Here is a 115,343-nt window from a genome sequence, read left to right as displayed (position 1 = left end):
TTTCTTCAATCAATACACGAAGACTTTGAACAGTTTTATCAGAGACTTTCATCTGCTTTCCTTAACGTTGTTACACAATGCGTGTTATGGAATCATCCAAGGGAACACATAAGCTTGTAGGGTGATTAAAATCCCCATCATGATTGTGAACGTTATACTGTGTTTTACGGTAAAACGGAATAAATCCGACTCTTTACCTACCAATCCAACTGCCGCACATGCAATTGCAATTGACTGCGGAGAAATCATTTTTCCAGTCACACCACCACTGGTATTGGCAGCAACGAGTAATACTTCTGGCACACCAATTTGCTGTGCAGTAGTTGCCTGTAATGCAGCAAATAGTGCATTGGCTGACGTATCTGAACCCGTAAGGAAGACACCAAGCCATCCTAAAAATGGCGAGAAAAAGGTAAAGGCTTGGCCTGTATGCGCAAGTGCCAATGCCAATGTTGCCGACATCCCTGAATAGTTGGCGATAAATGCAAAAGCCAAGACCATTCCAATCGAATAAATTGGAATTTTTAATTCATTAATAGTTTCACCAAAGGTCACAATTGCTTCTTTAGGCTTCATTTTTAAGAAAATAATGGTAATGATCGCAGCAATGACAATTGCCGTACCTGTTGCCGAAAACCAATCAAATTTATAGATGGCATCGTAGTCCTTCATTTCAGGTACGACTGGCGGCATCTTTTGAACCAATTGATGTAAAAATGGCACTTTGATCGAAATAACCAAATCATGTAAGGCACCGTCTTTAGTAAATAAATCCTTAAACGGTTTAATACTCCAGATCGTAACCATCACCGTTAAGATCGCAAATGGCGACCACGCTTTTGCAATTTGACCCAAGCTATATTTTTGCTGTTTTTGCGCAGCAACATCTTCACTCATCGTCGCATCTTGATCTGCAAAGCGGAAAATATGTTTAGGCTGCCAATATTTAAATAAAATCGTTAATGACACTAAAGAGGCAATCGCCGCGGTAATATCTGGTAATTCAGGACCGACAAAGTTCGAGGTTAGGTACTGTGCAATCGCAAAGCTACTCGCGCCAACCACAACTGCAGGCCAAGTTTCCTTCACACCGCGCCAGCCATCCATAATCGCCATAATCCAAAACAGTACAATCGGCACCATAAATGGCAGCTGTCGACCAACCATCTGACTGATTTCCATCGTATCAACACCAGACACTTGCCCAGCAACGATAATTGGAATACCCATCGCACCGAAAGCCACTGGCGCAGTATTGACGATCAGACAAAGACCTGCCGCATATAAAGGCTTAAAGCCTAAACCTACCAATAGTGCTGCGGTAATCGCCACAGGGGCACCAAATCCCGCCGCACCTTCTAGGAAAGTACCGAAAGCAAAGCCGACTAACAGCATCTGTAAACGTTGATCTTCAGTAATCGAAAGAATCGAAGAACGGATGATGTCAAACTGCCCTGTTTTGACAGAGATTTTATACAGGAACACCGCACCAATAATGATCCATGCAATCGGCCATAAACCATAGAAGAAACCGTAGACCATCGAAGCCAATGCCATAAGCGCAGGCATGTCATAGGCAAATAAAGACACCAAAAGTGCCAGTACAACGGTGATCGTACCTGCCACACTGCCTTTTAAACGAAATACAGCAAGCGCCAAGAAAAAAAAGATAATCGGAATGAGCGCAATTAAACTTGATATCCATATATTCCCCATTGGGTCATATATTTGCTGCCATTGAAGCATTGTCATCTCCTTGAAATGCTTACTAAGATTTAATTATTGAGCAATATCAGCATGTGGTCTTTTCTCATTGGTATGACCAATAAAAGAATCAAAGACATAAAAACTCATACAATTGCTGAAATACTCCGCAATTTTTAATTATTTCAACTCAATCATTCAAGCTTTTCTTGTTTTTGGTATGACCAATATAAAATACAAAAACATTATTTGTCCGTTTAAAAACATCCATATCAACTTTTAAATAATTGTTTTGTAATTATTATTTATGAATAGATTTTATAAAATATACTTTAGTCTAATAACCAAGCTTTGTTTGACTTCAGTCTCATTTCAGCGAAAAGAATAAAAACCAAATCAACCCAATATTGGTATGACCATTTATTTAAATCAAATAGATTTCTTTATATGTGCATCCTATTTCTTTCAGAAAATGCATTTTCCGCCTGCAAAAACTAGATGAAGTATTCAACAATAGATTTCAACGATCATTTTTTTCCACCTCATCGCTTGTATCTCATGATTTTTTAGAAAAACCGTGCAGAAAAGTGCTACAATCGCGCACATATATGTATTCTTTCAGGCCACCCATTCTCGGTGCCTATATTTATATCGTTAGGATTAACAATGACTGATAATGCAACTATCTTGCAGAATGTCCCAGTTGGCAAAAAAGTTGGTATTGCCTTCTCTGGTGGTCTAGATACTTCAGCTGCGCTTTTGTGGATGAAACAAAAAGGTGCGGAACCTTATGCTTACACAGCAAACTTAGGTCAACCTGATGAAGACGACTACGATGCGATTCCAAAAAAAGCGGAAGCGTATGGCGCAGTTAAAGCTCGCTTAGTTGATTGTCGTTTACAACTTGCTTTAGAAGGTATTGCGGCTATTCAATGTGGCGCTTTCCACATTTCAACTGGTGGTATGCCTTATTTCAACACGACTCCTCTTGGTCGTGCAGTTACAGGTACGATGCTTGTAACCGCAATGAAAGAAGATGACGTAAACATCTGGGGTGACGGTTCGACTTATAAAGGTAACGACATTGAACGTTTCTACCGTTATGGTCTATTGACTAACCCAGCACTTAAAATTTACAAACCGTGGTTAGACCAAACCTTTATTGACGAATTAGGTGGCCGTGCAGAAATGTCACAGTTCCTGATCGACAATGGTTTTGACTACAAAATGTCAAAAGAGAAAGCGTACTCAACTGACTCAAACATGTTAGGTGCGACTCACGAAGCAAAAGATCTTGAATACCTTAATGCGGGTATCAAAATCGTAGACCCAATCATGGGCGTTGCGTTCTGGAAAGATGACGTAGAAGTAAAAGCTGAAGAAGTTTCTGTAACTTTCGAAGAAGGCTTCCCTGTTGCATTAAATGGCAAACGCATCGAAAACCCAGTTGAGTTCATTCTTGAGGCTAACCGTATCGGTGGTCGTCATGGTCTAGGTATGTCTGACCAAATCGAAAACCGTATCATTGAAGCAAAATCTCGTGGTATCTACGAAGCTCCGGGTATGGCACTTCTTCATATCGCTTATGAACGTTTAGTGACTGGTATTCATAACGAAGACACCATCGAACAATACCGTATTAACGGTCTGCGTTTAGGTCGTCTTCTTTACCAAGGTCGTTGGTTCGATTCTCAATCATTAATGCTTCGTGAAACTGCGCAGCGTTGGGTTGCTAAAGCAATCACTGGTACTGTGACTTTAGAACTTCGTCGTGGTAATGACTACACTATTCTAAACACTGAATCTCCTAACCTCACTTATGAAGCTGAGCGTTTAACTATGGAGAAAGGTGACTCTATGTTTAGTCCTGCTGACCGTATCGGTCAATTGACTATGCGTAACTTGGATATCACAGATACTCGCGCTAAATTAGGTATCTACACAAACTCTGGCTTACTTGCAGTAGGTACAGGTTCTGCAGTGCCTCAATTAAAAGACAAAAACAAATAAGATTTGTTGAGTCATAAAAAACCGCGCATTTTGCGCGGTTTTTTATTGCCGATTTCAGAGAAGTTCTCAATTTTATTAAACATTAAGCCACATGTGCTGAACGAATCGATTGATAGTAAATTTGATTCCGTCCGAGCTGTTTTGCACGATATAAAGCCTGATCAGCGATCGTTAATAGCTCTTCCTTGGTCAGCATCTCCGCACGATATACGGTTATTCCCAAACTGATGGTGACATGATTGGATACCAAAGATTTTGCGTGTGGAATCTCTAAACGATCAATTGCTTTATAAATATTCGAGGCAACCGCATAAGCGCCATGTGCATCGGTTTCAGGTAGTAAAACCACAAACTCTTCTCCGCCATATCGTGCCACAAAATCCATATGTCGAATGGCATTTTTAATGGTTTTGGCAATGGTTGAAATTACATCATCGCCTTTTTGATGACCGTAGAAATCGTTATAGTTTTTAAAATGATCCACATCGATAAATAGCACAGCAAGCGAGGTGTTATTACGTCGAGATTGCTCATAAAAGGTATCAAGCATTTCATCAAAAGTACGTCGGTTTGAAATCTTGGTTAATTCATCATGCTGACTTAAATGTAAAAGCTCTGTGGTATGAATACGATGGATTTTTTCACTAATATCCGCGCGCAGCATATTCAAAAATATCATCCGTTCACGCGCACAGAGCATCTTACTGATTGCAAAACCCAATACACAGCTTCCAATCAGTACACGCCCCAACACCATCACATCAAATTTCACTTCTAATGAAAAAAGCATCAACATGGTGACCACAGCAGCCAACAATCCAGACATCAACATTTGGACCGGTTTTACCCCCGTCAAAATATAGCTCAAGATGTAAATCATACAAAGGATCATCATGGCCTGATGTTTAAGTGCTTCGGTATACACGGTCATGGTGAGCCAAGACATTGAAATAACAGCCCAAAACACTACAAACATACTGGCATGTGAAAAATAAGGCTTCAGACGGTCATAACGGGCAAAGGTATATAAAGCCAAAAGACACAGCGCACCATTGAGCTGACCGACCAAACAACGAATAAAATCATGCACAAAATGCTGTTGATTAATTATCCAGTAATCTCCGGGAATGATCAGCATCGTGAGCACAAAGTAGATCAACACTCCCATCCAAAAAAAATGACGTATGTTGGTTTGCGCACGATCGAGGCTTAAAGTCCAAAATTGAGTTTCCAGTTTTTTAGGAAACATTTCCCCTACACGACGGGTTTGCCGTGTAATCAGTTCCTCTATTTTTTCTTTATCGTATTGCAACTTTGCAAGGTTATACTTGTATTCCATTTCCAAGCATTTATCTAATTCTTTTAGTCATTTAAAAATACCACAGTTTTATTCTATATTTATATCTGTTCAGTCATTTGTACAGAAATCTCGTTACCATTTTCACATTATTTGCATTATCATTTGTTTTATTTCCTAGCTTGGAATCGCTGTGAACACGATTACTCTTCTTCAGCCAGATGATTGGCATGCACATTTACGTGACGGTCTAGCCCTAAAGCGTACAGTTCCTGATTTAGCACAACAATTCTCTCGCGCGATTTGTATGCCAAATACCGTACCACCGGTAAAAACCGTTGAAGAAGCAAATGCATACCGTGAACGTATCATGGCAAATGTTCCTGAAGGCGTTCACTTTGACCCGCGCATGGTGCTCTATTTCACAGACAACACCCCAGCGAGTGAAGTTAAAAAAATTAAAGAATCTGAGCATGTTAATGCCATCAAGCTCTATCCAGCAGGTGCAACCACGAACTCAGACAGTGGTGTCAGCGACATTAGTAAAGTCTATGGTGTGATTGAGCAACTCGAAGAGCACCAAGTGCCATTACTCTTACATGGTGAAGTGACCCACAACCATGTCGATATTTTTGACCGTGAAAAACGTTTCCTTGATGAAGTACTTTCTCCACTGTTAAAACAGTTCCCTAAATTAAAATTGGTGCTAGAACACATCACCACCAGTGAAGCTGCGCATTTTGTATTAGAACAAGACCGTAATGTGGCTGCGACAATCACACCGCAACATTTATTGTTTAACCGTAATGATATGTTGGTGGGTGGTATTAAACCGCATTTCTATTGCTTACCGATTTTAAAACGTCAAACCCATCAGCAAACTTTGCTCGAAGTCGCGACCAGTGCGAACCCTAAATTTTTCTTAGGTACAGACAGTGCGCCGCACTCAAAAAATGCTAAAGAAAATGCATGTGGCTGTGCAGGATGTTATAGTGCACCAACAGCAATTGAGCTATACGCTCAAGCATTTGATCAAGTCGGTAAAATCGACCGTTTAGAAGGTTTTGCAAGCCACTTTGGTGCAGACTTCTACGGACTCCCTCGAAATACCAATACCATTACCTTGGTAAAAGAAGATCAAGTGATCCCTGAAAGTTTAGACTATTTGGATGGCGAAAAAATTATTCCGTTGTATGCGGGTAAGACCATCCAATGGAGAAAAGTGTGACAGATGAAACTCGACCAGTCATTGGTCAACGTTTCCGTGGATTCTTACCTGTTGTAGTCGATGTCGAAACAGCAGGTTTTAATTCACAGACCGATGCCTTACTGGAAATTGCAGCGATTCCTATTGTGTATGATACAGAAGGTAATTTTGTACCGGGTGAAGCCCACCATGCACATATCAATCCATTTGAAGGTGCCAACCTTGACCGTCGTTCACTGGATTTTATTGGTGTAGATCCATTTAATCCGATGCGTATGGCCATGGCTGAAGATGAAAAATCAGCATTAAAGCGTATCTTCAAAGCAGTAAATGAAGTACGTCGCCAACAGAACTGCACACACGCGGTTTTAGTGGGTCACAATGCACATTTTGATTTAGGGTTTGTACAGGCAGCTATTGCACGTACAGGAACAAAAAATCAAAATCCTTTCCATAGTTTTTCCGTATTCGATACAGTGACTTTGAGCGCTGTAATGTTTGGACAAACTGTGCTGGCAAAATCATGTATTCAAGCTGGTATTGAGTTTGATGGTAAAGAAGCACACTCTGCACTTTATGATACTCAGAAGACCGCTGAACTGTTCTGTTATATTTTGAACAAACTCGGCCCTCACCTACTTGACACTATGATGGCGGATCAATAAGATACCGCCATCTTCTAAACGTCCCTATCGTCTAGAGGCCTAGGACATCGCCCTTTCACGGCGGTAACCGGGGTTCGAATCCCCGTAGGGACGCCAATACTTCTTATCAAGCTTTTTCTTTTTTCTAATATTCATAACGAATGAATATTCTTAAATCATCACTATTTCTATCTTAATTCTCATTGACTGAATTTCTGTGTATTAAAAAAACATTTATTGCAAATAATTCTCATTTCTATTGATTATTCTTGTAAGGTTAATGATAATCGCTATCGTTTTTATCTGCATAATTGTTGACAGCCATGCGCTTTGCCTATTCTCCCCTTAATATCGCAATTTTGACTGCTTTAGCATCTCAAACGTATGCAAATGAAAGCCAGATCTCCGAAGAAATCAAAACCAATACGGTGTCGATGACACCTATTGAGGTTGAAGTCAAAGCCAAGCAAGAAGTAGGTAAAACCGTCTACACCAAAGAAGATTTAGAAAAAACGCCGAATAGCTCAAAAAATATCACAGACTTTTTAAAAGTTAATCCAAATGTGCAGTTTAGCCGTGAACAACGTTCTGCAGATTCACAGGCTGAGCTACGACCATCCGAGATTTCTATTAATGGCGCGCAAACTTACCGAAATAAATTTGTAATTAACGGCGTCAATACCACCAATAACCTTGACCCTCTGGCAAGTGGCGACTCCTATTCAGGCAAGCTAGATGGTGGCTCACAAGGGATGGCCCTAAATACCGATTTAATTTGTAAATTAGAATTGATCGATAGTAATGTTTCTGCAGCATACGGCGAATTTACAGGTGGTGTAGTTAATGCTGAAACTTGTGCCCCAAATACTGAAATTGGCAAAATCCACGGCTCCCTTACTTACGACTACACGGAAAGTGATTGGTCACGTTATCATTTTACCGATGAAGAAGAAGCTGCAGAGTTTGAAGATCCAACATCATCAAATAATAAAGAATATAAAAAACACGGCCTAAGCCTGAATCTATACAGCAAACTCTCTGAACAATGGGGCATCAATAGTTATGCCTCTAAACGTGAATCCATCGTTCCAGTAATGAGTGGTTTAGAAGATCGCAGTAAAGTCAAAAGCGAGCGTAATAATATCAACTTAGGGACTACCCTTTTTTATACACCTTCGGACACAACCAAAGCGAAGTTTGGCTTTGATTTAGGGGATTTGGACAGTCTAAATTTCGTTGATAAGCGAATAAATTCAAAAAGTATTAGCAATACAGAAACGCTGACATTTTTTGGTGAATTAGAAAGTAAACTCAATAATTCAACATTAAAACAAAATATTAGCTATCAAACGCTAAGCCAAGCACGTGAAAATGATTCAACTACCGGCATTCTTTGGAAGCAAACACCAACTAAAAACTGGAGTTCCAATCCTGGTGAAGGTGCCACAAGTAGTGATATTGAATTACACCAAGATACATTTTCGTATAGTCTAAAAAATGCGTTTGATACCATTCAGATTGGCAACAGCATGCAACAATTAAGCTTTGGTATGGGCTATGACTATTCTAAAGTTGCATGGGAACGGCCTAACGATGCCTATACGTATAATCAGCCTAAGACTTTTACATCTAGTTCAGGCATTAGCTGTACGGCAGGTGATATTCTTTGTGATGAAGCAACGGATGAAAATAACTATCAAGGCCAATATCAAACAAATGGCAAGTATTATCAAAAAGGTAAAGTTAATATTGACCAACAACGTGTGCATACCTTCATTGAAAACACATCGACTTGGGATAATTTTTCAGCGCGTATAGGTTTACGTGCAGATTATGACAGCTTGTCGAAAAATTTAAATATTGCACCTCGTACTGCCTTTAACTATAAGCCGCTAAAAAATGATCTTTTGTCCTTCACTACGGGATGGAATCGATATTATGCAAACTATACCTTAGCCACTGAACTGCAAGATCAACTTGCATTTTTGGAATACAATTTAAAACGCACAAAAAATCAAACTGAAGACTATTGGACTCAAACTGGGTTATCAGATTTAATATTAGCTAATTCCAATATTCAACGTGCCAATTTAAAGACCCCTTATGCTGACGAAATTGTGTTTGCCATTAATAGCCAAGTTAAAAACTGGAACCTTGGTCTGAAATGGGTGAATCGCGATAGCAAAGATGAAATCACAAAAAATCGTTTTATTGATCCAACCACCAGCAATACCATCGATCATTTTGAATATAGTAATAGTGGTAAGGCAAAAGCTGACATTTACACACTCACACTCAGAAATACGCTGCCAGTCGTATATAAAAACTCTCTGCACGGGTTTAACTTTGGCTTTGATTACACTGAATCAGAAAAAAATTATTTAGACTATTCTGAGTCATATAACGTTAACAGTAATACGGCTGCTGAAGATCGCGATATTATCTTTAACGGCAGCCTCATCCAATTTAATGAACGTCCTGTTGAAAATTTCAATCAGCCTTGGACTGCTCGTTTTGGTTGGGACATTGAGTTTTCAAATTTACCATTAAAGATTAATAACTTCTTAAGCTACAAATCTGAATATAAAGATACGTATAAACTAAAAAACAAAGTTGAACATGATGGTGTCCTGTTGGAAGCCTATGCTACAGATACGATTAGACCTCGATTTAGTTGGGATATGCGTACCACTTATGATTTCAATTTCGCTAAAGATTACAAAGCAATATTCGGTTTAACCATTAACAATATTACCAATCGACATAATATCTATACCACCCCAGGTATTAGTGAGTCGACCAACAGACTTAGATCTGAAATTGGGCGACAGTTCATTGCCGATGTCACATTTAAATTTTAAACTTCCCCTATCAAGAGCGCCTAAAAATGCTCTTGATTCATTTTCAAATAGAATAAAACATGAAAAAAATAATCTTACTCTTTGGCCTGTGCATAGTGTGTCTCGGTATCTTCATCTACATTTTTAGACCCGAAGCCAGCCTACCGACAAATCCTTCAAATACTGTTGAGCATGATGCCAATCAGACAAATCAAACAGCATTGAATGATGACCAAGAATCTTTTATTTCCAAAACCAACGATCGTGACACTCAAATACAAGCGAAAAAACCCAAAAAATTGAGCGAAGAAGCAATACAGTATTATCGAACAGCAACCAAATACGGTTGGGAGTCAATCGTTCGTGATTTTGAAAATGGAACCATTCTAAAAAGTAAAATGCCTAAAGGGGAAAAAGAAAAACTTTGCGAAATTGCACTGAGTCTAAGTACTGTCGATCAAACCAAACGCTTATTTAAAGCAAATTGCAAACCACTCAATGGCCGTTCATCCTCTATGATTATTAATGGCGCATTAACCAATGCAGAAGGCAAAATAGATCAAAACGAAATCATTGAAAAATTAAAATTCTACAAATCGGAAAATGTTTTACAAACTCACGTTACGTATAAATTTGGCCCGTATGAAGAAAAAAGCTCTTTGCAATCTAACGCAATTGGTTGGGGACTAGAAGACGTTTCTGATTATTTGCTGAGTATTGGTGTCGATTACACGGGCGTGGATGGTAATTTAATTTTAGACAATATCAAAGGCCGTAACCCTTCTGTGAGTTTGGTTCAAAAACTACTGAATGCAGGAATCGAGCCCAATAGTAGCGTCTATAAACAAATAGAACAGAATGACTTTTCCACCATACATCCTGACGTTTACAATTTATTAAAAACACATAAACCATGAAAAACATCGTTATTACCAGCTGCCTGCTAATGAGTATGCATTGCTTTGCAAATGCTCCAGTGCCACAAAATCACGCTACCAATGCACCATCAGTGAAAAACATTCACGACTTTAAAAAGATCAAAGGGATGACAAATGATGCATCTCGTTATTATAAATTTATAAACATATATGGTTGGTCAGCCATAGTGCAGGAATTTGAAAATAAAAATATTCAAAGCAGTAAAATGAAAAATAAAGAAGTTAAAAAAATGTGTGACACAGCGCATCTTATACTTCCACTTCAAGATATCAAGCGACTGATTGCTGCTAATTGCAAACCCAGCTCAAACGATGTCACTTTTAATACCATCAATAGGACTTTAAAAAATGGCAATGGTTCTATTAATGAACAAGAAATTATTGCCAAGTTAGAATTTTATAATGCATTAGGATTATTAAAAACACATCAAACATACGGCCGTGGCTATCGTGCAGAAACATATAATTTACTCTACAAAGCTGCCGGTTTTGGTTTGCCTGATGTTTTTGATTATCTCCTGAATATCGGACTCACAGTAAAATATACCGATGGTAACTTAGTGAATACACATTTTGATGGTCGCTCCCCTCAACTCGCTTTAACCCAAAAAATTTTAAAACTGGGTGTCGAGCCAAATGCCTCAACCATTACGATCATGCAACAACGGAACTTTAAACAACAGTACCCTGACATCTACCAAGTCATCCTGTCCAATCTAGAACAGAAAAACCGTAAACTTTAATTAATTACAGCCTGACTGGTTTTGTTTATACTTCAGCTTGATCTATTTTGATGTAAGAATACCCTATGTTTAAAAAGTTGCTCTTGGTTTTAGCCATCTTATTTCCATCTGCACTCTATCTGTATATTGTGAGCCGCGATGACAACAAAGCCCCTGTAGCTGAACAAACTCAAGTACCTGCAACTTCTGAAGCTGAGTATCAAACTCCTGACCATTAATCCAATGGTCAGTGCTAAAGATTTAAATTTTAGATCAGTATTATTACATTATAAGAAAAATTCGATTTATCAATCATTTCACTGCATTCAATCATAAAATATACCTTTCATTCAATTTTCTTTTCACTATGCAATCTCCCTCTGAACCTTCGCAACACTCGTCTGCTGAAGGTAAAAGTCCATCGCTTAAACGTGCGATGACGACTCGACACCTTGTGATGCTCTCACTTGGTGGTGCAATTGGTACTGGTTTGTTTATGGGTTCAGGTGAAGTTATTTCACAAGCTGGGCCTTTGGGCGCTGTACTTGCCTACATTATTGGCGGTCTAATCGCCTACATGGTTATGCTCTGTTTGGGTGAGCTTGCCGTACATTTACCTGTTTCTGGCTCTTTTGGTGCTTTTGCGACAAATTATATTGGCCCGGGTACCGGTTATATGGTGTCTTGGATGTACTGGTTGGGCTGGTCTGCCACCTTAGGTACAGAATTTACTGCGGCGGCTATTTTGATGCAGGAATGGTTTCCACAAACCTCTATTTGGTTATGGACACTGATCTTTGCAGCTGGCGTACTGATCTCTAATCTAAGTTCTACACGTGCGTTTGCAGAGTCAGAATTTTGGTTATCAATGGTGAAAGTTGCAACAGTATTGATTTTCATCATCCTTGGTTTTGCCTGCATCTTTGGTTTCGTGCCTTTCCAAGGCTATGAATCAGCTCCAATGTTCCACAATCTGACTGAACATGGTTGGCTGCCAAATGGTTTGTTCCCTCTGTTTGCCACGCTATTGATCGTGAACTTTGCCTTTAATGGTACGGAGATGATAGGTATCGCTGCAGGTGAAACTGAAAACCCTGAAAAGAATGTGCCTAAAGCCATTCATGCTGCGGTATGGCGCTTAATCATTTTCTTTGTCGGCACTATTATCGTTATCAGTTCACTGTTGACCTATACCGATGCAGGTTTAAATGTCGGCGGACATGGCGGCTTAAGTAGTAGCCCATTCGTTTCCGTATTTAACCTGATGGGCATTCCCTATGCAGAAGACTTAATTCGTTTCGTCATTATTACGGCTTTACTGTCTACAGCTAACTCTGGTTTATATGCTGCATCACGTATGATGTGGGCGCTGTCCGCACAAAAACAATTACCACGTGCTTTCGGCAAATTAAGCAAAACTGGTGTGCCTTATATTGCTGTATTGGTCACTATGATCGGTGGTTTACCGGGTCTATTGTCAGAACAATTTGGGGCAGATGTCATCTTCAAGAACTTGATGGGGGTTGCTGCCTTCACCATGGTGATCGTGTGGATGAGTATTTGCTGGAGTCAATTTAACTTCCGTCGCCAATGGCTGAAACAAGGTCATAGCGTTTCAGAGCTTAAATTCCGTACACCATGGTTCCCTCTGGTTCCAATTCTTGGCTTTGTCTGCTGTACCGCAACAGGTTTAAGTATGGCTGCAGATCCTGAAATGCTTTCAGGCTTTATTGGCTGTCTGATCTTTATGGCAGCATGTTATGCAGGTTATTATTGGTTATATCACGATAAATAAAATAGTTAAGGTGGCTCATTAGCCACCTTTTTTTATGAAACTATTTCTCTTCCCTATGAGAGAAAAATTAGGGTTTCCATATAAATTCAAAAATGATTTGTGGGAGCAGTTTAATCCACAAAAACCACTGTACAAATTATAATTTAAAGAAATAGTTCAACTGCTTTTCGTCAATGAGTTTTTATCCTCGCTCAACACCAAGATATAATCCCATACTTTCAACTCCAATGCGTCCTTTTCGGATTTTGCCCCCTTAGAAACATTAGCTAAAAGACACGCAGCTACTATTGCTAGAAATATTTGGATAGATACTCTCAAACTTGTATTAGATATTAATTCAACAAAAGTAAAGTTAAAAACTATTAATGAAAGTGGCAAAAGCACCCGACTTGAATTCATCTGTTTTTTAAATTCAGGAAAATCACGATTAATAACCAATAAATCTTGTTTGTCTTTACTCCACAACATTGGCTCAAAACATACATCCAATTTTTTTTCTAATCTTTCAAGTTCTACATCATCACTAGACAACTGATATCTTCGAACCTTTAAGATTAAATATAATTTAAAAAAGCTCTGGATATCTAAAAAATAATGAGAATCATCTAAAGATTTGAGGTGATTATACGTAATTCTACTTTCCCCATCTAAATCCCTAAATAAAAGTTCATCAATAATTCTTTCAAACTCTGATTTACTGATATACGAAGAAAAATTATTTGGATAAACGTCAAACCAATGCAAATAATTCAATAAAACTATATAGAATCTTTGATGGACTTTGCCCACATTAAATTGATTGATTTCAAATAAAATTCCAGAAATAAACTCATTAAAATTATTTTTCATTAAAAAAATTCTGTTTTTGTTTCATTTATATACATTTAGAATATAACAATGAAACTCTATTTTGACAAATATAGATGGGCTATGTACTATACACCCACCTCAAAACGTCCCTATCGTCTAGAGGCCTAGGACATCGCCCTTTCACGGCGGTAACCGGGGTTCGAATCCCCGTAGGGACGCCAATTTTTCTGTCAGCTCTGACAAACTTAAAGTTTATTTATCTATAATTTATATTAATTGATTGCATCATCATTGCATTCTTCTCTACAATTACTCGCTTCATTATTTGATTCTCCTTTTTCTCTATGCAGTCATCACATTCTCCGAATGATGCTTCGCATCAGGGCAATTCTGCGCCGTTAAAACGCGCTATGAGTACTCGACATCTGGTGATGATTTCGCTTGGCGGCGCAATCGGTACTGGTTTATTTCTTGGTTCGGGTGAAGTCATTGCACAAACGGGGCCTGTAGGTGCCATTATTTCGTATTTTTTAGGCGGTATTATCGCCTATATGGTGATGCTTTGCTTAGGCGAGCTCGCTGTACATATGCCTGAATCTGGTTCATTTGGCGCTTATGCTAAACGCTATATCGGACCGGGTACGGGTTATACCATCACTTGGCTGTATTGGCTGACTTGGTCCGTAACGCTAGGAACTGAATTTACTGCTGCTGCACTTTTAATGCAGGAATGGTTCCCAGACAGTTCTATGTGGATGTGGACCTTAATCTTTGGTGCTTTTGTATTCTGCTTGAATATGATTTCAACTAAATGGTTTGCTGAATCTGAATTTTGGCTAGCCTTAGTCAAGGTGATTACCGTTGTAGCCTTTATTATTTTAGGTCTATTGGCCATTTTTGGTATTTTAGGCTATCGAGGCTATGAAGCTGCACCGCTGTTTAGCAACCTCACTGCACAAGGCTGGTTCCCTGAAGGCTTGTTCCCAATCTTCGCTACAATGTTGATTGTGAACTTTGCATTCTCTGGTACTGAGCTGATTGGTGTTGCTGCGGGTGAAACCAAAGATCCAGCGAAAAATGTACCTAAAGCCATTAACACGGCGATTTTCCGCTTATTGATTTTCTTTGTAGGTACCATTGTTGTTATTACTGCATTATTACCACACCAAGAAGCCGGCTTATCTGCCGAAGGTGTAAGTAGTTCACCTTTCGTAACGGTATTCCAGCACATTGGTATTCCTTATGCAGAAGACATTATCCGCTTTGTGATTATCACAGCCCTACTTTCTGCTGCAAACTCAGGTTTATTTGCTGCATCTCGAATGATGTGGTCATTATCCTATAGTAAGCAATTACCTGCGGTGTTCTCTAAAGTGAACTCGCGCGGTATTCCTTATGTTGCAGTAATTGTGACCATGATCGGTGGTATGCCAGGCTTACTTTCTGAGCAATTTGCACCAGAAACCATCTTCAAAAACTTGTTAGGTGTTGCTGCATTTACCATGGTGGTAGTGTGGATGAGTATTTGTTTAAGCCAATTCAACTTCCGTCGTCAGTGGTATAAAGAAGGCAAAACTGCAAAAGATTTAGCTTTTGCTGCACCATTCTTTCCAATCGTGCCGATACTCGGTTTTGTATTCTGTCTGATTACCTGTATTAGTATGGTATTTGACCCAGAAATGTTAACTGGCTTTATCTGCTGTATGATCTTCATTGTGGCGTGCTATATCAGCTACTACACCTTGTATCACAACAAAGATTGATCTGCGTTGTCATACCAAACACCATAAAAGAGTAACTTCGGTTGCTCTTTTTTTATGGCTATATTTTAATAAAAGTAGAATAAAAACTGGTCCGTCGATGAGGTGCAATATGCAGATCATCTTTATCCATGGCATGAATCAACAGCAACAAACTGCACGTTCGCTCGAACAGCATTGGCTTGCACTGTTGTCTCAAGGCTTAAAGCAAAGCCATCAAGAGACTTTTTTATCGTATATACAGCACCATATGCGCATGCCTTTTTATGGGGACTTACTCACGCGTTATCATTTGCAGAATATGCTTCAAGCCAGCACCTTGACGCCTCAAACGTGGCCACATTTTCCGTTTATCCATCGTACTGAACTCCCAGAAAAATCACCAAAAGTACTTGAGCATCACGCTGTACAAAATAATCTATCTGACATCACCCTCAATGATGCTATTGGATTGAGCCAGTCATTCAAATCGATCACCGCACTCGGCAAAGATCTTGCCCTACGCGATTTTGCAGTTTTAATGAATTATTTCCCAAAATTACATGCCACACTTTTGCATAAATTTTTGGTCGAAACTTATCTCTATTTATCCAATCCACACTTTATTCAGGCAGTTCACACTCGTCTGCATGAGCAATTACATCAAACGAAACCCACCCTGTTGATTGCACATTCATTAGGTAGCGTGATTGCGTATCATTTTTTACTGTTACATCCTGAACTCAACATAAAGCGCTTTATCACCTTGGGCTCACCTTTGGCTTTTCGTGTCATCCAAGCCCACTTACCTCAGCCTTTACAGCGACCTGATGCAATTTCAGGCGATTGGTTAAACTTTTATTCACATGATGATTTTCTCAGCGCTTTTCCACTGAGTCAGGCACCATTTGATTTTCAACCCGCCATTATCAACCAGCAAATTCAGACATCGATTGAACACCCACACGATATTGCTGGATATTTAACGCATCCAGAAGTTATTGCTACAATCTTACAAGTGTTGAAAAAACCGACATAAATAATGTATTTTTCAAACATTTTTAGCAAATTGTTTTAATTTTATGCACTCAACAACAAAAACTGAATTTATTTATAGAAAAGCGTTTGACACCCCCCGATTTTCACCCTAATATACGCCCACCTCTGAAACGTCCCTATCGTCTAGAGGCCTAGGACATCGCCCTTTCACGGCGGTAACCGGGGTTCGAATCCCCGTAGGGACGCCAATTTTCAGAAGTACATTTTATTAAGTCCCTATCGTCTAGAGGCCTAGGACATCGCCCTTTCACGGCGGTAACCGGGGTTCGAATCCCCGTAGGGACGCCATTATTTAGTCTAAAAACTTAGACTAAAATAAACGGTTTTAAAATTTGCTTTCTGTACTGTCCCTATCGTCTAGAGGCCTAGGACATCGCCCTTTCACGGCGGTAACCGGGGTTCGAATCCCCGTAGGGACGCCATATTTGAGTTGCTTTTAACCACTCATTAAAAAGCTCAAGCATTGCGACTTGGGCTTTTTTATTGCCTTAATTTCTAAATATTTCTTTTAATAGTTTTGAATCATAAATGGCCTTAGGGGCAATCACCTGCTCATTCAGCGGAATATTTTGACCATAGCGCTGCCGCATTAGGCGCTGCACTTCATTTTGTTTTAAATCAAATTGTTTCAGTTGTTGTAATGGAGAAAGTTCGATTCCTAAAGCATGCTGATAAGCTTTCCAAACAATTTCAGAACAGTAAATTGCACGGTCATCCCATTCAAAATATATATCATAGGGTTTGCCCAAATACTTTTCTGCATGTTGTACCAGCTTCGTTTTCTGCGGCACATTTAAGGGTTGTTTGAGCCTTTTCACCACATAGTGAGCATTCTCCCCACGCGCGATCCATTGATTTAAAGTGGTGTATTGCACAGGTTGAATGGCTTCAAGCACCCACGTTTGGTTATTTTTATTTACGATCATGCCCATGTGACTATAGGGCGAATGTGTGGCCTTTTGAATGCTTAAACTTTGTTGTGACTTTGAGATATGAAAAATGATATCCCCCGTCTGAAATACAGACTGGGCATAGAGGGCTGAACTGAGCCCAGAAAGAATAACTATTAATATTAAAATTTTAGACATTTTTATTGTAAGCAATATTGATATGAATGAAGGCAACCATAACATGAATATATGTCGATTGCCCTGATTCTAAAAATTCAATGATTGATTAAGCTGACTTACGTGAATTGACTTGCCCTTTAATGACCGCGGTTAAATTGCCTTTGAGATATTTAAAAAACACTTTTAACGGTGAAAGTTTAGGATTTGGCTGTTTTCCTTCACCAATCGATTTAAACTGAGCGGCGTACCAAATAATTTCCATAATCGCCATTTTATCAATCATCGGTATGCCAGTTTTAATTTTGTCCACACCGTAACGAACATCCTGCCCCGCCAATAAACGATCAGCCAAATCGACTTCTACAGCGAAAGGACGTGCAATACCAATAAAATCACAAGCTCCACTGTCTAGTGCAGCATTCATGCCTTGCACGGTTCTAAACCCACCGGTAACCATTAACGCGCATTTCACTTCTTTACGGATATTGTCCGCAAAATCGAGGAAATACGCTTCACGAGCAATGGTACTGGCTTTACGTTTTTCTTCTTTAGCACCCGCCATCGCTGGCGCTTCATAGGAACCGCCCGAGATTTCAATCATATCAATCCCTGCGGAATCGATTGCTTTAAAGACCTCAATCACATCCGTTTCGCTAATCCCGCCGCGTTGGAAATCAGCAGAATTCAGTTTGACCGAAATGATGAAATCATCTGTCGTCGCGGCACGAACTGCCTTATAGATTTCAAGCAAAAAGCGCATGCGATTTTCATTTGAACCGCCCCACTGATCTTGACGTTTATTGGTCAGTGGCGACAAGAACTGACTAATTAAATAACCATGCGCACCATGCAATTGCACGCCTTCGAAGCCTGCCTTTTCACAAATGTGTGCGGCACGTGCAAAACGCTGAATGATATCTAAAATTTCATCTTCACGAAGTTCGCGCGGTGTTCCAAAAGTTGTAGCTAACATCGGACTAAATGGTACAGCGGACGGCGCAACCGTTTCCCTATTTAAACCTTTAGGACATTGACGACCCGGATGTGAAAGTTGAACCAATTGCACCATGCCATGTTTTTTCCCTAGCTCAGCCCACTGTATCAACTGTGCTAAATCTCGCTCAGTTTCAGCGACAACAACCCCCGGCTCATTTTTAGCACGGAAATCCACCATGACATTACCGGTAATGGCACAGCCTAAACCACCCTTCGCCCAAGCTTCATATAATCCAAAATGTAAGTGATTGGGTTGGCCTGCGGTATTGGCCAATGCTTCACTCATTGCACCTTTGATGATGCGATTTTTAAACGTGGTATTACGAATTTTAAAGCTTTCAGCTAAATGGCTCATGGCATTGTCCAAAATGAAATAATAAGTCCTGAATATTTACTCTAATTATTATTTTCTAAAGGTCAAGGATATTTTGACAATGACACTTGTCAAAATATCCATAAGTTTGATTTTAGTATTGGCTGGCTTCAATTAATTTACGGGTATAGTCCGTTTGTGGTCGTGCAAATAGATCTGCGGTGTCTTGAAACTCCATGACTTTGGCATGGCGCAGTACCAACACTTTTTGGCACAAGGCTTTGACCACATGTAAATCGTGACTGATAAATAAATAACTCATATTAAATTCTTGCTGCAAACGCCGTAGCAGCTTCACGATGGCTTTTTGTGTCGTCCGATCTAGTGCCGATGTGGGTTCATCGAGTATCAATAATTTAGGACGTAATACCAACGCACGTGCTAAGGCGACTCTCTGCCGTTGCCCACCCGATAATTCATGTGGATAACGCTGCTTAAACGAGCTGGCTAATTCAACTTTCTGCAAAGCTTCATCTATACGCTGTGCAATTTCATTTGCAGATAAATGCTGTAAGACCAGACCTTCGCCGATGGTTTGCTCTACATTGAGCCGTGGATTTAAACTACTGAATGGATCTTGAAAGACGATTTGAAATTCACGACGTAAAGGTCTGAGCTGTTTTTCTGAAAGTTGATTGATGGCGTGTTGATTTAACATAATTTCGCCATCACTTTCTATGAGCCGAGCAATAGCCAGTGCTAGGGAGCTTTTCCCTGAACCACTCTCTCCAACAATACCGATCGACTCACCTTCAGCCATTGTTAAATCCAAAGCTTCTACCGCAACGACATAATTTTTAATGCGATTCAATAAGCCTTGTTTGACTGGGAACTTCACTCCTAACTGGCGTAATTCTAAAAGTGTTTGAGTTTGCGAAACCTGTATTGCTTTACCAAAATCATGGTCTAATAAATTTTGGGTATACGCCTGCTTCGGTTGCTCAAAAATTTCCTGAACACCACCTTGCTCCACCACTTGCCCACGATTCATCACAATCACATGTTCTGCATAGCGCTTGACCAAATTCAGGTCATGGCTAATTAATATCATCGCCATATTACGCTGCTGTTGTAGCGACTTTAATAAATTTAAGATTTGCGCTTGCAATGTGACATCTAAAGCCGTGGTTGGCTCATCAGCGATTAAAATATCAGGATCTAAGGCCAATGCCATGGCAATCATGACACGTTGACGCTGCCCGCCTGATAACTCATGTGGATAGCGTCTTAATTTATCTTCAGCATCAGAAATACCCACATCATTTAATAATTCTATAACCCGCTGCCGAGTTTTTGCCTTCGACCATCCCTGTAACAACAGTGACTCACCAACAATCTTTTCCACCCGATGTAAGGGATTTAAGGCCGTCATCGGCTCTTGAAAAATCATGGCAATTTTCTGTCCACGAATGTTTCGGTGCTGCTCAGGACACAGTCCAAGAATATTCTGTCCATTCAAGCTGACGCTGCCTGTGACCTGCAGATCACTTGGCAACAAACCGAGTATAGCTAGGCTGCTAATCGATTTACCTGAACCGCTTTCTCCAACAATGGCTATCGTTTCACCTGCATGCAATTTAAAATTCAGGTCTTCAACCAAGACCTGTGCTGCATGTGAAATATGTAAATGTTCAACCGCTAATACGATGGGAGGTACATTAACTTGATGATTATTGACGTCTAGGATCGAATGCATCACGTGTCGCCTCCCCAATGTAAATCAATAAAGACAGCACGATCGCTAAGGTAAAGAATCCCGACAAGGCCAACCATGGTGCATTCAGATTATTTTTCCCTTGAAGCAATAACTCACCTAATGACGCTGCATCAGGCGGTAAGCCATAACCTAAGAAATCTAAGGCTGTGAGTGCCGTAATATTTGCCGTAAGCATGAAAGGTAGCTGTGACAAACTCGAACTCATCGCATTTGGTAAGATATGCCGAAACATAATGGTGCTATCTGTAACACCAAGACTCCGTGCTGCACGTACATAGTCAAAATTACGAGCCCGTAAAAACTCTGCACGAACCAAGCCGACTAAAGTGGGCCAGCCAAACAACAGCATAATGACAAAGAGCCAATACACACTCGGCGTAAACATGCTGACCAAAATCATCACCATGAATAGCATCGGGAGCCCACCCCAGACTTCTAAAATCCGTTGTCCAATGAGGTCTACCCAGCCACCATAATAGCCCTGTATCGCCCCAACGATGATGCCCAATATGGCTGAAGCGAAGGTTAATGCAAAGCCAAACAGGAGCGACACACGTAGTCCATATAAAATACGCGCCAGCACATCACGTCCTTGGTCATCGGTACCGAGCCAATTTTGTGCAGTCGGTGCAGATGGCACAGGCACAGCCAACTCTAAATTTGGTGTTTGATAGGAAAATTGAATCAGTGGCCATACAGCCCAACCTTTATCTTCAATCAGTTGCTGCACCACAGGATCTTTATAATCTGCCTCAGTTTCAAATACCCCACCGAAAGCGGTTTCTGGATAACTTTTTAGTACCGGCACATATAAAGAATCATCGTATTTGACCAAGAGCGGCTTATCATTAGCAATAAACTCGACAGCTAGAGACAACATAAAAATCAAGGCAAAACTGATAAAGCATGTAAAGCCTAATTTATTTTCTTTAAAACGTTGAAAACGTGCTTGCATGATCGGAGACATTATTTTGCCCCCTGCGAATCAAAATTAATTCGTGGATCAATCATTTGATACATGACATCACTGATTAATCTTAATATCAGCCCCATCAAGGTAAAAATAAACAAGGTGCCAAAAATGACTGGATAATCACGCTGTACGATGGCTTCAAACCCCAACAATCCCAGACCATCTAAATTGAAAATAATTTCAATAAATAGATTTCCCACAAAGAAGATCCCAATCAATGCTTCTGGTAGACCCGCAATGACTATGAGCATTGCATTACGAAATACATGCCCATACAGCACACGTGATTCAGTCAAACCTTTAGAACGAGCAGCAAGAACATATTGCTTATTCAGTTCTTCCATAAAAGAGTATTTGGTCAGATAAGTTAAGCCTGCAAAACCACCAATTACCATAGCAAACAAAGGCAACGCCATATGCCAAAAATAATCTGCAATTTTGCCAAACACACTTAACTCACCAAAATTCTCTGAAACTAAACCTTGTAGAGGGAACCACTGAAAATATGAACCACCTGCAAAAAAGACAATGAGTAAAATGGCGAAGGCGAAAGCAGGAATGGCGTAACCTATAGCCAATAAAATAGACGTGCTTTTATCAAATAGCAGACCATGTTGACGGGCTTTTTTAATGCCTAAAGGAATAGACACCATATAGATCAGCAAGGTACTCCACAAGCCAAGGGATAAGGATACAGGCAGCTTTTCCCAAAGCAGCTGAGTCACAGGCTTATCTTTAAAAAAACTGGTACCAAAATCTAGCGTTACATAGCCCTTTAACATGAGCCAAAAACGTTCGAATAATGGTTTATCGAAACCATATTGCGCTTCTATTTTTGCCACCATTTCTTCACTGAGACCTTTAGCACCTTGGTATTTACTGCCTGTCGTAGCAGTTTCACCACCACCTGTGTTTCCCATACCTTGAAAGGACTCAGCTTGCTGTATGGCTTGTTCAACAGGTCCTCCCGGTGCAATCTGAATCACGACAAAGTTAATCAGTAAAATGAAAAACAATGTTGGAATAATCAGGAGCAATCTTTTTAAAATATATGTGCCCATGTTGCTTTAACATTCCCTGTCATTCATTAGTATTTATTGTTGGCGCAAATAGTTTGCAACTTTTTTCGATTGCGCTTCATTACTCCACCAATAATCAATACCTGTTGATAATTTTGGTTTTACTTTTGGCTGTTGATACATATTCCAATACGCAAACCATTTTTCACCTTTACCATAGGTTGGAATTTGATAATACCCAGCTCTTAATAATCGATCCAATACTTTGGTACGCACCACCAATTGTTCACGATTTGGTGCCCGAATCACTTGTTGTATGACTTCATCAATGATCGGACTTTTAATGCCAGCATAGTTGTAATTGCCAGGCTGATCCGCCGATGCACTTCCCCAAAATTGCGCTTGCTCATTACCCGGATTGAGCGACTGTGGCATAACATTTGTTGTCATATCAAAGTCTTTCGAACGCATCCGTTCTATATATTGAGGCACGTCCACTTGGCGAATGTTTACAGTCACACCTAAACGTTTCATATTGCGCACAAAAGGCATTAATGTTCGCTGTAAGCCATCTTGGTGAATGAGAAATTCAATACGAATGGCTTGACCATGTCGGTCTAATAATTGACCATTTTTAAATCGATAACCAGCATTTATTAATAGCTGACGAGCAGTCAATAAATTATTTCGATTAAATCCACTAGCATCCGAAACGGGATATTTCCAGTTGGATAACACCCCTTTACGCTCTAAAGGGGTTAATTTCTTTAACAATGGTTTTAAAATTTGCATTTCAGCATCTGATGGCACCCCTTTTGCTTCTAACTCACTATTTGAAAAATAGCTTTGTAAGCGCTGGTATTGACCATAAAACAGAGCTTTATTTTGCCACTCAAAATCATACGTATAAGTTAAAGCTTGCCGAAAACGAATATCATTAAAAGGCGATCGACGCGTATTAAATACAAAACTTTGAGTTGCAATTGGATTTTCATGCTTATCACGATACTTCACCACCATTCCTGCAGTGATGGACGGAAATTTATATTCCGTCACCCATTTTCGTGCTGTAAATTCCTCATGCAAAGTATATTGTCCTGATTTAAAGCCCTCAAATGCGACATCTAAATTTCGGTAATAGACATATTTCAAATGATCAAAATTATATCGTCCGCGATTAATCACTAAATCACGTCCCCAATAATTAGGATTGCGCTTAAAACTAATACTACGGCCAGAATCAATTCGATCAAGTAAATAGGGTCCAGAACCTAAAATCGGCTGCATAGTAATTTTAGTAAAGTCTTTTTTTGCCCAATCTTTTTTGGAATAAATCGGCATTTGCGCCAATATTAATGGCATTTCAGCGTTATTACCCGACTTAAAGGTCATTTTGACTTCATATTTAGATAACACTTGGGTTTTATCTAAATCTGCCAAATACATTTGTAAACCTGGATTTGACTTGGTCTGAAAAGTATCAAAACTAAATTTAACATCTTCAGCAGTGAGTTCTGAACCATCACTAAATCGTGCTTTTGGATTTAAGTGATAAATGACAAAATTAGTATGATCGGGGTCGAACGTTACCTTCTCAGCTAATAATGGATACATCACGCCGGGTTCATCTAAAGAGCTATCCATAAGGGAGTCAAATAAATAATTTACCCCCTCAGCCGCACTGCCCTTACCATTCATACTGTTTAAATTGTCAAATGTCCCATTTGATGAAGTACTTAAATATCCACCTTTGGGTGCAGAAGCATTGGCATAAGGCATGACTTTGACAGAGTCATATTTGGGTGTGCTATGAATCGCAATATAAGGCGTGGTCTGTATCGCAGACCACACACTTTGACCGAACAGAGTAAGCACACAAATCCCAATAGCTTGATGTGCTGATTTGAACGACACCAACATCACTGACAACTCCCTGTAGTCGTTGCTTAATTCGGTACTTTAATCACTTCACCAATACGTAACTGAGCAGACGGTTGCATATCATTCATTTGAGCGAGTTTTGATGTGTCTAGTCCATAGCGACTTGCCAAACCAATCAGCGTATCGCCGCGTTTAATACGGTATTCACTGATAGTTTTAGGGACTTGTAAATTTTGACCGACACGCAGTCCTGCACGGGGGTTCAAGTTATTTAATTCAGCCAATGCTGCTACAGTTAAACCTGTCCGACTAGCAATCGAATTTAAAGACTCGCCTGATTTCACAGTATAGCTTTCAGTATTTGTTGGTTTCACATTGCTCGTAGAGGATTTAGCTTCCGTTTTTTTGGTTTCAGTTGCTTTACTAGCTACATCAGCAGGTAGTTCACCATCTACTTTTAAACGCTGCCCTACACGAATCGCACTATTGGTATTTAGGCCATTTAATTCAGCTAAATAACGTAATTGAAGATGATATTTCTTCGCAATCACACCCAACGTTTCACCTGATTTCACCACATGAATATCGGTCGCATCAACGGAATTCGTTCGTGTATTGGTTTTGCTTTCAATTTTGGTCGCCTCAGCTTTGGTTTCTACTTTAACCGGTGTGACATCACCTGTTAATTTTAATTTCTGCCCAACGCGTAGACCAGAACTACGCTCTATACCATTTAAATTTGCGACATAGTCCATGCCTAAATCATAGCGACTAGCAATGCCTGTCAGTGTATCGCCAGACTGCACCACATATGTATCCGGAACAGTTGAACTTGCAGGAACTTTAATGCTTTGCCCAGCCATCAGCCCACTATTTACCGACATATCATTTAGACTCGCCAATTCTGACAAACTGATTTTTGACCGCGTCGCAATACTGTAAAGCGTATCACCACGCTGCACTTTATAGCTTTCAACTTTATACGCAGGATCAACTTTGACATTTTCAATGCGATTCACGACTTTGCTTTCGAGCTTCTCAACTTCTGCTACAGCTTGTAATGGCACATTAATTTTTTGCCCCACCATCAAGCTACTGCCAGCCGTTAAGCCAGTTGTTAAATCTGCCAACTCTTGATTTGACAGCGCATAACGATCTGCAATGAGTTTTAGATATTCACCACGTTTTACCGTGTAGGATTTGGTTTGAACTTTTGCAGGTTTTTCGACAACTTGAGCGGCTTTCTTGTCAGCTTCCAATTTTGCTTTCGATGCAGGCGTTTCTTTTAGGGATAATTTCTGTCCAACATATAAACCACTCGTGGTGGTTAAACCATTGTAGTCGGCGAGTTGCTTCGTACTTAAACCAAATTGACTCGCAACAGCTGTAAGACTGTCATTTGCTTTCACCACATAGCTATCTGCGATAGGCTTAGCTTTCGATTCTTCATTATTTTGCACAATCGGTTTCGCATCATATAAATAGATGGTCGTACCGACATACAAGGTCGAATCTGGCGAAATTTGGTTCCAAGCTGCAATATCACGCCAATTCACGCCATTTTTCATCGCAATCAACGCTAATGTGTCGCCCGCCAAAACTGTATAAGTACTGCGTTTACCTTTAGGTGGTACAACTACAATTTCAGAATCTGTACGAATGACATTTTTACCTTGGTTGCGTTTGGCTTCTTCCGAATCTGCACCTGTATTTTCAGCCACGCTTTTCGGGTAAGAGAACCCTTTCGTCAGTTCTTTACCTTGTTGGTCTGCAATTGACTGACTGGTCTGAATCGCAGTCAACTTAATCTTGCCATCATAAGGATCGACAATTTCAGTGCCTTTCGGCGCAATAGCTTTAATTTCCTGAACGACTTCTTCTTGTTCTGCTTTAGTCGCTACTGGTTTTAATACATCTTCTATTGTTTTGGTCTCACCTTCAGCTTTAATAGCCGCCATGATTTGCTCACGCTCATTTGCGCTGAGTGGTGGCTCGACAGACACGGCTTTCACAGGCGTCGAAGGTGTTACAGCGACTGGAATACGCGGCGCACTTGGAATATCACTATTCGATGCAAAAGCAGCCAAAGCAGATGATCCTATTGGCGTTTTGCCTTTCGTTCCTGATGGAACACTCGGCGTTACCGTTGCAGCGACTACAGGTAGTTTGGCAGAAGCTGTCACTGTCGGCTGTGTTTTAAGCGTAGGTGGCGTCACTTTAGCGGGCTGAATAGTTTTACTATTTAATTCCGGCGGAGTAACACGTGACGGTGTTATTTCAACATTATTTTTTGGTAAGTTATAAGTTGAATTACTTGCCCAATAACCTGATGAACCACCTGATTGTAATTTCTTCAAACGTGCATCGACTGATGGACTCACATCCGCAGGAATTAAAATCCGCATTGGGCTACTGCTGTCAATCACATCGCCACGATGCCCGGGATTTAGTGCATAGAGTTCTGCACGGCTTAAACCGGTAATAGATGCAATTTCATTTAAATTTGCAGGCCCTACAGCCACTTCACGAAAGTGTGGACGGTTGGCAATTGGCGGTAAACTTACGCCATAAGCACTTGGATTTTTAATAATTTGAGCAACAGCCAAGAAACGTGGGACATAGTTCATGGTTTCTTGGGGCAGTTTTAGTGACCAATAATCCGTTGGCAAACCTGCCGCACGGTTACGGTTAATCGCCTGTTGAATGCGGCCCGGCCCTGCATTATATGCAGCCAAAGCCAATTCCCACGAACCGAACTGGTTATGTAGCGCACCTAAAAACTCATAAGCTGCACGCGTTGATTCCACTACGTCACGACGACCATCATACATTGAGGTTTGTTTTAAGCCGTAAATACGTCCAGTACTTGGAATAAATTGCCATAAGCCCGCTGCGGCTGCACTTGAGGTTGCTGCTGGGTCATAAGAACTTTCAATCACTGGTAATAACGCCAACTCAGTCGGCAAACCACGACGTTCTGCTTCTTTAACCGTGTGATATAAATAACGGGACGCACGCGCACTTAAACGATCAATATATGGTTGACGTGAAATAAACCAACCACGCTGCGCTTCAATTCGCGTATCCCAGTGGTTCAAATCCATTTTGAAACCCACAGTCATACGCTTCCAGACATCACCATGCTTCAGTACTAAAAGGCGATCGCCTTCTACGGCACGCATGTCTGTTGCAGAAAGTAAATCTTCGAGTGAATCTAAACTATTGGCATCGAGAAAGTTTGAGCCAACTTGTTTACTTGCTGAGTTCTGCTTAGTCGTTTGCGATGAAGAACAGCCCGTCAGACCAAGAGCTGCGAGCGCAGAACCCAAGACTGTAAATTTAAAAATTTGTGGTAACGTAGGCTGCCAGACAGTCGCAGTTGATTTATACATAAAAAAATCCAGACAACTCATATAAAATTTATTTTTTAGATATGCCATTGTAGTGAAGCAGAACACAGACACAAGGCGTTAATTTAACGCTATTTCAGTATAAATGTTACAAGAAATTAAAAAAATCGCCAGAAATGGATTTCTCTCTGTCATTTGCGTTATACAATATACGGTTCTCAATGCTTGTTTTTCTCCGGATTTGATTTATGTCTCAAACAATCACGCTTTATGTTGATGGTGCATGTAAAGGCAACCCTGGCTTAGGGGGTTGGGGGGCGTATATCATCCGTGAAACTGGAGAAGAAAAACTCTGCGGCGGTGAAGCTGAAACCACCAATAACCGTATGGAATTGACTGCTGCAATTGAAGGCATTCAACACTGTCCGTCCGATGCAAAACTGATTATTTGGACAGACTCTAACTATGTCAAACAAGGCATTACCGAGTGGATACATGGTTGGAAAAAGAAAAACTGGAAAGATGTTAAAAATCCTGATCTGTGGAAATTACTGGATGCAACTTGTCAGGGTCGGGAAATTGAATGGAACTGGATTAAAGGGCATGCAGGCCATCCGGGAAATGAAATGGCCGATCAATTGGCCAATCTAGGCGCAGAAAAAACCCTCGAACAGATCAAACTAGCGGCATCAACTACAGCTGAAGCACCTAAAAAAAAAGCTGAACCCGACTGGCTATTAAATGATCCGTTTGGGCTTGAATTTGCTGATAGCGAGGATGAAGCAGAAGAAATCTCTGAAGAAGCTATGATTGCAAATGACAGCATTGTTGAAGCTTCAAGTCAGGAAACTTCAATTGCTCAGCCGCTAGAAATTGCTCCGTCACGTGAAATGACTACTTACACAGCGATCAATGCAGAGCAGATTGATAACATTACGATAGAACAACAAGCAACTGACACGGCGAGTCCAGATGCTCCTACACAGTCTAAGCAAGCTGCTGAAATCCATCCAATGATTGTCATTACACCAGCAACCGTCGATGTATCTGGCCCACGACAATTAATTTTAGATACGGAAACCACAGGTTTCTATTTCCAAGATGGCGACCGTATTATTGAAGTCGGTGCGGTGGAAATGATTAACCGCAAACTGACCGGTAGCTCAATTCATATTTATATCAACCCGCAAAAACCTGTCGGTGAATCTGAAAATATTCACGGAATCAGTGATGACTTTCTAAAAGACAAACCACTGTATGCTGAAATTGCTGATGTCTTATTTGACTATCTAAAAGGCGCAGAAATCATTGCGCATAACGCAACCTTCGATATGAACTTCCTTGATATGGAGTTCAAACGTGCCGGTTTTATGGCCTTATCTGAAGTTTGCGAAGTCACCGATACCTTGGCTATGGCCAAAGCCAAGCATCCAGGCCAGAAAAACTCACTCGATGCATTAGTGCGTCGTTACGAAATTCCACAACGTGACCGTACTTTCCATGGTGCCTTACTCGATGCGGAAATCCTGTCTGACGTATACCTAGCCATGACGGGCGGTCAGGTATCCTTTGATATCGATGCCCTAACCCACTCGCAAAATGAAGATGGTTCGCAAACCCGCGCCGCTGTTGAAATTGAATTACCCGTGATTTTACCTTCAGCAGATGAACTTGAAGCCCATGAGACATGGGTCAAACAATTTGAAGAAAAACATGGTACACCTTGCCTTTTTGCGAAATAAAATCTAAATTTCGTGTTACTTTTTGTATATAAACAATTCTTACATACGCTATAGTAAAACCATAAACATGGACCGCCTTAAGGGGCGGTTAATAAACAAGATAAAACATCTAGGAAAGGTGCAGATACATGTCTTACCAAACCTCTATCCATTTTGATCCAACGGCTTTGCTGATAATAAAAAATGAGGTTGATAACTCAATCAAGTTAGTCGAATCAGCAGTCAGCACCTTAGTTGAAGATCAAACTTTACCTTTCGGGATTGATGATGCACTGATTCAATTTGAACAATGTGCTCAAGTACTAGCTTTAGTTGATATGCCAAGTTTGGCAAAAATCGCTCAATATTCAGCAGAGTTAATGCGCAAGATCATGGGGAATCCTGCGCAAATTAACACTCAAGAGGTCATCGCACTGAGCGAAGGCACGACCATGCTGAAACGCTATATCGAATTTATCTGCCTACGTGAAGTTAAAATTCCACAATTCCTGCTGGACAGTCTTAATCGTCTAGAACTATCTTTAGGTAAACCTCTAACGTCGGAAGGCCAACACATTGAGTCCCTACTCGATTGTATTACTCCTGACTTTGACCTACCTCAAGCTCCTGCACTTGAAAAATCAAAATACGTTCACCGTCTGTATAAGTTGGCTTTGAATAAATTGATTAAACAAGAAGAAACTGAGCTAGATCTGCAAGCGATTAAATTGGTCGGTGCGTATTTAGCAGGTCTTTCAGACAAACATCCAAGCAAACAATATTGGAACTTGGTTTTTGTTGCGTTTAATCAAATTGATCAAATCTTAATTACCGATGCTCGTTTACGTACCTTGGTAAGCATTGAACGCAATATGGCTCAATATTTTGCAGGAACTGAGCGCTTTAAAGCATCCATTTCTGATTTAGCCAATGTCTTAAGTCTAAACATTAGCCAAGAAGATGACATTTCTCATCATATTCGTGGCAAATTAAATATCGGTGAAGACCTTCTTACCGACACCCAATTGCAAGTTTTCAGTCGTCATTTATATGGTCCTGACTTCGACACCATGCATACCATTGGTGAATTGGTTACGACTGAAATGACGCAAATTCGTAATGATATTGAATTTAACTATCAAAATATGACGCCTGAAAAAACCCAAGAACTTCAAGCGAAATTAAACGAATTGGCAAATATTTTCAAAGTCTTGAACTTAAATGAAGCGTATAACGACCTGTCGCGTCAAGCTGCGTCATTAGGTAATGCTGAGATTTTACAAGATGAAAGCTTTGCCCAGCAGTTGATGAACAATATCTTGTCTGCCATGAACTCGATTGGTGTGCTTGAGCGTCATCACACTTCTAGCCGCTTACAACTTCGTGTGAATAATATGAATATTTCACTCGACCGTTTAGATGAAGCACACGCTGCTCTGTTAAATGAGACCAAGGTTTTAATTGATGCTGCTAGCCAATCTTTGGTTCAGTATTTACAAAACCAAGATTTGACACAACTTGAAGCGACTGCAACTCAATTCCGTGAAATTGGTGGTGCGATGTTGTTCCTCAATGCAGATGCGGCTCAAAATGCGCTGAATTCAACAGCTCAATTCATTTTGAAACGTGTTGAGTCTTCAACAGCCATTGAAGCAAATGAAGTGAATCAAGCATTAGATTCATTGGCAAGCGCCGATATGTTGATTGACAATTTAAAGAACAAACAACCTGTTTTACAGGGCATGTTTAAGGTAGCATTGGACAGTAGCGAAAAACTGAAATCAGCAGCAGCCTAATGTCTAAATTATCACTTGCGTATATCTTCAAACAACAGCAATTGCTGGTCGATGAAAACTTTCAACTTCCCGAAGTTGAGCAACTCGCAAGTGATTTAAATATTGGCACGGGTGATCAAGTGATTGCCCGTGATCTACTTGAAAATGAGCCAATTCCTGATGGCTTACAACTCATTCCTATTCGCCAGCTTCTACAACTTTGGAATGTACAGCAATTTGAACAAGCCAGCCGTGCTATTCAACTCTTAGAATGGCGCCGTAATCATAAATTTTGTAGCCACTGTGGTACAGCAACTCAAGTCCACGCCACAGAATATGCCATGGTTTGCCCTGCTTGCGGTTATCACCAATACCCTCGTGTAAACCCCTGTGTCATTACCGTCATTACCCGTGGTGAAGATGAAATCTTATTGGCTAAAAATGCGAAAAATGTCCGGGCAATGTATGGGCTGATCGCAGGTTTTGTTGAAGTCGGTGAAACTTTAGAAGAAGCAGTTCGTCGTGAAACTGAAGAAGAAGTTGGGCTGAAGGTCAAAAATATTCAATATCTGGCAAGCCAACCTTGGCCCTTCCCAAGTAATTTAATGATCGCCTTTAAAGCAGAATATGCTTCAGGTGAACTTCAATTACAAGAAGAAGAAATAAGTGATGCGGCTTTCTTTAAATTTAATGCATTACCTGAAATTCCATTCAAAGGAAGTATCGCCCATTCGATGATTATGCATGTCATCCATGGGTCTGCTGTTGCAGATGACACCGAAGCATGGTTATAAGTAGCTATTTTTAGTAAATAAATCATGCAATAAAAAAACCGCCATACTTGGCGGTTTTTTATTTTCAATCATTTAACCAAAGACATTAAGGTGGACTAATTTCATCGAGTACACGCATGATTTCAGCTTTGGTTTTAAAGAAGCGACTAAATAGACTCGAAACTGAACCAATCATCGTGATGTGCCCAACACGAGGGATTTGAATCAATTGACTATGGTTGCCTGAGGCTTTTAATCGACGATCAAAATCTTCACTATTGCTATGGCCAACAATATTGTCTTTATCCGCAGTGAATAGATAATGCTTCACTTGATTGTGCTCAACAAAATAATACGGCATCACTTGTTGATACGGTACATTTTGATCAAAGGCATCTGCACAAATCGGATCACCTTTATAATCAAAATGATATGGCCCTGCCAATCCCACAATTGCACGAATATTCTCTTTCACTTGTAGCTGATAAGGCGTCGGATGATACAGTGCAGACATGACATTAAATGCCCCTGCCGAATGTCCCATTAACACCACATTTTCCACTTCAATCTGCAACTTATGCTGAGACTGCGTCAAATAGTTTAATGCAAGGCTAAGATCATCAATTGAAGCCGGAAAAATATATTCAGGTGCGAGATGGTAATTGATGACAGCAACATCGAAGCCTTCTTTGGCAAAAGCTTCACCAATAAATCCATAGTCCTTTTTGTCACCATGCATCCACGCTCCACCATGTACAAACACGATTAGTGGACGTTGCTGACGAGGTGCTGACGTGCGATACAAATCTAGGCGATGGCGCGCTTTTAGACCATAAGGGATATTGTTTTGAACATGATATCCTTGTTTGGGTGTCAGTCGATTTAATGCATAACTGCCAAAATCATATAACCGAAAATTTCGGTATAAAGATTTAGCCAAATCCATTTTTTGCTGAAGCCGCAGAGACCATTGATTCATATTTTACAGCATCATTTCCGACATTTTATTGAGCATTTGGATCGACAGCATCCGGATCTATCGCTACAGGCGTTTGTACTTCAGGTTGCACATTACCTACAGCAGGTGTGGTGTAACTTGAGTTAATTGAACGTGCCTGTGGATTTGGGTTCTGATCAATATTATCGATTAAAGTGACAATTCGCGTTACATTACCCACTTGTTGCAAGATTTGATTTAAGTCTGTGATTTCCGCACTGTTTAAACGGCCCATCACATAAAGAACAGCATCTTCAGTATGAATGTGTACTTTGCTGTCAGATACCACAGGCGCTTTCATAATCAAACCACGGGTATTCGCAGTGACCGCAGTATCTTGCATGATGGTGCTATAGCTGATCTGATTACCCACTGTAATATAGTTATGTACAGTTTTGACATCACTCATTGAACGGACATTTTCTTCTGCCAATTCTTTCAAATGATTATCTGGCACTTGCCCAGTCAATAAGACATTGCCATGAAAACTTTCAATATTGACACGTGACTGTTTAAAACGATTATCTAATTTATATAAATTAATTTTTGCTGTTCGAACAATGGAAGAGTCAATAAAAACTTGTCCCAATGAGCGTGCGCCGCTTTCAGTTCCTACAGGTGCTGATCCTGTTCCATTCGAAATAAAACTCGCACAGCCAGATAAACTTGCGACACAAAGCATCGTTATTGCAATACGCTTAACCACTCAGCACGACTCCTCAAATTTCCACACGTATTTTTCTATGCGTTTACACAGTTTGTTTTATCAAAGATTAATCAACTCTTGATCAAAAGTAAAAGCATTTTCAATCCATTGCTGATGATACGGGTATTTAGAAAAGTCTTGCTGTAGTGTTTTTGCAAAGTGTTGATAAAAATCAAAACAAATTGCATCAAAGCGACAATAATAATTTTGAAAATGTGACTGTTCATTTAAAAAATGCAACGCAGTCTTCATCATCTTACGTTGTTTGTGAATTGAGATACTTTCGATGGCTTGGGCATAGCGGGTATTCGAACGGGCTTTAACTTCGATAAACACCAATTCTTGACCACGTGCAACGATCAAATCAATTTCACCATAACGACTATGATAATTCTGTTGCACCTGTACATAGCCTTGCTGCTCAACCAAACGCAGCGCTTGCCGTTCTGCCCACTGCCCCAGATTCATCTGTCCCAAATTCATCTGCTCTAAGTTTAGCTGCATCGTTTCATCCCTAAAGTGAGATCGCCACGATGCCTTTTTTACTTCGCTCATAGCAGTGAGGAACACGCTGAATATTATTTTGACTAATTTTGATTAGTCCTGTTCGCCCCTGAAATTCCATGCTTTTTAATTTCGGTTCTTGCAAATATTGTTTTGCGATATGCCATGTGTCTCCGCCAAAAGCTAAAAGACGTTGATATGGCATATCTACTGGGTTTTCCTCATAAGCTCGGATCAGGTCAGGCCAACGCGCGTCATGCAATGCAGGTGCATCACAAAATTTCAGCCCTACAGGAATGGGCTTTGTGGCTTCAATCGCATTGGCAACGGTATATAGTTTTGGTTTAGGTAGTTTTTTTTGACTGTTTAACCATTCATTATTGCCCAGCAACAGCACCCCTTGATTTTTGTCCAGCTTCGTTGGGAGCTGTTCAACCACTTGAATCGGCACTGAACTTTGGCTGATTAAGGACATGAGCAATAATTCATGTTCTGCCTCAGTTGCAGGCTGACGTAACACTAATACTTCCGCTAATTTGTCTTTTTCGAAGACTTTTTGGAGTGCTAGGGCATCATCCCGTTTCGATAGACTGTACTGCCAGACGTTTGGAATTTGGCTCGTCGTTTCATTTAAAGCCAACACGCGGACTTTAGGCTTTGCTTTTACAAGTGCTTCAACATCTTGGCGTGCTAAAGGGCCAATCACCAATTGAGTTTTTTTATTTACCTGTTGCTTCAATATCGCCGCAATTTGCTTTTGATTTGAATCCACAAACTTAATGGGTACTTTGTAATCTGATGATTGATATGCGCTATTGAAACCTTGCTTAATACTGGATGCGGCTCGCGCCATAGGGCCAGATTCAGGTAGAATGACCAAGACGTCTGCCTGTGCAGCAGTAAACTGACTGCTTAAAAGGCAAAGACCCAAAATTTTGTTCTTATTATCCAACATGGAGAAACCTATGAGTGCTCAGTTATTTGTTGTTGCAACTCCAATCGGGCACTTAGATGATATTAGTTATCGTGCAATTGAGGTATTGAAGTCGGTTAAAATTATTGCCGCCGAGGATACACGAACTTCCGCACAATTACTTAAACATTTTAGTATCAATACGCCTTTAACTGCTTGTCACGACCATAACGAAAGCAACAAAATAGACCAGCTCATTGAACGCCTAGAAAAAGGTGAAAATATGGCGCTGATCAGTGATGCAGGCACGCCATTAATCAGTGACCCTGGCTTTAAACTGGTTCGTGCTGCACAAGAAAAAAATATTCGTGTCATTCCTGTGCCGGGTGCCTGTGCTGCCATTGCAGCTCTCAGTGCTGTCGGCCTACCCAGTGACCGTTTTAGTTTCGAAGGCTTTTTACCTTCTAAACAGTCACAACGTCTTTTAGCACTGGAAAAATTGAAAGACGAAACTCAAACCATGATTATTTATGAAGCGCCGCACCGTATTGTGGACTGCCTAAAAGATATGTCGAATGTCTTTGGTGCAGATCGTCCTGTGGGCTTTGCACGTGAAATTACCAAAACATTTGAAACCATTAAAAAAATGTCTTTGGGTGAATTGGTTCATTTTGTCGAATCTGATCACAATCAGCAAAAAGGCGAAATCGTTTTGGTAATTGGTGGTGCGACCGAAGAAAAAGACCTAGAGCAAGAAAAGTTAGACAAATTGCTGACACGTTTACTTCAAGACTTGTCCGTTAAAGCTGCCTCTCAGTTGGCGGCAGATTTAACTGGAATTAAAAAGAAAGTAGCCTATCAACGTGCTTTAGAATTAACCCAAGCGAACGATTAAGCTTAATTTTTTTTATTTTTAATTTGAACCGCTTATGGGACCTACGGGTTCCATAAGCTATCCCATACAATAATTTAAATAGAATGAAAAAAGTTGCTTATAACATGTCCATAAATCTGTCTGTCAAAAAACCGCTGATGTTCATTCTCTTTAATCTGGTTTGGCTCACCGCCCTTGCACATATTATTTATACTGGCATTCAACCCTATCCGCACTATATTAGTGGCGAGCAAATGACGGCCGATCATAGCGTGATTGCGATGGTCTGTGGATATTGTTCCCTCTATTTTGTAGTCGGTAATTTACTGAAACTGAGCCACTTTTGGGATAGGCATCGCTATTGGGCTTATGTCGTTTTGAGTGCGGTATTACTTTTTCAATCTTTTGTCGCTGCTGTGGCGGCCATGCATGCACCGCCGTATATTTCTGCATTCATTATCAATTGTATGTTTTTGCTTTTACTGCATTTTGTGTTCTATCCTATTTTCGCGATCAGTCGTAAATATATGAAGCCAAAGACGGCTCGAAGCGACTTCACATCTTATTAACGACTTAACTTCTTGAGCAAACATGCTACAGAGTTAAAAAATGAATGACGTTCATCATCGCGCAAGCGAATGAAGCAAAAAAAAACACCACATGACGTGGTGTTTTTTCATTTTAATCTTTTGCCGATTCGTCTGGAGGGACTTCGGTAATACGACCACCACGCGCTAAGAACGCAGCAACTTCATCTTCAAGCGCCTGACGTTGTTTTAGTTTTGCAGTCACTGTTAATGTTTCAGCTTCAGAGGTGTCACCATCAGAGGCAGAATCAGCTGCGTCACCTGCACCTTTTTCAGCTGCTTGTGCTTCATCTTCATCAACTACTGAATCTTCTGGATCATCATAATCGTTCATATCAGTCATTGTGTTCTCCCCGCGAATGACTTCTGTTTGCCAGCGAATGGCTGGTTTTAAATTAACAGAAATTTAGCAATCTCTGAGCATTTCGACTAGTACCCACAATCAAAAAATCGTATCTTTTTTAATCAAAATCGTAACCTTGTTTATATGACTGTCTAAAAAATATCTGACTTTGACCTAAGCTGCGTAAATTGTATCTTTTAGAATACTCAAACCATTGGCTTGAGCCATAAACGCATCTTTTAGAACAGTCTGATTTTCCACTTGTTTTAAACCAAAGTTTCGCGCCCACACCACAGGAGAAAAAGTGGTAGTTTCTAACCAACCAATTGCGGACATACTATGCATCATGGCATCGTTTTGCCCTTTACGGCGGTGCTCATAGCGCTTCAAACTTTGTTCATGTGCCCACACACCCCGTTTTTTATCGGTCAAAAGCACATCGCAAAGTACTGCTGCGTCTAAACAGCCAATATTCACGCCTTGTCCTGCAAGTGGATGAATCACATGAGCCGCATCACCAATCAACGCCAGACCATCATGAACGTATTGCTGCGCAGCTCGTGCCTTCAATGGAAATTTGGCACGTGGTGTTGCTTCTAAGACTTCACCGAGCATGTGATGACTTTCTCGAGTGAGCAACGCAGTAAATTCCACATCGGATAAAGCCACATATTCATCGGCATAATCATCTGGTAAGGTCCACACAATCGATTGCCAATAACCGCTTTCTTCTTTTTTCAGACTCGCCATCGGCAAAAATGCCAAAGGTCCTGTTTCTAAGAAAATTTGACGCGCTACATGCTGATGCGTTTGGGCGGTTTTAATTGCACAGCTTACACCGGCTTGTTTATAGTCCAGCACATCTAGATCGATGAAAGCTTGCTCACGGACAAATGAGTTTGCACCATCTGCACCAATCACCAGTTTTGTTTTGAGCTGGGTACCATCTGCAAGGTGAATGATCCACACACCAACGCCACGCTCAACTCGACTGACCTTAACTTGGGTTCGGTAGTCTTCAAGCTGTTCTAGCATTTTTTGTTGAATGGCTAAATTCAATACACTTGGTTCAACCATTGAACCTAAAGCTTGCTCAACAGATGGTGTTTGCTCTGCCACATGTCCAAAATTGATTTCACCATAGCCATTTTTATTCCATACCTGCATGCCTGTATACGGCTGCTGACGTGCAAGTTTTTCCCAAACGCCCACAGTCTTGAGTAAATGAATAGTGGCTTGACTGAGCGCCAAAACTCGAGGATTCGCAACACTTTTGGTTTTTTCTGCATCCAAAATAGGTGCCGCATCCAATACCGTAGCCTGCACACCGCCTTGCGCCAATAACAATGCCGTTAAGCCACCGACCAAGCCACCGCCTACAATCACTGCATCCAGTACATTTGTTTGATTTAAACTCATGCTTTTAGCCCCATTGCATAATTCGCGACCAAAGGCTTAATCCCCGGAATGGTGTCAAAGGCAACTAATCCAGTATTGCGAATCAATTTTAAAAATGGGTTCTGGTTGCTAAAACCACGAACAACTGAATCACAGAATTTAATCACCCGCTGCTGATCGGTCAGGCGCGATTTTTCATAATCAAGCAACATACCTGCATCACCCAGATCTGCATTTTTTTCAACTTGCTCTTTTAAATAACGGCGTAGTACATAGGCATCGCGCATACAAAGATTGAAGCCCTGACCTGCCACTGGATGAATGGTATGTGCTGCATTACCCATCAACACTACACGTCCAACTGCTTGTTTCTCTGCAAGTACTTGCGACAATGGGAAGCTGAAACGTTTACCAGTTTTTTGGAATTTACCTGCACGGTCGCCATAGGTTTCTTGTAAAGCATCTAAGAAGTGCTGATCATTTTCATCACCCATCCACTCGCCTTCAGTTCCTTTAGGAACAGGCCAAACCACTGAGCGACGGTATTCACCTGGAAGTGGCAGCAGCGCTAGCGGACCAAGCGGACTAAAACGCTCGAAACCGACATGACCATGCGGTTTAGAGGTTTGTACTGTAGTGACAATCGCCACTTGGTCATAATCATGCACCGATGCGCCAATACCTAAGGCTTTACGGCAGAATGAATCACGGCCATCTGCTGCAATCACAATTTTAGATTGTAGTTTGAGCTGTTCTTCAGCACGCTTTGCTTCAATATAGGCATGGTCTGCATCCTGCGTCAGCGAAGTCACTTGTACGCCGTCAATTAATTCTATCAGCGGTTCTTTTTTGACTTCTGTGAGCAGCACACGGCCTAACCATGCATTTTCAATCACCTGCCCAAAGCTTTCGACTTTTTCTTGTTCTGCTTTGAGTCTTGCCTTACCAAAACTGCCTTGCTCTGTAATATTCACTTCTAAAATAGGTGTGGCGTGTTCCTGCAAAGCATCCCAGAGGCCTAGTTCTTGATAAATTTGCACCGTACGGCGTGACAAGGCGCTATTTCGTGCATCAAAACTCGAGTGATATGGAGCAAGGTTTGCATCATCATAATTGGGGTATTTGATTGCTTCGAGTAGCTTTACGCCAATCTTTGCTTTTGCCAACATCAATGCCAGACTCAGTCCGACCATTCCACCACCCACAATGATGACTTCTTGCTGCATGCTTGTTTCCTTTTTTATGTTGTATTCGAATTCAGGAGAGGCATTCAAAATACGTATAATCTGTAATGGATTTTATCTTACATCAAGGCTATGAATTTTTACATTGTTAAGCATTACTTTTAATACGTATATCTATGATGCTGTTAGCTAAAAAACTGAACAATCAAATTCTTGAATACATTCTGTTCAAGTGAATAAATTAAGCTTTTAAAGCTTCGATTAATTTATCTAAGCGTATTTGAGCATCGACATTAAATGCATTTGCAGCCTAGTGATACCACCTTTTTGCCCTCTTTAAATCTAGATCTACACCATTACCCAATACATAGATTAATCCAATTCGTTGCGACCATATTGTATTTATGACTTTGCTGATTTCATGACTTTTCGATGAACAAGTGAGCTTTAAATATAAAAAATATGCAATAAAACAACCTAGCCTAGCAGTTAGGATATGCCTCCGGTATTTGAACGTTTTTTTGTGTCATTTTTTTCAATTGCTCTGAAAATTGATCAAAATAAAAAGTATCATCATTAAAAACGGTTAAATAATCACCAGATTTAAAGTGAACTATAAAATCTGAGTAACCTGGCCCTCTTGCTGGTAAAATATTTTGAAATGAAAAGTTTTTAATCTGATTAATATCTAAAATTAGTGCACGTTCTACACCAACAAAACCTATTTTTTTATTCAAATAGTCTAACCAAATTCCACTATTCTCACCCATTAACTCCTTTACTTTCTTAGGAATATACTTAACTCCATCATGCTCAATATGATTCACATTCAAATCAATTTTCTTTTTAAATAATATAAATTTAGTAATCTCAATATTTTCTTCATATTCGTTGTTTTCTAAAAAATATTCATATGTTCGATTATTATAAAAATGGAGTGATGTACTGCCATCATCATCTCCAGACTCTTCATCATAGGTGTAACAAATTGAAGCATCGATACCATTGGCAAAAACAAATCTCAAATAACATTGATCTTGCCTTTCCCAACCATACTGATCAACATCAATATCCTCGTCTAACCACAATTCACGTAGTTCCTTATAACTAGCATCGGTATTAGTTTCATCATATAAATCAACAAAGAATTCTTGCACTGGCCTATTAGAAATTACATTTTCTGCATATAACTCTAATTGATCAACCACAATTCCTTCTATTCTCACTTTATAAATAAACCGTAAATATTGAGTTCCATATTCAGCAAAATAAGCTTCAACAAAACCTAGTTTTTCTAACTGCTCGTACGTTGTATCCCAAGATATCATCTGCTTAGGTTCAGAATATACTTCATAACCTAAATCACCATCAGCCAAATACTCATCCAAAATTGTATAGTTTCGACCAATCTTTTTTGACCAAATTTTTACTTTTGTATCTTCTATATTGGCCTTACTTGCCTCAAAAAATGCTTTATCATCAAACTTATAAATATTTGATAATTCACGATATACCAAATCAAAACCAAGCAACTCTGTTGATATATAGTGTTGCATATCTGTAAAAACATATAGAAATGGGACATTACCTAAAATTTGTACATAAGCAAATTTTAACGAGCTTATATTCACAGTTTCGATCTGATCAAATTGTTTATAAAATAGTGTATTTTTATCTAACCAAATTTCTTTAACATTCATTAATTTCTCGTTATTTTTCTGATTTTTTTATTAAGTAAAGCCGATCAACTGACCGGCTTTTTTTATTCATTGCAAGTTACTGCGCCATCAGCGCTTCAATGTCTTCCACCGACTTGACCACTGCAGCTGTTAAAACACGTGGACCTGCTTTAGTTACAGCCACATCATCTTCAATACGAATACCGATACCACGCCATTTCACATCAACGCTTTCATCATCAGGCGCAATATAGAGCCCCGGTTCAACCGTTACAACCATGCCTTCTTCATAGGCACGCCATTCACCGTCTTGCTTGTATGAACCGACGTCATGCACATCCATACCAAGCCAATGACCCGTACCATGCATATAGAATTGGCGGTAACTTTCTTTTGCGATGATTTCGTCAATATCTCCTTGCATAATGCCAAGATCCAATAAACCTTGAACTAAAATACGTACAGCAACATTATGTGGTTCTTTATAAGAGTTGCCGATACGCACAGCATCAATCGCCGCAATTTGTGCATCAAGTACAACATTATAAAGTGCTTTTTGTTCAGGGCTGAATTTACCGTTGACTGGGAAAGTACGGGTAATGTCTGAGGCATACAGCTGATATTCACATGCTGCATCAATCAGTACCAAATCACCATCTTTGAGTTCTTTGTCATTTTCCACATAGTGCAAAATACAGCCATTTTCACCGCCACCAACAATGCTGTTATAAGACGGTACACAACCATTTTTACCAAACACATAATTCAGTTCAGCTTCCAAAGCATATTCCATCATGCCCGGTTTAACGGTTTGCATTGCACGTGTATGTGCTTCTGCTGAAATATCCGATGCGATTTGCATCATTTCAAGTTCATCTTCAGATTTGTGCAGACGCATTTCATCAATAATACGATCTAGTTGAATGACTTGAGCAGGCGCACTTGCACCCTTACGTGATTCACCACTTGCTGCCGAAATCCACTGCGCCACACGAGCATCAAAATCTGGTTGCTGCCCAATACGGTAGAATAATTTATCTTTATTTTGTAATTTTTCTAAAATTTCTTCATCAAGCAAATCAATGGCATAAGCCTCATCAGCTTCATAATCTTCTACAGCCCCATCTACACCCGCACGGTAACCATTCCAAATTTCCATTTCACGGTCACGTTCACGGCAGAACAAACTATAGCTATAACCTTCTTCTTCGCTATCAAAGGTTTCAATCACTGCAACCGCTTCAGGTTCAGCAAAACCTGTTAAATAAAAGAAACTACTATCAGCTCGAAATTTATAATCTGCGTCGCGATTACGCATGGCTTCTTTGCTCGTGGCAATAATTGCAATACTACGTAGTCCCATTTCACCCGCAAGGATGTCTCGACGTTCTTGAAAATCCGCTTGAGTTAATTTCTTCATTTAAGTACTTCTTATACCTGCTAGCTGATATTGTTTAAATTTTGATTCAATTGAATATGAATCTCTCAATCTATGTGAGGCATGTATAAAAACACGTAATACCTCACATAGATATAAGCAAAATTAATGCCTTAGCTTGGACGATGCGGGGTGAACATTTCAACCACATTACCCACTTGAGCCGATGAATTTTTCGCGCTCAGTTGTAGCAACGGTGTTTCTGAAACATCAACTTTGGTACGTCCCATAGAAAGGCTCACTGGGATTAAACGAACAAATTCGTATAATTCCTGATAGCTTTCTTCACCTTCTTCATCATCATCTGAATCTTCAAATTCTACTGAAGCAACATCTTGTAAATGCTCTATCAATTCTTGTTCATTGGTGCGCAGATGACCTGCCGCTAAACCAAAACCAAGAACAACACCTGCACACCAATCTGCCAAGGCTTGCACACGCTCACCTAGCAAGTGATCATCATCTGGTAATAAAGGAAGATAGTCGAGTTCATCATCTGAAAGTGAATGAGCTACATCTTCTGCTTCTTCAGTCAACAATGCCACCGCATCTTCGTCTAATTCAGCTACATCAAGCGTTGCTAAAATTTGTTGCCACTCTTCACGACTCGGGGGTTGTGACACACAAACTATACCAGTGAGTAGACCATGTAACTCACTTGGGCTTGAAATTTCTTCAATTTTAGAAAAATTCTGGGACCAATCTGACCAACCTGAAATATCGTCTTGCATTCGCTTATCCAATCTCTATACTTCGTATATATTACCTTTGTTTGCAAGACTGTGCGACTACGTTATGTTAGAAGAATTACAGCGTCTCCAAGCGCATATTAGCGTTTTAAAAAAGCGACTGGCGCAATTTGAAAGCGAAAATAATGCCCTACAAGATGAGAAAAACTCGTCTGATGAGCACCATCATGCTCAAATTGTACATAAGAACGGTATTATCACCTCCAAACAAGAAGAAATTGATACGCTGAATGAGCAATTAGCTGATTCACGTGCTCAACTTCAACAGCTGAATACTGATGCAACTGCTTTGGCTGACCGATATAGCCGTCTTGAAAAAAGCTGTACTGATCTAAAAAATCGTTTTCAAGAAATTTTGGCAGAACGTAATGAGCTACGTATCGTTAAAGAAAAGATGCAAAATGAACAGCGTCATGCTCAACAAGAAATTCAAGGTTTGCAGCAAGAACGTGAACGTTTATTGCAAAAAAATGAACATGCCAAAGCAAAAGTTGAAGCGATTATTCAACGTTTAGCTATTTTAGGTACAGCTCAAGATCAACATGCACAAGAAATTCAACAATTGGCACATCCGACTGAAAGTAATGAGGAAGTTTGATCATGAGTGAACAAATTGCAGTTGATTTAAAAGTTCTAGGTCATAGTTTCCGTTTAGCAACGACTTCTGACCAACAAGCCGATTTAGAACGCGCAGCACAATTACTGAATGACAAATACGATGAATTTCGTCGTAAAGCACCACGTATGGAACCGAGTAAGCTGATCATTATGGTTGCACTTGAATTAATGCAAGAAGTCCTGTCAATGAATAAGAGTTTGCAAGAATATGCAAACTGCGAACTTTTGTTGCAAAATATTTTGGAACAAGTTGAAGAATTGACTGATTAATCGGTGGTTTAGTGATTATACTTTGCCCGATTGCTTCATTTTAAACACTTTGTCAGTGTTTGGTGATTTGCCAATAACGCTGAATTCGTTATACTGAGCACATCTCTGAGGTGTTCGCCAGCTAGGTCTAATCCCCTGCCGATACTTAAACTTATGGATGTGTTCTGTATATTCTGAGCGTATGCCCTCCTCGAGTGGGAAACCCAGCGAGTGTACGTCGCGTCCACCTTGAACTCATCGGGTTCAGGGTCACGACATTTGCAGCGGCATCTTCGGAGTGTTTATTTTCCAAATCCTTATTTAAATTATAAGCATTTGATTTAAAAAAACATTTTTTAATTTACTATTCTATTTCCGCGCCACTCTACTTTTGTTCTCCCCTTAATTATTTCATTTAAGTTTGGTTAGTTTAAAAGTGTATTTATTCAAGTTAATTCATTTTTTGAGTTGTTCCAGTTTAGCTAGCTGTCTATCCAAAGCTCTGTCCATTTCAGGAAGTATTTGTCGTAAATATTGAATTGATGAAATGGCTTCATCCAATTTCACGACACCTTTTTTAACCAAGTTATATTGTTGCTCGAGTAGAGCGAGTACTTGATTTTGATTCGGCTGCTGTCCCTGACTCATTAGCGTGTTTATTTGCTGAAATTGTTGATATACCTGTTCACGTTGCTGTAATAGCTCAGAGTGCGTTTCACTGTCGAGTATTGATTGTTTGGAATTAAAACTTGAATGCTGCAATACATTTTCTATAGTTCGCTCTGAACGTATTTCAGACACTTTTTGTTGATCTAACGGTAGCTGTTCATGAACCTCCTGCTGCTTTGGTTTTAATAACTGAATCATCAACAATAAAATCAAGCCAACCACTAACCCGATAACAATCCATTTCTTATACATGATTCAATCTCTAAATGTTCTTCAATTAAAAAATTCAGAGCCGATTTGACTCTGATTTTTCCATTTTCTTTTGATTTAAACTGTTTTACTGACTGCCCCATCCTGCTGGTGCATAACCTAAACGAACACGCTGTGGGTGATTGCCAACTGGAACTGTGATGACTTTTTCACCTGTTGCAAAATCAATCACGGTTACTGCATCTGTGGCACTTTCAGAAATGACACAACGCTTACCATCTGGACTTTGCGTTGCCCAATACGGTTTGCCTGCAGCAATCAATTTCGCCGCGGTCAAAGTTTTACGATCGACGATGGTGGCATAATCATCCATCGTTCCTGCAACACATAGTTTTTCACCATCTCCACTGATCGAAAGCCCATGATGACGTGAGTCATTTACCCATTTGGTGCGATCAGAGGGAATAGTTGTACTTCCCGGAAGCTGTGCAATGCGTGTGACTTTGCCTTTATTGAGATCATATTCGACCAAGCCATTAAAAAATGAGACTTGTGCATAGATTTTGGATTCATCTTTACTAAATACAATCGGTCGAACTGAGTTAGACAGGTCTTTACGTCCTACGGCATCTAAAGCAGGTCTAAAATCGATTTTTTTGAGGACTTTATAGCTTTGAGCATCTGCGATCGTGATGTAGCGTTTGCCTTTGGTAAAGTCTTGCCAAGATGCATCCATGGCTGTTTCGACATTACCAATGGCTGAATTTAAGATTTTAGTACCGTTGGCAAAATAGATATTTTCATGTGGTTTATCGCCCGTCGCAAAACGTCCTAGTTCTTTGCCCGTGTTGATATCAATTATATGTACAACATTCCCCGAAGATGCTGATACTGCAACTTGCTGTCCATCAGGTGAAACTGCCATATGGTCTGCGCGAAATCCTTCAACGGGTGTGCGCCAATTAATTTTTCCTGTTGCTATGTTAATCGAGACTACATCTGCATAACTGGGGCGTGATGCAACCACCGATTTGCCATCTGATGTGGAATACATGTCATCGACCAATTGATCATTTCCCTCTCCTGCCGTATTTCGAATATAGCTATAGGCGATTAATTTTACTGGATTGAGGTAAATTTCAGTGAGCCGTTCTTTTTTGTCGGGCACCATATTGATGACACCAACTTTCTGATAGTTTTTTGCAGGATTGATGACTGTAACCGTACCATCCCAGTTATTGCCGACAAAAAAGACTTGCTGGCTATTGGGTGGAACGGGTGCAGTGGTTGTCGCTGCGAAAGTAAGTGGCGACACCGCAACTGTCATACAAAGAAGTGTCCTGATCCAGAGATTCTTTTTCATTTTTATTGTCCATTAATTTGTTTTTATGCATACCTTTTGAGCTACGTCATCAGATAAGTGTCGCTTTTTAAGCGCAAAGAAAGCTTATTCAATATACAAGTGTAGATATAGCGTATTTGTTTTAATTCCGATGAGTTGTTGATTAAAACCAAGTCTTCAATCTGCATTCACTTTTTGGGAAGCAAAAAAAAGCACCCGAAGGTGCTTTTTTAGTTCATCAAATGATTAGTAAATAATTTGATTATTGTTGATTAGGTCATCTAGTTCGACTTTGCTCGTTTGATTGAGCAAGACTACAAGATCTTGTGATTCATATTCCGTACCTGATGTGCCATCACGGTCAATTGAAATCACAGCTGAATCAGTTTCTTCGTCATATTCAACCGTTACAAACTCTGCAAGATTTGCTTCAGTTGCATCGTCAGAAAGTAAAGATGAGATGTCGATTTGGTCAGCAATAGAAAAATCATTTACGGTTGTTAATGTATTACCGCCCAAATTGTCATCTGCAAGAAGGTCGAAAACAATATCATCACTAATAAGTAAACTTTCACTTTCTAATGAGAATATCGCAAACGATGTTGTCGCAGTCACTGTTTCCTGAATAGGAAGTACATTATTACTGTTTCCTAACTCTGTTTCGAGCTGGGTTGTAAGTACATTTACATCTTGAATTGAGGTTTCAGGGACTGTAACTTTCACGACAAAATCTTCAACTTGACTACTTGAAGTGCCTTGATAAGTATAATACCCATCTGAATCTTTACTTACTGATATACCATTTACCGAAACTTTGGCATCAACTAGAGCATCAAGAGCAGCAGATTTAAATTTCACACCATTTACATTCACATTTGCCTCTGCATCATTTAAAACTTCTGCATGTAAAGTAAATTGTAAAACTTTCTCTGGAGCGCCTGCTTCCGGAGCTACTACACCAAGTTGATCCTGTCCATTTTGATTTTTCTCACCTGTCTTAGCAATTTGAGTTCCATCTGCAAATAGTACACCTTCCAACATATTAATTTGGAAGCTATTTACATTTTGGACACCTGTAATGCTCAAGTTAAAACCATCAATATAGTTGGTCGTATCAGAGTTATTCAAGACCATTGAATTAACTGGATATTTTGCACCTGAATACGGTTCATCAAATACAATCCAATCACTCGGAGTACCTTTTTGACCTCCAAAGTCTTTAGGGAAACTATTTGAGAAATTAAGCCCAAGCTCATTCTGAGTCAGAACTTTGTTAATTTTCTCCCAATTGATAATAATAATTTCAGAAACGTTAATTTCACTTTTCAAATTAGTAAAGATTCTTAGCGCATCGTTAATTTTATTGAAATCATTACCATACTGTGGATCATTGATAATAGCTTGCATCTCTGCAGCAATATCTACAATTTTCGCACCAGCAACAAGATCATTAGAAACATAATTACCTTGTGCATCTTTATAAATTGTACCTAGGTTTGGAACTTTAATCACTGAACTAGATGAACCACCACCAGTTCCACCTGATGTTGACGTTGATACCGAAATTTCACTTGTTAATGTTGCTTTTAACTCAATGAGTTCAGCATTGCCAGTTACAGGAGTTGTAATTTTACCATCAGTAACTTGAAGACTTATCGAAGGCAATGCAGCACCTGAATTTAACTGATCCGCACCTTTCTGAGTTAAGATTACAGATTGATCAACCACTGACAATTGATAGAAACCATCGGCACTCACTGTAGATCCATTCGCAAATGTCACGGTCAGACTATCATTATCTGCATCCGATGCAGCATATGTAGCAATTTTTTGACCGGAAACAGCTGCACCAACAGTGACTACTTCTGGTTCAATTTCAATTTCAGGTGCGACGTTTGTTACAGAAGCAGGATATAAAATTACACCGAACTCTAGTTCTGAACTTGCAGTTGAACCATTCGATTTTTCAGTTGCAACAGATTCAAGCTTCACATTCAACTGTAAAGAATTACCTGTAACAACCAAACTTGGTGGTGCAATCGCCACTAAGCTCGAACCTTCGATACTCATGCCTTCAGCGACAAAACTTAAATTACCATTTGTATCTGCAGTTCCGAGTAATACTCGAGTTCCATCTACAGTAACAGCGTAAATTTGCATTCCTTCAACCAAGCCTGAGAAATTCAGTGTTAAGTTTTCAGAACCATCTTGGTCATTCAATTTCGTATTAAGTAATCCAAGAGAAATATCCTCTCCCACTTCACCACTTAAATTAAAGTAAGGGCGATGGAAGCCATATTGGTCTTTATCAGTAGCATCTTTTTGAAGTAAATCAGAAACAGTCCATTCAACTGAAGGTTGCGTAGCACTATAAAAGTCATTAAGTCCAGCAATAGCAGATTTTAGATCAGGGTAATAAGCAAGCTCTTTGCCTGATTCTTCTACCACTTTGAAGTTATAATTGCCATCACCCTCTGCATTGTGCATGTAGAAATCAAATGTGTAGAATCCTGTTTCTGCTACAGTAAATGTACTATCTACAGATGTAATACCTTTCCAGCTCACATGCTTAGGATCTTCATTACCAATGATTAACATACCACTATCATCAGCCTTACCAGTATATTTATAAACAGTGCCGGCTTCTAAGAATACGTAGCCTGTAATTGCCACACCAGTTTTAGCCGTTATATTGCCTTCTGAAACCAGAGAATTCGTATTACCTGTTGATACGATCTGGTTTTTATATGCAGTCTGCCCAGCATCAGATAATAAATATTCAAAAGCTTTCTTAAGTGCATCTTTAGAAGCACCTGATCCACCATTGGCAGTCAGATTATTGCCATTTACAGTTCCTAAATTACTCCATGTTGTTTTATTAAGGTTAATCACTGTTGGATTCCAATCTAATAAATCTAGAGTTAAGGATGGCTTATCTGCCACTGCATCGACAACAATTTCTAGCTCGCCTGACGTCACATGTTTACCATCAGAAACATTAAATTCTAGGCCTGCATATACTCCGCCGTCAGTTGCTGAAGCTTCGTTAGCATCTGGCGCAAATACAACTTTTCCGGCATTAATATCAGCATAAGTTAGTGTTTGACCCGCGATGATTGGTGTTTTATTCCCAGCAGCATCTACGATTGTCAATACACCGTCTTTTGGCAGATTTGTTACTGTAATAACAAGCTGATCATTTGCTGTATTTGCATCTGAAATACCAAAATGCGCCCATGTTAATGTCACACTTTGATCTTCTCTCGTAACCACTTGGGTTGTCTCAACTTCAGGAGCGATATTGTCCACTGGGACAGTTTTATCTACTTCCTCACCCGGATTGCCTGATTTATCTTCATAGCCATCTGTTGGGACAGTCACTGTAATGTCACCATCAACACCCGGAGGAACTTCACCAGTCACGATATAAGAACCATCAGGTTGTTCCACTGGCGGCGTAAATGGTACTTCGATTGGACCATTTGGACCTTCAACAACAATTTTACCTTCTTCAATCGTGTCAGGGTTCACATCATCTGGATAAGTCACTGTGATCTTACCGTCTGGTGTAATTGTTACTTCAGCGACTGGAGGAACAGCATCTACATCAGCAGAATCTTGATCTAAAGTACCTTTGTTACCTACATCATCTTGATAACTACCCGCTGGAACTGTCACCACGATACCAGTTTCAGTACCTTCAGGAACACGACCTACCAATACAAGTGGATCATCTTGACTTGGGACAAATTCAACAACGATAGGATTACCAGACTTGTCAGTTACTGTGATTTTTCCAGTTTGGATGGTACTTGGATCCGTATCATCTTCAAATGTTAAAGTAATCTGACCATTTGGTGTGATATCGATATCAACATTAGGTGCAATGGTATCTACTGGTTCAGTGACATCAACCTGAGCGCCCGGATTTCCCGTTTCATCGGTATAACTACCAGTCGGAATGCTAACCGTAATATCAGTATCATTTCCGTTCGGTACTTTACCTGTAAAGGTCTTGCCATCTGTCGATGGTGTTAATTCAACCACAACTGGATCGCCATCTTTATCTGTAATGGTGATCGTCGATGTATCAATCGAGTCTGGGTTGGTATCGTCAGGGTATTGAATAACGATGTTACCGTTAGGAGAAATGGTCACCGTTGCAGTCGGTACATCGGTATCAACGTTACCATTCGCTGTTTCAGGTTCACCTGGATTACCTGATTCATCTTCATAAGATGTACCCGGAACGGTCACTGTTACTGTGCCATCTACACCCGGAGGAACTTCACCCGTTACCACATAAGAGCCATCAGGTTGTTTCACTGGTGGTGTAAACGTTACTTCGATCGGACCTTTTGGACCTTCAACAATGATCTTCTCTTCTGTAATCGTATCTGGATCAACATCATCTGGATAAGTCACTGTGATCTTACCATCTGGTGTAACAGTCACTTCGGCTTTAGGTGGAATGGTATCGACAGGAACCGTCGTATCAACCTCTTCACCTGGATTGCCTAAGGTATCTTCATAACTGTCTGTTGGAACTGTAACAGTCACATTACCATCTGTACCTTCAGGAACTTCACCTGTCACCACATATGAACCATCAGGTTGTTTCACTGGTGGGGTAAATGGTACTTCGATTGGACCATTTGGACCTTCAACAACAATTTTACCTTCTTCAATGCTGTCAGGATTGACATCATCTGGATAAGTAATGGTGATTTTACCGTCAGGAGTAATGCTGATTTCTACTTCAGGAGACTGAGTATCGACAGGTTTTGACGTGCTGCCTTTACCGCCTTTATTACCCACTTCATCTTGATACGAACCACTTGGTACAGTTACAGTAATTTGACTATCAATACCATCAGGAACTTGACCAACGAGAGTCAAGCCGTTTTCGCTCGGTGTAAATGTCACAGGTACAGATTTACCATTGCCATCAACAATCACAATTTTTGAGGTATCAATGGTCGATGGAACAACATCGTCTTCGTATTTCAGTGTGATTTGACCTTCTGGCGTGATCACGACTTCAACTTTTGGTGCAATCGTATCGACAGGGTCAGTTTTTACCGAAGTCGTATTGTCATTACCAGTGGTGTCTTTGAAGCTATTTTCAGGCACAGTCACTGTGATATTTTCATCAATCGCATTTGGCACTTTACCTGTGTAAGTCAAGCCATCATTAGATGGAACAAAATCAACCACAATGGTATTGCCCTTGCTATCTTTCACGACAATATCAGTTGGATCGATAGTTGTTTTATCCGTATCAGGTGAATATGTAACGATAATTTCACCATTCGGCTCAATCGTCACTTCAGCCGTTGGAGATTCAGTATCAATCGTTCCTTGTTTTTCAACAGGCTCGCCTGAATTTCCTGTGGTGTCTTCATAAGAATCCGCAGGTACTTTCACCATGATGTCGCCATCTGTGCCTTCTGGCACTTGACCCGTTACCACGTATGAGCCATCTGGTTGTTTCACTGCTGGTGTAAATGGTACTTCGATTGGACCATTTGGACCTTCAACAACTATTTTACCTTGTTCAATCGTGTCTGGTTTAACATCATCAGGATAGGTTACTGTGATCTTACCGTCAGGTGTAATAGTGACTTCAGCTGTTGGTGTATCTGTATCTACAGTACCCGGTTGAGCAACTGGCTCGCCTGAGTTGCCTGTAGTGTCTTCATAAGAACCTGTAGGTATTTTCACCACGATTTCGCCATCTGTACCTTCAGGCACTTCACCTGTTACCACGTATGAACCATCTGGTTGTTTCACTGGTGGTGTAAATGGTACTTCGATTGGACCTTTTGGACCTTCGACCACGATCAACTCTTCTGTAATTGTCGATGGATCGACATCATCAGGATAAGTGACAGTGATCTTACCGTCTGGAGTAATGGTTACAGTTGCTGTTGGTGTATCTGTATCCACAGTACCCGGTTGTTCAACTGGCTCACCTGAGTTACCTGTAGTGTCTTCATAAGAACCCACAGGTACTTTCACAACGATCTCGCCATCAACACCTTCAGGTACTTTCGCAGTGTAGGTACCATCTGGTTGTTTTTCGAAAGTCACATCAGAAATTGGGCCTTTAGGACCTTCAACAACAATACCTGTCGTATCAATCGTGTCAGGATCAGTATCTTCTGGATAAGTCAGTGTGATCTTACCGTTTTCATCGATTTGAACATCAACGACTGGAGATTCTGTATCTACCGTAGCTGGTTGTTTTACAGGTTCGCCTGAGTTGCCTGTAGTGTCTTCATAAGAACCCGCAGGCACTTTCACGACGATGTCGCCATCGATGCCTTCTGGCACTTTCGCTGTAAATGTACCATCAGGTTGCTCTTCAAAGGTTACACCCGGAATCACTTCACCATCTGGACCTTCCACAATAATACCTGTGGTATCAATGGTGTCTGGTTTTGTGTCATCTGGATATGTAATGGTGATCTTACCATCTGGTGTCACAGTCACTTCTGCTACAGGCGGAGCTGTATCCACTGTAACTGTTTCAGAACCTTCTTCACCCGGGTTACCCGCTTTATCTGAATAAGATGCTTCAGGCACTTTTACTGTAATCGAGGTATCTACACCTGTAGGCACTTGACCGGTATAAGTCAAACGATCTTCAGATGGCGTGAAATCAATCACTACTGGTTTGCCGTCTAGACCTGTAATCACGAAGTCTTTTGGATCAATCGTTGCAGGATCGACATCTGGTGCAAATGTTACTTTGATCTCACCTTGTGGAGTGATGTCAATTTGAACTGTTGGTGCATCATTGTCTAAACCAGGATTACGAATCGCATCTTCTGAAGTCACTGTATCTGTTTTCGCAGTTGCAGTGATTGAGTTTTCCGGTTTGATTTCAGTTGCAGGAACTTTCAGTGTCCACTGACCTGTAGGCGTAATATCCGCAGGATCAACAGTATATTCAGTACCGTTCACATCGACAGTAATTGCCGCATTCGGGTTCGAAATTGTACCGGTGATAATGAAATTACCATCTTCATCAGTCAATTCAGCCATTTCTTCTTCATTAATGACATCATCACCCGCAATTACATTGATCGAAATCAATGGTAAAGACACAGTGTCTTTCGTTGGGTTGCCATCTTGGTCTGTTGTAGACGCAGATAAGTCATCACCATCTTTTAATGGAAGTTCAGTCGTTGTTGTCCACGTACCATCTGGACCTGCTTTCACTGGTGGTAATTCTGTACCATCAGGCAAAGTCACAACCACATCATGACCCGGCTCAGTTTTACCTGTAATCACGGTAACGTGCGTACCGTCTTCAGTGGTATTTGGTGTAACAGCTGTGATATTAACCGTGATTAAACGATCACTCTCACCTGAACCTTTATTGCCTGCTTCATCTGTATAACTTTCAGGAAGGACTTCAACAGTTACTGTTTGACCTGGTTCAACTTTCAGTTCAACTGACCATAGACCTGTGGTTTCGTTATAGGTTGGCTGACCCACAACTTGACCACCTGTCACTTTCAAGTCAGCAGAACTGAAGCTTGCAGGATCAATTTTCTCGCTGAATTCAAAAGTCGCTGTTGCTTTGCTATCAGTCGCTTGAGCAAAAATATCGACAGTCACTGTTGGCGCAATGGTATCTACATCTACAGTTTCTTTATCAGTTACACCTGGGTTACCCACCAAGTCAGTGTATGAACCTGTTGGAACTTCAACTGTAATTTGCTCATCCACACCTGAAGGGATTTTACCTGTATAAGTCAAACCATCTTCAGAAGGTGTTAGCGTCACTTCAATAGGTTTGCCGTCTTTATCAGTGATAATAATTGTTTCAGGGTCAATCGATTTCGGATCAACATCATCTTCAAATTTCACCACGATATCGCCTGTAGGCGTTAAAGTGATTTCAACAGTTGGCGCGATGGTATCGACAGGATATTTACCTGTACTTGGTGTACCTGGGTTTCCTGTCAAATCTTCATAAGAGCCTGCTGGTACATCGACAGTCACTTTACCATCGATACCTTCTGGCACTTTAGCGGTATACGTTAAGCCGTCTGGTGATGGCGTTAACTCAACAGTGATCTCTTTCCCTGTAGGATCTTTCACCACAATCGCATCTGGTTTGATGGTTTTCGGATCTGTATCTTCAGGATAAGTCACGGTGATATTGCCTTGCGGATCAACCGTTACAGTCACTTCAGGTACATCAGTATCAACCAACTTGCTGTCGATATCATATTGACCTTCATTACCTGTTTTATCTTGGTAACTGCCTTCAGGCACGATCACGGTCACTTTTGAATCTACATTTGGTGGAATTTGACCTGTCAGGGTTAAACCATCTGGAGATACCGTTAATTCAACTTTAATCGGATTACCATTTTCATCTGTAATCACGATGTCTTTTGGATCAATCGTAGTTTGATCGACATCGTCTTCATATTGAATAACAATCGAACCTTGTGGTGTTAAGGTGATTTCAACACTTGGACGGTCAGTATCGACATTGCCTTGAGTTTCACCCAATTTACCCGGATTGCCAATCAAGTCTTCATACGAACCTTCTGGCACGGTAACAGTCACTTGACCGTCAACACCTTCAGGGACTTTCGCGGTCACAACAACAGTGCCATCTGTTTGTACTTCAGGCGTACCAAATTCAACTGTGATTGGGCCTTTAGGACCTTCAACCGTAATCGTGCTAGTACCAATAGTCGTTGGATCAGTATCTTCAGGATAAGTCAGGATAATATCGCCATTCGGAGTGATTTCCACACCGACTTGTGGACGATCTGTATCCACTGAGCCTTTGCCTTCGCCTGCTTTACCCGGATTTCCTGTAAGGTCTTCATACGAGTTTTCAGGAACTTCAACCGTTACTGTACCGTCTATACCTTCTGGCACTTGACCTGTATACGTTAAGCCATCTTCTGACGGTGTTAAAGTCACAGTGATCTCATTACCTTCAGGGTCTTTCACCACAATCTTATCTTTCGTGATTGATGTTGGATCGGTATCTTCAGGATAAGTTACGACGATTTGACCTTCAGGCGTCACAGTCACTTCGACTTGTGGACGGTCTGTATCGACATCACCTTTACCTTCGCCTGCTTTACCCGGATTACCTGTAAGGTCTTCATATGAATTTTCAGGAACTTCAACCGTTACTGTACCATCCACACCTTCTGGAACTTGACCTGTATAGGTTAAGCCGCCTTCTGACGGGGTTAAAATCACAGTGATCTCATTACCTTCAGGGTCTTTCACCACGATCTTGTCTGTTGTGATTGAGGTTGGATCGGTGTCTGTAGGATATTCAACAATGATTTGACCTTCAGGCGTCACAGTCACTTCGACTTGAGGGCCATCAGTATCGACATCACCTTTGCCTTCACCAGCTTTACCCGGGTTACCTGTAAGGTCTTCATAAGAATTTTCAGGAACTTCAACAGTGACTGTTCCATCCACACCATCTGGAACTTGACCTGTATAGGTTAAGCCCCCTTCCGACGGAGTTAAAGTCACAGTGATTTCATTACCTTCAGGGTCTTTCACCACAATCTTATCTGTTGTAATCGACGTTGGATCGGTATCTGTAGGATATTCAACAATGATTTGACCTTCAGGCGTTACCGTTACTTCAACTTGTGGACGGTCTGTATCTACATCACCTTGGCCTTCGCCTGCTTTACCCGGATTACCAGTAATGTCTTCATACGAGTTTTGAGGAACTTCAACTGTTACTTTATCCTCAATACCTTCTGGCACTTTACCCGTTACCGTGATTGAACCGTCTGGTTGAGTTTCAGGTGTACCAAACTCAACGACGATGTCATTGCCATTTGGATCTTTTACCGTAATTGTGTCGGTAGTTATCGATGATGGATCAGTATCATCTGGATAAGTTAAAACAATGTCACCATTTGGTGTCACGGTTACTTCAACTTGTGGGCGATCTGTATCTACAAAACCCTCACCGACACCGACTTGACCTGGGTTGCCTGTAAGGTCTTCATAAGAACCTTCAGGCACTTCTACAGTCACATTACCGTCGATGCCTTCAGGCACTTTACTTGTATAGGTTAAGCCATTATCTGATGGTGTTAACGTTACAGTGATGTCATTACCTGATGGGTCTTTAACGATAATGTCTTGAGGATCAATGGTCGTTGGATCAGTATCTTCAGGATAAGTCACGATGATTTGACCTTCAGGTGTCACCGTTACTTCAACTTGTGGACGATCTGTATCCACATCTCCTTCGCCTGTTCCAGCTTTACCCGGATTACCCGTTAAGTCTTCGTATGAATTTGTAGGAACTGAAACCGTTACCTTACCGTCAATACCTTCTGGCACTTGACCTGTGTACGTTAAGCCATCTGCAGATGGTGTTAACTCAACAATGATCACATTGCCTAGTGGATCTTTAACCACGATGTCTTTTGGATCAATAGTCTTCGGATCAACATCATCTTCATAAGTCACCACAATTTCACCTTGCGGTGTAATGGTCACATTTACTGTAGGTGAAGTTGTATCAACAGATTCACTTGCAGAACCTTTAGTACCATTGTTACCACTGAAATCTTGATAACTGTCTTTTGGTACAAGTACAGTCACTTTGCCATCCACTGGGCTTGTGATTTTACCTGTAACAGTTAAGCCATCTTCAGATACTGTGTATTCCACAGTAACTTTCTTACCGAACTGATCAACCACTGTATAATCTGCAACATCAACCGTTGAAGGATTAACATCCGATTCGTATTTAATGCTAATCAGACCTTGTTCTGTCATTTCAACAGTCACAGTCGGTGCTTGATTATCTAAACCAGGTTGACGTTCAGCTGTATTTGACGTTGCTGTATCTGTGGTTGCTTGTGCAGTCACGGTGTTGCTTTCTTTCACATCTGCAACAGGAACACGGATGCTCCATTGACCTTGTGGAGTCACAGTCACTTGTGAACCGCTATAAGGCGTACCATTAAAGTTCACAATCAAATCTGCAGCAGGATTACTGATCGTACCTGTCACTGTAATAAAGTTTTGACCATCTACAGTTTCAGTTAAATCAGCCAATTCTGTTTCATTGATGACATCATCACCCGCCACAACATCGATATAAACGAATGGCAATTCAACTTCATCACCAGTGCTGACGACATCACCATTTTTATCTTCATAAGTGGTTGTCGCAGAAACTTCGTTACCATCTTTCAAAATACCCGGAACGGTTAATTCCCACAGACCATCTGGGCCTGATTGTACTGTTAATGGTGTATCTTGACCCGGAACGAGTACACTCACTTTGCTATTTGGCTCTGTCTTACCTGTAATAACAGTAATATCATCGCCATTCGCATCTGTATTTGGCGTTACACCGGTAATTTTGAGTGTAATCAATTGATCTTGATCACCCTTACCTGTGTTACCCGCAACATCGCTATAACTGTCATCTTTCACTTCAACAGATACGGTTACACCTGGCTCAGTTTTAAGTTCAACAGTCCACGTAAACTCATCGACTTGGGTAATAGCACCAACTACCTTACCACCCGTAACAATCAAATCATTCGTAGAGAAAGTTGCAGGATCAATTTTTTCTGTAAAGGTAAATGTAGCCGTTGCTGAAGTATGATCCGCAGATGAAGAGGTCACCGTTACAGCAACTTCAGGCGCAATCGTATCTACAGTCGTTGTATCCTGACCTTCAACACCTGGGTTACCATTTACATCTTCATATGAACCTTCAGGTACAGTGACAGTAATTGAACCATCAACACCTTCAGGAACTTTACCCGTTACCGTGATTGAACCGTCTGGTTGAGTGACTGGTGTACCAAAGTCAACCACGATGTCTTTACCCGTAGGGTCTTTAACCGTGATTTTGTCAGTGGTGATTGAAGACGGATCTGTGTCATCTGGGTAAGTCAATACGATGTCACCATTTGGTGTCACGCTTACTTCAACTTGTGGACGGTCAGTATCAACTGTACCTGTACCCGTACCCGGTTGACCTGGGTTACCCGTTGTATCTTCATACGAACCTTCTGGCACAGTGACAGTAATTGTGCTGTCCGTACCTTCTGGTACTTTACCCATTACCGTGATTGAACCGTCTGGTTGAGTTTCAGGTGTACCAAACTCAACCACGATGTCTTTGCCATTTGGATCTTTAACCGTAATTTGGTCAGGCGTAATTGTGGATGGATCGGTGTCATCAGGGTAAGTCAGTACGATGTCACCATTCGGTGTCACAGTCACTTCAACTTGTGGACGCTCAGTATCTACTGTACCCGTACCTGTACCCGGTTGACCTGGGTTACCCGTTGTATCTTCATACGAACCTTCTGGCACAGTGACAGTAATTGTGCTGTCCGTACCTTCTGGCACTTTACCCGTTACCGTGATTGAACCGTCTGGTTGAGTTTCAGGTGTACCAAACTCAACCACGATGTCTTTGCCATTTGGATCTTTAACCGTAATTTGGTCAGGCGTAATTGTGGATGGATCGGTATTCTTCGGGTAGGTCAGAACAATCGTACCATCAGGCGTAATGCTGACTTCAACTTGTGGGCGTTCTACCGGTGGTTTTGATGAATTGCTATCACTTGAACCACCAGCCAAACCAATCCCGCCAGCAACTAAACCTCCACCCACTAACCATGGCACTAGCCCACCAAAACTAGAAGATGCTGGTGGTAATAAAACTTCTAAACCTGCAATTTCTTTAAAGCTCGCAACACCATTCGTAAAATCGAACCATAAGAATGCACATTCATCATCTTCAAAAACTAAATCAGAAACTAAACCGTCTTCATATTGTGCAAAAAAATTCTCAATGGTAATTACTTCACCATTTTTCAATTTAATTATTAATGTATTACCGTCTTGTAAAAACTCTTGAACATCTTCTCTATGTAATTTGGTTTGAATTATTGATGCATCTTCCAAAACAATACGGTTAGCAGACAAGCTAACCTTATTCAGAGTAATTTTATCAACTACAACCAATTCTTTCATATTAATTCGCCATTATTAATTTAGTAACATCTAGTAACGAGTCTAACAAAGTGTTATTTTTTCCTCAATAAAGTTCTTTCAATATATTTCTTTAAATAATGTTTTTAATATTATTTAGACGATTGTTTATCCTTATTGCATTAATCGGAATTCATTATGTATAAGACTTTCACTACCATTGCGTTAAGCGCATCACTTGTTGCATGTTCAACTTTTCCTGGCGTAAATAAGTATGCAAAACCAGATAATTTGTTGTTTCAAAACAATAGGATTGATGCATACAAAATACATGTTCAACGTGATGAAAAATTATGCGCAGATGATCAAGCTAAGAACCAAAAATGTGCAACTAAGCTCTATATAGATGAATTTAAAGCGGGTGATTTTTATATTAATAATTCTGCTGATTTTTATTTAAAAGAAGGCGAATACCAATTTAAGGTGAAAAATTGTACAAATCATTGTGAAAATTATTCAGTTAGCTATTGTGTAAACGAAAAGTCACTTTTGAATAACTTATTACTTACAGTTGATAATAACGGCAAACCCGTTATATTAAATAATGATGGCACTAGGATTAATAATTGCCCGATTAGAGAAAATGCTCTAAAAAATGCAATAAAACCAATTGAACCGAGTTTAGATAATATAAACTTAGCTGCCGATTCTTTATTTAAATTTAATGGTGGCAAACTAAACGATTTACTTCCTGCAGGTAAATCAAGCTTGAATGAACTAGCAACTAAACTTAATAACCAATATGCACGTATTGATATGATTAAGCTTACCGGACATACCGACCGTTTAGGCAGTGAAAAATATAATCAGCAACTTGCATTGCAACGTGCACTAACTGTCAAAAATTACTTAATGAACCAAGGGATTGCTGCTGATAAATTAAGTTTCGCTTCAGCAGGTGAAACTCAGCCTGTAACCAATGGTTGTTTTGATGTGCAAGATCGAAATGCCTTAAAAGCTTGCTTACAAGCAGACCGCCGTGTTGATGTGCAAATTCTTGGTATAAAAAAACCTTAAATAAGTATGCGTTCCTTAAGCTAACTAGTGTTTAAGGAACGCTTTATATAAAAAAGATAAAACCTATTTTTTCGGACTTTTAAGCTTGAACGAGTTAAAATGCCTTGAGAATTTTGTGCTACTTTGAAATGAATCATGACTTTCAGCATCACCAGCCTTCGTAAACAACTCCGCAAGCAGCGTCGTAGCCTAAACCTATGGACCCAACGACAAGCTGAACAACAAGTCCTACAGCGTTTAGTCAGACTCAGTCATTTTCAGAGCAGTCAGCATATAGGCGTGTATTTACATGCATTCGGTGAAATTCACACTCAAAAGATCATCCACTACTGTTTTGCGCATCAAAAACACGTGTATTTACCCATGATTTGCAACATGAATCAGCAACTGGTTTGGGTTGAAATCTCACGTCATCAATACATCAACAAACGTTTTTCTCATCACCCACTCGGTATGAAAGAACCGATGGCAAGTCGTGGGAAGCATGTTTCTCATCTTGACCTTTTAATCATGCCCTTACTCGCTTGCGACAAGTACGGCACACGTATTGGTATGGGGGGTGGCTTCTACGATAAAACATTAGCAACAGCCCACTCTACCCCCTACCGTTTAGGACTTGGTCATGATTTTCAACTCATTCAAGACCCCTTGGTCCGAGAGGCATGGGATCAACCGCTAGATGGCTTTATTAGCCCATCTCAAACTTTAAGATTCAAACGTTAATTTGATATTTTTGACACTGAGTTACACTTAAAAATCACATATTTAGTCATTTTTTACACATTTTAATTGGCATGACCCTTGTAATTTAAAAAATACACATCACTATAAAAAACATGGCAACACCGTTGTCACTCATTAGGAGTGCCCATGTCTGAGATTATTATGAATGAAGAAAGCTTGGAAACTACAATTCCGAGCGTATTACCGCTCTTAGCGCTACGAGATGTGGTTGTATATCCTCACATGCAAATTGCACTGTTTGTGGGTCGTGAAAAGTCGATCAATGCAGTCAATGTCGCACGTGACAGTGACAATCTTGTATTCGTAGTTGCACAAAAAGATTCGCTTACAGAAGAAATTGATCACGACAATTTATATCAATACGGTACTGTCGCGAAGATTGTGCAAGTTGTGAATCATGAGAATGATGAAAACTGTATAAAAGTACTGATTGAAGGTTTATATCGTGCCAAGTTAGAAAAAATTATCGATACCGATGATTACCTGACTGCCGAGCATTCATTAAGCCCAATGACGGTTTCTGTTGACTCAGAAACTCAGAATAATCGTGTGGAAGAATTACGCACCTTATTTGCTCAATATGCAGAAGCAAAATTGCGTAACGCACGTGAATTGATTGCAGCAGCCAATAAAATTGATGATTTGCTACAATTATTATTCTTCGTAGCAACACGCGTGCCTTTGAATATTGATGTAAAACAAAAATTCTTAGAGCATGATGAATTTGAAGCACATTTAGCTGAGCTGATGACGTATTTATTACAACAGTCAGAAGAACAGCAAATTGAGCAAACCTTACATGATTCTGTAAAACGCCAAATGGAAAAGAATCAGCGTGAATACTTCTTAAATGAAAAAATGAAGGTCATTCAACGCGAACTTTCTGACATGAATGGCGGTGGTGAGGATGACGTTGCAGAAATTGAAAAACGTCTAGCTGAAGCCGATTTACCTGAACATGTACGCAAGAAAGCTGAAAATGAGTTCCGTAAGCTAAAAGCAATGCAACCTGCTTCGAGCGAAGCGGCTGTCGTGCGTAACTATCTAGAAGTTATTTTAGATACGCCGTGGAACAAAGCCAGCAAAGTAAGCATTAACCTTGCGAAAGCTCAAGATATTCTTGATGCCGATCACTATGGTTTAGACGACGTGAAAGACCGCATTGTGGAATACCTTGCTGTTCAATCACGTGTAAAAAAACTTCGTGGTCCAATCCTGTGCTTAGTTGGTCCTCCAGGTGTAGGTAAAACTTCACTCGGTGAATCTGTTGCCAAAGCAACTGGTCGTGAATTTGTCCGTATGGCGCTTGGCGGCGTACGTGATGAAGCTGAAATCCGTGGTCACCGTCGTACTTATATTGGTGCTATGCCAGGTAAAATTGTGCAATCTTTGTCTAAGGTTGGCGTAAAGAACCCTCTGTTCTTACTCGATGAAATTGACAAAATGGCGCAAGACTACCGTGGAGACCCTGCTTCAGCATTGCTTGAAGTCCTAGATCCATCACAAAACAGCAAGTTCAATGATCACTACTTAGATCTTGATCTAGACCTTTCTGAAGTGATGTTCATCTGTACTGCAAACAGCATGAATATTCCAGAAGCTTTGCTTGACCGTATGGAAGTGATTCGTCTACCGGGTTACACCGAAGATGAAAAAGTGAATATTGCTGAACGTTACCTTGTTCCAAAAGCCATCAAGAATAATGGCCTACGTGCAAAAGAATTAACCGTTCACGAAGAAGCTATTCGCGATATCGTACAACGTTATACACGTGAAGCCGGTGTTCGTAGCTTAGAACGCGAAGTGTCAAAAATTGCACGTAAAGTGGTAAAAGAAGCAGTGAGCAAGAAAGCGAAAAATCTTCAAATTGAAGTGAATTCGAAAAATCTTCCTGACTACTTAGGTCCACACAAATTCGACTTCGGTATGGCCGAAGAAGAAGCTGAAGTGGGTCGTGTAAACGGCTTGGCATGGACATCTGTTGGTGGTGAACTGCTAACGATTGAAGTTGCGGCAGTAAAAGGTAAAGGCAAGTTCATTACCACCGGTTCTCTTGGCGATGTCATGAAAGAATCGATCACAGCAGCGATGACCGTTGTACGTACCCGTGCAGATGAACTGGGTATTGAAGCGATTCGCTTTGAAGAAACTGATGTACACGTGCATTTACCAGAAGGCGCAACACCGAAAGATGGTCCATCTGCTGGTTTGGCCCTGACCACTGCTCTGGTTTCAGCGTTTACAGGCATTGCGATTCGTCCAGATATTGCGATGACAGGTGAAACCAGTCTTGGTGGCCGTGCAATGCGCATTGGTGGTTTAAAAGAGAAACTTCTCGCTGCTCACCGTGGTGGCATCAAGCTTGTCTTTATCCCACAAGATAATGTTCGTGACTTAACTGAGATTCCAGACAATGTCAAAGAAGGTCTAGAAATTAAACCAGTGAAATCGATTGATGAGATTTTACCTCTAGCCTTGGTTGATATGCCGAAACCTCTTGCAAAGACACCGATTGTCAAAGCAACTGAAGGTGGCAAAGCTGCTCGTCACTAAGCGCTAACAACTAGCAATAAAAGAAAAAAAGCCCTGTTTGGACAGGGCTTTTTTTATCCATTATTCATACTGAATATTCTAAACTTGTCGTTCAAATCCATCGCTATGACAAGACTCAAGACAATAGCTACAACCTTTAATTGGATAACTATTTCAAATTTGACGTCAAGATCAAGAATAGCCAATTAGAAAGTCTTACAAAATTTGAATACTATTACTTGAAATATCGCCCTCTATCCCACATATATAGTAGAGAGATATACGCGCTGTATGTTTCTTTATTGGTTCCAATCACGTCTAAAAGCGTGATGATCATTGGAACAAGATGGTCATCTACATCTCCAGGTAGATGACCTTTTATCGCAGTCCACAGGCTTTCGGGGCTGCGTTTTTTATGTCATGTTTTTAAAGACATGCTATTTCAAATTTAAGATGGTTTTCACTAAACCATCGATCACTTGAGCCATTTTGTCTAAGTTTAATTTATCCAGGGTATCTTGCTCGGTGTGATAGTGCTTATTACGATAAAATGCCGTATCAGTGATCATCATCGCTGGCATATCAAATTGCCAATAATTCATATGGTCTGAAAAATCCACACCCTGAATAAATGAAGGTGAAATCAAGCGCTCACATTGCAACTGCTTCAATGACTCCATCGCCGCACAATACGATGAGGTTAAGTCACGAGACTGAATGTTCCCCACCGATGCAATAAAATTCGTATGCGATGGATAAATCCATTTCAGTCCAACAGGATATTCTTGGGTAACTTTCGGATCAAAATAACCAATCATTTCAAGAATATACACACCTGAAATTTTATCCTTTTCCTTTGCTACCGATTTTGCATGGATAAAACTGCCCATCGACTCTGTTCTAAAATACGGCGGTTCTTCAAGGGTATAAAATACAAATTCAATATTTTGTTTTAAACGCGCTTTTTCAGCCGAAAGAATCCGTGCAGCTTCGAGTACACCTGCAACGCCAGAAGCATTATCATCAGCGCCATGCTGCTCCTCAAATACATCGTAGTGCGCACCAATGATCACTCGGTTGCTATGCCCTGCATTTAAGGGACAGACCACATTACGGTATGGTTGGCTGTTTACGGTATAGGTTTGAAAACGACAATTCACACCAAATAAACGCATCTGCTCACGAATCCAAGCAGACACCCGGTTTAACTCTTGAATGTTCTTATAGTTACGATATTCAGCTTCATTACCAATAATTTGCTCTAAATAGACTTTTAAATTATCTGGTTCAGCGGTTCTAATATTGTTGGCATACGCCGCAAATGAACACCATGCAAAAATTGAAAGCATTGCTGCTTGCTTGAGCAAAAATAATTTACCGTCCTGCCATGTTTTTTTCATTGTTATTATTCCAATTTTCATCTTCGATCTAATCTGCTTATGCTGCGTATTTAAACAGCAAGCAGAACACGATTTCAATTGCAAATTGTGTCTGAACATACAAAGTGCAAGCGAACCGTTATAATGCTCTTTTGTATACTTTCAGGCGCTGTATGAAAATTCGTATTCTGACAATCGGTCAAAAAATGCCAGCATGGGTACTGACGGGTTTTGAAGATTATTTCAAACGTATTCAGCCATTTGTTCAAACGCAAATCATTGAACTGCCTATGGCCAAACGTGGCAAGAACGACTCAGAAGCCGACATTTTAAAATACCGTCAAATTGAAGGTGACAGCATTTTAAATGCCATGAAATCGAATGAAGTACTGATCGCCTTAGAAGTCGGTGGTCGTGAGTTCAGTACCGAAAAACTGGCTGAAACGATGAAAGGTTGGATGCTTGAAGGCAATGATGTGGTTTTAGCTATTGGTGGACCAGATGGACATTCTGAGGCGGTACGTAAAGCAGCAGCATGGCATTGGTCTTTATCTAAACTAACTTTGCCGCATCCAATGGTTCGTGTCATGCTCATCGAACAGCTATACCGTGCAATGAGTATTAACCATAATCACCCTTACCATCGTGCGGGTTAATCCGAACTGACATCCAGCGTATACAGCAGTTACAGCGTTGCAACAATGAAACAAACCGTTGAAATTATCCGAATTGTTACGCTGAATAATTTAGTGCATGATCTTCATATTCCTTTAAACAACCAACGGCGACCGCGATGAATTTACAAACACTTCCAGGTTTATTTATTTCCCATGGCTCACCTATGCTTGCCATCAATCCTGAGCAAGTCGGTCCTGCGTTGGAACGTTTAAGCCTGAATCTTCCAAAACCGGAAGCCATTATTATCATGTCCGCACATTGGGAAAGTAACGCACTAGAAGTAAGTACAAGTGCCCGTCCTGAAACTTGGCATGACTTCCGTGGCTTCCCTGCGGAACTTTATGATATTCGCTATCCAGCGCCGGGTAACCCAGAGCTTGCAGAAGAAATCCTTCATTTGCTTGCCAATGCAGGATTACCTGCACATGCCAACAGCACCCGTCCACGCGATCATGGCGTTTGGATGCCGTTATTGCATATGTATCCTGATGCCGACATTCCTGTAATTGAAATATCACTGCCGATGACCATGTCTGCGCAAGAGATCTATAAAATTGGACAAACGCTTGCACCTTTACGTGACAAGCAAATCCTGTTGATTGGATCGGGCAGTATTACTCATAACTTACGTGAATTGGCTTGGGATGCACGTGCCGCAGCCGTGCCTGAATGGGCGTCTACATTCCGTAATTTTGTGGTCAATAAGCTCACCCATCAAGATTTTGATGCAGTTCTCGATTGGCAAAATATCCCGTTTGTACAACGCAACCATCCGACCATTGAACATTTTGCACCCATCTTCTTTGCGATGGGTGCAGGCCCCCGCTTCTCTATTGTTCACAGTAGCTTTAGTATGGGTTCACTGGGTATGGATATTTATCGTTTTGATTAAATGTGAATAAAACGAAATAGTTTGACTTATTTATAATTTATATTAATAAGTTAACAAATTATTATTTATGGATACATTTTGCTACTTATTTGAGCTGAATGTATTCATATTTTTTTAAAATGAATGGGTTATGCTACAGGCTAAAATTCACTTAGAACAGTTAGCGTAATGAAATTAAAATATTTAGCGATCGCCCTCTTCCCTTTAGCCCTTGCAGCATGTCAATCAAGCGATATCCAAAAAGCTGGAGATTTAGCCGTGAGCGTATTACAACAACAAAATGCTGATAAAACTTTAGCTTCATATCAATGGAGCACCACCACTGAAAATGCACCAAAACCTTTAGTTTTAAATTTTCTAGAAAATGGCACTTTGGGTATTTCAACCAGCTGTAATAGCATGTCAACCCAATGGAAAGTGGAACACAATACACTTGTAACAGGCAATATTGCATCTACCATGATGGCGTGTCCTGATAATGCGATGAAACAAGAAGGACTTGCATCTTCACTCTTTAGTGACCGTAAAGCACCTTTTGTTTTAAATACTACAGATCCACAAAATCCAACGTTAACCATTATCTCTGCAACAGGTGAGAAACTGGTGTTCACTGGAAAATTAACACCTGAAACCCAATATAACTCACAAGGCGAAACGATTTTCCTTGAAGTCAGCCCTGAAACGAAACAATGTACAGGCGTTGCTCCACAAACTTGTTTGCAAGTACGTGAAGTGAAGTACGATGAAAAAGGCCTAAAAACACAAGTTGATAAAGACTGGACCTTATTTTACGATCAAATTGAAGGCTTTAATCACACTCCTGCAGAACGCCAAATTATTCGCGTAAAACGTTTTGAACGTAAAAACCCTGCTGCTGACCAATCAAAATATGCCTATATTTTTGATATGTCAGTCGAACGTGAAGCCGTAAAAGGTACCTTGTAAGTTACAGCCGATAAAAAACCGAGGTCATCGCCTCGGTTTTTTTATATCTTCACAACTGCAAATGCTGATCAGCCGTGCAAAGTTTTCAAATCACAATGTGCTTTTCAGCCAATGCTTTCGCGATGTGAATCTAAAGTTACTACAAAGCCCCCAATGCCCTGCCTGAATTTATCGTGATGAATCGCACTCAACAGACCTATATTTTTAAAGGCATACAGTGAATTACTGATTTACGCGATTTTGAAGCAGAACAATTAACTCAAAAGAATCGGGTCTCGTAGAAAATAACGCTTTACCCGCCCAAATAACTCTCAAATTCAACAATGGCCGTATGACATTTTTAATGGCTGTAATCACATTGGCCGCAATTATGATGTAGGGAGTACCATGAAGTTCTACCCACAATTACATCAGCAAGAGCTTCATATTAAACGTTTGCTCAGCCAACCCTTAAATTTTCACTTCAACGTTATGGATAGCGAAATCCAACTTACCCAGATGAGCACTAATTAAGAATCCAATATATTCCAAACCATTAAGCCATAAAAAAACCGAGGCAGAAGCCTCGGTTTTCAGTTCAGCTTACAGAGAACTTAGTAAACGCCTTGAGCAAGCATTGCGTCAGCAACTTTTACGAAACCTGCAATGTTCGCACCGTTTACGTAGTTCACAGTACCATCTTCTTCAGTACCGTATTTCACGCAGTTGCGGTGAATTTCTTTCATGATCGCGTGTAGACGCTCGTCAACTTCTTCGAAAGTCCAACCCAAACGAATTGCGTTTTGAGACATTTCAAGACCAGAAGTTGCAACACCACCTGCATTTGAAGCTTTACCTGGTGCATAAAGAATTTTCGCTTCAACGAATTTCTCAACTGCAGCCAAAGTAGATGGCATGTTTGCGCCTTCAGCAACACAGATTACGCCATTAGCAAGAAGAGCTTCAGCATCAGCTTCATCTAATTCATTTTGAGTTGCACATGGCAGCGCGATATCACATTTGATAGACCAAGGACGTTGACCTTCTAAATATTCAAAACCGTGCTTAGATGCAAATTCAGAAATACGGCCACGCTTAACGTTTTTCAATTCCATTACTTCAGCAAGAAGTTCAGTTGTGAAACCGTCTTTTACGTATACAGTACCTGCTGAGTCTGAAAGTGAAACCACTTTCGCACCCAAGTACATTGCTTTTTCAGCAGCGTATTGTGCAACGTTACCAGAACCCGAAATCGTTACAACTTTATCTTTAAAGCTATCGCCACGAGTTTTTAGCATTTCCTCAGCGAAATACACAGTACCGTAACCAGTTGCTTCAGGACGTGCAAGTGAACCACCGAAAGTTAAACCTTTACCAGTGAACACACATGCTGTGTCGTTGCTTAATTTTTTCATCATACCAGCCATGTAGCCCACTTCACGGCCACCTACACCGATGTCGCCCGCAGGGATGTCAGTGTTAGAACCAAGATGACGGTATAATTCGATCATTAATGCTTGACAGAAACGCATGATTTCGCCTTCAGATTTACCCTTAGGGTCAAAATCTGAACCACCTTTACCACCACCCATAGGAAGTGTAGTTAAGGCATTTTTGAAAGTTTGTTCAAAACCTAAGAATTTAAGAATTGAAAGGTTCACTGATGGGTGGAAACGCATACCACCTTTGAATGGACCAATTGCTGAGTTGTATTGAACACGGAAAGCACGGTTAACTTGAGTTTGACCTTTGTCATCTACCCATGAAACACGGAACTGAATTGCACGCTCAGGCTCAACAAGACGTTCTAGCAAACCGTAGTCAGCATATTGTGGGTTCTTTTCGATGAATGGCCAAAGGCTCGTCATCACTTCTTCAACAGCTTGAAGAAATTCAGGTTGATGTTCATCACGTGTTTTAACGTAGTCTAGGAAGTCGTTAAGGCTGTTATATTTCAACACTTAATCCTCAGCAGATGTATGGATCAAAATTGATCACAATTTTGATCAAAGATATATTTTGGCGCAAAATATTAAATATCTTTTGTAACTAATCAGCAATAGTTTTTTTAAAAAATCTTTAAATTCTTTAAAGAACAGCGATTTAAATTGATTACTCAGATATTTTAGTTATAAATATTATTACTTTTAGGAATATTTTAATGAATTATTTTGCTCATTTATGATGCATCTATAGACCCATTTTTGCGCACAGCAATTCATACTGAAACATGCTAGAATTCAACGTCCTCTTTGGTTTTTCTCTGCCTTCATTTGTACTCGCGACTACCCATGACTTCTGAAATTTCCCTCATCCAACAAATTGATGCCCTATTGCCACAAACTCAATGTGGACTTTGTGGACACCGAGACGGCTGCTTACCCTATGCCAAAGCCATCAGTGAAGGAGAAGAAGCCAATAAATGTATACCCGGTGGTCAACCTGTGGCAGATTCACTAGCAGCGTTATTAAATCGTCCACACTTAACAGCAGAAGCCAGCGTTTGGCCAATCCAAAGTGATGGACGCCCGCAACGGGTTAAAGCTGTGATTCGTGAGGATGAATGTATTGGTTGTACCAAATGTATTAGTGCCTGCCCTGTTGATGCCATTATTGGCTCAGGCAAATTGATGCATACCGTCTTGACGGATTTATGTACGGGCTGCGAACTCTGCATTCCACCTTGTCCAGTGGATTGTATCGACCTTGTCGAAGAGCTTGATCAAGTGCCATCTGAAGCCGCTCGAATCGCAGAACAGAATGATTTACGTCGCCGCTACTATGCACATATTCAACGTGAGGAAAAGCGCAGAATTCATCGTAAAGGCCCAGTCGTACGTGCTGAAATTGACACGGAACTTTTTGCCCAATTTTCGACCCAGACAGACTCGGTACCGGTCATTGAAGTCGTGGAAAAACCTGCTACGCCAGTCGTTCAACTCGATGCAAAAACCACCATTGAACTTGCAAAAATTCGTACACAAATTAAGAAATTAGAAAAACAACTGAGTGTTCGAGAAGATGCAAAAAAACGTGAATTACTCCATACGCTAACGCTACAACTAACACAACTGCAAGGGGCTTAATCATGGCTGTTAAAAACATGACTAAGAAGCAAATTCAAACTTTTTTTGAACGCTTACGTGAGCAACGCCCCAACCCGAAAACTGAACTCAATTATAGTAGTCCATTTGAACTTTTAGTGGCTGTTACCCTATCTGCTCAGGCCACAGATGTCAGTGTCAACAAAGCCACAGATAAACTTTTTCCAGTAGCAAATACTCCTAAAGCTATTTATGCGTTAGGTGTTGACGGACTGAAGGAATATATCAAGACCATTGGCCTGTATAACTCAAAAGCGGAAAATGTCATTAAAGCCTGCAAGATTCTCATTGAGAAGCATAACAGTATCGTTCCGAATAATCGTGCAGATTTGGAAGCCTTACCCGGTGTCGGTCGTAAAACTGCAAATGTGGTGCTGAATACTGCTTTTGGTCAACCAACCATGGCCGTTGATACGCATATTTTTCGTTTAGGTAATCGTACAGGATTGGCTGTCGGCAAAAATGTTTTGGAAGTCGAACACCGACTCGTCAAAGTCATCCCCAAAGAGTTTATTGTTGATTCACATCATTGGTTGATTCTGCATGGGCGTTATACCTGTATTGCCCGCAAACCCAAATGTCATGAATGTATCGTGTCTGATGTATGTAATTGGAATGATAAGTATGAGTTTGGTGCAGTGAAAGAGTTAAATCTTAAGAAGCAATGATGAAAAAATATGTTGAGCTTTTTACTAATAGCAATATTTCGAAGTGCGTTCCTAGTAGCGATTAAAAGCATCTTTAAATCAATTTAGCTAGATTAAATGAAGAATTTCTGCCTACTAAATCAGAGTAGCCTTTCAAATAGAACTATATTGCTCCCTTGTCTGACAAAATGCGCATATTATGGGCAGCATCCTGATGCCCTTGACTTGCTGCTCGTTGGTACCAATATATAGCCTGCGCATTGCTCTGTTCTACATGAATCCCCTGCTCATAAAAAACACCAAGATTATACTCAGCTTCCGCATTCCGATATTCAGATGCTTTGATAGAATATTCGTATGCCTGTTCATATTTCCCTTGTTCGACATATAATTTTGATAATCCTTCGTAAGCCTTGCTTGGATCATCAGCTACTCCCTGAAGATACCACTTTTCAGCTTCCGCATTTCTTTTCTGTTTTCGGTACAAAGTACCTAAGTTATTTTTAGCATTTTGCTCATTTAACAGGCTTGCCTGCATGAAGTATTTTTCTGCTTTTATAAAGTCTTGATCTCGTCCTGCTCCATTCATATAAATCATACCCAATATGTTGATTGCTTCAGCATCTCCTTGTTGTGCAGCAAAATTTAATAAATTAAAAGCCTGCACATAATCTTTTTGAATATTTTTCTGGCCTGTAAAATACAAAAAACCCATACCCGCTATTTTCTCTGTCGATGTTAAATTCTTATCATATACAATTTTACATAACGGATTGCTTTCAACTAATACAGGACATTGCTGTTTTAAAATCTCTGCTTCTGTTTGTACGTCACTCTTACAGGCAATAAGGCATACATTTATAAGAAATAACAAGCAGGTATGTCTATTCAAATACTCCATTATCTAATTCTCATAATCTGAAAAAATCTTATTTATTTAGACATTTTTATTTGGTGTCTTTGTTTTCTAACTCTTTTTTTAACTTTTCCAAACGTTTTTTTTCTTCTTCAACTTCCGGATGTACCTGATACTTTTCAGATACATGTACAAATTTACGCATTTCACGGCGTTCAGCCAACTCTTCCACTTGCACCTTACGCAACATTTTAAAGCTGACAATTAATAAGCCCAATAACACCGCTACAGCGATGATGACCATTATAACCAAAGCAAATTTCATAACAGATTCGCCCTAAAAGCCACATAAAAAAAGAGCCCCACTATGCAGTAGGACTCTTTGATTGTCAAAAATTCAAAAAAGCTGAATTATTTAGACTGATCTAAAATCGCGAACAAATCAGTTTGAACTTGATCGATTGGACGAAGACCATTTAATTTGTCATAAGTCGGTGCGTTTTCGCCAGAAGCTGCACGACCTTGGTAGAAACCAACCAATTGCTCAGTTTCGGCATGGTAAGAACCTAAACGCTTACGAATTGTTGCTTCTTGGTCATCCGGACGTTGAACAAGATCTTCACCAGTTTCGTCATCTTTACCTTCCACTTTTGGTGGGTTGTAAACGGTGTGATATACACGACCAGATGCAGGGTGTTGACGACGACCAGATAAACGTTGAACGATTTCTTCGTCAGGTACATCGATTTCAATTACGTGATCGATGCTGATACCTTCGTTTTCAAGCGCTTCAGCTTGTGGAATCGTACGTGGGAAACCGTCGAAAATGCAGCCGTTGACACAGTCAGGTTGAGCAATGCGTTCTTTTACAAGACCAATAATAAGCTCATCAGATACAAGGCCGCCATTATCCATGACGCTTTTAGCTTGTAGACCTAATTCAGTACCTTCACGAATCGCAGCACGGAGCATATCACCGGTTGAAATTTGTGGGATATCGTAGCGCTTACAGATCAACTGAGCTTGTGTCCCTTTACCTGCTCCAGGTGGTCCGAGTAATATAATGCGCATAAAAAAACATCCTCATTTTAAACATTGTATATGACGCTATGTAGTGATCTAAACCCAAGATTCAGATCATCTTCCAGCATCTAATTATAAGAAAGCCACAAACAAATGTATTGTACCCGCGATAAAACCGGTTACACCACCCAAGACAATTAAAATCCATTCGTCTTCCTGAAATGCAGGACGTAATAGATTTTGAAATTCTTTCGGTGTTAGCTCACGAATACGGTCTCTAAACATTTGAAAGATTTTCTGTGCACGGCTCGCATTAAACGCAGGGTCGCATACAGGCACCATCGTAATTTCAATTGAGCGATCGATCAAGTCTGTCTTGAGTTTTGCGTACTCTTTTGGACCTAAAGACAACTGTAATGAGGTACGAACCAGCGGAGATTCCATAATTTCATTAATATGACGTTTCACAATGCGACGGGTCTTATCTTTCTTCCCGCCATACATCATTTCGGTCATGATGGATTTTAACGTAATTAGGTCTTCTGTGACTACACTTGCGAATACATCCGAAACTTCTTCTTGGCGTTTCATAAACGCCCCTTGAACATTGTACGTTCCAATACGTGGAATCACAGGTTTAATCCAAGGAAATTTACGATCTTTAGTTAATTCAAATAATTGTAAATACTTTACGGGGTGCGGCTCAATAGGATTAAATACCATCCAGATGGCAATCCAGTTGGTCAAAAAGCCCCAGATTGCTGCCCAAAATGGAACCGTCCAATGCCAAGGCACCACAAACCAAACGATCATCTGGAAGATACCAAAGAACATCCCAATCAAGGCACTGATATGCCAAATAAAGTTGATTTCTTTTTGGCCAACTTTAAGGAACATACGCACCATCAAGAGACGATCCGCTTCCATTTGGCTCACCACCATTTCACGCATATCAACAAGTGACTCTACGTTCATGGTCAGTTCGGTCACGAGTTCTTTTAAGGTATTTGGCAGCTGTTTGTGTGCTTGGGCATAAATACGACGTTTAATCGAATACGGTAGGTTTTCCCAAAGCACCGCATTTCGGTCTAGCATGACTTCATCAATCAAATGTTCAAGCTCAAAGCCAACTTGTTCACCAATGATGCGCGCCATGTCCTCAGGATCCATTGCATCCAAAAACTCACGCAAGGAACCCAATTTAGACAATGTATTATCCGTAATAATGCCAGAAATACGTCCAGCTTTTCTTGGCACAATCCCCTGCCATCCCACGGGTAATGGACCTAAATGGAATCCCCAGAAATTAATTGGGTAAAATACCATTTTCAGTGCCATCCAAACGTGTGCCCAGGTAACGAATGCGGTAACGGGGATAATACTCAGCACAGCCCAAAAATCGGGACGTTGCAAAAAGGTTTGCCACAATTCGTTAACGTACTCAAGCATGCATAACTTCCATATTTAATTTTATTCAGTGAGTGCGGTTATAAAATAAAGTTGATTATTTTCACTACAAACCAAAACTTAAAGTATATGAGATTTGTAGTCTCGGTTCGGTTTCCACAATCACATTACCTGATTTGTCTTCTAATTTTTCACCCGCACCCAAGCCTACACTAAACGTACTAATACGCTCGGCACTCAACATCACATAAGCAAGATCGATACCACCACCTAAACGCGCTTCATCTTCACCATCTACTTTCTTGGAGTCGATGTGGCCCGCATAAGCTCCGATATAATAACCATTTTTATCTTTGCCAGTGAAATGAACGGGGTAACGAAAGCCGACTTGCCCACCAGGTGTTTTATCATCGTTCAAGAAAACACCAGCTTTTGCATAGGCAATGCCATATGGGTTTACCCACTCACCATTCACGTGAATAATTTTTTGAGTAAAACCTGCTCCAACATTCCATGGTTGATAACCCTTACCTGTTAACTTTGCCTCAGGTAAAAATGAATTGTCATTGGCATGTGCGATGCTTCCGAGCATCATAAATGCAAGCAATGGATATAATTTATTCATTGTTTTCACAAACTTCCTTAGTATTATTTTTTGGAATATTCCTTTTTTATACGTTTCGACTTTAGCAGAATAATATGAACTGTTATACACAAAGCCCCATATTTTTCATGTCTGCAAAGTCAAAATATAGACTGCAATCACAGCAGAGTCGTTTTTATTTATCAAAAAAATGTCAGTTGCGCTAGAATATGCCTCTTCCGTTATTTTAGCTCTCAGTCTTTAAGTCGATCGCGTATGAAGCAGCATTATCCTTTAAAAAATGTCCAGCAAGAAAAGCGGATTTATCGTAATCGCGTAGTGATTTCGATAGGGATTGTCTCCTTCTTTATGCTGTTGCTTGTGGCACGTTATGCATATTTGCAAATCAAGAGTTATGAGACCTTTTCGACTGCGGCAGATCAAAACCGAATTCGATTGCAACCGCTTGCACCTTCTCGTGGTTATATCTATGACCGTAATGGCGTGTTATTAGCCGATAATTATCCGGTTTTCTCGGCAACCATGAGCCGTGCGGATGTTGAAGACATTGATGATACGGTAGAGCGCCTAACGCCTCTGTTAGAACTGACTGATGAAGACATCGAACGTTTCAAAAGTCGGATTAAAACCTCTAAAAAGACTGAACGTGTTTCGATTAAACTGAATTTAAATGAAAATGATATCGCCCGTTTTAGTGAGGTGAAATATCAATTCCCGGGTGTCAATATAGAGACCCAAATGACTCGCTACTATCCACATGGTGAACTGTTTGCCCATGTGATTGGCTATGTAGGTCGTATTAATGACAAAGAACTAAAATCGATTGATAAAGATTTATATGCTGGCTCAAACCTGATCGGGAAAATTGGCGTTGAAAAATCATATGAAGAACTTTTACATGGTATGCCGGGGAATGAGTCGGTTGAAGCCGATGCCTTTGGTAATGTGTTACGTCATCTAGGTCGTAAAGATCCGATTCGTGGTAATGACTTATATTTATCCCTAGATTATGGACTGCAAATGGTCGCTTCAGAGCAGCTTGCAGGTCGACGTGGTGCAATTGTGGCGATTGACCCACGTACTGGGGAAATTCTTGCTCTCGTGTCTAGTCCAAGTTTTAACCCTAACTTATTTGTTACCGGGATTAGCAGCAAAGATTATTCTGAACTACGTGATAGCCTCGATCAGCCATTATATAACCGTGCTGTGCAAGGGGCTTATCCACCGGGTTCAACGATTAAGCCAATGTTTGGTCTAGGTGGTATTCATTATGGTCTAGTGGATTGGAGTACAGCCATTTCCGATCCGGGCTATTTCACGCTTCCGGGTGACAGCCATCGTTTCCGTGACCACAAAAAAACTGGTCATGGCTCAGTTAATTTACACAAAGCTCAAGTCATTTCCTGCGATACCTACTTCTATGTCTTGTCTTATCGCATGGGCATTGAAAAAATGAATACTTGGATGCGTCAGTTTGGCTTCGGTGAAAAAACCGGTGTAGATTTACCAAGTGAAAGTACGGGGCTATATCCAAATCCTGAATGGAAGCTCCGCACACGGAAGTCCAACTGGCTTAAAGGTGAAACGATTTCCGTCAGTATTGGTCAGGGTGCATTTACTGCAACACCATTACAACTGGCGATGGCGACTGCTATTACCGCCAATCAAGGCTCTCATGTTACACCTCACGTTTTGCGTGAAAGTAAAGGCGCTAAAGTCCACAAAGTACATAACGCCCCGAATGGTCGCATTCAATTTAATGGTAAGCCAGATGATTGGATCAAAATGCGTGATGCCATGATTGATGTGGTTCAAACAGGGACCGGTCGTGGTATTCGTACCCCAATGTATCAAATCGCAGGTAAAACAGGCACCGCACAGGTTAAAAGTATTGCCCAAGGTAAACGCTATAACGAGTCCTTATTGACAGAGCGTCAGCTTGACCATGGTTTATTTGTTGGTTTTGCCCCTGCGGAAAAACCTGAAATTGCGATTGCCGTCGTTTGGGAAAATGGTCGTCACGGTGGTTCTGCTGCTCAAATTGCTAAACCAATGTTTGACTACTGGTTATTAACACGTAAAAAGAATCCAATTCGTCCTGCAGGCCATCAAATTAGCGGTGGTCTCATGACTGCGGGTCTAAAACCGAGTGAATTACCAAGCGGCTCGAATATTTTATCTGCCGATCCAAATGCAACCCCAACAGCTCAGCAGAACAACAGTGCAACTCAACAATCGAATACTGCAAATACAACACCTCGTGCTGCCAGTGCCGCACATGCAACCGATGAGGAATAATTCATGAAAAATCAATTAAGAATCATTGGGGGTGAATGGAAACGCCGTCAACTGCCTTTTGCCAGTATTGACGGTTTACGCCCTACACCTGACCGTGTACGCGAGACATTATTTAACTGGCTCATGTGGGATGTTCAAAATGCCAAAGTTCTCGACCTTTGTACAGGTTCAGGTGCTTTGTCATTTGAAGCACTCTCACGTGGTGCAGCAGAAGCTGTTTTAATTGAACCTGATCGCACCCAAGCGAAATTTCTCATGGACAATTTAGAACTTTTAAGAGTTAGCAAACAACGTGTGCAACTCAAAAACATGACGGCACAACAAGCCATTCCTAACTTGAAAGACCAATTTGATCTGATTTTCTTAGATCCCCCTTATAGTCTTGATTTATGGCAGGAACTTGCTGAATTGGTCGATCCGTGCATTGCAGACAATGGTTTAATTTATATCGAAGCTGATCGTGATCTTGCTCAGTTAAAACTCCCGAGCAGTTGGCAGCAAATTAAACAAACCAAAGCTGGAACGGTGCGTGCAGGCTTATATAAAAAGGCTTAATGTAGATGCACATAAAAAAGGACGCCAATGCGTCCTTTTTTATTACTTGAAAATCATTAAACCTGTGGTCGAAGTGGACGTTGGCTATTAAATCCACCCGGGGTTTTAGCTTTATCTACGGGCGTTACTTTAGGACGTTGTTGCTGCGGTTTTTGCTGCTGAGGTTTACTTGTATTAGGTTTAGCCGAAGTCTGAGGCTTTGAGCTTGGACGATGCACATTTGACGGATGCTGAGATGAAGGATTCTGTACATTCGGTTTATGCGCATTTGGTTTATATATATTGTCTGGACGGTTATTCGAATTCGGTCGTGGTGAGTTTGGTCGATGTTGCGGGCTATTCACTCGACCATATGAGCGGTCATAACGCTGACTTGATTCATAGCGCTGACCGTATGAACCACCATATTGACCTGAATAACCATATTGATTTGCATAACCATATCGATTCGATTGGTATCGGCCACTATCAAATGGCGCCACGACACACCCTGTAAATGTAATTGCAACCACAGATAGCAAAGCAACTTGTTTAAGCATGTGTAGCACTCCTCTTTGATGAAGAGCATTTTCACTTATCGAAATGAATTCAATCGGAAGTCGGTGTACATCTGCTGTATTTATATATTCATGTTCTATTCATGATCTGATGTCCAATTTTGCTACATTTGCTCAGTCAGCCACATTTATATAGAAAAATTCACTACAATAGCGCCACGTATTTCAAAGCTGTAATTTAATGACTTGGCTGATTTTTATTCTTGGTGCCATCTTTGCGGGATTCGCACAAGGATTAACAGGGTTTGCATTCGCCCTTATCGCAATGTCATTTTGGGTTTGGATACTTCCCCCGCAAATAGCAGCACCCTTGGTCGTCTGCGCTTCAGTTTATAGCCATTTCATCTCATTATCATCAGAACGCAAAAGCATTCCGATCAATAAAAAAATCATTTATACCTATTTAATTGCAGGAATTTTAGGTGTGCCGCTAGGTACCTATTTATTAGACAGCATTAATCCAGATACATTTAAATTGGTTTTGGGCGCTTTTTTAATGTTTTGGTGCCCAATTTTATTTTTTAATCCAAAATTTTCATTCATCCAAAAGACAGGGAAATGGGCGGATTCTAGTATCGGATATATTGCTGGAATCTTGGGTGGTCTTGGAGGCTTTTGTGGTGCATTACCCTCTGCATGGCTCATGCTGAAAAATACACCCAAAGCAGAACAACGCTATATTTTGCGACATTTCAATTTAGCTATTCAGCTCGTCACACTCATTAGCTACCTATTACAAGGAATCATCCATCGTGAACATCTACCCTATTTAGCCGTGCTTTTGGTAATTATGGCTTTTCCCGTGATTTTTGGTGCCAAACTTTTTTATCGTATTTCAGAAAGCCAATTTAAGCATATCGTGTTAGGGCTATTATTTTCTTCAGGCTGCTTCTTGGTGACGATGAGTGTCTTAAGCTGATAACTCAAAACCGAAAGATATTTATCCAAGTCATTCTAGAAAAACCCCTTCTCAGTTAGATATTCACATCTTGTAACAATGACATAGTTCACATTTAAATAAAAATTAGCCAAATGGTAAAAAAGTAATTAATTTTTTTGTCGAAAATTAATAGAATATTGCACCTCATAATTTTGCTTAAAATAAAACCATGAAAAAGTTCATCCTGCTTGCAGGTGTGACTCTGCTTAGCGGCTGTATGTTTGGCACGTCCAGCGAAATTAAAAAAGCTGAAAAACTACTCTCACATTTTCAGTGCAATAATATTGAAAGTTCACATATGACTCATAGCTCGATTACAACTTTCCATGAAGAAAAACTAGCATCAAGTAAACAAAAAGTCGTGTCTTATATCGATAGGTATAAGCAAGGCGAAAAGTTATTTCGTATCCCGCTCATCGATGTGGTTGACCAGCAATACATTATTTATAAGGCGGCATGTCAAAATCTGGGCGGTATCCATCCCGATTTTCATGATTAAATTCAATATAAAAATCTAAACAGAATCATCTAAACGTAAAAAGGACAGCCCATGCTGTCCTTTTTTATTGGATTGTTGGATTAGTGATAGCGTGTATCGACACTGAATTTTTCAGGAAATTTGGCATGAATTTGCGCGTAAAAATCCATGATTTCAGCCATATCTTTTTCATAATCGCCTGTAGGATAAACAATTTTACCCACACCCGTTTTTTTCTGCGCATAGTCCATATAGGCTAAAGCAATCGGCACACCCGCTTGCATAGCAACATGATAAAAACCAGTTTTCCACTTCTCTTGTTTAGCGCGTGTCCCTTCAGGCGTCACTAACATGACCAATTTCGGATGATGCTTAAATAAGTCAGCCATGAGCTCAACCATACTTTGACGAGCTTCACCATCTTGTTTTGGACGTCGATTAATACCAATCCCGCCCATGGCACGTACAAAAGGCCCAAACGGGAACTTCATATAACTGTCTTTAATCGTGATGCGAACATTTACCCCTAAAGCTTTCAGGGCAAGGCGTGCATAAAGTGCATCCCAATTACTGGTATGTGGCGCTGCAATCATGACACATTGGTCGATATTTAAATCCCAATGGTTATCAATTTGCCACCCCATTAAGTTCAGACTTTTTTCCGCTGTTTTTTCAAACACAATTTGCACCGACAGTTTTCTCTATGCCGCAGAGTTTAACAACGCAAAATAATTATAAAAGCCTATATTGTTTAGTTATTCACCAATTAATATATAAATGTCCTTTAGCGTTCACTTTTAGGTAAATCACCAATATTTCACTATTTACGAATTTTTAAAAATCAAATGTCTGTTTTGATGTATTAACCAAACACACAATTGTTAACAGGAATAGGCTATTTTTCTTGAGCAATAAAAGTCACGCTTAGCATTATATTGGGTACGTACGGTGTATAAATCTCATGAAAAAACTAATCCTCGCTCTCTGTATGGTCAGTGCAACCTTAACGGCATGTTCAAAGACTAGCAATGATTCTGAAACTGCGACACCACCAGATAATAACGTCATTGCCAATACCGACGCTGCATCTGAAAGTCCGATTGCCACAGGTGATAACACCGAAAATGCACTTGATTGGGCAGGTGAGTATAAAGGGATTCTACCTTGCCATGATTGCAAAGGGATTGAAACTGAACTTGAACTCAAACTTGATAAGAGCTATGAACTCAGCCAAGAGTTTTTAGGTAAACCTGCGAACACTGAAAATAAAGTAAAAGGCAGTTTTAAGTTCTTGCCAGATCAACCTGGAATGATTCAACTTGATGCCGAGGGCGACAATCGAATTTACTTTATAGGTGAAAACTTTATTGAGCTTCGTGGTGATAAAGGTGAAAAACTAGAAATGCCTGAAGTAAATCTTAAACTCACCAAAAAGCTTGATTAGTGTTTTACTCTAACTAGGATTGTTATAAAAAAATCCCCGCAAGTAGCGGGGATTTTTTAGATCGGATGATCAGTATGAATTACATCATACCGCCCATGCCACCCATACCGCCCATATCAGGCATAGCAGGTTTGTCTTCTGGGATTTCAGTAATCATACATTCAGTTGTAAGCATTAAGCCCGCAACAGATGCAGCATGCTCAAGCGCAGAACGTGTTACTTTCGCAGGGTCAAGAATACCCATTTCTAACATATCGCCATACTCTGAAGTCGCAGCGTTATAACCGAAGTTACCTTCACCGTTTTTCACAGCATTGATTACAACTGATGGCTCATCACCAGAGTTTGCAACGATTTGACGAAGTGGCGCTTCAATTGCACGACGTAAAATGTTAATACCTACATTTTGGTCATCGTTAGCACCAGACACACCTTCAAGTGCTTTTGCAGCACGTACAAGTGCAACACCACCACCTGCTACAACACCTTCTTCAACTGCAGCACGAGTTGCATGAAGTGCATCGTCAACGCGATCTTTCTTCTCTTTCATTTCAACTTCAGTTGCAGCGCCGATTTTGATTACAGCAACACCGCCTGCCAATTTAGCAACGCGTTCTTGAAGTTTTTCTTTGTCGTATTCTGAAGTTGATTCTTCAATTTGAGCACGAATTTGAGTTACACGTTCAGCAATTTGCTCTGCAACACCTGCACCATCAACAATTACTGTGTTTTCTTTAGAAACAGTAACTTTATGCGCTGTACCTAAGTGCTCAAGTGTAGTTTGGTCTAAAGACATACCAACCTCTTCAGAAACTACAGTCGCGCCAGTTAAAATCGCGATGTCTTGAAGCATCGCTTTACGACGATCACCAAAACCAGGTGCTTTAACAGCACAAACTTTGATAATGCCACGCATGTTGTTTACAACAAGAGTTGCAAGTGCTTCACCTTCAACATCTTCAGCAATGATAAGAAGCGGTTTACCTGTTTTAGCAACAGCTTCAAGTACAGCAATTAATTCGCGGATGTTGCTGATTTTTTTATCAACAAGAAGAATGTATGGGTTTTCAAGTTCAGCTGTTAGTGTATCTTGCTTGTTTGCAAAGTACGGGCTGATGTAACCACGGTCAAACTGCATACCCTCTACAACATCTAGAGAATCTTCAAAGCCTGAACCCTCTTCAACTGTAATTACACCCTCTTTACCAACTTTTTCCATTGCTTGAGCAATAAGTTTACCAACAGTGGTGTCAGAGTTCGCAGAAATAGAACCTACTTGTTCAATCGCTTTAGAGTCAGATGCAGGTTTTGCAGTCGCTTTAATTTCAGCAACTACAGCTTTAACCGCGATGTCGATACCGCGTTTAAGATCCATTGGGTTCATACCCGCAGTTACTGATTTAATCCCTTCATTAAGGATTGCTTGTGCAAGAACAGTTGCAGTTGTTGTACCGTCACCCGCGATGTCGTTGGTTTTTGAAGACACTTCACGAACTAGCTGAGCGCCCATGTTTTCAAACTTGTCTTTTAACGTGATTTCTTTAGCAACAGAAACACCATCTTTAGTGATGTGCGGTGCACCGAAAGAACGGTCGATGACAACGTTACGGCCTTTAGGACCTAAAGTCACTTTTACAGCATCTGCAAGTACATTTACACCCGCGATCATTTTTGAACGCGCTGAATCACCAAATTTTACGTCTTTAGCTGACATGTCTAACTCCGAATCTTTTTAAAATTTTTAACAATTTATGATGAATAAAAGGGTCTAAATGCGTGTACGAAACTTAAGCTTCAAGTACCGCTAAGATGTCAGACTCTTTCATAATAAGAAGCTCTTCGCCTGCTACTTTTACTTTTGTACCGGCATAAGTGCCAAACAATACGTTGTCACCAACTTTAACGTCTAATGCACGTACGCCATTGTCAGTTACTTTGCCATTACCTACAGCGATTACTTCGCCTTGAGCAGGTTGTTCAGCTGCTGAAGTACTTAAAATAAGACCACCAGCAGTTTTAGTTTCCTTTTCAACACGGCGAATCACAACGTTGTCATGCAAAGGACGAATATTGCTCATAGTTAACTCCAGACTAAGTCTATTTACTAGATAAAAGACGATGACATTTTGATTTCCGTAAGCCATCGACAAAAAATAATTTAGATGACACTTTTGTGGGGATGGAAAAAAACCCTTCAAGGGCAAAATTTAATTTTTTTCATTTTTTTGTATTTTTTTTCTTCAAAATTTAAATTTAAAGGATTAAAGCTCATCCAAAATATGAGTACTAAGATTTTCTTCGAATATTTTTAACTTTGAATGATAAAAATAATGCTGCACATTCATCTGCTCATCAATGACATTAAAACTGTTGGCAAGGTTATCGTGTAGGCGATATGACGTTGCAGTTCCAGCATGAATATCCCAAACTGGATGCGCAGCACCTAAAGCATAAATCTGATTGAGGTCATAGCTGGCTGGAACATGTAAATGTCCATGCAATAAACCATTTAAACCGTGTTGACTCCACTGTTCGAGTGCCAAACGCCCTTGAACAGGACAATCTTTCACACCATGCGGGTCATTGGGCGGCGTATAAAAAGGTTGATGCGCTATGATTAATTTCATTTTATTGGGCGGGGCATGTTTAAGTAAATCATCAACATAATGTATTTGCTCGAGAGACACATGCCCTCGCGTATGGTAACGACGGCGAATACTATTGATCCCAATTAAATAAAAATGCTCGGTTTCCAGTACATTTTCCATGGCACCAAAAAATAGTTGATAACGTGCAAAAGGACTAAAAACACGGTTCCATAAATGATACAGCGGAATATCATGATTCCCTGGCACAACGATATATGGCAAATTTAAGCTTTCTAAAAATTGCTTACATGCATAAAACTGGCGATAGCGCGCACGTTGGGTCAAGTCCCCACTGGCAACCACGGCCTCGATACGCTGTTCATGACAAAATTGCTGAATAGCACGTATACACTCTGGCTTTTCAGTGCCAAAATGCAGATCAGACAGATGCAGTATCATGTGGCACTCGTATCTTTAAGGCTTGTTTTTGCACTCGAATTCTAAGCGGCGGTTTCATTTCTACAATCTCACCATCCACAGCAACGGTCATTTTTTTTCGTTGGGTATGTATTGAGACTTCATCAGCGGCAAAACTATACACATCTGGTGCATTGTCGATATTGCCACGGATCAATTGCCATAAAATTTTAAATAACGTTTTCTTATCACTTTTTGCGACAACCACACCTGCAACTTTACCTGCCTCTGCATCTTTAGCGATTTGCAAGTTTAAATCGGCCAATTGCAATTGATTATTCCCAAAAAAGATCAAGGGCGTTTTGACTGGATAAATATGATGATCCACTTCGATTTCCAATTTCAGCTCTTTACGATCTCGAATGAGCACATCCAAACCTGAGGTATAAGCATGCAATGGGAAACGCCCAAACTTTTGATTATAAAATTCTCTTTTTTGTATAAATAAAGGATACAAGCCCAAACTGGCATTGTTTAAATAGATATGTTCATTGATTTGCGCCACGTGCACCTGTCGATTATTGCCTGTCGCAATCACCTGTGCCGCTTGAATTAAATCGAGAGGAATATTGAGTACCCGCGCCACATAATTAAATGTGCCCAAAGGTAAGACCCCCATAGGAATATCGGTATGCATCAACTGATGAGCAACAGCATTTAAGGTTCCATCACCACCTGCAGCAACCACAACACCCAAATTATCAGGGTCTTGATGGCGTGCAAATACCTTGCTCATTAAAGTATCAAAACTCGCTTCCTGCCCAAGCTCAAATGACTGTATTTCGAAATTATGATCGGATAAAATCCGCACAAGTTCCTCGTAGACTTCATCTTTGTTTGCAGCATGAAATCCTGATTTTTTATTATAGATAATAGATAAAGGCTTGGCTTGTTTAATCACTTTTTATACATCTTGGCCGCTTAGTATTGTATTTTGTCGAATTTAACAGCAAATAATAGCGCCTTTATGTAAAAATCGAATTACCACCATTTATTTAATCAATAATAATTCTCAAATATCAATTACATGCAACTTTTTGTTTTTATTAAAAATAACTATATAAAATATTGTCCATCACGTTAATAAATAAAGTGAAAATTCACCACATAATATGTTAAGTTATTGTATTTTATCTATATTTAATATAAATAGCATTAACTACCAAAAAAAATCTACCACTTCTTTAGTCTTATTTTTTTTATGATTTTATGCTTTAATACAGCCACTTTTTTTTCATCTTTTATCTGCATGATGTATCCCATGATGCAGATTATACTTTGTACGGTTAGTACATTTTTGAGATAGGCCTCACCATGACCCAAGTGAACGCACCAGAATTCGTTCGTCACCCTAAGCTCATTGCTTGGGTGGAAGAAATTGCCAAATTAACCAAACCAGCAAAAATCGAATGGTGTGACGGTAGCGCAGAAGAATATCATCGTTATATCGACTTGATGATCGCTAACGGCACTATGCAAGAACTTAACCAAGAAAAACATCCTGGTTCTTACCTTGCTAATTCTGATCCTTCTGACGTTGCTCGTGTTGAAGGTCGTACTTACATCTGTTCTGAAAAACAAGAAGATGCAGGCGCAACAAACAACTGGGAAGCTCCAGCTGAAATGCGTGCTCGTCTGAATGGTTTATTTGACGGTTCAATGAAAGGCCGTACTTTATACGTAGTTCCTTTCTCTATGGGTCCTTTAGGTTCTCATATTGCTCACATCGGTATCGAACTTACTGATTCTCCTTACGTTGCTGTAAGCATGTCTAAAATGGCTCGTATGGGTAAAGCTGTTTATGACGTACTTGGTACTGACGGTGACTTCATTCCTTGCGTACACACTGTTGGTGCTCCGCTTGAAGAAGGTCAAAAAGACGTTGCTTGGCCTTGCAACCCTGAAAAATACATCGTTCATTATCCAGAAACTCGTGAAATCTGGTCTTACGGTTCTGGTTACGGCGGTAACGCATTGTTGGGTAAAAAATGCCTAGCTTTACGTATTGCATCTTCTATGGGTCGTCAACAAGGCTGGTTAGCTGAACATATGCTCATCCTTGGCGTGACTAACCCACAAGGCGAAAAACACTACATCGCAGCTGCATTCCCTTCTGCTTGTGGTAAAACAAACTTCGCGATGTTGATTCCACCAGCGGGTTACGAAGGTTGGAAAATTGAAACTGTAGGTGACGATATTGCTTGGATCAAACCTGGTGAAGATGGTCGTTTATATGCAATCAACCCTGAAGCTGGTTTCTTCGGTGTAGCACCTGGTACAAACACCAAGACTAACCCGAACTGTATGGCGACTCTTCATAAAGACGTAATCTATACTAACGTTGCTGTAACTGACGAAGGTGAAGTATGGTGGGAAGGTCTTACTAAAGAAGCGCCTGCTAACCTGACTAACTGGAAAGGTCAACCACACACCGGCGAAGAAAAAGCAGCTCATCCAAATGCTCGTTTCACTGTTTCAGCTGGTCAGTGTCCTTCTATTGATGCTGACTGGGAAAATCCAGCAGGTGTTCCAATTTCTGCGTTCATCTTCGGTGGTCGTCGTGCAGACACAGTGCCTCTAATTTCAGAAGCATTTGACTGGGTTGACGGTGTTTACAAAGCTGCAACTATGGGCTCTGAAACAACTGCTGCTGCTGTTGGTCAACAAGGTATCGTTCGTCGTGACCCATTCGCAATGCTTCCATTTGCGGGTTACAACATGGCTGACTACTTCTCTCATTGGTTAGAACTTGGTGAACAAGTTGCTGCTAAAGCTAAAGCTGCTGGCAATAAACTTCCTGGTATCTACAACGTGAACTGGTTCCGTCGTGATGCTGAAGGTAACTTTGTATGGCCTGGTTTCGGTCAAAACATGCGTGTTCTTGAGTGGATCATTGAGCGTTGTGAAGGTCGTGCAGACGCTGTTGAAACACCTATCGGCCTTGTTCCAACATACGAACAATTGAACTGGACTGGTTCAGACTTCACTAAAGAGCAATTCGAGCTTGTAACTTCTCAAGATAAAGATCAATGGATCAAAGAACTTGAAAGCCACACTGAATTGTTCAATAAACTTGGTGATCGCTTACCAAAAGCACTTAAAGTACGTCAAGACGAACTTTTAGAAGCTGTAAAAAAATCTGCTTAATCGGCCTTTAATTTCCCTCCTTTAAAAGAGGGATTAAGAAAGATTTAAAAGACCGCCTTGCGCGGTCTTTTTTATATCAACTAAGCCACATCTTGAGCTTTTTGCTTTATACGTATTGCCATTAAGTACTCGTCCAAAACATCAACTTCAGATGCACTGAATTGCAAATATAAGTTTGTGCGTCTTTGCAAAATATCTTCAGAGCTTCTCGCCCACTCATGCTCAACCAAATAATCTACTTCTTGAGCATACAAGCCATGCCCGAAGTTTTGCCCAAGCTCATCAATCGAAGTTAAATGATTCAGCAAAATCCAGACACGTGTTCCATAAGCATGCGCCCAACGACTTGCTAGACTGCTTGAAACACCTTTAACATTTTGTTGGATTTCAGCTATCAACTGCTCGATTGATTCTAAATTTTCCGCACCGGGCAATGTTGCATCAGCAGTCCACGGTTTGGATCGATGATGAAAAACCGTTTTAAGTTGATCTAGCGCCGCTTCTGCTAGTTTTCGGTAAGTAGTGAGTTTGCCACCAAAAATTGATAGCAATGCTGCACCTTCTACATCTGTCAGTGCCAAAGTATAATCTCGCGTGACTGCTGCTGGATTATCTGATTCATCATCACACAGCGGACGCACACCTGAATAGGTTGAAATTATGTCCGTTTGCGTCAATTGAGTTTTAAAGTGATCATTTGACACATCAAGCAAGTAATCGATTTCTTCTTGGCTTATCTTTACTCGATTTGGGTCTGCATGATATTCACGATCTGTCGTGCCGATCAGGGTATATTGTTCTAAATATGGGATCGCAAAAACAATGCGATGATCATCATTTTGCATAATAAAAGCTTTATCACCGTCAAAGAGCTTTGGAACAATGATATGGCTACCCTGTATCAGCCGTATACTATAAGGTGACTCTTGCTTTAAACCCTGTTTTATAAAGTCAGCAACCCAAGGACCTGCCGCATTCACCAATACTTTAGCCTGCACATTTTGCAAACCCTTGGCATTTTTTAAACATACCTGCCAAATGCCAGCTTTACTGTATGCATTTAAACATTCTGTTCGAGTCAGAACTTGTGCACCAAATTCGCGTGCTTGTATCGCATTGAGTACAACCAAGCGTGCATCATCCACAGCGCAGTCGGAATATTCAAACCCACGAGTAAATCTGGGTGCTAAAGGACTAACTTCCACATCAAATTCAATTCCATTGGAGCCTGCAAGCTGTTCTCGCTTACCCAAATAATCATAAAAGAATAATCCAGTACGAATTAGCCAAGCCGGACGTAAGTGCGGTTCATGTGGCATGATAAAACGCATCGGTCGAATAATATGAGGGGCTTTTTTAAGCAGAACTTCGCGTTCTGCCAGTGCTTCACGTACCAAACGAAATTCTTTATGTTCTAAATAGCGCAGACCACCATGAATTAATTTGCTACTTGCAGATGAAGTATGGCTCGCGAGATCGTCTTTTTCGCAAAGCAAAACACTTAAACCACGCCCCGCTGCATCACAAGCAATACCAACACCATTTATTCCACCACCAATGACCACCATGTCATATACTAATTGTTGTTGTGTATTCATCGCTCCCTCCCACTATGTCTTTTTTATCCAACAATGCTTCGTTTTCTTTGCTTTATTATTTTTCTCATTGATCATCATTTTTTGATCACGACACCTATTTTAGTCACAACATCCTTACACTGAGTTTTTGTATCCTTTATTAAATGAGAAGTTATATTTTAAATGTACGTTTAAACAATTGCTGGCTCAAGCATGAAATCAATCATTTTATATACAAACCCTTATTCAAAGCAAAATTCATGACAAGCCGTTGATTTCTACACTTTTTCAACAAAACCTCTTTTTTAGTTTACATTTCATGCTTTTCGATACGCATAAGATATTTTTACACAATAAAAAAAGATGGATTTTAAAATGACGGAAGAAATTGTTACTCAATCAAATTTAGATACAAAGACCCGAGTGAAATCCATTCTCGGTGGTTCAGCCGGTAATCTTGTTGAATGGTACGATTGGTATGTCTATGCAGCATTCACCCTCTATTTCGCCCATGCTTTTTTCCCTCAGGGCAGCCAGACTGCACAGCTTCTCCAAGCTGCGGCCATCTTTGCAGTCGGTTTCCTCATGCGACCCATTGGTGCATGGATTATGGGGATCTATTCAGACAAAAAAGGTCGAAAGTCAGGTTTAACCCTCTCCGTCACACTCATGTGTATCGGCTCATTGATGATTGCCATTTCTCCAACGCATGACCAAATTGGTATTTTGGCGCCGATTATTCTTGTGGTTGCACGATTAATTCAAGGTTTAAGTGTCGGCGGTGAATATGGCGCTAGTGCGACCTACCTCAGTGAAATGGCTGACCGCGACCGTCGTGGTTTTTTTTCAAGCTTTCAATATGTGACACTGATTGCAGGTCAGTTGACTGCACTGTGCGTACTACTTATTTTGCAATGGTTGCTGACCGAAGAACAATTGCATGATTGGGGCTGGCGTATTCCATTCTTTATCGGTGCGTGTTTAGCGGTAGTGGTTTTCCGTATTCGACGTGGCCTGCTAGAAACCCAGTCCTTCAAAAATGCACAAGAGCAAAAGGACCAGCCTGAATCAGGCTTATTTTCTCTATTTAAGCATTATCCGAAAGAAGCATTCACGGTGTTATTTTTAACAGCTGGGGGTACATTGGCTTTTTATACCTACACCACCTATTTGCAAAAATACTTAGTTAATACCTCTGGCTTTAGTAAACCTGAGGCCACGCAAATCACCACCTTAGCACTGTTTATTTTTATGTGCTTACAACCACTAGCAGGTGGTCTATCCGATAAAATTGGTCGTAAGCCTCTAATGATCGCCTTCGGGATCTTAGGGGTACTGTTCACCTATGTTCTATTTAGTGCCTTAGGACAAACTCAAGATTATTGGACCGCATTTTGGCTCTGTCTCGCAGGTCTAGTGATTGTCACGGGATACACCTCGATCAATGCGGTTGTAAAAGCAGAAATGTTTCCTGCACATATTCGCGCATTGGGTGTTGCGCTGCCATATGCACTTGCAAATACCATCTTTGGTGGTACGGCAGAATTCTTCGCGTTAAGTTTTAAAGAAGCTGGTCACGAGTCTTGGTTCTTCATCTATGTGACCATCATGATTTTTATTTCGTTATTGGTCTACGTCTTTATGAAAGACACCAAACACCATTCCAAAATTCAGGAGCATTGATCTGGGTCATTTGATGACGACTTATTGATCAAGCTGATCAAAAACAGCATGTTTCCCCCATCAAAGCCTCAGTCTATGAGGCTTTGTTGTTTTCATTTAGTCGTAAAAAATGTATCTGTTTAAAAAAATCGCATTTTATAGACTAAAGTCGCATGATTTTCTGCGACAACAGGAGTATAAATTAAATAAATATAGTTCCATCTCCCATTTCGACAAAATATATTGATTTAAACTTTTCCCAAAGAGTTTAAATGGATATGTTTTGCATTCATTCCTTGGAGAATGATGTGTCAAACTCATCTGAGCCAGTTGTTCCTGAACAATTGGATAGAAAAACTCGTGTCAAATCTATCCTCGGCGGATCTGCCGGCAACCTCGTTGAATGGTACGACTGGTATGTCTACGCTGCCTTTACCCTTTACTTTGCACCGCAATTTTTCCCTGATGGTGACAATACTGTAAAACTCTTACAAGCGGCTGCAGTCTTTGCACTCGGTTTCTTAATGCGTCCAATCGGCGCATGGGTCATGGGTATTTATGCTGACCGTAAAGGTCGTAAAGCAGGTTTAACGCTGTCTGTATCGTTGATGTGCGTCGGCTCACTGATGATCGCATGTGCGCCAACCTACGATTCTGTAGGCATGCTCGCACCCGCTATTCTACTTTTAGCGCGTTTACTCCAAGGCTTAAGTGTTGGTGGTGAATATGGCTCTAGTGCGACTTATTTGACTGAAATGGCTGGTAAAAACCACCGTGGTTTCTTCTCAAGTTTCCAATATGTCACACTGATTTCAGGTCAGCTATTGGCACTTTGCGTTTTAATTATCTTACAACGCAATTTCTCAGAACAAGCTTTAACTGAATGGGGCTGGCGTGTTCCGTTCTTCATCGGTGCGTTGCTTGCTATTGTGGTGTTCTGGATTCGTCGCGGTTTAGTTGAAACTCAATCCTCTAAAGAAGCTCAAGAACAAGCTAAAAATGGTGGTCCAAAATCAGGTGCTTTAGCGTTATTTACCAAATACCCTAAACAAGCCTTCACTGTGATCATGTTGACTGCCGGTGGTACTTTAGCGTTCAACACCTTTACCACTTATTTGCAAAAATATTTGGTCAACACGTCTGGCTTTGAGAAAACCACAGCTACTGAAATTACCACTGCTGCAATTTTCATCTTCATGCTTTTACAACCTGCTGTAGGTGCGCTTTCAGACAAAATTGGTCGTAAGCCAATTATGATCGCCTTTGGTGTGCTTGGTGTGCTGTTTACCATTCCAATTTTCAACGGTATCGGTTCTACGACTAGCCCAACCACTGCATTTATGCTCTGCATGAGCGGTATGGTGATTGTCACTGGTTATACTGCGATTAATGCCGTAGTAAAAGCTGAGTTGTTCCCTGCACACATCCGTGCCCTAGGTGTTGCATTGCCTTATGCCATTGCAAATACACTCTTTGGTGGTACCGCAGAACTTGTAGCTTTGAGCTTCAAAAATGCAGGCCATGAAAACTACTTCTTCTACTACATTACATTCATGATTGGTTTATCTTTAATTACCTATGTCTTCATGAAAGATACGAAAAAACATAGCATGATCACTGACGATTAATTCGCTCAGCCCTGCTATTCCACTTAAGCTCATCAAAGCCTATTTTGATGAGCTTTTTTTATCTCCATTTCCATCTACTCATCGTTTCGGCTGCATCAAAGATTTAATCAAACTTCTTTGGCTTTCTTGGTTTTCGCCATCGAGTCGACAGACGGACTATGGCATACTGAACATACAAATACACACGGCGAATGAATGATGAAAAATATTTACAAAGTTTTAAGTTTGGGTATTGTTGCAATGTCGATGGCTGCTTGCCAAAGCACTCCACGTGCTTTTAATGGTCAAACAGGCTTTCAAATAGAGTCCAAATCTGCAGATAGCGCAACACTTGCATATACTTTAGCGGGTCGCCAAAACCAACAACTGGATGCCAATAAATTACAACGTGCTTGCCAAAAAGTATTAAATACGCAAAAGACCTATAAATTACAAATCTTAAGCGTGAACGAAATTGCAAATCCTGCTTTGGAAAATACCCAGTACGGCCGTCAAATTGGTAATACACGTGCGAACTTTGGACTGTCAAATACCCCAGACCTTCGTAACTCCGAAAACCTAGGTGCACGTGATGCACTAGATGCTCGCCCTGCCACCTTACGTGTGGTTCGCTATACGTGTTCTTAACGACTATTATGATGTTCAAAAGACAAAAAATAAGACGCATGGAGCGTCTTATTTTTTTATCGGCTCAAAATTTATAGGGTTTTATAAAAACTCACATTACGAAACTCAGGTGATTCATCCAAATCAGGCCATGTCGTCGCGCTTCGTTCATCGAGTTTTTCATATTTAGGATGACTAAAGTTTTTCACACGACTGTCTGCCACCCACACTTCTGGAGCAAACTTTAAAAACTCATCCAAAAAGAAACGATTGCATTGGTCATACAGCACATCGGCAGCCAATAAAATATCGACTTGTTCGGCTTTATACAGATCGTCTAAATATTCGAGTTCAACATTATTCAGCTCAGCATTCGCACGGCAGGCATCTAGGCTCACTTGGTCGATGTCACAGCAGATCACGCGTTTCGCCCCTGCCATTTTTGCTGCAATCGCCACCACGCCTGAACCTGCACCAAAGTCCAACACCACTTTATCTTTGACATGATGCGGCTCTGCCAACAACCACTGCGCCATTGCAAGCCCTGAAGCCCAACAAAAGATCCAATACGGCGTATCATTCCATATACGGCGAATGACTTCATCATCCAATTTATCGGTTGGAAATACAGGCGGTATCAACCATAAAGAAATGGGGGTTTCAGGCAACTGTTGAGCATGTAATTCACAATGTGGAATGACTTCATGCAGTGCTTTCAGTAAATGTTCAGGGGCTTTGGGGAATTGGAAAGTACAGCTCATATTAAGCCTTGGAGATGATTTTATTTGAATTTATAAACGTATTAGATATGCGACATCGTCATCTGCTGCTGTGCGAGACAGACCTTAATCGAATGAACACTGTTTCTGCGATACCATTAATCAAAAGACTGATTCTGTCGAGTTCAGCAGATGACAAATGGTTTTGGTTATTTTTGCCGAAACAAAAGTAACATACGAGCTTCTTACATTTTAGTCACAACGGTAAGACTCCGTTGTGACTTTAATATCTTTTTATTAAAAGATTAACCCAACGCTTTTTCAGCAGCTTCAACAGTTTGACGAATCAACGTTGTAATGGTCATAGGACCTACACCACCCGGAACAGGTGTATAAGCAGAAGCAACTTCTTCAATACCCACCAATTGGATATCACCTACACCGCCGCCATCACGTGGATGAAAGCCAGCATCAACAACCACTGCACCTGGTTTGATCCAATCTTTTTGAATCAATTCAGCTTTACCTACCGCACCCACAATAATGTCAGCTTGCTTAACAAAGTCAGCTAAGTTTTGAGTACGTGAGTGGCAAGTGGTCACTGTTGCATTCGCTTCAAGTAGCATCGCAGACATTGGTTTACCCAAAATTGCAGAACGACCCACAACAACCGCATGTTTCCCTGCGATTTCAATGTTGTTTTCTTTTAGAATGGTCATGATACCTGCTGGTGTTGCAGAACCATATGCCGCTTCACCCATCGCCATACGACCAAAACCTAAGCAGGTCACGCCATCTACGTCTTTTTCAAGAGAGATCGCATCGAAACAAGCACGCTCATCAATTTGAGCAGGTACGGGGTGTTGTAACAAAATACCGTGAACATCTGGGTTTGCATTCAATTTTTCAATTTCAGCAAGCAATTGCTCAGTTGTAGTTTCTTTAGGAAGCTCAACTTTTAATGAATCCATACCAACACGGCGGCAAGCATTCCCTTTCATACGTACATAAGTTGCAGATGCACCATCGTCACCTACCAAAATAGTCGCAAGAATTGGGGTACGACCAGTTTTCTCTTTTAGCGCTTCTACGCGAGTCAACAAGTCAGCTTCAATTTTCTTCGCCAATGCACGACCATCTAAAACTAATGCCACGGCACTTCTCCAAGTGATGATATGAATCAATTTTGCACATAATACATGATTATTTTAATTTTTTTACCTTGTGTGCTGCTTTTATGCTCATACAGATGAATATGCTATTGTTTTTTTTTCAGAGCTTGCTAATATACGCATCAACAAGAAATGGCGGGGTGGCAGAGTGGTCATGCAGCGGACTGCAACTCCGTGTACGCCGGTTCGATTCCGACCTCCGCCTCCAATCTTGTTAAGCCCGAGTGGTGAAATCGGTAGACACAGGGGATTTAAAATCCCCCGCCCACAAAGCGTGCCAGTTCGAGTCTGGCCTCGGGCACCATTCTTCTACTACTGAAGATGGTGTAATAAAGAACCCAGCGATAAGCTGGTTTTTTTATGCCTAAAATTTAGTAAGACAATAAAAAAGAGGGACATTACCCTCTTTTATTATTTTAAAACACCCTGCAAATACATCGCGTTTTAAAAAGAATCCTTTAAATCACTTCAACCACAATCTTACCCACGTGCTCGCCCGTATCCATAGCTGCATGCGCTTCTTGAATTTGATCAAACTTAAATGTTTTGTAGATCATTGGCAGGCATTCACCTTTAGACCATAACGGAACAACATTTTCTTGAATGCCTTTGGCAATCTCTGCCTTTTCTTCAGTATTACGCGCACGCATGGTTGAGCCTGTAATCGTCAAACGCTTCATCATGATTTGACCCAGTTTCACCTCTTTGGCTTTTGCACCCCCTAAGAATGCGATATAAACCAAACGACCATCACGACGTAATAGATTGAGGTTCTGTGCCAAATACGGCGCGCCAACGATATCTAAAATAACATCTACACCTTGCTCATTGGTCGCTTTATTAATCACTTGCTCAAAGTCTTGAGTTTTATAGTTAATGGCATGAGTGATATTTGAAATCGCAGCGACTTTTTCATCTGAACCTACCGTCGCAAAGGTTTTCATACCTAAAGCATTACACAACATAATCGCTGTAGTACCAATACCGCTAGTACCGCCATGAATAAGTACCGTTTCACCTGCTTTGGCTTTACCCATTTGGAATACATTTGCCCAAACTGTAAAAAACGTTTCAGGAATGGCCGCTGCTTGAGTAAAGCTCACACCTTCAGGAATACTCAAGGTTTGGCTTTCAGGTACAACACAATACTCAGCATAACCGCCACCATTGGTTAGGCCACAGACTTTATCACCCACTTTAAACAAAGTGACATCCGCACCCACAGCAACTACTTCACCCGCAACCTCTAAACCAGGTACTGGTGTAACCCCTTTCGGCATTGGGTACAAGCCTTGGCGCTGTAAAATGTCTGGACGATTGATGCCAAAGGCATGCACTTTAACCAACACTTCATCCGCTTTCGCCTCTGGGATGGCAACGCTTTCATACGCCAGTTTATCGACACCGCCCGGTTCAGTAATAATGACCTGCTGCATGCTTTGCTGTGACATTGTTTTTCCTTTTCAATTATTGACTATTCATCTATCTCTGTACTATTTGAACATAGAAAGCATACAGATTGAATAACAATGGACTTATGTATAATTGGCTGACTATTTAGCAAATTAATAATAGGCAGTACATGGTTCAGGTTGTTGAATATAACGAAGATAACGCCAGCGACTATGAATGGTTTGATGGTTTTGCCGTGATCCGCTTCTATGCTGACTGGTGCGCGCCCTGTGTGCAGAACTTCCCTGTATTTGAGCAGTGCGCAAGTCAAATGTCCGCACAGCATGCACAGCTCAAATTTGGCAAGGTAAATATTGATTCCTCACCGATACTAACCTTGCGTTATAACGTTTATGGTCTACCTTCAACCTTGCTGTTTTATCGCGGGCAAGTGATTCAACGTATTGCAGGTGTCAAATCACTGACTGAATTAACAGCCATCATTCAAGACGCTATACAGTCAAACTCCACACATGACTAAGCAGATTTTCCTTTTATTTGGATGAAGGCTCATTCGGCAGGCGTACAAACTTCATTAACGTATTACGCACCAATGGCAACACGATCAAAATGAGCGGGAACGCCACCATCCATGACATACCCCAAGCGCGCAGCCAAATGCCAAGAAAGCCTTCAACTAAGCCTTTATTCATCAGCATGTTAAAGCAGGAAATTGAACCGCTCATAATGCCGGACAGAATTAGGGGCATCAGCCAAGTCATGTGTTTGGGATGAAATTTTGGGAGTTGATTCATCTGTAAATACCTATTATTCGTCGCGGGCTGAGTTCTGGGCTTTTACGGTTTGTTTTAGGGTTTTCATAAACTGGCCGAAATGCGGCATGAAATCTTTAAATAAAGGATGGTCTTTATTTTCCAGCAAGGTTTCACCAAATAGTTTCAGACCCACAGCAAAGGCTTTGGTTTTTTCATCATCTAACAATTGCGCTTTGGTCAAATGCTCTAGTACCTTAAACATGTCATCATGGTTGTAGGCATTAAACTGCAACGCTTCGGTATAGGTCGATGGATTGTTCTGTGCATCAGCAATATGTTTGAGCGTGATTTCATATTGATGCTGTTTCATTGTGTCACCTCCATACGGCTGATTTCGACTGCCGCCTGATCGATTTTTTCTGCAATGGCATAGACCTGTTCAGGTGTTAGTTCACAGTGCTGAATTTTGATGCGCAGTGATGCTTTTAAGTTTTCCATCGCACGTTTGATGTCGACGTATTGTTCATTGTTATGAATCTGCTTACGGGTATCAAAACGACACAGAATTTTCTCTACTGTGGCTTTTTCTGCCTCTAAATGCACTAAGCCTGACTGTGTGACGCTGTATTGTTTACGGTCTTCGGCATTTAGTTCTGCATGGATGTATTGCTGTTCTTCGAGGTAGTTCAGCGTTGGGTAAATCGTCCCTGTGCTTGGACTGTAACCGCCGCCTACGATTGCGCCGACATCTTTGATAATGTCATAGCTGAACTTTGGCGCCTGGGAGATGAGATGCAGTACCAATAGTTTCATGTGCCCTGCTTCAAACAGGCGTTTGCGGGTTTTGACTGGACTATCGCTACTGTCGAGAAGGTCTGAATTTGACATCGCAAAGATACATCTTAAGATTATTTAAGACATATCTTATAGTAAAGATCAAAAGTTTAGAATACAAAATTACAATTCATCAAACTCAATACTATAGTAATCCAAGTTTTTCTTAGCCTTCCACACCTCAAAACGACCAGTTCTTTTTGCATGTTTTCCACTAACCTCAGACTTACTCAAAGAGCAATTTAATCCTAATAAACAATTATTTATTGCGCTAGAACTTAATTTCATAAAATAGAAAACTTCAGGATTAGGACTCAATTTAGCAAGTTGCGTTGCTAAGGATAACCTTTCGAATTTATCTTCTACTTTATACAGATCAACTGTAATTCCCTTGGAATCAAATAGTACAAATTGTGATTGTTTCAACTTTTCTATAATTTTTTTATTTTTTATTAGATTTAAGCTAGGAATACATACTCTATCTGCTTGTTCCAAACGCAAAATAACACGGTGCTCTTGCTCATAGATCCATTCATCACTTTTTTGTAAGAATATTTCATGTAAAATTCTATCAGCTCCTTCAATACAGATATTAGAATAATCATAATCAAATTTGTCATTTCTATATCTCATCCCTTTTCTATAAGTAACGGGCTTAGGTATTCCATTAAATGACGAGCACTCATCTCCCATCCAATAAGTACTAATACAAGTTATTTCTGTAAAAAGATTTTCAAAAATAGATACCCCCTCTAAACATGTAATACCTGCAACTACCCCTTTATGTTCATTGGCGTAATGCGCCCACATTAATAAATTTTCTTTATTTTCTGAAAATGATAATACCCCGATATTATTCATGCGGAGTTTCACATATTCTGAATAACTCAATTCGCCAAACTCAGAATCCCATAATTTAGACTCATCGAAATATTCAACTAATTCATCTAAACTTTTTTGACAAAATGCTGCTTCAAAAGGGTCATTTAAAGCACTTCGTTGAGATAATCGAATAAAACCTTCTTCAAAAAAATCTCGTGGCTTACTCATATATTTGAATAATTGTTTAAATTGTTGTGTCAAAATTCATCCTATCAGCAACTGCAAGATTAATATAAAGATATCAGACTCAAAAGAAAATTTAAAAACAAAAAACCCGCTTCTCAGCGGGTCTTTTTTAAATCAATTCAATCTATTACAGACGAACTAACTCAACAATTTTCTCAGCAACTTCTTCAGCAGTCTCCACTGTATAAGTCACATCAGTACCTTCAGCACTATCAGTAATCACAACCACACCAGTTTCACGAACTAGTGCAACTTGCTCCACAGTTAAACCAGCTTTCGCAATTGCAACCACACCTTGCTGAATCAATAAGCTTTCAATCGCTTGCGCATTTTCAAGGGCTTTAGCAGTCACAGTTACAGCAGCAGGTTTTTGACCTAAACGTGCAGCACGCGCTTCAGCAGTTACAGGCTCGTTGTGTGCAGTCCATTCCACTGCAGACTCAACCATACCCGCACCAACAGTTACGTTGCTTAAACGGTCAATAAAGATGAATGAACCTGTGTAACGGCTGTCTTGGTAACGGTCAAATACCACTGGCGCATCAAACTCGATGGTTACATCAGCAATTGAGTTCAACTCAAGCTCAGACACTTCCATTTTTTCCAATGTGTTTACATTGGTACGGTAGTTGATTTTCTCAACTTTCGCAGGAATAGTTTGAGTACCAAACTTCACGTTATACAGTTTGCCAACCACTAAAGGCGCATCTGTCATCCATACCACAGAGGCACGTGCAGAACGTGAAATTAACGGCTGTTCACCCGCTTTTACCAACACGTTACCACGTGAAATATCAATTTCATCATTCAGTGTTAAAGTCACCGCTTGACCTGCAACAGCATGGTCCAAGTTACCATCAAAAGTCACGATTTCTTTAACCGTAGAAGACTTACCAGATGGTAATGCAGTAATGGTATCGCCAACTTTCACTTCACCAAGTGCGATCGTACCGCAGAAACCACGGAAGTCGAGGTTCGGACGGTTGACATACTGAACAGGGAAACGGAATTCGTGCTTGCTTGTATCATGCGAAATTTCAACAGTTTCCAAAGTCTCCATTAAAGTCTGACCTTGGTACCACGGCGTATTTGGTGATTTGTTTACAACGTTATCACCATTCAACGCAGAAATTGGCGTGAAGATAATGTTCGCAGGTTTACGATCGCCCAGTTGGTTAACGAACTCGTTGTACTCCGCTTGAATTTCATTGAAGCGCGCTTCAGAGAATTCAACCAAGTCCATTTTGTTCACTGCAACCACGATATTACGAATACCTAAAAGGCTCGCAATAAATGAGTGACGACGAGTCTGGGTTTGAACGCCATAACGCGCATCAATCAAGATGATCGCTAAATCTGCAGTCGACGCACCAGTTGCCATGTTACGTGTGTACTGCTCATGCCCTGGGGTGTCAGCAATAATGAACTTACGTTTTTCAGTAGAGAAATAACGGTAAGCCACGTCAATGGTAATACCCTGCTCACGTTCCGCTTGTAGACCATCTACAAGTAAAGCCAAGTCAGGTGCATCACCCGTAGTACCGACTTTTTTAGAGTCACGAGTCACGGCTTGCAATTGATCTTCATAAATCAATTTTGAATCGTAAAGCAAACGACCAATTAGAGTCGATTTACCATCATCCACGTTACCGCAAGTGAGGAAACGTAGAAGGTCTTTATTTTCGTGTTGTTTTAAATACGCCAAGATGTCTTGGCTAATTAAATCTGATTGATGAGACATTGCTCAAAGCTCCACATATTCTTTTGAAATCGGTTTCTGAATCTTTTTAATCCCTCTAAATCTCCCTTTAAGAAAGGGAGACTTTGCTCCGTTCTTTCTCGGGAGTTCCCCCTCTTTAGTAAAGAGGGTGAGCAGCACTGCTGCGCAAGGGAGATTTCTTAAGATTCTTAGAAGTAACCTTCCTGCTTTTTCTTTTCCATCGAACCTGCTTCATCATGGTCGATCATACGACCTTGACGTTCAGATGTGGTGGCTAAAAGCATCTCTTGGATAATTTCCGGTAAAGTTGTTGCAGTTGATTCAACAGCACCTGTAAGTGGGTAACAACCTAAAGTACGGAAACGCACCGATTTCATTTGTGGCACTTCACCTTCGTTCAAACGCATACGCTCATCATCAACCATGATCAGTGTACCGTTACGCTCAACCACTGGACGTTCAGCAGCCAAATACAAAGGAACCAATTTAATATTTTCAAGGTAGATGTATTGCCAAATATCCAACTCAGTCCAGTTAGACAATGGGAACACACGAATACTTTCACCTTTGTTCACTTTACCGTTGTAAAGATTCCAAAGTTCAGGACGTTGGTTTTTAGGGTCCCAACGGTGTTTAGTATCACGGAATGAGTAAACACGTTCTTTGGCACGAGATTTCTCTTCATCACGGCGCGCACCACCGAAAGCCGCATCAAACTGATATTTATCAAGTGCTTGTTTTAAGCCTTGAGTTTTCATAATGTCAGTATATTTTGAGCTCCCGTAATCGAACGGATTCACGCCTGCATCTTTACCTTCTTTGTTTTGATGCACGATCAAATCAAAGCCATGCTCTTTTGCCATGTTGTCACGGAAAGTAATCATGTCTTTAAATTTCCAACCCGTGTCTACATGCAGTAGTGGGAATGGAAGTTTGGCAGGATAGAATGCTTTTAAAGCAAGATGCAGCATGACCGCTGAATCTTTACCGATTGAATACAGCATGACTGGGTTTTCGAACTCAGCAGCAACTTCACGGATGATATGAATACTCTCAGCTTCAAGCTGTTTAAGATGAGTAAGTCTTTCCTCATTTAATGACATGGACAACACCAGCTTAGAATATGTGTACTTATTACACTTTTAAAGATATATATACATTATAGTGATTAAGCTTTCATAACGATTGCTTGTTTTGTGATATTGATATTCTTATTCGTCATATACAAATTGTCTGATACTGCTTATCAATTTTAATTAATTTAATACGATAGGCTTATCAATTTCATTATTATTCTAGTCCGAGATCCGTAAGTCTACGCAATTTTTTATCAATTAAATAATCGCTAAATCCTCTAAACAATCGGTATTCAAACTCGCTCAAACTACCTAAAGTAGCTATATCGCTCTCCAACAGTTATTGATATGCCATATAGTCACTATACGCTTGAAACCTTAAAGTCGCTGATTGAAGCCGCAGGTCTTGCTGGCTATATTTATCAGCATTCTTCACACATGCTCGTGCTCCAAGAAGCCTTGAATGATGACGGCAGCCCACTGAATAACTTTATCCAACATGAGCTGAGTGCAGACCAAATTGGCCTTCAGTTCGGCCTACGACTTTTGGACAATAAACTCGAGTTTTTGATTGGGGTGACTCACAGTAACCAAGATCGGGGCTACGAAATTGGCGCAGGCAATTTAAAGGCCGATCAACGTGCATTTAATCTGCTCTATGCGTTTTATAATTTCCCCAAAGCATTTTACTTAATCCACTTCCCGCTCGCAGCCAATAGCACCCAGTTAGAGGAAGAGATCGAAAAGCAACTGTTTCAACTTGAAAGCATGAGCTTTTTAGACACCGCGATTAAAACCAATCCGATGGGCGAACAAGTGAAGTGGATGAAAACCTTTATTGTTCAAGCGGCTTTAGATATGAAAGTACGCATTCAAACTTCATTGTTATAAAAACGGTTAAAGCCATCTAAAAATAGCTCTATTGAACACCAATTCAAATCTCCATATGACATCGAAAGTCACGGTAAAGCCCTCAGCACTGCCGTGACGGTTATAAATTTACATTTCCTAACATTGTTTTCTTTGCCCTTTAATAAGTCATTTCTTTCCCTTGAGCGCGAACGCTTATATATCTGCAATTAGACTTAAAATTTGATTTATCACAAGGACTTAAATCTTTAAATGGGTAAAGTAGAATTGCTATTCACTTTAGATTTAGATAATCCTGACTTAATTGATCAACTATTTTTAAAGAAAAACTTAGTAATAGCTCACATAAAAGCCGACTTTTTGTTAATCTGATCTGTAATTTTTTTACACAATTTCGACAGATAATGTTATTTTATTTACTGAAAAAAATTCAGCCAGAATTATTTTTTTTGATTTTTTATAAGCATAAATATAGAGATAAATATAATGTGGGAATTGTTTACTCACCCGTCTAATATCGTGTTTAGCATCAGTCTCTGCTTAATGTTCTTGTTTGGACTTTTTGAGATTGTGTTAACAATTTTAGGGGGTGGTTCTCAAGGCTTCTTAGATCAATTCCTACCTGAGGATGTTGGTCATAATGCAGAGCTAGGTGTAGATGCCGATGCAGGTATCGTGACACGTGTGCTCGATTGGTTGTATTTAGGTCGTATTCCGCTGTTTGTATGGCTCATCATTTTCTTATGTGTCTATAGTTTATTGGGCTTTACTATTCAAGCCGTCGTTAACCAAATGACCAGTATGATGTTCAGTGCATGGATTATTGCACCTGCATGTATTTTTCTGTGCATGCCCTTCGTACGTTTTAGCGCAATGCTTATTGCCCGTATTTTACCGCAAGATGAAACAACCGCCATTTATAGTGATGAATTGATCGGTAGAACGGCCACGATCATTTTGGGTGATGCACGACCACAGTCTCCTGCTCAAGCCAAAGTCAAAGATCAACACGGATTGACCCATTATATTTTGGTTGAACCTGAACAAGATGAAATTTTCAGCCAAGGTCAATCAGTGGTTTTAACCCAAAAAACAAATGTAGGCTTTCAAGCCACCATGCTCTAAATTTTGAATGAATTGATGCTCGATCAGTTCTTCTAACACCATATAAATACATTTAACGCATCATTCCTTCTGTAAATCTCGAAGTCATGATGAGTCAACAAAATACTGATTTTTAAACCAAAATTGTTAGCACTTTAGAGGGTTAACTTGAACTACAACAAAAGAGATAAACGTCCATGTTAGACATTATTCCAAGCGGTATCCTTGTAACAGTCGGGATAATTTTTGCCGCACTTATTTTTATTGGTTTTATTATTGCTCGACTTTATCGTCGCTCAAGTAAAGAAATTTCATTTGTGCGTACAGGCTTCGGCGGTGAAAAAGTGATTTTAGGTGGCGGTGCTATTGTGCTTCCTGTGCTGCATGAAATTATTCCAGTCAATATGAACACCCTACGTCTTGAAGTACGCCGTGCAGATGACCAAGCGCTGATTACACGTGACCGTATGCGTGTCGACGTGATGGCGGAGTTCTATGTCCGTGTTAAACCGACAGCCGATTCGATTGCTACAGCAGCACAGACTTTAGGTCAAAAGACCATGTCACCGAATGAACTTAAGAATTTGGTTGAAGGTAAATTTGTTGACTCATTGCGCGCAGTTGCCGCAGAAATGGCGATGGAAGAGTTGCATGAAAAACGCGTCGACTTCGTACAAAAAGTTCAGCAAGTGGTGTCTGAAGATTTACATAAAAACGGTTTGGAACTTGAAACTGTTTCATTAACTGGCTTAGACCAAACAGGCTTTAAATACTTTAACCCACAAAATGCGTTCGATGCTGAAGGTTTAACTAAACTGACAGAAACCATTGAAGACCGTCGTCGTAAACGTAATGCGATTGAACAAGATGCAGATCTTGCAATTAAGACCAAGAACTTAGAAGCAGAACAAGCACGTCTACAAATTTTGCGTGAAGAAGAATATGCAAAACTGCAACAAGAACGTGAAATTTCAATCCGTCGTGCAGAACAGCTTGCAGAAATTGCATCACAAGAAGCTGCTAAAAAACGTGAAGCCGAAGAAGCGCGTATTGCTGCTGAACGTGAAGTTGACTTAAAGCGTATTACTGCTGCACGTGACGTTGAAAATCAAAATATTCAAAAGTCACAAATTATTCAGCAAGCCCAAGTGGAACAAAAGAAAACCATTGAACTCGCTGAGCAAGACCGTGCAATTGCCATTGCTGAAAAATCTCGTGCTGAATCTGAAGCTAAGGCACATGCCGATCAAGCCCGTGCTCAAGCGGTAAAAGCCGAAGAAGAAGTGATTACCGTTCGTCAGATCCAACAAGCTGAACGTCAAAAAGCTGTTGAATTGGTCTCTGCGAAAGAAAAAGCGGAGAAAGATGCGATTGCCATTACTGTCGCGGCTGAAGCGGGTAAACAAGCAGCCGCAGATGATGCAGAAGCGATTCGTATTGCAGCTGAAGCCGAAGCTGAAAAAGTTCGCTTAAAAGCCAAAGGTGAAGCTGACGCAAAAGTTCTGTTGGCTCAAGCGATGGAAAAACAATACCAAGTTGATGCTGAAGGTACACGTGCAGTGAACGAAGCAAACAACGTATTGTCATCTGAACAGGTTGAAATGCAAATTCGTTTAGCGATGCTGAAATACTTACCAGAAATCATTCGCGAAAGTGTTAAACCAATGGAAAATATTGATGACATTAAGATTTTGCAAGTAAATGGTCTAAATGGTGGTCATGCAGGTTCTTGCCAAGGTGATGCTCACCACGAAGGCAGCGGCAATGTTGCCTTATCAGACCAAGTGGTGAATAGTGCCTTACGCTACCGCAGCCAGGCCCCACTAATTGATAGCTTGATGAGTGAGCTTGGTATCCAAGGTGGCGATATTAACGGTTTAACTCAGAGCTTAAACAAAAAAGCTGGTTAATTCGTTTTACACGCTAAAAAAACCGCAGCTTAATCCTGCGGTTTTTTTATTGAGATCATCGACAAGGAAGACTTACGAGAGCTTAAATAATTCGTTCAGTACCAAATCATGACTGTAAAATGACGAAATACTGGATCACAACAAAGTGCAAACCAAATCACACTTTTAAGAATAACCCTTCCCCTGCAATCTTGCTACAATCTTCAAATTCATCATATTCTGCTTAGCTGTACTTGCTAAAACGTGCAGTAAAATATGCGATGAAAACATTTACGAATGATAATACGCTCAGTGCAAGTATAAATATGACTTCTTCCTTAAATGCCGTTACTTCCCTACGCCCCTTTAAAAAATTAATAGGTCTAATGACCTGCTTCGGTTTGGTCTTTTCAGGCTGTAGCAGTGCTGAAACGGTACGTATTATCCACCACCCTATACAAGACTTGGTCAAGCAATATGCATCAGCCAATTCTATACATCAAACTTCGACCAACAATACACAAAAGCCAAGTACTCCTGAACGTATGCGCATCATGCATATCGACTTAGATTATGTATATGATGCCAATCAGGCTCAACAAGAACAAAATATCCGTGCATTGATCGAACGTATCCGTCACATTGAAGCCAATACGATTTTTCTACAAGCTTTTGCAGACCCTGATGCCAATGGTTCGGCTGATGCGGTGTATTTTAAAAATCGCTATATCCCAATGCGCTCAGATTTATTTCAACGTGTTTTGCACGAAATACGACAGCAGACTCAAGTAAAAACCGTATATGCATGGCTGCCTTTAATTGCGTGGGAGTTCCCGAAACAGTACCCGCTGCAATATGTAAAAAGCCAAAGTGAAAAGAAAGGTTATATTCGAATATCGCCCTTTGACCCAAGAAACCAACAATACACAGCAGAAATTTTTCTAGACTTTATTCAGCAAAATAAAGTGGATGGCATTCTTTATCATGATGATATCACTCTCAATGATTTTGAGGATAATAGTGCCGCAGCACTTCAGACATACAAAACGTGGGGCTTCGATCGACAATTGATTGGACAGCCAAAGCATGCGCAGCAGCTTGAATTTTCACGCTACAAAACGGCTTATCTAGACCAATTTGCTGAAGGCATCAGTCAGATTTTAAAACAGCAGCAACCCGACTTACATTTTGCTCGAAATATGTATGCTGAAGCTGTGCTGAACCCGAACAGTGAAAAATGGTTTAGCCAGTCTAATGCCAGTACATATCAACATTATGATTACAACGCCATCATGGCCATGCCCTATATGGAAAAAGCAGATGATCATCGTCAGTTTTATTTAAACTTGATCGAACGTGCAAAAAAATATGACCCTAATTTAAGCCGTACTATTTTTGAACTTCAAGTGACCGATTGGAATCATCAAAAACCCATTTCTAATCAGGAGCTCACAGACACCATCCGTTTACTAGAACAACATGGTGTGCAACATATTGGGTATTATCCAGATGATTTCGTGCAAAATCATCCAGATGCACAGCAAATAAAAAAGGCATTTGCACCTGCCCTAGCTACGGACTGATACCAATGCCTACATCATCAGATCTAAAACCTTAGATCTAATGAAGAACGCCTGATTAGCTGTTGATTTTATAGTGTTCTAATTGACCTTCATCCGTATAGTGTAAGGTGATATTTTTCGATTTTCGCATTGTCGCTATATCACTGGATTTTACGTGAAAGCTTTTCGCCAAATCTTCATCTTGAGCATTCTCAGGCGCCTTTCGTCGGTCTTCACCGTGAAAACGCAGCCAGTTATAACTTGCCCAAACAAATAGACAGCAAATAAAGATTCCGATTGAGAAAATCAATTTCATGATCGTTAGACTGGTCATCGGTTGGGACTGATCCATAACCTGTGAATACACCACCGTGCCTTCAAACCACCAAAACACAAGGGTTAATAGCGGTAAAAACAACCACATCCAAAGCATCCACCCGACTGCCATCAGACCATAGCCTGCTGACTTGCGTTTGACGTATTCAGGTTTATCAATATATTCAGGTAATTCAAGCAATGATTCATCTTGAATAATTTTAAAATCTGAATCTGCAACCGGCTTCTGATTTTGTAAATTAACTTGGTTCATTGTTTTCCTCCCCTCTAAATCCACGGTCTGGACTGACCCAACGCGCACGCTTTTGGGTTTTAAAAATAGTCTTTGGCAAAGCAACGACCGTTGTCAGCATGGCTAAGATCCAGAAAAATAAGGGATACCAAATCACCCAAAAATAATTTCGCAGTAAGCGTTTTTTGTCGTAAGCGCGATCGATCCATAAACTCACGAGGAACTGGAATAAACAGGTCACGCCTAAAATCACTCCATACCATTGAGGTAAAAGTGATTGAATCGCCCACTCACCCGGTAATGAGAAAAATAGACCATAAAAATACAAGACAAAAATACTGAACATGACATATGCCCAGATCACGCTAATAATAGATTCGAATGCAATCGGCCACATCCGACGTAAACGCCATTTAAATATTTTAGGTAAATAGGCAAATAGTACTTCGATGCCGCCTTGAGCCCAACGTAAACGTTGTTTCCAAAGTCCATTAAATGTTTCTGGCATATATATATAGCAAAGGGCTTGCGGCACATAGTGCAAATCCCAATGATCAAACTGCAAACGCCATGACACATCAATATCTTCTGTTATCATGTCATCACGCCAATAACCGATGCGGTCGAGTGCCGTTTTTCTGAAACCTGCAATTGCCCCCGACACTGTAAAAATACGACCATAGGTTCTTTGAGATCGCTTGATTAAGCCAATAATCGAAGAAAACTCTCCAACCTGAATTTTACCCAAGATGCTTGAACGGTTCACAATACGTGGATTACCGGTTACAGCGCCCACGCGTGGAAAACTGGTCAGATGATGCATCATCCAAAGTGCCGAATGCGGGTGCAATAATGCATCACCATCAATACAAATCAAGTGTTCAAATTGGCTGACCATCGCGCCTGCACGTAATGCATACGCTTTACCCTGATTCTCAGCCAAATGCACCACACGCAATCTCGGATATTCGAGTACCAATTGGTCTAGAATTTCAGCGGTTCGATCTTTACTTCCATCATTCACCGCTATCACTTCAAAATTTGGATATTGGCTCTGCATCGCATATCGAATTGTGTCTCGTACCTGTGCTTCTTCATTAAAGCAAGGCACAATGATGCTACAGCCTTGCTCGGTTGGCACGGGAAGTTCAGGTTGTTTCCATTCACGCTTTAAGTAGAACCACACGCCTCCAGCAATCCAAATCCACGCCATAAACAAGGGATATAGGAAAGCAAAGGCAAAAAACAGATCGTTAAAACTCAGTTCCCATTCGTGCATTACTGACCTCCTTGTATATACGGATCACGGTAAGTCAGTGGACTGCCATTCAAGCTGATGCTTTGATATAGGTGATGTTGAACGCGTTCGCCATCCTGAAGCTGATAATTATTCAGTCCGATTTTTTGAACCGATGCTGCGCGTAAAGCCTGATAGTTTTGCTGATACTGTGTCCAATCTTTCTCGCTCATATTTGGATTGATATCCAAACTGACAATTAAGCGTTGCTTTTGCTCTGTATTCAAAGTCTTCAATGCGGACATAAAGGCTTTAAAACTTTGCGGATGCTGACCTGGATTAATACTTAAATACAGAAAGTCCGACGCTGTTAAGGCACGAGTCACCAACGGTTTTAATCCAGAAAATTGATGTCCAGTTAAATTCACTTTGAGCGCGGTTTGGTTATCATTACTAATATTGGAATAAAAATGCGCTTGCGCCTTACTACGCTCTTTAATTGCAATAATTTTTTGCACTTGCTCAGTACATGCTGTTGACCACTGAGCTGAATGAATTGCACAGTCCAAGCTGTTACCGGTGTTAATAATTAAACCTTCTAGCGAACTATTGTTTTTCAATAGATCTGCCGTTAGGTCTGCCAAATTAATCCCCTGCTGTAACTCCAAACTGATTGGGAGCTGTGCATACACGCGATTACCGATTCGTGTACGGGCTTGCCATACAGTGCGATTCAGTAAATCTTGTTGCATCGGTAGTTTTGAATTTGGGAAAAATAAAGCATCAATTTTACCGTCACCATCATGATCAACTGCGGCATTTAAAAGCAATGTATTGGTTTTTAACGCATTGACCTGGTCTAATAATCTCCCTAATTTCTGATCTGATTGCTCAGCCGTTGGTGCTTGTAATTCAGCCAAATTAAAATTCAGGAATGTTTTACGTTGTTTATAAGGCGCACGAGCTTCAACGATAAAGTCTTCCATATTTTGGTGGATAAACTCTGGTGTTGGGTTATCCATAATCAGGGCACGCTGATAGGTATGCACCGAATCAGCCTGACTGACCACGTTACCCAAGCTAAACGACATGGGCAGTCCTGCTTTACGTGCATATCCCTCAATTTCTGGTGTAACTGCGCCGTATGGCCAGAAGATTGCCATACTATGAATGCCCAGTTGACGATCAAGTTCTTGTTTAGATTTCTTCAAATCTTGCACAATACGCTGCTCGAACTCAGCATCGGTTTCATAGCGGTTTTGAGCTGGAAAATACTGACGTGTAATCGCAGCAGGTTCCATATTTTTTTGTGGGTTTGCCAAAATACCATGATGCAGATCATCAGAATGCGACACAAATTCGGCATATCCCGACTTTTGCATTTCCCGCATTTGATCCCAATTCATCAAATTACCCACACCATAAGCTTCATAAGCATCTTTGGTATTACCATTAATCCAACTGGTTGGAATGGCAAAAACTGCAGGAAATTGATATTGCTTTAACAATGGAAAGACTTTGCTATAACTACTTAGCGCACCATCATCAAAGGTTAATAATAGCGCCTTTTCAGGTAACTTTTTCTTTTGTAAGCGAGCCTGCATGACATCTTCTAAACGAATGGGCTGCCAACCTTCTCGTCTAATCCACGCAAAATATTGGCCGAGATTTTGTGTACTAATCGCATATACATCTCGATCACCACGTTTGGCGACATCATCTCGAACATCATGAAAGGTCAACGTTACAAATTGGTTATGTGCGGCACTTTCATCAATTACAGGCATCGCCAAATTTTCAGTCTGTAGCACATTATTTTCAGCAAACAGGTATGTCATGCTGATAGGCAAAGTCACAGCTAGAACTAAGCTTTGCTTTAACATGAGGTGAATTAATGTATTTTTCATTAGAAGCGCCCCTCAAATCCAACAACTGCGTAGCTACGATCTTCATCTTTTCCGTCATACGGATGTGAACCCCAACCTATGCCGTAGTTCAATTTCCACGTGCGTGAGAGCTGCCAATCATGTTGATAATACAAATTATAAATCGGACGACTTGAGTAGCCTTTTTGTCTGAATGTACCGATAGTTGCTGCAAAGTGCTGGTTAAAATGACGCTCATAATCTCGCCATGTCATCCAATCATGTTCCAATGTCACTTCAGCGCTATAGCTATGTTCAGGGTTAAAATAAGGCACATCAATCGGATCATTTTTTCCGTAATAACCACGCAGTGTTGCCGCAGAAATATGATGCGGAGATTGCTGGAATTGTTGTTTAAAATATCCCGATAGTTCTTGGCGTAGATTGCCATCATCAATATCGGTCAATTGATAACTTGCACCTGCTTTGCGTGATTCATTTTGTTGCCAGTTCAATGCAAAACGATAAGCCTGCCCTTCATGATCCTGTGCCAAAGATTGCAATGGAATATCCGCTTGGCTATCGTAACCCAGTGCATAGTTCCAATGATCATTTAACCAATGTGACCAATCTAATTGCACACCAAAACGGTCGCCATCGGTGCTTTGAGAGAATAATGTAGATGCAGCTTTACGATCCGAAGCCCACTCTAAACCCATGCCAATCCGCTGGTCTTTTAATTTGCCAGACTCATACTTCGACCAACGATTGCTATGGTCTGCAAAGAGTCGATAATTATCGTAAAACCATGGGCTATTGATACGCGTCCAGTTTTCCTGTTCACGTGAACCTTTCAGGCGATTTTGTACACGAGGATCATCAGACTCACTTTTCGCAAAGGTACTTTGATGTTGAATTGACGCACGATTCCGATCATCCAATTCTTTTTTACTTTGTTTTACGCCCGTATCATCACCGACATGGCTGACCATATATTGATTGAGTTCACGCCAAGCTTGAATTTGACTCAAGGCTTGGAAATTCTGCATGCGGTTAATTTGCGTTCCCTGTGAAATGGGCTCCAAGCTATTCTGCTGTGCCAAAGTGTGCTGGGATTGCTCTGGTTTTTCACGCCAACGTTGAATTAATGCCAAATTATTTTGATACCCGATATTGCCGGGAGCCTTTGCGGTTAAGTCATTAAAGTAACGTTCCGCTTTTTCATGCTCGTTGCGATAAGCATAGTTCAATCCCTTCAACGCAATAAATTCAGTACGATCATCGTGTGGCGCCTTATCAACACCTTTTGCATTACTATAAACAAAGGTCGGCAACTGTTTGTCCATGGTGTCGATTAACTGATTGGCTTGTTTAAATTTTTCTTGTTCGATCAAGCTATAGTACAAACCAGCATAGACGTTATAGTCCGCATAATTTTTTTCAGCAAATAAACTCTGATATAAAGGCTCAGCTTTTTCAGGTTGACGTAATTTTAAATAGCTGTCTGCTAAAGCATGTCGTACATAAGCAGGCATTTCTTTAGCTGTTTGACCTGTTTTTTCTACTTGTGCCAATGCATGCTTTGAAGCATTACGTGCATTTAAGGCATAGATATATTCATAATAAAATTTACGTTTACTGGCTTCATCTGCAGGAAGTGACTCTTCATAAGCACTCATTTCAGCCAGAACACGATCTAGTGGTTCAAATGCCGTTGCCCCACGCTTCATATCAAACGCATTTTTTGAGGCTTGAATGCCTTGTTGGATACGCTGTGAGAACTCATTCATCTTGAGCAAATGTTGCAACACTGGCTTAGAACTATTGAGTCCATTGGCCTGAATATAGCTTTGCGCAGTGGCAAAATCGCTATTTTGCAATAGAGCCAATATATACTGTTCTTGGGTATCAGTATTTGGCTGTTTTTCTAGCTCATATTTCGCTGCATTGAGAGATTCAGCAGGCATATCCAATAATCGATAGGCATAGGCCAATTGCGAAAGATAATCTGCACCAAGCGACTGTAAGTTGAGATTTGCCAGTTTTTGTTTTGCTTGATCTTTTTGACCTGATTCTGCCAGCAACACACCCTGCCAAATCAACCACTGTTCCGATTGATCCTGCTGATAAAATTTTTGTGCCCACTGTAAGGCTTGATCATATTGTTTAAGATCACGTAAAGCTTTGATGACACTGACTTTGCCATAATCTGGAAACGTATCTGGATTAATCTGCGCCAAGTAAGTCACATCTCTAGAGCTAAAGGTTGCATTTGCATAACGCAGGAGCGTGTAATCTGCAATGAGCTTCTGATTTTCAGGATGTTGCGCTAATAAAACTTTTAATTGGTTAAATCCCTGATCCACTTTACCGACACGGATATCTGCAACACTTTGTTCTCTTTGCTGATCAATATTATCAACTGCAAATACAATCGTAGGAAGGCTCGAAAAAATCGACAAGAAACATAGACGAGATAAATAAGATTTATAAATCATGATTATTCACGTTAGAAGAGTAATTATTCATCAAATTAAATTAATGTGATGTATTTCACATTATATCATATTTTGACCGATTAAATTTGGTTAATTATTCATACTAAAGTGTTAATAATGAATGAGAATATGCTAATTTTATAGATTTTCTTTACTATTCAACCACTATTATTAAATAAAAATAAAAAAACCCCTCATTTGAGGGGTTTTTATTAACAGAAACTTACCGTACTTAAGCAAGACCTTTAGACTTTAAAACTTCGTACATAGTCGAGCCTAATTCAGCAGGACTACGGGTATAGGCCATACCGGCTTTTTCAAAGGCAGCGAATTTCTCTTCTGCTGTGCCTTTACCACCCGAAATGATTGCGCCTGCATGTCCCATACGTTTACCTTTTGGTGCAGTCACACCCGCGATATAACCGACAACAGGCTTAGTTACATTCGACTGGATATATTCAGCCGCTTCTTCTTCTGCTGTACCACCAATCTCACCAATCATGATGATCGCTTCAGTTTGCGGGTCGTCTTGGAACAGCTTTAAGCAATCAATTTGGTTCATGCCCGGAATTGGATCTCCCCCAATACCGATACACGTCGACTGACCTAGACCCAGCTTCGTGGTTTGCGCTACAGCTTCATAGGTCAGAGTCCCTGAACGCGAGATAATGCCGATTTTACCCGGCTGATGAATATGCCCCGGCATAATACCGATCTTACATTCACCCGGAGTAATAATCCCTGGACAGTTCGGACCAATTAGACGTGCATTGTTACCATAGGTTTCTAGGTAACGTTTCGCTTTTAGCATATCAAGTGTCGGCACACCTTCCGTAATCACAACGATCAGCTCTACACCTGCATCTATAGATTCAATAATTGAATCTAGGACAAATGGTGCAGGTACATAAATCGAGGTTGCCGTTGCACCCGTTTCACGCACCGCTTCTTTCATGGTATTAAATACGGGTAGATTCAAATGTTGTGTGCCGCCTTTACCCGGAGTCACCCCACCGACCACTTTTGTGCCGTAAGCAATTGACTGTTCAGAATGGAATGTACCGTTTTTACCGGTAAAACCTTGTACCAATACTTTGGTGTCTTTATTAACTAATACGCTCATGATCTCTACTCCCTTAGCCTTTTACCGCAGCAACAATTTTTTCTGCAGCATCAGCCAAGCCATTTGCAGAAATCAATTTCAAACCTGATTCATCAAGTAATTTTGCACCCAACTCTGCATTGTTCCCTTCTAAACGAACAACCACAGGTACAGTCACATTTACTTCTTGAACCGCTGCAATAA

The 115,343-nt window shown here is 40.5% G+C and carries 92 protein-coding genes, 7 tRNA genes and 1 other RNA gene (2 of these 100 running past the window's edge); 47 read left to right on the top strand and 53 right to left on the bottom strand.

Going from position 1 to position 115,343, the window contains the following annotated elements:
* Both lldR and lldP read right to left on the bottom strand, forming a co-directional pair.
* Positions 1 to 52, bottom strand: partial view of a transcriptional regulator LldR gene (gene lldR, locus AC25JC_RS05590; protein WP_486923623.1) — the beginning only. The gene continues 692 nt to the left of window position 1, outside the view; 52 of the gene's 744 nt are visible here — the first part of the coding sequence; it begins with the start codon at positions 50 to 52; the stop codon falls past the left edge of the window.
* A gap of 32 nt (positions 53 to 84) precedes the next feature.
* The gene (gene lldP, locus AC25JC_RS05585; protein ID WP_171319310.1) at positions 85 to 1,752 is read right to left on the bottom strand and encodes an L-lactate permease; all 1,668 of its coding nucleotides are present in this window, start codon (positions 1,750 to 1,752) and stop codon (positions 85 to 87) included.
* A 618-nt stretch (positions 1,753 to 2,370) separates the two neighbouring features.
* Between lldP and argG the strand changes: the two genes are divergently transcribed.
* Complete coding sequence (gene argG, locus AC25JC_RS05580) at positions 2,371 to 3,714, top strand: argininosuccinate synthase (protein WP_078192912.1); 1,344 nt, start codon at positions 2,371 to 2,373, stop codon at positions 3,712 to 3,714.
* Between the two features lie 82 nt (positions 3,715 to 3,796).
* Here the strand turns inward: argG and AC25JC_RS05575 are convergent, their stop codons facing one another.
* Positions 3,797 to 5,053, bottom strand: a complete 1,257-nt coding sequence (locus tag AC25JC_RS05575) for a GGDEF domain-containing protein (RefSeq protein WP_180085828.1) — start codon at positions 5,051 to 5,053, stop codon at positions 3,797 to 3,799.
* Between the two features lie 151 nt (positions 5,054 to 5,204).
* On the opposite strand from AC25JC_RS05575, the gene pyrC reads away from it, so the two are divergent.
* The 8 genes from pyrC to AC25JC_RS05535 all read left to right on the top strand — a co-directional run bounded on the left by pyrC (position 5,205) and on the right by AC25JC_RS05535 (position 13,157).
* Positions 5,205 to 6,239 (top strand): dihydroorotase, encoded by a 1,035-nt coding sequence (gene pyrC, locus AC25JC_RS05570; RefSeq protein WP_078192914.1) that lies wholly within the window; start codon positions 5,205 to 5,207, stop codon positions 6,237 to 6,239.
* Complete coding sequence (gene rnt / locus AC25JC_RS05565) at positions 6,224 to 6,883, top strand: ribonuclease T (RefSeq protein ID WP_486923622.1); 660 nt, start codon at positions 6,224 to 6,226, stop codon at positions 6,881 to 6,883. Before pyrC ends, rnt begins: the two co-directional genes overlap by 16 nt.
* Before the next feature lie 20 nt (positions 6,884 to 6,903).
* A tRNA-Glu gene (locus AC25JC_RS05560) sits at positions 6,904 to 6,979 on the top strand.
* Between the two features lie 206 nt (positions 6,980 to 7,185).
* Positions 7,186 to 9,723 carry a TonB-dependent receptor plug domain-containing protein gene (locus AC25JC_RS05555; protein ID WP_486923621.1) on the top strand — a complete coding sequence of 846 codons (2,538 nt, stop codon included), beginning with the start codon at positions 7,186 to 7,188 and terminating at the stop codon, positions 9,721 to 9,723.
* A gap of 59 nt (positions 9,724 to 9,782) precedes the next feature.
* On the top strand, positions 9,783 to 10,619 hold the full coding sequence (locus AC25JC_RS05550) for a hypothetical protein (RefSeq protein ID WP_486923620.1): 837 nt from the start codon (positions 9,783 to 9,785) through the stop codon (positions 10,617 to 10,619).
* A gap of 29 nt (positions 10,620 to 10,648) precedes the next feature.
* Positions 10,649 to 11,383 carry a hypothetical protein gene (locus tag AC25JC_RS05545; protein WP_486923619.1) on the top strand — a complete coding sequence of 245 codons (735 nt, stop codon included), beginning with the start codon at positions 10,649 to 10,651 and terminating at the stop codon, positions 11,381 to 11,383.
* Positions 11,384 to 11,448: 65 nt separating this feature from the next.
* Entirely contained in the window at positions 11,449 to 11,601 is a 153-nt protein-coding gene (locus tag AC25JC_RS05540; RefSeq protein ID WP_168379378.1) for a hypothetical protein, read from the top strand.
* Positions 11,602 to 11,729: 128 nt separating this feature from the next.
* Positions 11,730 to 13,157 (top strand): amino acid permease, encoded by a 1,428-nt coding sequence (locus AC25JC_RS05535; RefSeq protein ID WP_078192919.1) that lies wholly within the window; start codon positions 11,730 to 11,732, stop codon positions 13,155 to 13,157.
* Positions 13,158 to 13,313: 156 nt separating this feature from the next.
* Here AC25JC_RS05535 and AC25JC_RS05530 read toward each other — a convergent pair whose 3' ends face one another.
* The gene (locus tag AC25JC_RS05530; protein WP_111885774.1) at positions 13,314 to 14,006 is read right to left on the bottom strand and encodes a hypothetical protein; all 693 of its coding nucleotides are present in this window, start codon (positions 14,004 to 14,006) and stop codon (positions 13,314 to 13,316) included.
* Positions 14,007 to 14,112: 106 nt separating this feature from the next.
* Between AC25JC_RS05530 and AC25JC_RS05525 the strand changes: the two genes are divergently transcribed.
* From AC25JC_RS05525 to AC25JC_RS05500, 6 genes are all read left to right on the top strand, one after another.
* A tRNA-Glu gene (locus AC25JC_RS05525) sits at positions 14,113 to 14,188 on the top strand.
* 123 nt (positions 14,189 to 14,311) lie between these two features.
* Positions 14,312 to 15,730, top strand: a complete 1,419-nt coding sequence (locus AC25JC_RS05520; RefSeq protein WP_180094773.1) for an amino acid permease — start codon at positions 14,312 to 14,314, stop codon at positions 15,728 to 15,730.
* Positions 15,731 to 15,839: 109 nt separating this feature from the next.
* On the top strand, positions 15,840 to 16,745 hold the full coding sequence (locus AC25JC_RS05515; protein WP_486923618.1) for an alpha/beta fold hydrolase: 906 nt from the start codon (positions 15,840 to 15,842) through the stop codon (positions 16,743 to 16,745).
* A gap of 132 nt (positions 16,746 to 16,877) precedes the next feature.
* Positions 16,878 to 16,953 (top strand) — tRNA-Glu (locus AC25JC_RS05510).
* Positions 16,954 to 16,977: 24 nt separating this feature from the next.
* Positions 16,978 to 17,053, top strand: a tRNA-Glu gene (locus AC25JC_RS05505).
* A gap of 58 nt (positions 17,054 to 17,111) precedes the next feature.
* Positions 17,112 to 17,187, top strand: a tRNA-Glu gene (locus AC25JC_RS05500).
* A gap of 66 nt (positions 17,188 to 17,253) precedes the next feature.
* On the opposite strand, the gene AC25JC_RS05495 is transcribed toward AC25JC_RS05500, so the two are convergent.
* The 7 genes from AC25JC_RS05495 to AC25JC_RS05465 form a co-directional block, all read right to left on the bottom strand.
* On the bottom strand, positions 17,254 to 17,853 hold the full coding sequence (locus AC25JC_RS05495) for a YiiX family permuted papain-like enzyme (RefSeq protein WP_180117493.1): 600 nt from the start codon (positions 17,851 to 17,853) through the stop codon (positions 17,254 to 17,256).
* 88 nt (positions 17,854 to 17,941) lie between these two features.
* Complete coding sequence (locus AC25JC_RS05490; protein WP_486923617.1) at positions 17,942 to 19,186, bottom strand: NADH:flavin oxidoreductase/NADH oxidase family protein; 1,245 nt, start codon at positions 19,184 to 19,186, stop codon at positions 17,942 to 17,944.
* A gap of 112 nt (positions 19,187 to 19,298) precedes the next feature.
* The gene (locus AC25JC_RS05485) at positions 19,299 to 20,900 is read right to left on the bottom strand and encodes an ABC transporter ATP-binding protein (RefSeq protein WP_486923635.1); all 1,602 of its coding nucleotides are present in this window, start codon (positions 20,898 to 20,900) and stop codon (positions 19,299 to 19,301) included.
* Positions 20,875 to 21,888: an ABC transporter permease gene (locus AC25JC_RS05480; RefSeq protein ID WP_180035406.1), complete on the bottom strand. Its 1,014-nt coding sequence runs from the start codon at positions 21,886 to 21,888 to the stop codon at positions 20,875 to 20,877. The genes AC25JC_RS05485 and AC25JC_RS05480 overlap by 26 nt, the downstream gene beginning before the upstream one ends.
* Positions 21,888 to 22,955: a microcin C ABC transporter permease YejB gene (locus tag AC25JC_RS05475; RefSeq protein WP_180035405.1), complete on the bottom strand. Its 1,068-nt coding sequence runs from the start codon at positions 22,953 to 22,955 to the stop codon at positions 21,888 to 21,890. The genes AC25JC_RS05480 and AC25JC_RS05475 overlap by 1 nt, the downstream gene beginning before the upstream one ends.
* 33 nt (positions 22,956 to 22,988) lie before the next feature.
* The gene (locus tag AC25JC_RS05470) at positions 22,989 to 24,833 is read right to left on the bottom strand and encodes an extracellular solute-binding protein (protein WP_486923616.1); all 1,845 of its coding nucleotides are present in this window, start codon (positions 24,831 to 24,833) and stop codon (positions 22,989 to 22,991) included.
* A gap of 26 nt (positions 24,834 to 24,859) precedes the next feature.
* Positions 24,860 to 28,186 (bottom strand): LysM peptidoglycan-binding domain-containing protein, encoded by a 3,327-nt coding sequence (locus AC25JC_RS05465; protein ID WP_486923615.1) that lies wholly within the window; start codon positions 28,184 to 28,186, stop codon positions 24,860 to 24,862.
* Between the two features lie 206 nt (positions 28,187 to 28,392).
* Here AC25JC_RS05465 and dnaQ point away from each other — a divergent pair, with 206 nt between their 5' ends.
* The 3 genes from dnaQ (at position 28,393) to nudC (ending at position 32,434) form a co-directional block, all read left to right on the top strand.
* On the top strand, positions 28,393 to 29,886 hold the full coding sequence (dnaQ, locus tag AC25JC_RS05460; RefSeq protein WP_486923614.1) for a DNA polymerase III subunit epsilon: 1,494 nt from the start codon (positions 28,393 to 28,395) through the stop codon (positions 29,884 to 29,886).
* Between the two features lie 128 nt (positions 29,887 to 30,014).
* Positions 30,015 to 31,661 (top strand): chemotaxis protein, encoded by a 1,647-nt coding sequence (locus tag AC25JC_RS05455; RefSeq protein WP_249734680.1) that lies wholly within the window; start codon positions 30,015 to 30,017, stop codon positions 31,659 to 31,661.
* A complete protein-coding gene (gene nudC / locus AC25JC_RS05450) occupies positions 31,661 to 32,434 on the top strand; it encodes an NAD(+) diphosphatase (protein WP_486923613.1) in 774 nt (257 codons plus the stop codon). The genes AC25JC_RS05455 and nudC overlap by 1 nt, the downstream gene beginning before the upstream one ends.
* An 85-nt stretch (positions 32,435 to 32,519) precedes the next feature.
* Here nudC and AC25JC_RS05445 read toward each other — a convergent pair whose 3' ends face one another.
* From AC25JC_RS05445 to AC25JC_RS05430, 4 genes are read right to left on the bottom strand one after another with little or no spacing between them, the layout of a single operon-like run.
* Positions 32,520 to 33,392, bottom strand: a complete 873-nt coding sequence (locus AC25JC_RS05445) for an alpha/beta hydrolase (protein WP_180024161.1) — start codon at positions 33,390 to 33,392, stop codon at positions 32,520 to 32,522.
* A gap of 25 nt (positions 33,393 to 33,417) precedes the next feature.
* Positions 33,418 to 34,116 carry a BON domain-containing protein gene (locus AC25JC_RS05440; RefSeq protein ID WP_427988718.1) on the bottom strand — a complete coding sequence of 233 codons (699 nt, stop codon included), beginning with the start codon at positions 34,114 to 34,116 and terminating at the stop codon, positions 33,418 to 33,420.
* 60 nt (positions 34,117 to 34,176) lie between these two features.
* Positions 34,177 to 34,584, bottom strand: a complete 408-nt coding sequence (locus AC25JC_RS05435; protein WP_180004220.1) for a YraN family protein — start codon at positions 34,582 to 34,584, stop codon at positions 34,177 to 34,179.
* A gap of 46 nt (positions 34,585 to 34,630) precedes the next feature.
* A complete protein-coding gene (locus tag AC25JC_RS05430; RefSeq protein WP_486923612.1) occupies positions 34,631 to 35,575 on the bottom strand; it encodes a penicillin-binding protein activator in 945 nt (314 codons plus the stop codon).
* Between the two features lie 10 nt (positions 35,576 to 35,585).
* Between AC25JC_RS05430 and rsmI the strand changes: the two genes are divergently transcribed.
* Both rsmI and AC25JC_RS05420 read left to right on the top strand, forming a co-directional pair.
* Entirely contained in the window at positions 35,586 to 36,428 is an 843-nt protein-coding gene (gene rsmI, locus AC25JC_RS05425) for a 16S rRNA (cytidine(1402)-2'-O)-methyltransferase (protein WP_078189168.1), read from the top strand.
* A 104-nt stretch (positions 36,429 to 36,532) separates the two neighbouring features.
* A complete protein-coding gene (locus tag AC25JC_RS05420; RefSeq protein WP_486923611.1) occupies positions 36,533 to 36,976 on the top strand; it encodes a hypothetical protein in 444 nt (147 codons plus the stop codon).
* A gap of 112 nt (positions 36,977 to 37,088) precedes the next feature.
* On the opposite strand, the gene AC25JC_RS05415 is transcribed toward AC25JC_RS05420, so the two are convergent.
* The 6 genes from AC25JC_RS05415 to AC25JC_RS05390 form a co-directional block, all read right to left on the bottom strand.
* The gene (locus AC25JC_RS05415; RefSeq protein WP_078189169.1) at positions 37,089 to 37,337 is read right to left on the bottom strand and encodes a hypothetical protein; all 249 of its coding nucleotides are present in this window, start codon (positions 37,335 to 37,337) and stop codon (positions 37,089 to 37,091) included.
* Positions 37,338 to 37,511: 174 nt separating this feature from the next.
* A complete protein-coding gene (locus AC25JC_RS05410; RefSeq protein WP_486923610.1) occupies positions 37,512 to 38,756 on the bottom strand; it encodes an FAD-dependent monooxygenase in 1,245 nt (414 codons plus the stop codon).
* Positions 38,753 to 39,961: an FAD-dependent oxidoreductase gene (locus AC25JC_RS05405; RefSeq protein ID WP_486923609.1), complete on the bottom strand. Its 1,209-nt coding sequence runs from the start codon at positions 39,959 to 39,961 to the stop codon at positions 38,753 to 38,755. Before AC25JC_RS05405 ends, AC25JC_RS05410 begins: the two co-directional genes overlap by 4 nt.
* Before the next feature lie 440 nt (positions 39,962 to 40,401).
* Positions 40,402 to 41,619, bottom strand: a complete 1,218-nt coding sequence (locus tag AC25JC_RS05400) for a hypothetical protein (protein WP_486923608.1) — start codon at positions 41,617 to 41,619, stop codon at positions 40,402 to 40,404.
* A 76-nt stretch (positions 41,620 to 41,695) separates the two neighbouring features.
* Positions 41,696 to 43,018 (bottom strand): Xaa-Pro aminopeptidase, encoded by a 1,323-nt coding sequence (pepP, locus tag AC25JC_RS05395; RefSeq protein WP_486923607.1) that lies wholly within the window; start codon positions 43,016 to 43,018, stop codon positions 41,696 to 41,698.
* 131 nt (positions 43,019 to 43,149) lie between these two features.
* Complete coding sequence (locus AC25JC_RS05390) at positions 43,150 to 43,767, bottom strand: UPF0149 family protein (protein WP_111885849.1); 618 nt, start codon at positions 43,765 to 43,767, stop codon at positions 43,150 to 43,152.
* Positions 43,768 to 43,831: 64 nt separating this feature from the next.
* Between AC25JC_RS05390 and AC25JC_RS05385 the strand changes: the two genes are divergently transcribed.
* The 3 genes from AC25JC_RS05385 to ssrS all read left to right on the top strand — a co-directional run bounded on the left by AC25JC_RS05385 (position 43,832) and on the right by ssrS (position 44,955).
* Entirely contained in the window at positions 43,832 to 44,383 is a 552-nt protein-coding gene (locus tag AC25JC_RS05385; protein WP_486923606.1) for a hypothetical protein, read from the top strand.
* Positions 44,384 to 44,385: 2 nt separating this feature from the next.
* Positions 44,386 to 44,673, top strand: a complete 288-nt coding sequence (locus AC25JC_RS05380) for a cell division protein ZapA (protein ID WP_168378082.1) — start codon at positions 44,386 to 44,388, stop codon at positions 44,671 to 44,673.
* A gap of 99 nt (positions 44,674 to 44,772) precedes the next feature.
* Positions 44,773 to 44,955: non-coding RNA, 6S RNA (ssrS, locus tag AC25JC_RS05375), on the top strand.
* Positions 44,956 to 45,108: 153 nt separating this feature from the next.
* Here ssrS and AC25JC_RS05370 read toward each other — a convergent pair.
* The 3 genes from AC25JC_RS05370 to AC25JC_RS05360 all read right to left on the bottom strand — a co-directional run bounded on the left by AC25JC_RS05370 (position 45,109) and on the right by AC25JC_RS05360 (position 59,905).
* Positions 45,109 to 45,573, bottom strand: coding sequence for a hypothetical protein (locus tag AC25JC_RS05370; protein WP_249681167.1), 465 nt, complete (start codon positions 45,571 to 45,573; stop codon positions 45,109 to 45,111).
* An 85-nt stretch (positions 45,574 to 45,658) separates the two neighbouring features.
* The gene (locus AC25JC_RS05365; RefSeq protein WP_486923634.1) at positions 45,659 to 46,858 is read right to left on the bottom strand and encodes a YncE family protein; all 1,200 of its coding nucleotides are present in this window, start codon (positions 46,856 to 46,858) and stop codon (positions 45,659 to 45,661) included.
* A gap of 261 nt (positions 46,859 to 47,119) precedes the next feature.
* Entirely contained in the window at positions 47,120 to 59,905 is a 12,786-nt protein-coding gene (locus tag AC25JC_RS05360) for an Ig-like domain-containing protein (RefSeq protein WP_486923605.1), read from the bottom strand.
* A 156-nt stretch (positions 59,906 to 60,061) separates the two neighbouring features.
* On the opposite strand from AC25JC_RS05360, the gene AC25JC_RS05355 reads away from it, so the two are divergent.
* The 3 genes from AC25JC_RS05355 (at position 60,062) to lon (ending at position 64,237) form a co-directional block, all read left to right on the top strand.
* On the top strand, positions 60,062 to 60,940 hold the full coding sequence (locus AC25JC_RS05355) for an OmpA family protein (protein WP_486923604.1): 879 nt from the start codon (positions 60,062 to 60,064) through the stop codon (positions 60,938 to 60,940).
* Between the two features lie 135 nt (positions 60,941 to 61,075).
* Entirely contained in the window at positions 61,076 to 61,663 is a 588-nt protein-coding gene (locus AC25JC_RS05350; protein ID WP_486923603.1) for a 5-formyltetrahydrofolate cyclo-ligase, read from the top strand.
* A gap of 147 nt (positions 61,664 to 61,810) precedes the next feature.
* Positions 61,811 to 64,237: an endopeptidase La gene (gene lon / locus AC25JC_RS05345; RefSeq protein WP_486923602.1), complete on the top strand. Its 2,427-nt coding sequence runs from the start codon at positions 61,811 to 61,813 to the stop codon at positions 64,235 to 64,237.
* Positions 64,238 to 64,653: 416 nt separating this feature from the next.
* Here lon and AC25JC_RS05340 read toward each other — a convergent pair whose 3' ends face one another.
* The gene (locus AC25JC_RS05340) at positions 64,654 to 65,616 is read right to left on the bottom strand and encodes a M20/M25/M40 family metallo-hydrolase (protein WP_373685846.1); all 963 of its coding nucleotides are present in this window, start codon (positions 65,614 to 65,616) and stop codon (positions 64,654 to 64,656) included.
* Positions 65,617 to 65,768: 152 nt separating this feature from the next.
* Between AC25JC_RS05340 and rlmH the strand changes: the two genes are divergently transcribed.
* From rlmH to AC25JC_RS05325, 3 genes are all read left to right on the top strand, one after another.
* Positions 65,769 to 66,251, top strand: coding sequence for a 23S rRNA (pseudouridine(1915)-N(3))-methyltransferase RlmH (gene rlmH, locus AC25JC_RS05335; protein ID WP_078189858.1), 483 nt, complete (start codon positions 65,769 to 65,771; stop codon positions 66,249 to 66,251).
* A 137-nt stretch (positions 66,252 to 66,388) separates the two neighbouring features.
* Complete coding sequence (locus AC25JC_RS05330; protein ID WP_180115371.1) at positions 66,389 to 67,165, top strand: dioxygenase family protein; 777 nt, start codon at positions 66,389 to 66,391, stop codon at positions 67,163 to 67,165.
* A gap of 168 nt (positions 67,166 to 67,333) precedes the next feature.
* Positions 67,334 to 68,110 (top strand): DUF4377 domain-containing protein, encoded by a 777-nt coding sequence (locus AC25JC_RS05325; RefSeq protein ID WP_486923601.1) that lies wholly within the window; start codon positions 67,334 to 67,336, stop codon positions 68,108 to 68,110.
* Positions 68,111 to 68,703: 593 nt separating this feature from the next.
* Here the strand turns inward: AC25JC_RS05325 and gdhA are convergent.
* Positions 68,704 to 70,050: an NADP-specific glutamate dehydrogenase gene (gene gdhA / locus AC25JC_RS05320; RefSeq protein ID WP_227591817.1), complete on the bottom strand. Its 1,347-nt coding sequence runs from the start codon at positions 70,048 to 70,050 to the stop codon at positions 68,704 to 68,706.
* A 330-nt stretch (positions 70,051 to 70,380) separates the two neighbouring features.
* On the opposite strand from gdhA, the gene AC25JC_RS05315 reads away from it, so the two are divergent.
* Entirely contained in the window at positions 70,381 to 71,175 is a 795-nt protein-coding gene (locus AC25JC_RS05315) for an RnfABCDGE type electron transport complex subunit B (protein WP_486923600.1), read from the top strand.
* A gap of 2 nt (positions 71,176 to 71,177) precedes the next feature.
* Positions 71,178 to 71,861, top strand: coding sequence for an endonuclease III (gene nth / locus AC25JC_RS05310; protein ID WP_486923599.1), 684 nt, complete (start codon positions 71,178 to 71,180; stop codon positions 71,859 to 71,861).
* A 142-nt stretch (positions 71,862 to 72,003) separates the two neighbouring features.
* Here nth and AC25JC_RS05305 read toward each other — a convergent pair whose 3' ends face one another.
* The 5 genes from AC25JC_RS05305 to AC25JC_RS05285 all read right to left on the bottom strand — a co-directional run bounded on the left by AC25JC_RS05305 (position 72,004) and on the right by AC25JC_RS05285 (position 75,751).
* The gene (locus tag AC25JC_RS05305) at positions 72,004 to 72,741 is read right to left on the bottom strand and encodes a tetratricopeptide repeat protein (RefSeq protein WP_180011841.1); all 738 of its coding nucleotides are present in this window, start codon (positions 72,739 to 72,741) and stop codon (positions 72,004 to 72,006) included.
* A 46-nt stretch (positions 72,742 to 72,787) separates the two neighbouring features.
* Positions 72,788 to 73,021 (bottom strand): hypothetical protein, encoded by a 234-nt coding sequence (locus AC25JC_RS05300; protein WP_486923598.1) that lies wholly within the window; start codon positions 73,019 to 73,021, stop codon positions 72,788 to 72,790.
* Between the two features lie 86 nt (positions 73,022 to 73,107).
* Positions 73,108 to 73,767 (bottom strand): adenylate kinase, encoded by a 660-nt coding sequence (gene adk, locus AC25JC_RS05295; RefSeq protein ID WP_078189866.1) that lies wholly within the window; start codon positions 73,765 to 73,767, stop codon positions 73,108 to 73,110.
* Between the two features lie 84 nt (positions 73,768 to 73,851).
* Complete coding sequence (locus tag AC25JC_RS05290; RefSeq protein WP_218948322.1) at positions 73,852 to 75,168, bottom strand: DUF445 domain-containing protein; 1,317 nt, start codon at positions 75,166 to 75,168, stop codon at positions 73,852 to 73,854.
* 64 nt (positions 75,169 to 75,232) lie between these two features.
* Positions 75,233 to 75,751, bottom strand: coding sequence for a hypothetical protein (locus AC25JC_RS05285; protein WP_078192958.1), 519 nt, complete (start codon positions 75,749 to 75,751; stop codon positions 75,233 to 75,235).
* Positions 75,752 to 75,985: 234 nt separating this feature from the next.
* Here AC25JC_RS05285 and mrdA point away from each other — a divergent pair, with 234 nt between their 5' ends.
* A complete protein-coding gene (gene mrdA, locus AC25JC_RS05280) occupies positions 75,986 to 78,028 on the top strand; it encodes a penicillin-binding protein 2 (protein WP_486923597.1) in 2,043 nt (680 codons plus the stop codon).
* 3 nt (positions 78,029 to 78,031) lie between these two features.
* Complete coding sequence (gene rsmD / locus AC25JC_RS05275) at positions 78,032 to 78,583, top strand: 16S rRNA (guanine(966)-N(2))-methyltransferase RsmD (protein WP_168378319.1); 552 nt, start codon at positions 78,032 to 78,034, stop codon at positions 78,581 to 78,583.
* Between the two features lie 56 nt (positions 78,584 to 78,639).
* Here rsmD and AC25JC_RS05270 read toward each other — a convergent pair whose 3' ends face one another.
* Entirely contained in the window at positions 78,640 to 79,122 is a 483-nt protein-coding gene (locus AC25JC_RS05270) for a hypothetical protein (RefSeq protein WP_486923596.1), read from the bottom strand.
* A gap of 199 nt (positions 79,123 to 79,321) precedes the next feature.
* On the opposite strand from AC25JC_RS05270, the gene AC25JC_RS05265 reads away from it, so the two are divergent.
* Entirely contained in the window at positions 79,322 to 80,059 is a 738-nt protein-coding gene (locus tag AC25JC_RS05265) for a sulfite exporter TauE/SafE family protein (RefSeq protein ID WP_486923595.1), read from the top strand.
* 190 nt (positions 80,060 to 80,249) lie between these two features.
* A complete protein-coding gene (locus AC25JC_RS05260) occupies positions 80,250 to 80,579 on the top strand; it encodes a hypothetical protein (protein ID WP_486923594.1) in 330 nt (109 codons plus the stop codon).
* An 80-nt stretch (positions 80,580 to 80,659) separates the two neighbouring features.
* Here AC25JC_RS05260 and AC25JC_RS05255 read toward each other — a convergent pair whose 3' ends face one another.
* Positions 80,660 to 81,238 (bottom strand): 1-acyl-sn-glycerol-3-phosphate acyltransferase, encoded by a 579-nt coding sequence (locus tag AC25JC_RS05255; RefSeq protein WP_171262613.1) that lies wholly within the window; start codon positions 81,236 to 81,238, stop codon positions 80,660 to 80,662.
* 281 nt (positions 81,239 to 81,519) lie between these two features.
* Between AC25JC_RS05255 and AC25JC_RS05250 the strand changes: the two genes are divergently transcribed.
* Positions 81,520 to 82,002 carry a copper resistance protein NlpE gene (locus tag AC25JC_RS05250; protein WP_486923593.1) on the top strand — a complete coding sequence of 161 codons (483 nt, stop codon included), beginning with the start codon at positions 81,520 to 81,522 and terminating at the stop codon, positions 82,000 to 82,002.
* 79 nt (positions 82,003 to 82,081) lie between these two features.
* Here the strand turns inward: AC25JC_RS05250 and groL are convergent, their stop codons facing one another.
* The 4 genes from groL to AC25JC_RS05230 all read right to left on the bottom strand — a co-directional run bounded on the left by groL (position 82,082) and on the right by AC25JC_RS05230 (position 85,968).
* Complete coding sequence (groL, locus tag AC25JC_RS05245; RefSeq protein ID WP_078192965.1) at positions 82,082 to 83,716, bottom strand: chaperonin GroEL; 1,635 nt, start codon at positions 83,714 to 83,716, stop codon at positions 82,082 to 82,084.
* A 73-nt stretch (positions 83,717 to 83,789) separates the two neighbouring features.
* Entirely contained in the window at positions 83,790 to 84,080 is a 291-nt protein-coding gene (locus AC25JC_RS05240) for a co-chaperone GroES (protein ID WP_078192966.1), read from the bottom strand.
* A 183-nt stretch (positions 84,081 to 84,263) separates the two neighbouring features.
* Positions 84,264 to 85,049: a metallophosphoesterase family protein gene (locus AC25JC_RS05235; RefSeq protein ID WP_486923592.1), complete on the bottom strand. Its 786-nt coding sequence runs from the start codon at positions 85,047 to 85,049 to the stop codon at positions 84,264 to 84,266.
* Positions 85,030 to 85,968, bottom strand: coding sequence for a diacylglycerol/lipid kinase family protein (locus AC25JC_RS05230; RefSeq protein WP_486923591.1), 939 nt, complete (start codon positions 85,966 to 85,968; stop codon positions 85,030 to 85,032). Before AC25JC_RS05230 ends, AC25JC_RS05235 begins: the two co-directional genes overlap by 20 nt.
* Positions 85,969 to 86,381: 413 nt before the next feature.
* Between AC25JC_RS05230 and AC25JC_RS05225 the strand changes: the two genes are divergently transcribed.
* Entirely contained in the window at positions 86,382 to 88,214 is a 1,833-nt protein-coding gene (locus AC25JC_RS05225; RefSeq protein WP_486923590.1) for a phosphoenolpyruvate carboxykinase (GTP), read from the top strand.
* An 80-nt stretch (positions 88,215 to 88,294) separates the two neighbouring features.
* On the opposite strand, the gene glpD is transcribed toward AC25JC_RS05225, so the two are convergent.
* Complete coding sequence (glpD, locus tag AC25JC_RS05220; RefSeq protein WP_486923589.1) at positions 88,295 to 89,812, bottom strand: glycerol-3-phosphate dehydrogenase; 1,518 nt, start codon at positions 89,810 to 89,812, stop codon at positions 88,295 to 88,297.
* A gap of 342 nt (positions 89,813 to 90,154) precedes the next feature.
* Between glpD and AC25JC_RS05215 the strand changes: the two genes are divergently transcribed.
* The 3 genes from AC25JC_RS05215 (at position 90,155) to AC25JC_RS05205 (ending at position 93,708) form a co-directional block, all read left to right on the top strand.
* On the top strand, positions 90,155 to 91,474 hold the full coding sequence (locus AC25JC_RS05215) for an MFS transporter (protein ID WP_078192971.1): 1,320 nt from the start codon (positions 90,155 to 90,157) through the stop codon (positions 91,472 to 91,474).
* A 287-nt stretch (positions 91,475 to 91,761) separates the two neighbouring features.
* Positions 91,762 to 93,081: an MFS transporter gene (locus AC25JC_RS05210; RefSeq protein ID WP_078190125.1), complete on the top strand. Its 1,320-nt coding sequence runs from the start codon at positions 91,762 to 91,764 to the stop codon at positions 93,079 to 93,081.
* Between the two features lie 198 nt (positions 93,082 to 93,279).
* Positions 93,280 to 93,708: a hypothetical protein gene (locus AC25JC_RS05205; protein WP_078193296.1), complete on the top strand. Its 429-nt coding sequence runs from the start codon at positions 93,280 to 93,282 to the stop codon at positions 93,706 to 93,708.
* A 71-nt stretch (positions 93,709 to 93,779) separates the two neighbouring features.
* Here the strand turns inward: AC25JC_RS05205 and AC25JC_RS05200 are convergent, their stop codons facing one another.
* Both AC25JC_RS05200 and folD read right to left on the bottom strand, forming a co-directional pair.
* Positions 93,780 to 94,448: a class I SAM-dependent methyltransferase gene (locus tag AC25JC_RS05200; RefSeq protein WP_078189884.1), complete on the bottom strand. Its 669-nt coding sequence runs from the start codon at positions 94,446 to 94,448 to the stop codon at positions 93,780 to 93,782.
* A gap of 263 nt (positions 94,449 to 94,711) precedes the next feature.
* The gene (gene folD / locus AC25JC_RS05195) at positions 94,712 to 95,560 is read right to left on the bottom strand and encodes a bifunctional methylenetetrahydrofolate dehydrogenase/methenyltetrahydrofolate cyclohydrolase FolD (RefSeq protein ID WP_078192972.1); all 849 of its coding nucleotides are present in this window, start codon (positions 95,558 to 95,560) and stop codon (positions 94,712 to 94,714) included.
* A gap of 152 nt (positions 95,561 to 95,712) precedes the next feature.
* On the opposite strand from folD, the gene AC25JC_RS05190 reads away from it, so the two are divergent.
* Positions 95,713 to 95,786: transfer RNA gene (locus AC25JC_RS05190), tRNA-Cys, on the top strand.
* A 10-nt stretch (positions 95,787 to 95,796) separates the two neighbouring features.
* Positions 95,797 to 95,882: transfer RNA gene (locus AC25JC_RS05185), tRNA-Leu, on the top strand.
* A gap of 154 nt (positions 95,883 to 96,036) precedes the next feature.
* On the opposite strand, the gene AC25JC_RS05180 is transcribed toward AC25JC_RS05185, so the two are convergent.
* Entirely contained in the window at positions 96,037 to 97,029 is a 993-nt protein-coding gene (locus AC25JC_RS05180) for an NAD(P)H-quinone oxidoreductase (protein ID WP_486923588.1), read from the bottom strand.
* Positions 97,030 to 97,160: 131 nt separating this feature from the next.
* Here AC25JC_RS05180 and AC25JC_RS05175 point away from each other — a divergent pair, with 131 nt between their 5' ends.
* Positions 97,161 to 97,511 carry a thioredoxin family protein gene (locus tag AC25JC_RS05175; RefSeq protein WP_486923587.1) on the top strand — a complete coding sequence of 117 codons (351 nt, stop codon included), beginning with the start codon at positions 97,161 to 97,163 and terminating at the stop codon, positions 97,509 to 97,511.
* 13 nt (positions 97,512 to 97,524) lie between these two features.
* Here the strand turns inward: AC25JC_RS05175 and AC25JC_RS05170 are convergent, their stop codons facing one another.
* The 6 genes from AC25JC_RS05170 to cysD form a co-directional block, all read right to left on the bottom strand.
* A complete protein-coding gene (locus AC25JC_RS05170) occupies positions 97,525 to 97,785 on the bottom strand; it encodes a DUF2798 domain-containing protein (RefSeq protein WP_486923586.1) in 261 nt (86 codons plus the stop codon).
* Positions 97,786 to 97,798: 13 nt separating this feature from the next.
* Positions 97,799 to 98,116: a DUF3861 domain-containing protein gene (locus tag AC25JC_RS05165; RefSeq protein WP_486923585.1), complete on the bottom strand. Its 318-nt coding sequence runs from the start codon at positions 98,114 to 98,116 to the stop codon at positions 97,799 to 97,801.
* A complete protein-coding gene (locus AC25JC_RS05160) occupies positions 98,113 to 98,634 on the bottom strand; it encodes a PadR family transcriptional regulator (protein WP_233944409.1) in 522 nt (173 codons plus the stop codon). The genes AC25JC_RS05165 and AC25JC_RS05160 overlap by 4 nt, the downstream gene beginning before the upstream one ends.
* Positions 98,635 to 98,703: 69 nt before the next feature.
* Positions 98,704 to 99,663: a DUF2971 domain-containing protein gene (locus AC25JC_RS05155; RefSeq protein ID WP_486923584.1), complete on the bottom strand. Its 960-nt coding sequence runs from the start codon at positions 99,661 to 99,663 to the stop codon at positions 98,704 to 98,706.
* Between the two features lie 112 nt (positions 99,664 to 99,775).
* Positions 99,776 to 101,389 carry a sulfate adenylyltransferase subunit CysN gene (cysN, locus tag AC25JC_RS05150; protein ID WP_486923583.1) on the bottom strand — a complete coding sequence of 538 codons (1,614 nt, stop codon included), beginning with the start codon at positions 101,387 to 101,389 and terminating at the stop codon, positions 99,776 to 99,778.
* A 167-nt stretch (positions 101,390 to 101,556) separates the two neighbouring features.
* Positions 101,557 to 102,471 (bottom strand): sulfate adenylyltransferase subunit CysD, encoded by a 915-nt coding sequence (cysD, locus tag AC25JC_RS05145; RefSeq protein ID WP_078189893.1) that lies wholly within the window; start codon positions 102,469 to 102,471, stop codon positions 101,557 to 101,559.
* Between the two features lie 321 nt (positions 102,472 to 102,792).
* Here cysD and AC25JC_RS05140 point away from each other — a divergent pair, with 321 nt between their 5' ends.
* The 4 genes from AC25JC_RS05140 to pgaB (AC25JC_RS05125) all read left to right on the top strand — a co-directional run bounded on the left by AC25JC_RS05140 (position 102,793) and on the right by pgaB (AC25JC_RS05125) (position 107,890).
* The gene (locus tag AC25JC_RS05140) at positions 102,793 to 103,335 is read left to right on the top strand and encodes a hypothetical protein (protein ID WP_486923582.1); all 543 of its coding nucleotides are present in this window, start codon (positions 102,793 to 102,795) and stop codon (positions 103,333 to 103,335) included.
* A gap of 465 nt (positions 103,336 to 103,800) precedes the next feature.
* Positions 103,801 to 104,439 carry a YqiJ family protein gene (locus AC25JC_RS05135; protein ID WP_111884396.1) on the top strand — a complete coding sequence of 213 codons (639 nt, stop codon included), beginning with the start codon at positions 103,801 to 103,803 and terminating at the stop codon, positions 104,437 to 104,439.
* A gap of 176 nt (positions 104,440 to 104,615) precedes the next feature.
* Positions 104,616 to 106,328 carry a flotillin family protein gene (locus AC25JC_RS05130; RefSeq protein WP_111884397.1) on the top strand — a complete coding sequence of 571 codons (1,713 nt, stop codon included), beginning with the start codon at positions 104,616 to 104,618 and terminating at the stop codon, positions 106,326 to 106,328.
* A 305-nt stretch (positions 106,329 to 106,633) separates the two neighbouring features.
* Positions 106,634 to 107,890, top strand: coding sequence for a poly-beta-1,6-N-acetyl-D-glucosamine N-deacetylase PgaB (pgaB, locus tag AC25JC_RS05125; protein WP_486923581.1), 1,257 nt, complete (start codon positions 106,634 to 106,636; stop codon positions 107,888 to 107,890).
* 55 nt (positions 107,891 to 107,945) lie between these two features.
* Here pgaB (AC25JC_RS05125) and pgaD read toward each other — a convergent pair whose 3' ends face one another.
* The 6 genes from pgaD to sucC all read right to left on the bottom strand — a co-directional run.
* Positions 107,946 to 108,458, bottom strand: coding sequence for a poly-beta-1,6-N-acetyl-D-glucosamine biosynthesis protein PgaD (pgaD, locus tag AC25JC_RS05120; protein WP_249705906.1), 513 nt, complete (start codon positions 108,456 to 108,458; stop codon positions 107,946 to 107,948).
* The gene (gene pgaC, locus AC25JC_RS05115; protein ID WP_486923580.1) at positions 108,445 to 109,716 is read right to left on the bottom strand and encodes a poly-beta-1,6-N-acetyl-D-glucosamine synthase; all 1,272 of its coding nucleotides are present in this window, start codon (positions 109,714 to 109,716) and stop codon (positions 108,445 to 108,447) included. The genes pgaD and pgaC overlap by 14 nt, the downstream gene beginning before the upstream one ends.
* Positions 109,716 to 111,581, bottom strand: coding sequence for a poly-beta-1,6-N-acetyl-D-glucosamine N-deacetylase PgaB (gene pgaB / locus AC25JC_RS05110; RefSeq protein WP_486923579.1), 1,866 nt, complete (start codon positions 111,579 to 111,581; stop codon positions 109,716 to 109,718). Before pgaB (AC25JC_RS05110) ends, pgaC begins: the two co-directional genes overlap by 1 nt.
* Complete coding sequence (pgaA, locus tag AC25JC_RS05105; protein ID WP_486923578.1) at positions 111,581 to 114,037, bottom strand: poly-beta-1,6 N-acetyl-D-glucosamine export porin PgaA; 2,457 nt, start codon at positions 114,035 to 114,037, stop codon at positions 111,581 to 111,583. The genes pgaB (AC25JC_RS05110) and pgaA overlap by 1 nt, the downstream gene beginning before the upstream one ends.
* Positions 114,038 to 114,269: 232 nt before the next feature.
* Entirely contained in the window at positions 114,270 to 115,160 is an 891-nt protein-coding gene (gene sucD / locus AC25JC_RS05100) for a succinate--CoA ligase subunit alpha (protein WP_180102605.1), read from the bottom strand.
* 13 nt (positions 115,161 to 115,173) lie between these two features.
* Positions 115,174 to 115,343: the end of an ADP-forming succinate--CoA ligase subunit beta gene (gene sucC / locus AC25JC_RS05095; RefSeq protein WP_078192988.1), read on the bottom strand. Its footprint extends 997 nt past the window's final position; 170 of the gene's 1,167 nt are visible here — the last part of the coding sequence; its start codon lies off the right edge, out of view — the gene reads right to left on this strand; it ends in the stop codon at positions 115,174 to 115,176.

It is taken from the genome of Acinetobacter sp. P37, from assembly GCF_057480965.1.
Note: the sequence above shows the minus strand (reverse complement) of the source record. Positions and strands in the feature narration are given on the sequence as shown.

Coding starts and splice junctions, on each gene's coding strand:
- AC25JC_RS05495 (WP_180117493.1), bottom strand. CDS start 17,853: ATGTCTAAAATTTTAATATTAATAGTTATTCTTTCTGGGCTCAGTTCA.
- AC25JC_RS05430 (WP_486923612.1), bottom strand. CDS start 35,575: ATGTTGGATAATAAGAACAAAATTTTGGGTCTTTGCCTTTTAAGCAGT.
- AC25JC_RS05160 (WP_233944409.1), bottom strand. CDS start 98,634: ATGTCAAATTCAGACCTTCTCGACAGTAGCGATAGTCCAGTCAAAACC.
- glpD (WP_486923589.1), bottom strand. CDS start 89,812: ATGAATACACAACAACAATTAGTATATGACATGGTGGTCATTGGTGGT.
- pgaA (WP_486923578.1), bottom strand. CDS start 114,037: ATGATTTATAAATCTTATTTATCTCGTCTATGTTTCTTGTCGATTTTT.
- AC25JC_RS05415 (WP_078189169.1), bottom strand. CDS start 37,337: ATGACTGATATGAACGATTATGATGATCCAGAAGATTCAGTAGTTGAT.
- AC25JC_RS05180 (WP_486923588.1), bottom strand. CDS start 97,029: ATGTCACAGCAAAGCATGCAGCAGGTCATTATTACTGAACCGGGCGGT.
- AC25JC_RS05410 (WP_486923610.1), bottom strand. CDS start 38,756: ATGAGTTTAAATCAAACAAATGTACTGGATGCAGTGATTGTAGGCGGT.
- cysD (WP_078189893.1), bottom strand. CDS start 102,471: ATGTCATTAAATGAGGAAAGACTTACTCATCTTAAACAGCTTGAAGCT.
- pgaD (WP_249705906.1), bottom strand. CDS start 108,458: ATGAACCAAGTTAATTTACAAAATCAGAAGCCGGTTGCAGATTCAGAT.
- AC25JC_RS05200 (WP_078189884.1), bottom strand. CDS start 94,448: ATGAGCTGTACTTTCCAATTCCCCAAAGCCCCTGAACATTTACTGAAA.
- AC25JC_RS05405 (WP_486923609.1), bottom strand. CDS start 39,961: ATGCAGCAAGAAGTCATCATTGTGGGTGGTGGAATGGTCGGACTGAGT.
- AC25JC_RS05490 (WP_486923617.1), bottom strand. CDS start 19,186: ATGAGCCATTTAGCTGAAAGCTTTAAAATTCGTAATACCACGTTTAAA.
- AC25JC_RS05485 (WP_486923635.1), bottom strand. CDS start 20,900: ATGCATTCGATCCTAGACGTCAATAATCATCAAGTTAATGTACCTCCC.
- AC25JC_RS05260 (WP_486923594.1), top strand. CDS start 80,250: ATGAAAAAGTTCATCCTGCTTGCAGGTGTGACTCTGCTTAGCGGCTGT.
- AC25JC_RS05380 (WP_168378082.1), top strand. CDS start 44,386: ATGAGTGAACAAATTGCAGTTGATTTAAAAGTTCTAGGTCATAGTTTC.
- sucD (WP_180102605.1), bottom strand. CDS start 115,160: ATGAGCGTATTAGTTAATAAAGACACCAAAGTATTGGTACAAGGTTTT.
- cysN (WP_486923583.1), bottom strand. CDS start 101,389: ATGTCTCATCAATCAGATTTAATTAGCCAAGACATCTTGGCGTATTTA.
- AC25JC_RS05215 (WP_078192971.1), top strand. CDS start 90,155: ATGGATTTTAAAATGACGGAAGAAATTGTTACTCAATCAAATTTAGAT.
- AC25JC_RS05165 (WP_486923585.1), bottom strand. CDS start 98,116: ATGAAACAGCATCAATATGAAATCACGCTCAAACATATTGCTGATGCA.
- lon (WP_486923602.1), top strand. CDS start 61,811: ATGTCTGAGATTATTATGAATGAAGAAAGCTTGGAAACTACAATTCCG.
- AC25JC_RS05515 (WP_486923618.1), top strand. CDS start 15,840: ATGCAGATCATCTTTATCCATGGCATGAATCAACAGCAACAAACTGCA.
- AC25JC_RS05435 (WP_180004220.1), bottom strand. CDS start 34,584: ATGAATCTGGGGCAGTGGGCAGAACGGCAAGCGCTGCGTTTGGTTGAG.
- AC25JC_RS05315 (WP_486923600.1), top strand. CDS start 70,381: ATGACTTCTGAAATTTCCCTCATCCAACAAATTGATGCCCTATTGCCA.
- pgaB (WP_486923581.1), top strand. CDS start 106,634: ATGACTTCTTCCTTAAATGCCGTTACTTCCCTACGCCCCTTTAAAAAA.
- AC25JC_RS05130 (WP_111884397.1), top strand. CDS start 104,616: ATGTTAGACATTATTCCAAGCGGTATCCTTGTAACAGTCGGGATAATT.
- AC25JC_RS05370 (WP_249681167.1), bottom strand. CDS start 45,573: ATGTATAAGAAATGGATTGTTATCGGGTTAGTGGTTGGCTTGATTTTA.
- AC25JC_RS05365 (WP_486923634.1), bottom strand. CDS start 46,858: ATGACAGTTGCGGTGTCGCCACTTACTTTCGCAGCGACAACCACTGCA.
- AC25JC_RS05135 (WP_111884396.1), top strand. CDS start 103,801: ATGTGGGAATTGTTTACTCACCCGTCTAATATCGTGTTTAGCATCAGT.
- AC25JC_RS05465 (WP_486923615.1), bottom strand. CDS start 28,186: ATGTATAAATCAACTGCGACTGTCTGGCAGCCTACGTTACCACAAATT.
- rlmH (WP_078189858.1), top strand. CDS start 65,769: ATGAAAATTCGTATTCTGACAATCGGTCAAAAAATGCCAGCATGGGTA.
- AC25JC_RS05550 (WP_486923620.1), top strand. CDS start 9,783: ATGAAAAAAATAATCTTACTCTTTGGCCTGTGCATAGTGTGTCTCGGT.
- AC25JC_RS05445 (WP_180024161.1), bottom strand. CDS start 33,392: ATGAATCAATGGTCTCTGCGGCTTCAGCAAAAAATGGATTTGGCTAAA.
- groL (WP_078192965.1), bottom strand. CDS start 83,716: ATGTCAGCTAAAGACGTAAAATTTGGTGATTCAGCGCGTTCAAAAATG.
- AC25JC_RS05545 (WP_486923619.1), top strand. CDS start 10,649: ATGAGTATGCATTGCTTTGCAAATGCTCCAGTGCCACAAAATCACGCT.
- rsmD (WP_168378319.1), top strand. CDS start 78,032: ATGAAAAATCAATTAAGAATCATTGGGGGTGAATGGAAACGCCGTCAA.
- AC25JC_RS05175 (WP_486923587.1), top strand. CDS start 97,161: ATGGTTCAGGTTGTTGAATATAACGAAGATAACGCCAGCGACTATGAA.
- AC25JC_RS05240 (WP_078192966.1), bottom strand. CDS start 84,080: ATGAGCAATATTCGTCCTTTGCATGACAACGTTGTGATTCGCCGTGTT.
- AC25JC_RS05270 (WP_486923596.1), bottom strand. CDS start 79,122: ATGCTTAAACAAGTTGCTTTGCTATCTGTGGTTGCAATTACATTTACA.
- AC25JC_RS05350 (WP_486923603.1), top strand. CDS start 61,076: ATGACTTTCAGCATCACCAGCCTTCGTAAACAACTCCGCAAGCAGCGT.
- AC25JC_RS05205 (WP_078193296.1), top strand. CDS start 93,280: ATGAAAAATATTTACAAAGTTTTAAGTTTGGGTATTGTTGCAATGTCG.
- AC25JC_RS05265 (WP_486923595.1), top strand. CDS start 79,322: ATGACTTGGCTGATTTTTATTCTTGGTGCCATCTTTGCGGGATTCGCA.
- AC25JC_RS05325 (WP_486923601.1), top strand. CDS start 67,334: ATGAAATTAAAATATTTAGCGATCGCCCTCTTCCCTTTAGCCCTTGCA.
- pgaC (WP_486923580.1), bottom strand. CDS start 109,716: ATGCACGAATGGGAACTGAGTTTTAACGATCTGTTTTTTGCCTTTGCT.
- AC25JC_RS05575 (WP_180085828.1), bottom strand. CDS start 5,053: ATGGAATACAAGTATAACCTTGCAAAGTTGCAATACGATAAAGAAAAA.
- AC25JC_RS05250 (WP_486923593.1), top strand. CDS start 81,520: ATGAAAAAACTAATCCTCGCTCTCTGTATGGTCAGTGCAACCTTAACG.
- AC25JC_RS05385 (WP_486923606.1), top strand. CDS start 43,832: ATGTTAGAAGAATTACAGCGTCTCCAAGCGCATATTAGCGTTTTAAAA.
- AC25JC_RS05235 (WP_486923592.1), bottom strand. CDS start 85,049: ATGATACTGCATCTGTCTGATCTGCATTTTGGCACTGAAAAGCCAGAG.
- AC25JC_RS05535 (WP_078192919.1), top strand. CDS start 11,730: ATGCAATCTCCCTCTGAACCTTCGCAACACTCGTCTGCTGAAGGTAAA.
- AC25JC_RS05455 (WP_249734680.1), top strand. CDS start 30,015: ATGTCTTACCAAACCTCTATCCATTTTGATCCAACGGCTTTGCTGATA.
- argG (WP_078192912.1), top strand. CDS start 2,371: ATGACTGATAATGCAACTATCTTGCAGAATGTCCCAGTTGGCAAAAAA.
- AC25JC_RS05140 (WP_486923582.1), top strand. CDS start 102,793: ATGCCATATAGTCACTATACGCTTGAAACCTTAAAGTCGCTGATTGAA.
- AC25JC_RS05300 (WP_486923598.1), bottom strand. CDS start 73,021: ATGAAATTTGCTTTGGTTATAATGGTCATCATCGCTGTAGCGGTGTTA.
- AC25JC_RS05290 (WP_218948322.1), bottom strand. CDS start 75,168: ATGCTTGAGTACGTTAACGAATTGTGGCAAACCTTTTTGCAACGTCCC.
- AC25JC_RS05225 (WP_486923590.1), top strand. CDS start 86,382: ATGACCCAAGTGAACGCACCAGAATTCGTTCGTCACCCTAAGCTCATT.
- AC25JC_RS05360 (WP_486923605.1), bottom strand. CDS start 59,905: ATGAAAGAATTGGTTGTAGTTGATAAAATTACTCTGAATAAGGTTAGC.
- pgaB (WP_486923579.1), bottom strand. CDS start 111,581: ATGAAAAATACATTAATTCACCTCATGTTAAAGCAAAGCTTAGTTCTA.
- AC25JC_RS05400 (WP_486923608.1), bottom strand. CDS start 41,619: ATGAATGTTAAAGAAATTTGGTTAGATAAAAATACACTATTTTATAAA.
- lldP (WP_171319310.1), bottom strand. CDS start 1,752: ATGACAATGCTTCAATGGCAGCAAATATATGACCCAATGGGGAATATA.
- AC25JC_RS05170 (WP_486923586.1), bottom strand. CDS start 97,785: ATGAATCAACTCCCAAAATTTCATCCCAAACACATGACTTGGCTGATG.
- AC25JC_RS05330 (WP_180115371.1), top strand. CDS start 66,389: ATGAATTTACAAACACTTCCAGGTTTATTTATTTCCCATGGCTCACCT.
- dnaQ (WP_486923614.1), top strand. CDS start 28,393: ATGTCTCAAACAATCACGCTTTATGTTGATGGTGCATGTAAAGGCAAC.
- AC25JC_RS05355 (WP_486923604.1), top strand. CDS start 60,062: ATGTATAAGACTTTCACTACCATTGCGTTAAGCGCATCACTTGTTGCA.
- adk (WP_078189866.1), bottom strand. CDS start 73,767: ATGCGCATTATATTACTCGGACCACCTGGAGCAGGTAAAGGGACACAA.
- nth (WP_486923599.1), top strand. CDS start 71,178: ATGGCTGTTAAAAACATGACTAAGAAGCAAATTCAAACTTTTTTTGAA.
- AC25JC_RS05520 (WP_180094773.1), top strand. CDS start 14,312: ATGCAGTCATCACATTCTCCGAATGATGCTTCGCATCAGGGCAATTCT.
- AC25JC_RS05305 (WP_180011841.1), bottom strand. CDS start 72,741: ATGGAGTATTTGAATAGACATACCTGCTTGTTATTTCTTATAAATGTA.
- AC25JC_RS05285 (WP_078192958.1), bottom strand. CDS start 75,751: ATGAATAAATTATATCCATTGCTTGCATTTATGATGCTCGGAAGCATC.
- AC25JC_RS05475 (WP_180035405.1), bottom strand. CDS start 22,955: ATGGGCACATATATTTTAAAAAGATTGCTCCTGATTATTCCAACATTG.
- AC25JC_RS05420 (WP_486923611.1), top strand. CDS start 36,533: ATGTCCATAAATCTGTCTGTCAAAAAACCGCTGATGTTCATTCTCTTT.
- nudC (WP_486923613.1), top strand. CDS start 31,661: ATGTCTAAATTATCACTTGCGTATATCTTCAAACAACAGCAATTGCTG.
- AC25JC_RS05555 (WP_486923621.1), top strand. CDS start 7,186: ATGCGCTTTGCCTATTCTCCCCTTAATATCGCAATTTTGACTGCTTTA.
- rnt (WP_486923622.1), top strand. CDS start 6,224: ATGGAGAAAAGTGTGACAGATGAAACTCGACCAGTCATTGGTCAACGT.
- AC25JC_RS05530 (WP_111885774.1), bottom strand. CDS start 14,006: ATGAAAAATAATTTTAATGAGTTTATTTCTGGAATTTTATTTGAAATC.
- AC25JC_RS05540 (WP_168379378.1), top strand. CDS start 11,449: ATGTTTAAAAAGTTGCTCTTGGTTTTAGCCATCTTATTTCCATCTGCA.
- AC25JC_RS05480 (WP_180035406.1), bottom strand. CDS start 21,888: ATGTCTCCGATCATGCAAGCACGTTTTCAACGTTTTAAAGAAAATAAA.
- rsmI (WP_078189168.1), top strand. CDS start 35,586: ATGAGTGCTCAGTTATTTGTTGTTGCAACTCCAATCGGGCACTTAGAT.
- mrdA (WP_486923597.1), top strand. CDS start 75,986: ATGAAGCAGCATTATCCTTTAAAAAATGTCCAGCAAGAAAAGCGGATT.
- AC25JC_RS05340 (WP_373685846.1), bottom strand. CDS start 65,616: ATGAAAAAAACATGGCAGGACGGTAAATTATTTTTGCTCAAGCAAGCA.
- pepP (WP_486923607.1), bottom strand. CDS start 43,018: ATGAAGAAATTAACTCAAGCGGATTTTCAAGAACGTCGAGACATCCTT.
- AC25JC_RS05390 (WP_111885849.1), bottom strand. CDS start 43,767: ATGCAAGACGATATTTCAGGTTGGTCAGATTGGTCCCAGAATTTTTCT.
- AC25JC_RS05470 (WP_486923616.1), bottom strand. CDS start 24,833: ATGTTGGTGTCGTTCAAATCAGCACATCAAGCTATTGGGATTTGTGTG.